The 114,131-nt window shown below is 63.4% G+C and carries 104 protein-coding genes, 2 tRNA genes and 1 pseudogene (2 of these 107 running past the window's edge); 56 read left to right on the top strand and 51 right to left on the bottom strand.

The genetic code is table 11. The features are described from left to right. Positions 1–1,185, top strand: the 3' portion of a protein-coding gene (locus J1N60_RS12205; RefSeq protein WP_312907770.1) for an aminotransferase class I/II-fold pyridoxal phosphate-dependent enzyme. Its footprint begins 150 nt before the window's first position; the window shows 1,185 of its 1,335 coding nt (coding positions 151–1,335); its start codon lies beyond the left edge, outside the window; it ends in the stop codon at positions 1,183–1,185. 85 nt (positions 1,186–1,270) lie between these two features. Here J1N60_RS12205 and J1N60_RS12200 read toward each other — a convergent pair whose 3' ends face one another. Then, on the bottom strand, positions 1,271–2,893 hold the full coding sequence (locus J1N60_RS12200) for a replication factor C large subunit (RefSeq protein ID WP_312907768.1): 1,623 nt from the start codon (positions 2,891–2,893) through the stop codon (positions 1,271–1,273). 357 nt (positions 2,894–3,250) lie between these two features. Here J1N60_RS12200 and J1N60_RS12195 point away from each other — a divergent pair, with 357 nt between their 5' ends. The 3 genes from J1N60_RS12195 (at position 3,251) to J1N60_RS12185 (ending at position 6,450) form a co-directional block, all read left to right on the top strand. After that, on the top strand, positions 3,251–4,843 hold the full coding sequence (locus J1N60_RS12195; protein ID WP_312907766.1) for an outer membrane protein assembly factor BamB family protein: 1,593 nt from the start codon (positions 3,251–3,253) through the stop codon (positions 4,841–4,843). A gap of 161 nt (positions 4,844–5,004) precedes the next feature. Then, entirely contained in the window at positions 5,005–5,619 is a 615-nt protein-coding gene (locus tag J1N60_RS12190) for a GNAT family N-acetyltransferase (protein WP_312907764.1), read from the top strand. 150 nt (positions 5,620–5,769) lie between these two features. After that, positions 5,770–6,450, top strand: a complete 681-nt coding sequence (locus J1N60_RS12185; RefSeq protein ID WP_312907762.1) for a DUF7978 family protein — start codon at positions 5,770–5,772, stop codon at positions 6,448–6,450. A 6-nt stretch (positions 6,451–6,456) separates the two neighbouring features. On the opposite strand, the gene J1N60_RS12180 is transcribed toward J1N60_RS12185, so the two are convergent. Further along, positions 6,457–7,005, bottom strand: coding sequence for a GNAT family N-acetyltransferase (locus J1N60_RS12180; protein WP_312907760.1), 549 nt, complete (start codon positions 7,003–7,005; stop codon positions 6,457–6,459). A 22-nt stretch (positions 7,006–7,027) separates the two neighbouring features. After that, the gene (locus J1N60_RS12175) at positions 7,028–7,243 is read right to left on the bottom strand and encodes a hypothetical protein (protein ID WP_312907758.1); all 216 of its coding nucleotides are present in this window, start codon (positions 7,241–7,243) and stop codon (positions 7,028–7,030) included. A 460-nt stretch (positions 7,244–7,703) separates the two neighbouring features. On the opposite strand from J1N60_RS12175, the gene J1N60_RS12170 reads away from it, so the two are divergent. Then, on the top strand, positions 7,704–9,134 hold the full coding sequence (locus tag J1N60_RS12170; RefSeq protein ID WP_312907757.1) for an APC family permease: 1,431 nt from the start codon (positions 7,704–7,706) through the stop codon (positions 9,132–9,134). Position 9,135: 1 nt separating this feature from the next. Next, positions 9,136–9,867, top strand: a complete 732-nt coding sequence (locus J1N60_RS12165; protein ID WP_312907756.1) for a universal stress protein — start codon at positions 9,136–9,138, stop codon at positions 9,865–9,867. Positions 9,868–10,090: 223 nt separating this feature from the next. Here the strand turns inward: J1N60_RS12165 and J1N60_RS12160 are convergent. Next, a tRNA-Ser gene (locus J1N60_RS12160) sits at positions 10,091–10,175 on the bottom strand. Positions 10,176–10,480: 305 nt separating this feature from the next. On the opposite strand from J1N60_RS12160, the gene J1N60_RS12155 reads away from it, so the two are divergent. After that, on the top strand, positions 10,481–11,431 hold the full coding sequence (locus tag J1N60_RS12155) for an AAA family ATPase (protein ID WP_312907755.1): 951 nt from the start codon (positions 10,481–10,483) through the stop codon (positions 11,429–11,431). A 165-nt stretch (positions 11,432–11,596) separates the two neighbouring features. Here the strand turns inward: J1N60_RS12155 and J1N60_RS12150 are convergent, their stop codons facing one another. The 3 genes from J1N60_RS12150 to J1N60_RS12140 all read right to left on the bottom strand — a co-directional run bounded on the left by J1N60_RS12150 (position 11,597) and on the right by J1N60_RS12140 (position 15,501). Continuing rightward, the gene (locus J1N60_RS12150; protein ID WP_312907754.1) at positions 11,597–12,052 is read right to left on the bottom strand and encodes an SRPBCC family protein; all 456 of its coding nucleotides are present in this window, start codon (positions 12,050–12,052) and stop codon (positions 11,597–11,599) included. Positions 12,053–12,186: 134 nt separating this feature from the next. Beyond that, a complete protein-coding gene (ppc, locus tag J1N60_RS12145; protein ID WP_312907752.1) occupies positions 12,187–14,877 on the bottom strand; it encodes a phosphoenolpyruvate carboxylase in 2,691 nt (896 codons plus the stop codon). 294 nt (positions 14,878–15,171) lie between these two features. Then, positions 15,172–15,501 (bottom strand): transcription factor S, encoded by a 330-nt coding sequence (locus J1N60_RS12140; RefSeq protein WP_312907751.1) that lies wholly within the window; start codon positions 15,499–15,501, stop codon positions 15,172–15,174. A 122-nt stretch (positions 15,502–15,623) separates the two neighbouring features. Between J1N60_RS12140 and J1N60_RS12135 the strand changes: the two genes are divergently transcribed. Continuing rightward, positions 15,624–16,232 (top strand): DUF6663 family protein, encoded by a 609-nt coding sequence (locus J1N60_RS12135; RefSeq protein WP_312907749.1) that lies wholly within the window; start codon positions 15,624–15,626, stop codon positions 16,230–16,232. 45 nt (positions 16,233–16,277) lie between these two features. On the opposite strand, the gene J1N60_RS12130 is transcribed toward J1N60_RS12135, so the two are convergent. Beyond that, positions 16,278–17,174 (bottom strand): DUF8054 domain-containing protein, encoded by an 897-nt coding sequence (locus J1N60_RS12130; RefSeq protein ID WP_312907747.1) that lies wholly within the window; start codon positions 17,172–17,174, stop codon positions 16,278–16,280. 123 nt (positions 17,175–17,297) lie between these two features. Between J1N60_RS12130 and J1N60_RS12125 the strand changes: the two genes are divergently transcribed. The 7 genes from J1N60_RS12125 to J1N60_RS12095 all read left to right on the top strand — a co-directional run bounded on the left by J1N60_RS12125 (position 17,298) and on the right by J1N60_RS12095 (position 24,687). Then, positions 17,298–18,377 carry a TrmB family transcriptional regulator gene (locus tag J1N60_RS12125; RefSeq protein WP_312907745.1) on the top strand — a complete coding sequence of 360 codons (1,080 nt, stop codon included), beginning with the start codon at positions 17,298–17,300 and terminating at the stop codon, positions 18,375–18,377. A gap of 220 nt (positions 18,378–18,597) precedes the next feature. Continuing rightward, complete coding sequence (locus tag J1N60_RS12120; protein WP_312907743.1) at positions 18,598–20,085, top strand: extracellular solute-binding protein; 1,488 nt, start codon at positions 18,598–18,600, stop codon at positions 20,083–20,085. Continuing rightward, complete coding sequence (locus J1N60_RS12115; protein WP_312907742.1) at positions 20,082–21,104, top strand: carbohydrate ABC transporter permease; 1,023 nt, start codon at positions 20,082–20,084, stop codon at positions 21,102–21,104. The genes J1N60_RS12120 and J1N60_RS12115 overlap by 4 nt, the downstream gene beginning before the upstream one ends. Position 21,105: 1 nt before the next feature. After that, positions 21,106–22,134, top strand: a complete 1,029-nt coding sequence (locus J1N60_RS12110) for a carbohydrate ABC transporter permease (RefSeq protein WP_312907740.1) — start codon at positions 21,106–21,108, stop codon at positions 22,132–22,134. Between the two features lie 28 nt (positions 22,135–22,162). Beyond that, complete coding sequence (locus J1N60_RS12105; protein ID WP_312907738.1) at positions 22,163–23,416, top strand: ABC transporter ATP-binding protein; 1,254 nt, start codon at positions 22,163–22,165, stop codon at positions 23,414–23,416. Continuing rightward, complete coding sequence (locus J1N60_RS12100; RefSeq protein ID WP_312907736.1) at positions 23,409–23,612, top strand: DUF8005 family protein; 204 nt, start codon at positions 23,409–23,411, stop codon at positions 23,610–23,612. The genes J1N60_RS12105 and J1N60_RS12100 overlap by 8 nt, the downstream gene beginning before the upstream one ends. 4 nt (positions 23,613–23,616) lie before the next feature. After that, positions 23,617–24,687, top strand: coding sequence for a Gfo/Idh/MocA family protein (locus J1N60_RS12095; protein ID WP_312907734.1), 1,071 nt, complete (start codon positions 23,617–23,619; stop codon positions 24,685–24,687). 89 nt (positions 24,688–24,776) lie between these two features. On the opposite strand, the gene J1N60_RS12090 is transcribed toward J1N60_RS12095, so the two are convergent. Beyond that, positions 24,777–25,475: a helix-turn-helix domain-containing protein gene (locus J1N60_RS12090; RefSeq protein WP_312907733.1), complete on the bottom strand. Its 699-nt coding sequence runs from the start codon at positions 25,473–25,475 to the stop codon at positions 24,777–24,779. A gap of 83 nt (positions 25,476–25,558) precedes the next feature. On the opposite strand from J1N60_RS12090, the gene hutU reads away from it, so the two are divergent. From hutU to hutI, 3 genes are read left to right on the top strand one after another with little or no spacing between them, the layout of a single operon-like run. Then, on the top strand, positions 25,559–27,406 hold the full coding sequence (hutU, locus tag J1N60_RS12085) for a urocanate hydratase (protein ID WP_312907732.1): 1,848 nt from the start codon (positions 25,559–25,561) through the stop codon (positions 27,404–27,406). Next, positions 27,403–28,356, top strand: a complete 954-nt coding sequence (gene hutG, locus J1N60_RS12080) for a formimidoylglutamase (protein WP_312907730.1) — start codon at positions 27,403–27,405, stop codon at positions 28,354–28,356. Before hutU ends, hutG begins: the two co-directional genes overlap by 4 nt. Continuing rightward, entirely contained in the window at positions 28,344–29,690 is a 1,347-nt protein-coding gene (gene hutI, locus J1N60_RS12075) for an imidazolonepropionase (RefSeq protein ID WP_425499290.1), read from the top strand. The genes hutG and hutI overlap by 13 nt, the downstream gene beginning before the upstream one ends. A gap of 77 nt (positions 29,691–29,767) precedes the next feature. Here the strand turns inward: hutI and J1N60_RS12070 are convergent, their stop codons facing one another. Beyond that, complete coding sequence (locus tag J1N60_RS12070; protein WP_312907728.1) at positions 29,768–30,121, bottom strand: hypothetical protein; 354 nt, start codon at positions 30,119–30,121, stop codon at positions 29,768–29,770. A gap of 94 nt (positions 30,122–30,215) precedes the next feature. Here J1N60_RS12070 and hutH point away from each other — a divergent pair, with 94 nt between their 5' ends. Continuing rightward, the gene (gene hutH / locus J1N60_RS12065; protein WP_312912583.1) at positions 30,216–31,865 is read left to right on the top strand and encodes a histidine ammonia-lyase; all 1,650 of its coding nucleotides are present in this window, start codon (positions 30,216–30,218) and stop codon (positions 31,863–31,865) included. Positions 31,866–31,930: 65 nt separating this feature from the next. Here the strand turns inward: hutH and J1N60_RS12060 are convergent, their stop codons facing one another. From J1N60_RS12060 to J1N60_RS12025, 8 genes are all read right to left on the bottom strand, one after another. Beyond that, the gene (locus tag J1N60_RS12060) at positions 31,931–33,922 is read right to left on the bottom strand and encodes a bacterio-opsin activator domain-containing protein (RefSeq protein ID WP_312907727.1); all 1,992 of its coding nucleotides are present in this window, start codon (positions 33,920–33,922) and stop codon (positions 31,931–31,933) included. 623 nt (positions 33,923–34,545) lie between these two features. Next, positions 34,546–34,797, bottom strand: a complete 252-nt coding sequence (locus J1N60_RS12055; RefSeq protein WP_312907726.1) for an MTH865 family protein — start codon at positions 34,795–34,797, stop codon at positions 34,546–34,548. Positions 34,798–34,863: 66 nt separating this feature from the next. Further along, complete coding sequence (gene acs / locus J1N60_RS12050; RefSeq protein ID WP_312907724.1) at positions 34,864–36,852, bottom strand: acetate--CoA ligase; 1,989 nt, start codon at positions 36,850–36,852, stop codon at positions 34,864–34,866. Positions 36,853–37,078: 226 nt separating this feature from the next. Continuing rightward, on the bottom strand, positions 37,079–39,658 hold the full coding sequence (locus J1N60_RS12045; protein WP_312907722.1) for a disk-shape morphogenesis protein volactin: 2,580 nt from the start codon (positions 39,656–39,658) through the stop codon (positions 37,079–37,081). 201 nt (positions 39,659–39,859) lie between these two features. Beyond that, positions 39,860–40,828, bottom strand: coding sequence for an NAD-dependent epimerase/dehydratase family protein (locus J1N60_RS12040; protein ID WP_312907721.1), 969 nt, complete (start codon positions 40,826–40,828; stop codon positions 39,860–39,862). 187 nt (positions 40,829–41,015) lie between these two features. Next, the gene (locus J1N60_RS12035) at positions 41,016–41,816 is read right to left on the bottom strand and encodes an MOSC domain-containing protein (protein ID WP_312907719.1); all 801 of its coding nucleotides are present in this window, start codon (positions 41,814–41,816) and stop codon (positions 41,016–41,018) included. 57 nt (positions 41,817–41,873) lie between these two features. After that, positions 41,874–43,619: a thiamine pyrophosphate-binding protein gene (locus J1N60_RS12030; protein ID WP_312907717.1), complete on the bottom strand. Its 1,746-nt coding sequence runs from the start codon at positions 43,617–43,619 to the stop codon at positions 41,874–41,876. Between the two features lie 10 nt (positions 43,620–43,629). Further along, the gene (locus J1N60_RS12025) at positions 43,630–43,980 is read right to left on the bottom strand and encodes an EthD family reductase (RefSeq protein WP_312912582.1); all 351 of its coding nucleotides are present in this window, start codon (positions 43,978–43,980) and stop codon (positions 43,630–43,632) included. Positions 43,981–44,239: 259 nt separating this feature from the next. Between J1N60_RS12025 and J1N60_RS12020 the strand changes: the two genes are divergently transcribed. Together J1N60_RS12020 and J1N60_RS12015 are read left to right on the top strand one after the other, a co-directional pair. Further along, positions 44,240–45,880, top strand: a complete 1,641-nt coding sequence (locus J1N60_RS12020; RefSeq protein ID WP_312907716.1) for a phosphoenolpyruvate carboxykinase (ATP) — start codon at positions 44,240–44,242, stop codon at positions 45,878–45,880. A gap of 127 nt (positions 45,881–46,007) precedes the next feature. After that, the gene (locus J1N60_RS12015; RefSeq protein ID WP_312907715.1) at positions 46,008–46,178 is read left to right on the top strand and encodes an HEWD family protein; all 171 of its coding nucleotides are present in this window, start codon (positions 46,008–46,010) and stop codon (positions 46,176–46,178) included. Positions 46,179–46,245: 67 nt separating this feature from the next. On the opposite strand, the gene J1N60_RS12010 is transcribed toward J1N60_RS12015, so the two are convergent. Beyond that, positions 46,246–47,445: a TIGR04347 family pseudo-SAM/SPASM protein gene (locus tag J1N60_RS12010; protein WP_312907714.1), complete on the bottom strand. Its 1,200-nt coding sequence runs from the start codon at positions 47,443–47,445 to the stop codon at positions 46,246–46,248. Beyond that, positions 47,442–47,783: an Htur_1727 family rSAM-partnered candidate RiPP gene (locus J1N60_RS12005; RefSeq protein ID WP_312907713.1), complete on the bottom strand. Its 342-nt coding sequence runs from the start codon at positions 47,781–47,783 to the stop codon at positions 47,442–47,444. Before J1N60_RS12005 ends, J1N60_RS12010 begins: the two co-directional genes overlap by 4 nt. A 129-nt stretch (positions 47,784–47,912) precedes the next feature. Here J1N60_RS12005 and J1N60_RS12000 point away from each other — a divergent pair, with 129 nt between their 5' ends. Together J1N60_RS12000 and J1N60_RS11995 are read left to right on the top strand one after the other, a co-directional pair. Continuing rightward, positions 47,913–49,055 (top strand): TIGR04053 family radical SAM/SPASM domain-containing protein, encoded by a 1,143-nt coding sequence (locus J1N60_RS12000; protein ID WP_312907712.1) that lies wholly within the window; start codon positions 47,913–47,915, stop codon positions 49,053–49,055. A gap of 110 nt (positions 49,056–49,165) precedes the next feature. Continuing rightward, entirely contained in the window at positions 49,166–49,822 is a 657-nt protein-coding gene (locus J1N60_RS11995; RefSeq protein ID WP_312907710.1) for a helix-turn-helix domain-containing protein, read from the top strand. On the opposite strand, the gene gcvPB is transcribed toward J1N60_RS11995, so the two are convergent. The 7 genes from gcvPB to J1N60_RS11960 form a co-directional block, all read right to left on the bottom strand. Further along, on the bottom strand, positions 49,814–51,373 hold the full coding sequence (gene gcvPB, locus J1N60_RS11990) for an aminomethyl-transferring glycine dehydrogenase subunit GcvPB (protein ID WP_312907709.1): 1,560 nt from the start codon (positions 51,371–51,373) through the stop codon (positions 49,814–49,816). The two genes, J1N60_RS11995 and gcvPB, sit on opposite strands and share 9 nt — an antisense overlap. Next, entirely contained in the window at positions 51,370–52,707 is a 1,338-nt protein-coding gene (gcvPA, locus tag J1N60_RS11985) for an aminomethyl-transferring glycine dehydrogenase subunit GcvPA (RefSeq protein ID WP_312907708.1), read from the bottom strand. Before gcvPA ends, gcvPB begins: the two co-directional genes overlap by 4 nt. Before the next feature lie 153 nt (positions 52,708–52,860). Then, complete coding sequence (gene hmgB, locus J1N60_RS11980) at positions 52,861–54,198, bottom strand: hydroxymethylglutaryl-CoA synthase (RefSeq protein WP_312907707.1); 1,338 nt, start codon at positions 54,196–54,198, stop codon at positions 52,861–52,863. Between the two features lie 88 nt (positions 54,199–54,286). After that, positions 54,287–56,308 (bottom strand): hypothetical protein, encoded by a 2,022-nt coding sequence (locus J1N60_RS11975; RefSeq protein ID WP_312907706.1) that lies wholly within the window; start codon positions 56,306–56,308, stop codon positions 54,287–54,289. A 124-nt stretch (positions 56,309–56,432) separates the two neighbouring features. Beyond that, positions 56,433–57,011: a DUF2150 family protein gene (locus J1N60_RS11970; RefSeq protein WP_312907704.1), complete on the bottom strand. Its 579-nt coding sequence runs from the start codon at positions 57,009–57,011 to the stop codon at positions 56,433–56,435. A 78-nt stretch (positions 57,012–57,089) separates the two neighbouring features. Further along, a complete protein-coding gene (locus tag J1N60_RS11965; RefSeq protein WP_312907702.1) occupies positions 57,090–57,959 on the bottom strand; it encodes a TatD family hydrolase in 870 nt (289 codons plus the stop codon). A gap of 112 nt (positions 57,960–58,071) precedes the next feature. After that, the gene (locus tag J1N60_RS11960; protein ID WP_312907701.1) at positions 58,072–58,530 is read right to left on the bottom strand and encodes an NYN domain-containing protein; all 459 of its coding nucleotides are present in this window, start codon (positions 58,528–58,530) and stop codon (positions 58,072–58,074) included. 337 nt (positions 58,531–58,867) lie between these two features. Here J1N60_RS11960 and J1N60_RS11955 point away from each other — a divergent pair, with 337 nt between their 5' ends. From J1N60_RS11955 to gcvH, 3 genes are all read left to right on the top strand, one after another. After that, on the top strand, positions 58,868–60,457 hold the full coding sequence (locus tag J1N60_RS11955) for a S8 family serine peptidase (protein WP_312907700.1): 1,590 nt from the start codon (positions 58,868–58,870) through the stop codon (positions 60,455–60,457). 127 nt (positions 60,458–60,584) lie between these two features. Next, positions 60,585–61,706 carry a glycine cleavage system aminomethyltransferase GcvT gene (gene gcvT / locus J1N60_RS11950; RefSeq protein WP_312907698.1) on the top strand — a complete coding sequence of 374 codons (1,122 nt, stop codon included), beginning with the start codon at positions 60,585–60,587 and terminating at the stop codon, positions 61,704–61,706. After that, positions 61,706–62,089: a glycine cleavage system protein GcvH gene (gene gcvH, locus J1N60_RS11945; RefSeq protein WP_312907697.1), complete on the top strand. Its 384-nt coding sequence runs from the start codon at positions 61,706–61,708 to the stop codon at positions 62,087–62,089. The genes gcvT and gcvH overlap by 1 nt, the downstream gene beginning before the upstream one ends. Before the next feature lie 126 nt (positions 62,090–62,215). Here the strand turns inward: gcvH and J1N60_RS11940 are convergent, their stop codons facing one another. After that, entirely contained in the window at positions 62,216–62,938 is a 723-nt protein-coding gene (locus tag J1N60_RS11940; RefSeq protein WP_312907696.1) for a helix-turn-helix domain-containing protein, read from the bottom strand. A gap of 87 nt (positions 62,939–63,025) precedes the next feature. On the opposite strand from J1N60_RS11940, the gene J1N60_RS11935 reads away from it, so the two are divergent. After that, positions 63,026–63,688, top strand: coding sequence for a metal-dependent hydrolase (locus J1N60_RS11935; RefSeq protein ID WP_312907695.1), 663 nt, complete (start codon positions 63,026–63,028; stop codon positions 63,686–63,688). Between the two features lie 59 nt (positions 63,689–63,747). On the opposite strand, the gene J1N60_RS11930 is transcribed toward J1N60_RS11935, so the two are convergent. Both J1N60_RS11930 and dacZ read right to left on the bottom strand, forming a co-directional pair. Beyond that, positions 63,748–64,512, bottom strand: coding sequence for a mechanosensitive ion channel domain-containing protein (locus J1N60_RS11930; RefSeq protein ID WP_312907693.1), 765 nt, complete (start codon positions 64,510–64,512; stop codon positions 63,748–63,750). 1 nt (position 64,513) lies between these two features. Then, the gene (dacZ, locus tag J1N60_RS11925) at positions 64,514–65,326 is read right to left on the bottom strand and encodes a diadenylate cyclase DacZ (protein WP_312907690.1); all 813 of its coding nucleotides are present in this window, start codon (positions 65,324–65,326) and stop codon (positions 64,514–64,516) included. Between the two features lie 185 nt (positions 65,327–65,511). On the opposite strand from dacZ, the gene J1N60_RS11920 reads away from it, so the two are divergent. Continuing rightward, positions 65,512–66,138 carry an RAD55 family ATPase gene (locus tag J1N60_RS11920; protein ID WP_312907688.1) on the top strand — a complete coding sequence of 209 codons (627 nt, stop codon included), beginning with the start codon at positions 65,512–65,514 and terminating at the stop codon, positions 66,136–66,138. Between the two features lie 107 nt (positions 66,139–66,245). Here J1N60_RS11920 and J1N60_RS11915 read toward each other — a convergent pair whose 3' ends face one another. Together J1N60_RS11915 and J1N60_RS11910 are read right to left on the bottom strand one after the other, a co-directional pair. Continuing rightward, on the bottom strand, positions 66,246–67,301 hold the full coding sequence (locus tag J1N60_RS11915; RefSeq protein ID WP_312907687.1) for a sensor histidine kinase: 1,056 nt from the start codon (positions 67,299–67,301) through the stop codon (positions 66,246–66,248). Positions 67,302–67,441: 140 nt separating this feature from the next. Further along, positions 67,442–68,437 carry an FKBP-type peptidyl-prolyl cis-trans isomerase gene (locus J1N60_RS11910; protein WP_312907685.1) on the bottom strand — a complete coding sequence of 332 codons (996 nt, stop codon included), beginning with the start codon at positions 68,435–68,437 and terminating at the stop codon, positions 67,442–67,444. A 165-nt stretch (positions 68,438–68,602) separates the two neighbouring features. On the opposite strand from J1N60_RS11910, the gene cyaB reads away from it, so the two are divergent. Continuing rightward, entirely contained in the window at positions 68,603–69,193 is a 591-nt protein-coding gene (gene cyaB, locus J1N60_RS11905) for a class IV adenylate cyclase (protein ID WP_312907684.1), read from the top strand. Between the two features lie 42 nt (positions 69,194–69,235). On the opposite strand, the gene J1N60_RS11900 is transcribed toward cyaB, so the two are convergent. From J1N60_RS11900 to J1N60_RS11890, 3 genes are all read right to left on the bottom strand, one after another. After that, positions 69,236–69,823: a DJ-1/PfpI family protein gene (locus J1N60_RS11900; protein ID WP_312907682.1), complete on the bottom strand. Its 588-nt coding sequence runs from the start codon at positions 69,821–69,823 to the stop codon at positions 69,236–69,238. 119 nt (positions 69,824–69,942) lie between these two features. Next, positions 69,943–70,488, bottom strand: coding sequence for a GNAT family N-acetyltransferase (locus J1N60_RS11895; protein ID WP_312907680.1), 546 nt, complete (start codon positions 70,486–70,488; stop codon positions 69,943–69,945). Between the two features lie 702 nt (positions 70,489–71,190). Further along, a complete protein-coding gene (locus tag J1N60_RS11890) occupies positions 71,191–71,409 on the bottom strand; it encodes a DUF8066 domain-containing protein (RefSeq protein WP_312907678.1) in 219 nt (72 codons plus the stop codon). Positions 71,410–71,697: 288 nt separating this feature from the next. Here J1N60_RS11890 and J1N60_RS11885 point away from each other — a divergent pair, with 288 nt between their 5' ends. Beyond that, positions 71,698–72,903 carry a methionine adenosyltransferase gene (locus tag J1N60_RS11885; RefSeq protein ID WP_312907676.1) on the top strand — a complete coding sequence of 402 codons (1,206 nt, stop codon included), beginning with the start codon at positions 71,698–71,700 and terminating at the stop codon, positions 72,901–72,903. A gap of 144 nt (positions 72,904–73,047) precedes the next feature. Further along, positions 73,048–74,355 carry an MFS transporter gene (locus J1N60_RS11880; RefSeq protein ID WP_312907674.1) on the top strand — a complete coding sequence of 436 codons (1,308 nt, stop codon included), beginning with the start codon at positions 73,048–73,050 and terminating at the stop codon, positions 74,353–74,355. Here J1N60_RS11880 and J1N60_RS11875 read toward each other — a convergent pair. After that, positions 74,352–75,212 (bottom strand): UbiA family prenyltransferase, encoded by an 861-nt coding sequence (locus J1N60_RS11875; protein WP_312907673.1) that lies wholly within the window; start codon positions 75,210–75,212, stop codon positions 74,352–74,354. The two genes, J1N60_RS11880 and J1N60_RS11875, sit on opposite strands and share 4 nt — an antisense overlap. A gap of 269 nt (positions 75,213–75,481) precedes the next feature. Here J1N60_RS11875 and J1N60_RS11870 point away from each other — a divergent pair, with 269 nt between their 5' ends. After that, positions 75,482–76,756, top strand: a complete 1,275-nt coding sequence (locus J1N60_RS11870) for a S8 family peptidase (RefSeq protein WP_312907671.1) — start codon at positions 75,482–75,484, stop codon at positions 76,754–76,756. A gap of 106 nt (positions 76,757–76,862) precedes the next feature. After that, positions 76,863–77,162 carry a DUF8152 family protein gene (locus J1N60_RS11865; RefSeq protein ID WP_312907669.1) on the top strand — a complete coding sequence of 100 codons (300 nt, stop codon included), beginning with the start codon at positions 76,863–76,865 and terminating at the stop codon, positions 77,160–77,162. 232 nt (positions 77,163–77,394) lie between these two features. Here the strand turns inward: J1N60_RS11865 and J1N60_RS11860 are convergent, their stop codons facing one another. Then, positions 77,395–78,516 carry a pyridoxal phosphate-dependent aminotransferase gene (locus J1N60_RS11860; RefSeq protein WP_312907667.1) on the bottom strand — a complete coding sequence of 374 codons (1,122 nt, stop codon included), beginning with the start codon at positions 78,514–78,516 and terminating at the stop codon, positions 77,395–77,397. A gap of 147 nt (positions 78,517–78,663) precedes the next feature. On the opposite strand from J1N60_RS11860, the gene J1N60_RS11855 reads away from it, so the two are divergent. After that, positions 78,664–79,341, top strand: coding sequence for a DUF6517 family protein (locus tag J1N60_RS11855; protein ID WP_312907665.1), 678 nt, complete (start codon positions 78,664–78,666; stop codon positions 79,339–79,341). A 79-nt stretch (positions 79,342–79,420) separates the two neighbouring features. Here J1N60_RS11855 and J1N60_RS11850 read toward each other — a convergent pair whose 3' ends face one another. The 3 genes from J1N60_RS11850 to J1N60_RS11840 all read right to left on the bottom strand — a co-directional run bounded on the left by J1N60_RS11850 (position 79,421) and on the right by J1N60_RS11840 (position 83,523). Further along, positions 79,421–80,290 (bottom strand): 2-oxoacid:ferredoxin oxidoreductase subunit beta, encoded by an 870-nt coding sequence (locus J1N60_RS11850; RefSeq protein WP_312907663.1) that lies wholly within the window; start codon positions 80,288–80,290, stop codon positions 79,421–79,423. Next, positions 80,287–82,041, bottom strand: a complete 1,755-nt coding sequence (locus J1N60_RS11845; RefSeq protein ID WP_312907661.1) for a 2-oxoacid:acceptor oxidoreductase subunit alpha — start codon at positions 82,039–82,041, stop codon at positions 80,287–80,289. The genes J1N60_RS11850 and J1N60_RS11845 overlap by 4 nt, the downstream gene beginning before the upstream one ends. Before the next feature lie 150 nt (positions 82,042–82,191). Beyond that, positions 82,192–83,523 carry a nucleotide exchange factor GrpE gene (locus J1N60_RS11840; RefSeq protein ID WP_312907659.1) on the bottom strand — a complete coding sequence of 444 codons (1,332 nt, stop codon included), beginning with the start codon at positions 83,521–83,523 and terminating at the stop codon, positions 82,192–82,194. 149 nt (positions 83,524–83,672) lie between these two features. On the opposite strand from J1N60_RS11840, the gene J1N60_RS11835 reads away from it, so the two are divergent. Both J1N60_RS11835 and J1N60_RS11830 read left to right on the top strand, forming a co-directional pair. Beyond that, complete coding sequence (locus J1N60_RS11835) at positions 83,673–85,118, top strand: DEAD/DEAH box helicase family protein (protein ID WP_312907658.1); 1,446 nt, start codon at positions 83,673–83,675, stop codon at positions 85,116–85,118. 94 nt (positions 85,119–85,212) lie between these two features. Next, positions 85,213–85,812 (top strand): hypothetical protein, encoded by a 600-nt coding sequence (locus J1N60_RS11830; protein ID WP_312907657.1) that lies wholly within the window; start codon positions 85,213–85,215, stop codon positions 85,810–85,812. An 85-nt stretch (positions 85,813–85,897) separates the two neighbouring features. Here the strand turns inward: J1N60_RS11830 and tmcA are convergent, their stop codons facing one another. Continuing rightward, positions 85,898–88,228: a tRNA(Met) cytidine acetyltransferase TmcA gene (tmcA, locus tag J1N60_RS11825; protein WP_312907655.1), complete on the bottom strand. Its 2,331-nt coding sequence runs from the start codon at positions 88,226–88,228 to the stop codon at positions 85,898–85,900. A 309-nt stretch (positions 88,229–88,537) separates the two neighbouring features. Here tmcA and rpl7ae point away from each other — a divergent pair, with 309 nt between their 5' ends. From rpl7ae to J1N60_RS11790, 7 genes are all read left to right on the top strand, one after another. Beyond that, the gene (gene rpl7ae, locus J1N60_RS11820; protein WP_254156170.1) at positions 88,538–88,900 is read left to right on the top strand and encodes a 50S ribosomal protein L7Ae; all 363 of its coding nucleotides are present in this window, start codon (positions 88,538–88,540) and stop codon (positions 88,898–88,900) included. Positions 88,901–88,911: 11 nt separating this feature from the next. Continuing rightward, positions 88,912–89,136, top strand: coding sequence for a 30S ribosomal protein S28e (locus tag J1N60_RS11815; protein WP_253435051.1), 225 nt, complete (start codon positions 88,912–88,914; stop codon positions 89,134–89,136). Beyond that, entirely contained in the window at positions 89,136–89,606 is a 471-nt protein-coding gene (locus J1N60_RS11810) for a 50S ribosomal protein L24e (protein WP_312907652.1), read from the top strand. The genes J1N60_RS11815 and J1N60_RS11810 overlap by 1 nt, the downstream gene beginning before the upstream one ends. Continuing rightward, the gene (gene ndk / locus J1N60_RS11805; RefSeq protein WP_312907650.1) at positions 89,603–90,067 is read left to right on the top strand and encodes a nucleoside-diphosphate kinase; all 465 of its coding nucleotides are present in this window, start codon (positions 89,603–89,605) and stop codon (positions 90,065–90,067) included. Before J1N60_RS11810 ends, ndk begins: the two co-directional genes overlap by 4 nt. 217 nt (positions 90,068–90,284) lie before the next feature. Further along, positions 90,285–90,650, top strand: a complete 366-nt coding sequence (locus J1N60_RS11800) for a DUF7344 domain-containing protein (RefSeq protein WP_312907648.1) — start codon at positions 90,285–90,287, stop codon at positions 90,648–90,650. Positions 90,651–90,779: 129 nt separating this feature from the next. After that, the gene (gene sod / locus J1N60_RS11795) at positions 90,780–91,382 is read left to right on the top strand and encodes a superoxide dismutase (protein WP_312907647.1); all 603 of its coding nucleotides are present in this window, start codon (positions 90,780–90,782) and stop codon (positions 91,380–91,382) included. A 147-nt stretch (positions 91,383–91,529) separates the two neighbouring features. Continuing rightward, the gene (locus J1N60_RS11790; protein WP_312907645.1) at positions 91,530–91,796 is read left to right on the top strand and encodes a DUF5827 family protein; all 267 of its coding nucleotides are present in this window, start codon (positions 91,530–91,532) and stop codon (positions 91,794–91,796) included. A 42-nt stretch (positions 91,797–91,838) separates the two neighbouring features. On the opposite strand, the gene J1N60_RS11785 is transcribed toward J1N60_RS11790, so the two are convergent. Continuing rightward, complete coding sequence (locus J1N60_RS11785; RefSeq protein ID WP_312912581.1) at positions 91,839–92,417, bottom strand: MBL fold metallo-hydrolase; 579 nt, start codon at positions 92,415–92,417, stop codon at positions 91,839–91,841. 127 nt (positions 92,418–92,544) lie between these two features. On the opposite strand from J1N60_RS11785, the gene J1N60_RS11780 reads away from it, so the two are divergent. From J1N60_RS11780 to J1N60_RS20645, 3 genes are all read left to right on the top strand, one after another. Then, a complete protein-coding gene (locus J1N60_RS11780) occupies positions 92,545–93,741 on the top strand; it encodes a DUF7343 domain-containing protein (RefSeq protein WP_312907643.1) in 1,197 nt (398 codons plus the stop codon). An 82-nt stretch (positions 93,742–93,823) separates the two neighbouring features. Beyond that, a tRNA-Glu gene (locus J1N60_RS11775) sits at positions 93,824–93,898 on the top strand. Between the two features lie 386 nt (positions 93,899–94,284). Beyond that, entirely contained in the window at positions 94,285–94,866 is a 582-nt protein-coding gene (locus J1N60_RS20645; protein WP_425499288.1) for a DUF7504 family protein, read from the top strand. A gap of 52 nt (positions 94,867–94,918) precedes the next feature. Here the strand turns inward: J1N60_RS20645 and J1N60_RS11765 are convergent, their stop codons facing one another. Next, positions 94,919–95,386, bottom strand: a complete 468-nt coding sequence (locus J1N60_RS11765) for a hypothetical protein (RefSeq protein WP_312907639.1) — start codon at positions 95,384–95,386, stop codon at positions 94,919–94,921. A 294-nt stretch (positions 95,387–95,680) separates the two neighbouring features. Between J1N60_RS11765 and J1N60_RS11760 the strand changes: the two genes are divergently transcribed. The 3 genes from J1N60_RS11760 (at position 95,681) to J1N60_RS11750 (ending at position 98,154) form a co-directional block, all read left to right on the top strand. Continuing rightward, complete coding sequence (locus J1N60_RS11760; RefSeq protein WP_312907637.1) at positions 95,681–96,187, top strand: OB-like fold-containing membrane protein; 507 nt, start codon at positions 95,681–95,683, stop codon at positions 96,185–96,187. A 5-nt stretch (positions 96,188–96,192) separates the two neighbouring features. After that, positions 96,193–96,717: a metal-dependent hydrolase gene (locus J1N60_RS11755; protein ID WP_312907636.1), complete on the top strand. Its 525-nt coding sequence runs from the start codon at positions 96,193–96,195 to the stop codon at positions 96,715–96,717. Between the two features lie 264 nt (positions 96,718–96,981). Further along, a complete protein-coding gene (locus J1N60_RS11750; RefSeq protein ID WP_312907634.1) occupies positions 96,982–98,154 on the top strand; it encodes a hypothetical protein in 1,173 nt (390 codons plus the stop codon). Between the two features lie 214 nt (positions 98,155–98,368). On the opposite strand, the gene J1N60_RS11745 is transcribed toward J1N60_RS11750, so the two are convergent. The 3 genes from J1N60_RS11745 to J1N60_RS11735 are packed head-to-tail and all read right to left on the bottom strand — an operon-like array spanning position 98,369 to position 101,548. Continuing rightward, positions 98,369–99,586 carry an ABC transporter permease gene (locus J1N60_RS11745; RefSeq protein WP_312907632.1) on the bottom strand — a complete coding sequence of 406 codons (1,218 nt, stop codon included), beginning with the start codon at positions 99,584–99,586 and terminating at the stop codon, positions 98,369–98,371. Beyond that, on the bottom strand, positions 99,583–100,824 hold the full coding sequence (locus J1N60_RS11740; RefSeq protein ID WP_312907631.1) for an ABC transporter permease: 1,242 nt from the start codon (positions 100,822–100,824) through the stop codon (positions 99,583–99,585). Before J1N60_RS11740 ends, J1N60_RS11745 begins: the two co-directional genes overlap by 4 nt. Further along, a complete protein-coding gene (locus J1N60_RS11735) occupies positions 100,817–101,548 on the bottom strand; it encodes an ABC transporter ATP-binding protein (RefSeq protein ID WP_312907629.1) in 732 nt (243 codons plus the stop codon). Before J1N60_RS11735 ends, J1N60_RS11740 begins: the two co-directional genes overlap by 8 nt. A gap of 485 nt (positions 101,549–102,033) precedes the next feature. Here J1N60_RS11735 and J1N60_RS11730 point away from each other — a divergent pair, with 485 nt between their 5' ends. Together J1N60_RS11730 and J1N60_RS11725 are read left to right on the top strand one after the other, a co-directional pair. Beyond that, a complete protein-coding gene (locus tag J1N60_RS11730; protein ID WP_312907627.1) occupies positions 102,034–103,371 on the top strand; it encodes a glycosyltransferase family 2 protein in 1,338 nt (445 codons plus the stop codon). Positions 103,372–103,552: 181 nt separating this feature from the next. Then, complete coding sequence (locus J1N60_RS11725; RefSeq protein ID WP_312907625.1) at positions 103,553–104,485, top strand: NAD-dependent epimerase/dehydratase family protein; 933 nt, start codon at positions 103,553–103,555, stop codon at positions 104,483–104,485. A 191-nt stretch (positions 104,486–104,676) separates the two neighbouring features. On the opposite strand, the gene J1N60_RS11720 is transcribed toward J1N60_RS11725, so the two are convergent. The 3 genes from J1N60_RS11720 to J1N60_RS11710 form a co-directional block, all read right to left on the bottom strand. After that, a complete protein-coding gene (locus tag J1N60_RS11720) occupies positions 104,677–105,252 on the bottom strand; it encodes a metal-dependent hydrolase (protein WP_425499287.1) in 576 nt (191 codons plus the stop codon). A gap of 242 nt (positions 105,253–105,494) precedes the next feature. Further along, complete coding sequence (locus tag J1N60_RS11715) at positions 105,495–105,848, bottom strand: glycosyltransferase (protein WP_312912580.1); 354 nt, start codon at positions 105,846–105,848, stop codon at positions 105,495–105,497. A gap of 36 nt (positions 105,849–105,884) precedes the next feature. After that, positions 105,885–106,130 (bottom strand): hypothetical protein, encoded by a 246-nt coding sequence (locus J1N60_RS11710; RefSeq protein ID WP_312907622.1) that lies wholly within the window; start codon positions 106,128–106,130, stop codon positions 105,885–105,887. A gap of 116 nt (positions 106,131–106,246) precedes the next feature. Here J1N60_RS11710 and J1N60_RS11705 point away from each other — a divergent pair, with 116 nt between their 5' ends. The 4 genes and pseudogenes from J1N60_RS11705 to J1N60_RS11690 all read left to right on the top strand — a co-directional run bounded on the left by J1N60_RS11705 (position 106,247) and on the right by J1N60_RS11690 (position 109,018). Beyond that, on the top strand, positions 106,247–106,753 hold the full coding sequence (locus J1N60_RS11705) for an OB-like fold-containing membrane protein (protein ID WP_312907620.1): 507 nt from the start codon (positions 106,247–106,249) through the stop codon (positions 106,751–106,753). A gap of 5 nt (positions 106,754–106,758) precedes the next feature. Beyond that, a complete protein-coding gene (locus tag J1N60_RS11700) occupies positions 106,759–107,277 on the top strand; it encodes a metal-dependent hydrolase (RefSeq protein ID WP_312907618.1) in 519 nt (172 codons plus the stop codon). 119 nt (positions 107,278–107,396) lie between these two features. Further along, a pseudogene (locus tag J1N60_RS11695) lies at positions 107,397–107,663 on the top strand (UDP-glucose 4-epimerase); the annotation flags it as partial. Between the two features lie 218 nt (positions 107,664–107,881). Further along, a complete protein-coding gene (locus J1N60_RS11690) occupies positions 107,882–109,018 on the top strand; it encodes a glycosyltransferase family 4 protein (RefSeq protein WP_312907617.1) in 1,137 nt (378 codons plus the stop codon). Here J1N60_RS11690 and J1N60_RS11685 read toward each other — a convergent pair. Then, positions 109,010–110,314 (bottom strand): glycosyltransferase family 4 protein, encoded by a 1,305-nt coding sequence (locus J1N60_RS11685; RefSeq protein WP_312907615.1) that lies wholly within the window; start codon positions 110,312–110,314, stop codon positions 109,010–109,012. The genes J1N60_RS11690 and J1N60_RS11685 overlap by 9 nt on opposite strands. A gap of 500 nt (positions 110,315–110,814) precedes the next feature. After that, the gene (locus J1N60_RS11680) at positions 110,815–112,650 is read right to left on the bottom strand and encodes a DUF2206 domain-containing protein (protein ID WP_312907613.1); all 1,836 of its coding nucleotides are present in this window, start codon (positions 112,648–112,650) and stop codon (positions 110,815–110,817) included. Positions 112,651–113,984: 1,334 nt separating this feature from the next. On the opposite strand from J1N60_RS11680, the gene J1N60_RS11675 reads away from it, so the two are divergent. After that, a protein-coding gene (locus J1N60_RS11675; RefSeq protein ID WP_312907612.1) for an alkaline phosphatase family protein crosses the window boundary here: on the top strand, positions 113,985–114,131 show its beginning. 744 nt of this gene lie beyond the right edge of the window; 147 of the gene's 891 nt are visible here — the first part of the coding sequence; it begins with the start codon at positions 113,985–113,987; its stop codon lies beyond the right edge, outside the window.

Here is a 114,131-nt window from a genome sequence, read left to right as displayed (position 1 = left end):
GAACTCCTCGTGTTCGGCTCGAACAACTACCTGGGGTTGACCGCGAACCAGCGGGTCCAGAACGCCGCGCGACAGGCCGCCGCCACCGTCGGGACCGGATCCGGCGGGAGCCGAATTGCGACCGGCGATACGATGGTCCACCACGATCTCGAGCGACTGCTCGCCGAGACCTTCGAGACGGATCGCGCGCTCGCGTTCTCTTCGGGCTACGCCGCGAACGTCGGGACGATCACCGCGCTCGATCCCGACGTCGTCTTCGTCGACGAGTACACCCACGTGAGCGCGTTCGACGGCTGTCGGCTCTCCGGGACCGAGGTCGTTCCGTACGGCCACTGTGATCCGGACGCCCTTCGCGAGGCGGTGGACGATGCTCTCGAGCGGCGGGCTATCGGCGAAGTAACGGCCGACGTCGACGCCAACACCGTCGCCGATGTCGACACCGATACCAAGGCCGACGCTGACGCCGACACCGTCGCCGACGCCAACGCCGAACCCGACGACGAATCCTGGCTCGTCGTCACCGATTCGGTCTTCAGCCAGGACGGGTGGGTCGCTCCGCTCGAGGAACTCTGCGACGTCGCCGACTCGGTCGGCGCCTGGGTCATGGTCGACGAGAGTCACGCGACCGGCCTCTACGTCCGCGGTGGGGGAATCGTCCAGGCCGAAGGCCTCGTCGACCGTGTCGACGTCCAGATGGGAGCGCTCTCGACGGCGCTCGCCAGCCAGGGCGGCTACGTCGCGGGCGACGACGCGTTAATCGAGTGGCTGGCCGCTCGTGCGCCACCGTTCGTCGAGTCGACGGGGCTGACCCCGATGGCGGCCGCGGCGGCGAGCGAGGCCCTCCACCTCTCGAAACACGGCGACCACCGCGAATCCCTCTGGGAGAACGTGACGCGTCTCCGCGACGGCCTGCTGACGATGGGATACGAGGTCGACGGCGATTCACAGATCCTCCCGGTCTACGTCGAGACGCGGGATATGGCCCGAGCTCTGGCGGACGATCTTCGCGACCGGGGCGTGATCGTTTCCGCTCCCGTTCGCCCGAATTCCGGAGGGCACGCGTCCAGGAACGCGGTTCGGGAAGGGTACGTCTACGCGCTCCCGACGGCCGCCCATACCCGCGATGATCTCGTTGCCTGCCTCGAGGCGTTTCGGGATGCCGGCGAGTCCCTCGACATTCTGTAGACGACTCGTCTCGTCGTCGAAGTCCACTTTCGACCTCGAGTGTCGTACTATCTCTCGAGAACCGCACACTCGGACGGTTTAGCGGCTAGAAAAAGTCGGACAGGCCCGACTGGCCGTCGTCGTCCTCGTCCGCCTCGTCCTCTTCGCTCTCGTCGACGTCCGACGCACCATCGTTGGCGTCCGCGTCGCTCGAGTCGCCAGCCGTCCCCGTCCCCATTCCCGACCTCGAAGTCGCCTCGCCGTCGGCGTCTGAACCCGAGGACCCCACGTCGAGGAGCGACGCGTTCGCCGAATCCGCGGATTCGTCGCTCGAGTCCACCTCGTTACTCGAACCGTCGTCGCTTCTGGCGTCCTCCCCACTCCTGGCGTCCAGGTCGCTCGAGTCCTCGGCGTCCGCGCTACCGAAAAACGCGGATCCGGAGTGCGAGACCGTCTCCTCGGCCTGGCGTTCGGCGGCGTCCTCGACGATCGACTCGACCTTGTTGGTGTCGGCGCCGCTCCCGGTGACGAACGAGACCTCCTTCTCGTCGAGGTCGTAGGCGGCCGTCATCTCGACGGTCAACTCCCGGTTTCGACAGAGGTGGGTCATGCTCGAGAGGAACGGCATGATCTCCCGACGGACGGTGCCAATGCTCGCGCCCTCCCGGTCGGCGATCCGCTGGGCGATGGCGTCGCGCCGATCCCGGGTCGCACGGGTTCGCCCGAGTTTCGACCAGTAACTCGGGGGGCCGTACCGGGTCCACCCGCCTTTGGGCTCGCGCCTCGAGGCGGCGACGCCGGCGGCGATATTGTCGGTCGCGTAGCGCCAGTACGAGTAGTCCTGGGTCGAGCGCACCCGGCCCAGCCAGCGGTCGGCGTTGCTCATGAACTCGTAGGCGTCGGCGAGTTCGCCGCCCGAGTAGTCCTTCGGCACGTTATCCTCGACCCAATTGAGCAGGTCGTCGGGCGTCTCGTCGGTGTCGTAGGCAGCCAGCAGGGCGCCGTGGGCGTCCTTCTCCTTGATGAGCGCGTCGAGGAAGTCGAAGATGCCTTCCGTGCTGTCGCGCTCGCCGGTCACGACGTCGTCGACCGTCAGGCGCTCGCTTCCCTCCGCGACCGCCTGCAGGTCGTTGACCGCGGACCGGAGGTCGCCGCTCGTCGCGTCGGCGATCTTGCGGAGGGCGTCGTCCTCGAACTCGATGCCCTCGCGGCGACAGATGTCTCGGAGGACGGGGACGATCGAGCGCGCCGAGACGTCGCGGAACTCGATGGTCTGGCAGTAGTTCCGAAGCGAGTTGCTCATGTCGTAGAACTCGTTGGCCACGAGAATGATCGGCTGGCTGGCCGACTTGACGACTCGCGTGACCTCTCGAGAGCCGCCGTAGTCGGCGTTGCCGTGGAAGTTGTCGGCCTCGTCGAGGATGACGAGGCGGCGACCGCCGCTGCCGCCGGTCAGCGTACCGCTCTTCGAGGCCTCGCCGGCGACACGCTTGATCACGTCGGCCTGGCGGTCGTCGCTGGCGTTGAGTTCCATCACCGGCCAGCCCATGTCGTTGGCCAGCGCGTGGGCGGCCGAGGTCTTCCCGATACCCGGACTGCCGTGGACGATGACGGGCTTTCGATGCTCGTCCCACGTCCTCGCCCACTCCTCGAGTTTGTTGCGGGCCTTGTCGTTTCCCCGTACCTCCGACAGCGTCGTCGGGCGGTACGTTTCCGTCCAGTCGCTCATTGTCGGAGGTAGGGACGAGTCGCGTTTAGTGGTTGCGGAGCGTCACCCTCGACGAGCGTCTTCAGTCGTGGCGAGACGTCACCTTCTCTCTACGCACGGCGCTCGAGACTCGAAGTGAACCTCGTTCCGAGGAATGACGACATTTGCAGGTGGTGCGACTGTCGGACCGGATTCTCGCCCGCTCGAAACCGCACGTTACGGCCCCTCGCCCGGCGGACGCTCCAAATATCGGACGATCGGTTGGTTGGTACAGGGAACAGTCTCTCGAGTGGTCTAGGGAACGATTACCATCGTTTCATCGCCGGAACTGAACTTACACGCAATATAAGCAAGAGGTCCGGTGGTGCCGAGGGTACTATGTCCCTCTGGCCCAGGCGGACCGTGATGGCTCTCGGCGCCTCGCTCGTCATCGGCAGTTTCCTCGGTGCGGCCGAAACGAGTAGCGGGGCGGATGCGAATTCGACGATCCCGATGGTGGTGACGCCTGCGGACGCCGATCACTGGGCGTCCTACCACGGCACCCCTGGAAACACCGCCGCCATCTCGGGCTCGAGTCGATTTCCAGCGCCCGAGATCGTCGCCTGGGAATACGACCAGGACGGCGACGTCGTCGTCGCCGACGGCACGGTCTACCTGCGGAAGGGGGACGGCGTCCACGCCCTCTCGGCCAGCGACGGGTCCCTCCGGTGGGCACGAGAGGACGTCGGCGCCGACGGAACACCTGCCGTCGTCGACGACACCGTCTACGTCACCGGCGACCGAGTGACGGCGCTCGATGCCGACAGCGGCGATACCGTCTGGTCGACGTCGTTCGGAACGGACGGACGGATTCCGAGCCCGACCGTCGTCGACGGGTCGATCTACGTCGTCGTCGACGGCGCCCTTCGCTCGCTCGACGCCAACGACGGGAGTCCCCGGTGGCGGCGAAGTGGGGTCGACCTCGAGCGACGGGACGCCGACGCGGCTACGTTCGCTTCGATTCCAGTCGCCGTCGCGAACGACCTCGTGTATGCCGCCGTTGGCGACGCCGGTTTCGTCGCGCTCGGCGCCGAATCGGGGGAGCCGGTGTGGGCCGTCCAGGAGGAGACTCCCTCGAGAGGCGAGGGACTTCCCTCAATCGTGGCGACCGAAGACCGCCTCTACGTGGCGTGGCTCGGCGACGGCGGCGACGGTGGCGTCGACGACGGAGACGACGAGGGCGTCGACGGTGACAGAAACGAGGGGGAGGAGGAAGAGGCGTGCCTGGTCCTCGACGCCGACGACGGAGCGGTCCTCGAGCGAGTCGAGTTGCGGTTCCCGCTCGCGGCGACCGACACCGTCAGAGTGAGCGCCGAGCGACACGGTGTCAACGCGTACAACTACGAAACCGACCACAGCTGGACCGTCGGCGGGTCGATAGACGCGTGGGGGCGGCCATCCATCGGCGGCCGGACGGTCGTCGTTCCGTACCACCCCACCGACGGAAGCCCCGCCCTCTTCGGGGTCGACATCGAGACGGGACTCGAGCAGTGGTCGTTCCCGCTGGCGGCCGTCGGACTCGAGGACCCTCACGAGGCGAGGTGGCCCGATTTTACGTATGTGATCGGTGACGGAACGGTATACCTGTCGGGGGAGGGAAGCCTCGTCGCGCTCGAGCCAGCGACGGAGGTTGGCGCGAACGAGGCCGGCGCGGACGAAGACGACGCGGTCGGTGCCGACACGATGGACGCCGACGAAGCGGGCGACGCCGACGATTCGTCGAGCGCCACCGAAAGCGACGACGAGACGCGCGAGGACGACACCGACGCCACCGCATTCGACCATACCGATCACGAGATGGACGTCGAGAACGACGCGTCAAACGAGGAAGACGGCGCACCCGGGTTCACCGTCAGTGCTGGACTGGTTAGCGGAGGACTCGTCCTCGAGTGGCTCCGCCGTCGAATACCCGCGAACGACTCGGAACAGTAGCCCTCGTCAGCTAGACCGCGCAGAGCTGTCCGCTGGAATCGACAGTCCTCGTCCTGAAACGTCGTGTACCTGACCAGGAACGTCGTGAACCATACCAGGAACGTCACGTACTCACATAACGCCCAAAGAGTGACGGTCCTCGTCGCGGAACGTCTCGCCGAATGTTCCCCGAGACGTTCGAAACCGATCGACTTCGGTTCGAACCGTTGACGACCGAGACGATCGCACCCCTCGAGCTGTACGAGTACACGAACCCGGACACTGACTTCGGGGCGGTCGCCACGCACCTCACGACCGACGTCCACGAGACGCCGAACGACGCCCGCGAGTACCTCTTCGAGTCCGAGAAGCGGTGGGACGAGGCCACGCGAGCGAACTGGGCGATCTACCCGCTCGAGGTCGAACCCGCCGCCGGGGTGTTCGCCGGCGTCGCCAGCCTCATCCCGCTCTGGGAGAAGCGGACCGCTCGCCTCGGCGTCTGGCTCCGCAAACCGTTCTGGGGACGCGGCTACTCGAGCGAGCGCGCCGCAGCGACCATCGCCGTCGCGTTCGACCGACTCGACCTCGAGGTGGTCTCGGTGGGCTACCTCGAGGGCAACGAGAAGTCGAAGCGAGCGATCGAGAAGTACGTCGAGCGCTACGGGGGGACGTACGACGGCGTGTTGCGAAACTGGGTGCCGCTCGACGGCGAGGTCCGCGACCTGCACCGGTACACGATCACCGCCGAGGCCTGGGAGACGAATCGTCCCGAGACGGCGTATACGATGCTCGAGTGAGGTGGTACTCGAGTGAACGTCGTTGCTCGGTGAGTGACGAGGACCGAGTGAATGACGCCGAAGGCACCAGCCAGGACGACCGAAAAGATCGACGAAGGACGAGGAAGCTTTAGGTCGCTCCCACAGACAGTACCCGTCTGAGAACTCGAGATGACGAACACGATACCGGACTCGAGCGTCGAGGCGTCGAGCGAGAACGACGCGGCCAGCGAGGTGAACGAGGCGAGTACGGACGAACCGGACGCGGCGAAGGACCTCCGTCCGTTGTTTCTGGGCGTGGTCGCCGGCGCACTCGCCTGGATCGCCGGTTACGCGGTCACCTACGGACTGGCTCGCGAGTCGATCCGCGCCGACCTCCGAACCGACGTCCTCGAGTCCGCCGCGGGCGAGACGCTCACCGCCGAACTGGTCGCCTGGACCTACCTGAACGCTCACGGGGTGGCGACCGAGGTGCCGCGGCGCGGGCTATTCAGGCTCCTACCGGCAGAGCAGAACGTCGTCCTCGACGGAAGCGGCGCCGAGTGGCTCCTCTTGCTGGTACCGCCGCTCGTCATCGCACTGGCCGGCGCGTACTGCGCATACGATCAACTCGAGCGCCTGGAGTCGATCACCGAAGCGGCGATCGACGGTGCGATGGTCGCCATCGGCTACCTCGCCGTCACGATCGTCGCCGTTCTCGTCTCGACGGTCGCGATCGAAGGGGCGGTGATCCGGCCCTCGCCGCTCGAGTCCATACTCGTCGCCGGCATCGGCTATCCGATCGTCTTCGGTGCGCTCGGGGCCGTCGCCCTCGTTCGGCTCCGCGCTCGCGGTGCCGTTCCAGCTTCGTGACCGCCGTTATTCTCCAAGCTCTCGAGCCACCATCTCGCCCCAGTGGGCGAACCCGTGGCGTTCGTAGAACGCCTGCGCCCGATCGTTCTCGCGATCGACATCGAGTACGAGTCGCTCGAGCGGCAGGTCCTGATCGCGGGCAATCGCGAGCGCTCGCTCCATCAACGCGTCGGCGACGCCGGTCCCGCGCGCGTCGGGAGCGACGTAGAGCTCGTTGAGGATCGCCGCGTCCCAGACGTACGCGAGCGACTCCGGGAGGACGAAGACGTAGCCGACGAGCGTCGAGGACCCGTCCCGCTCGTCTTCGAGCCCGTCCTCGTTTCCGACGGCAGCGACCGTCACCGTCTCTGACTCCTCGTCCAGGCAGCGCTCGACCCACTCGAGGTAGCCCTCGCGGTAGGCGTCGGTGAGCTTCGATTCGTACCGTTCGGCTTTGCCGCCGTCGCCCGTTCCCTCGCCGAGTCCCAGTTCGAACGCCCGTTTGAGCGCCCACAGCTCGCCCGCGTCGGTCGCCGGATCGTACGGTCGGATCGTCGGCTCGACGGTCGTGTCCATACCCGCCGATGGTCGCGAGGGGCTAAGGCTCGCCCGATTTGCCGACCTGGTGCGTTCGGCTGATCAGGCCCCACGGATCGAAGAGGTAGACGCCCGCCAGGCCGAGCGCCAGGACGACGACGAACAGGCGGGCGACTCCCGCCAGATCCGTTGGGATCGTCGGCTCGAGCGTAATCGCCATCACGCCCGCGACGCCGATCCACAGGACGGCGGTGATCGTTCGCTGACGACGGTTCATACTCGAGTATGGCCTCGAGACGTATTTCAAGGTCCCGTTTAGCACGCGCAATTCTTGATGGTCTCGTGTTCAGCGGCGTGCTCGAACGCGGAGGCGAACGCCCTGCCGATCTCCGTCGTATCGTCGAGCTCCCACCATCGAACGATCGGAATTGGGCTCGAGCGGTGTGCTCGAGTACCGACCCTCATACCTAATACTACAAATTCTTAAGTGTATTAATATAGAATACGTAGTGAATTTTGAGGCTGGCGTCGTCGAGAGGGGTATTCGAACAGCGTCGAGTTCCACTCCCAGGTTGTCGGTTTCCGCTCGCGGATGCAGGTATCACTACGCGGTACGCACGGCTTTCGGCGTTCACATCGTGATTCTCACCGACGACCGTAGTTGTTGCACCCCACGAACGACGTCGCCCAACCCGGCTCATCGCCGGTTTTATTTTACTGTTGAAAATAGCGCCACTATGGACAAACAGCCCGTCGACGTCGAGACGGCGGGGCAGAACGTCGCCGGTGAGGAGCCTGCAGCGGAGCCGGAAGCGGTCACCGACGACACGACGGTCCACGACGACGACGTCGAACTCGAGCGAACGATTGGATTGGTCGGCGGCCTGGCAATCGGAATCGGGACGATGATCGGAGCGGGGATTTTCGTGTTCCCCGGGTTGGCGGCGAGCAACGCGGGACTCGCTGCCACCGTCTCGTTTGGTATCGGCGGGCTGATTGCGTTGCTCGTAGCGCTTCCGACGTCCGAACTCGCCACGGCCATGCCCCGTAGCGGGGGCGGATACTACTTCATCTCGCGGGGGATGGGTACCGCCTACGGTGCAATCGTGGGTCTCGGACTCTGGTTGGGGTTAATGTTTGCCTCCGCGTTCTATCTCGTCGGCCTCGGTCACTACGCGAGCGCCGTGTTCGCCGAACTCGGCGTCGGGCTCCCGTTCAGCCCCGTCATCGGGATTGGATTACTGTTCGGCGCAGCGCTGACGGCGTTGAGTATCGGTGGCACAGAAAACACGGCCAAGCTGCAGAATATCGTCGTTGGGATTCTCCTCGTCGTCCTCACGGGATTTCTCTCGTATGGCGTCCTCGACGCTTTCGGGGTTTTCGGTCGGGCCAGCGCCCCGGAGCACTTCTTCTCGAGAGGCTACTTCCCGGTACTGACGACGGCTGCACTCGTGTTCACATCGTATCTGGGATTCGCTCAGGTTGCAACCGTTGCGGGTGAAATCAAGCGGCCGGGGCGAAATCTGCCGCTGGCGATGGTCGGGTCGGTGCTCGTCGTCACCGTGTTCTACGTCGTGACGATTTTCGTCGCGACCAGCGCGTTCGGAGCGGACCGGCTCGGCCAGTTCGGTGAGACGGCGATGGTCGAAGTGGCCCGCGAGTTCCTTGGACTACCCGGCGCGGTCGCTATCCTGGGTGCCGGACTGTTGGCGACGTTTTCGAGTGCGAACGCGTCGATTCTGAGCGCCTCCCGGGCAGTGTACGCATTGAGTCGGGATGCCTTGCTACCCCGAAAAGCGAGCGAGGTCAATCTCCGGTATGGGACTCCACACGTCGCGTTGCTGGCTGCCGGTGGTCCGATTCTCGCGCTCGTGGCGACCGGACAGGTCGAACTGCTCGCGGAGGTCGCGTCGTTTCTCCACCTGATCATGTACGGCCTGATGTGTGTCGCGCTGATCGTGTTGCGACGCCGGAATCCCGAGTGGTACTCGCCCAGCTACCGTGTCCCGGGGTATCCAGTGTTGCCTGGCGTCGGTGCGCTCGCCAGCTTCGGTCTGATCGCCTTCATGCAACCCGCGTCGATCGCCATCGGCATTGTGGTCATGGCCGTGACGTACCTGTGGTATCGTTATTACGCTGGAGACGTCAAACTCAAGGGAGACATCTGAAATGACGGACCGACCATCGATACTTGTTCCGATTCGCGTGCTCGAAGGAGAGTCGGTTCCGGAGGGAGTTCCCGGTCTCCTCGCGAACGCCCACGTCGTCTTGCTGGGATATCACGTCGTTCCCGAACAGACCGCACCGGGACAGGCACAGATGCAGTTCGAGGAGCGAGCCACGGCCCGTCTCGACGAATACGAGGCGATCTTCGAGGAGGCGGGAGCGATCGTCGAACGGCGACTCGTCTTCACGCACGACGGACAGAAGACGATCGACCGTACGATCCACGAGCACGACTGCATGGCTGTTCTCGTCCCGAACGCCACCGGGGCGGTTGACGATGTATTCGTCGCCGTCCGCGGGACCGTGGGGATCGACCGTCTCGCCCGCGTCGTCGCCGGCGTGTTCGGTGCGATGGACACCTCGATAACACTGTACCACGTCGTCGAGACGGAGGAAACGGACGAGGACATCGAGACACTTCTCGATGGAGTGGCCGATCGACTGGGAGAACTCGGTGTCGACGAGTCGAAGATCGAGACGCGAGTCGAGCGAGATCTGCGGCCTCTCGAGGCGATCGTCGACGCATCTGAAGCGTTCGATGCCGTCGTGATGGGTGAGACGGATCCGTCGCTCGTGACGTATGTGTTCGGTATGCCGGCCGACCAGGTTGCCGATCGGTTTCTCGGCCCCGTTCTCGTCGTCCAGCATGAACTTGCGAACGAAAGGGACGAGTGAGATAGCCGAATACCATAGACGAGGAGGATAGGTGTCTGACGGAGGACTGTGCAGAGAAGTGGCGACGAGATTGCCTCAGAGCACGGTAGTAGCAATCCTCGTGTAGTTGTGCAGAAGTACGGGTTTCGACGGACGTCGATATAGAATACGTAGCAACGCTCGAGGCTGGCGTCGTCGAGAGTGATCCAGACGCTCGCTACGCTCGTGAGATGGATCGTGAAAACGCCGAGAGGGAGATTTGAACTCCCGTGTCCGTGGGGACAGCAGATTTCGAATCTGCCGCCTTGGCCGGGCTAGGCTATCTCGGCTCACTCGTACGTAGCCGGGTGGTGATTTTAGCCGTTTCGGTTTCTCGCAGGCGCGGGGTCGGTTACCACGGTCGCGACCGGCCCGAGTTCAGGACCGGAACCAGCATCGAGACCGCTGTCTGGAGTCGTCGCCACCGGCCGAGCGCCACCTGATCGACCGTTCTCCTTCGAGTGCCATCTACTCGAGCCGCCGCCACCCCGAACACCCTACTGCTCACAACCACCCCGATCACCCCACTGCTCACCACCACCCCGAACGTGACAATAACAGAAGAAATATGGGTGACCCCCTCGAGTCCGACGCCATGGACGTCACTCAGGCCAGCGAAGAGTGCAACACGGTACTCGACGCAATCGGCAAGGCCGTCATCTGCGACCGTGAATTTCTCGAGACCGTCCTCCTCGGCGTCGTCGGACGCGGGCACGTCCTGCTCGAGGACGTCCCCGGCACGGGGAAGACCCTCACCGCCCGCAGCGTCGCGACCGCCCTCGGACTGTCGTTCTCGCGCATCCAGTTCACCCCGGACCTCCTCCCATCGGACGTGACCGGCACACACGTCTTCAACGAGCAGGACCGCGAGTTCGAGTTCAACGAAGGTCCCATCTTCGCGAACATCGTCCTCGCCGACGAGATCAACCGTGCGCCGCCGAAGACCCAGGCCGCGCTGCTCGAGGCGATGGAGGAGGGGCAGGTGACGACTGACGGCGAGACCCGACAGCTGCCACAGCCGTTCTTCGTCATCGCGACTCAGAACCCCGTGGAGCAGGAGGGGACGTTCCCCCTCCCAGAGGCGCAGGTCGATCGTTTCCTCGTGAAGACCTCGATGGGGTATCCCGACGAAGGTGGGGAGATCGAACTCCTCCAGCGGCGGGCGAATCGCGACGAGATGAGTCCCTCCATCGAGACGGTCTTCGAACCCGAACACGTCACCGCCCTCCGACAGGTTCCCGAGACCGTGACGGTTGACCAGGACCTCCTCGAGTACGTCGTCGCCCTGGCCCGACAGACCCGGACCGACGGCCGGGTCGAGGTCGGCGTCTCCCCCCGTGGGACCCAGCGCCTGTTCGAGGCCGCTCGCGCCTACGCGACCATCGCGGGCCGGGAGTACGTCACCCCGGACGACATCAAGCGCGTCGCGCACCCGGTGATGGCCCACCGCCTCGTGCTCACGCCCGACGCGACGGTCAACGAGGTCTCGAAGTCCCAGATCGTCGACGCGGTGCTGGATTCGGTGCCGGTTCCGACGCTCGAGTGACGGAAACGGCGGACTCGAGACTCGGGCTCGAGACTGAGCGAACGGTATCGCGAGACATCGGATACATCGCCTCACGGAAAACACTAGTCACGAGCTATCGGACTAGCTCGACACACCCCCATCGCGGTTCTCGATATCGCTAAAAAAGACGTGAACGGTGTCGGCTCAGGCTTCAATAACCGATGTCGCCTCAGCTTCGACGAGCTCTTTGGACGTCCGGAGCGAGTGTTTGAACTGGCGCTCGTTGTACCGCTTCGCGACGGGTTCGAGCACGCGCTCGATCAGCGAGTCGCCGAACTCGTAGTCGGCCCGCTGGACGACCTTCGTCCCGGAATCGGTCGCTGCGTAGTGGTAGTGTAGCTCCCCGGTCATACCGGGGCTCTCGAACGTGGTGATCGTGTGTTTATTCGGTTCGGCGATTCGCATCTCCATTTTACCGTCCATCGAGGTGCCGAGCAGCCTGTAAGTGGCGTTCATCAGGAGGGCGTCGTCGGTCTCCTCGACTATCTCGACGTCGGTCAGGCTGGGCATGGTTCGTCGCCAGTTCTCGGGGTCGATCCCGAACTGAAAGACGCGGTCTACGGGCGCTTCGACTTCGATCGTGTGCTCGAACGTGGGCATCTATATCATCTCTGTGTCAACTCTAATCACGCACTGATCTCTGCGAAGGAATCGGGTACGACGACGGCTGACTCACCTAATATAGGCGCGCTGAGGTAATAAGGCTATGCTCGGAAACGCGACGTCAGGGGCCGTTATCCCGTATTCTTCATCCCGGCGGCGATCCCCTTGACCGTCAGTCTGAGCGTTCTCTCTTCGACGTCGGTTCGGTGGGTTCGCCCCAGCAGGTGCGTCTGGAGGAAGTTGAGTGGATCGACGTAGGGGTTCCGCCGCTCGAGGTTCTCGCCCATCCAGTCGCGTGTGTGCAGGGTCTCGCGCTGGCCGATCGTCTTGACCAGGTCGACCGCGCGGTCGTACTCCTCGGTCACCCGTGGGAAGAACTGCTCTCGCAAGTCCTCGGTTGCCAGGTCGGCGTACTGCTCGGCGATCTCGAGTTCCGTTCGCGAGAGCGAGAGCGCCGCGTTGTCGAGCGTCGTGCGGAAGAACGGCCACTCCTCGTACATCGTCTGCAGGGTCTCGACGTCGCCACCGTCGTCGAGGTAGGCGTCGATGCCGTCGGCGACGGCGTACCAGCCCGGCAGGATGCACCGGGCCTGCGTCCAGGAGAAGACCCACGGGATCGCCCGCAGGTCCTCGACCGTTCGCTCACTGCTCCGGGAGGCCGGCCGCGAGCCCAGGTCGAGGTCCTCGATGACGGTGATGGGCGTCGCCTGCTCGAAGTACTGCACGAAGCCGTCGCTCTCGAGCAGGTCGCGGTACTCCTGGCGGGCCGCGTCGGCCATGGTGTCCATCGCCTCGACCCACTCGTCTTCGATGCGCTCCTCGGGTTGCTCGATCGCCTGCTTTCGCGCCCGCAACTGGGCGTTGAGCATCTGCTCGATGTTGCGCTCGGCGATGCGGGGGTTGCCGTACTTTTCGGCGATGGCCTCCCCCTGTTCGGTGAACTTGACCTGGCCGGTGACGGTGCTGTTGGGCAGTGCCAGCAGCGCCTCGCCCATCGGGCCTCCGCCGCGGGAGATGGACCCCCCGCGGCCGTGGAACAGGCGCATTTTCACGTCGTAGTCGTCGCAAATTTGTGCGAGTCGGCGCTGGTTCTTGTACAGCGACCAGTTCGCCGCCAGGAAGCCGTTCTCTTTGTTCGAGTCGGAGTACCCCAGCATGATCTCCTGGGTCCGCCCGCGGGCCTCGAGCACCTGCGAGTAGGCTTCGTTGTCGAACAGCGTGCCCATGATGCGGCGAGCGCCCGAGAGGGCGTACTCCGTCTCGAGCAGCGGCACGATGTCGATACCGCAGTGTTCCGGCAAGGAGATGATGCCGGCCTGGTCGGCCAGGAACAGCACCTCGAGGACGTGGGACGGCTCGTTGTTCATCGAGATACAGTAGGTGTCGATGGCCTCGTTGCCGTACTCGGCCTGCCAGTCAGCGAGGCTGTCGAAGAGGGTCACGACCCGACTCGAGGTGTCCGAGAGGTCCTCCGTCCGGGAGAGGTCGACGATCGGTTCGTCCTGGAGGACGGCGTCGGTGAGCAACTCGACGCGCTCGTCCTCCGAGAGGGATTTGTACTCGATGCCTTCCCGCGAGAGGACCTCGTCGATGGCGTCCGTGTGGTTCTGGCGGTGATCGCGCAGGTCGAGGCTGGCCAGCGAGAGGCCGAAGGTGGCGACCTGGCGTCGCAGGGGGTCGACGTGCGCTTCGACCACGGTTTCCCCGCTGTTCTCCCGGAGGCTGTCGGCGATGATCTCGAGGTCCTCCACGAGTTCGTCGGCGTCGTCGTAGCCGCCGGGGCGGACGTCGCCGACGCGCTCGAGGCGCTCGCGCATGAGCTTGAGCTTCTGGCGGTAGGGTTCGCCCGGGTAGCGTTCCTTCGCCGTCTTCGCGCTGCCCGGCAGTCGTTCCCGGTCGTCCTCGAGGGAGGCGTCGAACGTGTTGCCGGTGGTGATCCGACTGCCGTCCTGGCTGAGAACGCCCGAGAGCCGCTTGAGTTGCTCGCGGTAGCGGTCGATCACGACCTCGCGCTGTCGTTCGAGGGTGTTGGCCGTTACCTCTGGCGTGACGTAGGGGTTGCCGTCGCGGTCGCTCCCGGCCCACGAGCGGAACTCGAAGAGTTTGGGGACGTCGATGGCCCCGTCGAGTTCGTCGTCGAGCGCGTCCGCGAGTTCGTCGTACACCTCGCCGACAACGTCGAAGAGCGTGTTCTCGAGGTACCACTGGACGTTCCGGGCCTCGTCTTCGGGTTCGGGCTGGCGCTTGCGGACCTGCGGCGTCTGCCAGAGGCTCGTCACCTCGGCGTCGACGTCGCGCCAGACCTGCTCGCGTTCCTTGTCGGTTAGCAGACGCTCGTCGAGCGTCTCGAGGTGGGTTGCCACCGTTCGGAGTTTCGACTTGACGGTCTTCCGACGGGCCTCCGTCGGGTGGGCTGTGAACGTCGGTTCGATGAGCACGTCGTCGAGGATGCCTTCGACAGCCTCGAGATCGGCCTCGGACAGCTCTTCGGCGGCCGTCTCGAGGCTGTCGTCGAGCGTTCCGTCCTGGGAATCCTGTCGAATCGACCGGACGCGCTCGCGTTCCTCGGCGAGGTTGATCAGTTCGAAGTACGTCGTGAACGCACGGGCGACGACGCGTTGCTGGTGTGGCGACAGCCCCTCGAGTTCGGTGGCCAGTGGCTCTCGTGACTCGAGGTCTCCCGCGCGGTAGTCGATGGCGGCCGTTCGACAGGATTCGACGGTGTCGAACGCACGACGCGACGTCTGGTCCTCGAGAACGTCACCCAGGAGGGCTCCGAGTTCGCGAACGTCCTGTCGGACTTCCCTGTTGTGCAGTCGCATACCAACACTCTACGGGCCCTATTGCTAAAAACTCCGTACAGCGCGAAAGTTTGCCACGTGAATCGTCTTTCGTGAAGGTTGTGAGTCCCGGGAACTAACGAAGCGAACGACTCCTCGAGCCTGGTGTACTCGTCGGTCGTCCTCGATTCGGTCCCGCTCGACCCGCTCGCATCCTTCTTGATGGGGTCGATAGCGTCAGCGAATTCGCTGCGTTCACTCGAACAGCACAGCAATTCGACGGGTGATTTCGAGGGAATCGCGAGTTCGACGGCACGCTCGAGGCAATCTCACACCTCAGTTGTACTCGCGCCAGCGATAGCCGCACTCGGTACACTTGAAGAACCGCGTCGGCGGCTCGTCGGCCGAGGCCGTCTGCTTGATCGTGTACCAGGCCTCTTCGGTGCCACACTCGTCACAGCGGACGTCGCTCGCGATTGGCTTTCCCTCGAAGTTCGCGTCCTCGTCGGACTCGATCACGTCGTCGAACGTCTGGGACTCGGTCGTGACGAACGAGGCCTCCTGTTCCCGGTCTCGAGCCGTCGACGCCCCGCAGTCGTCGTTGGTACAGACCATGTGGTCCCCATCGGCTTTCATCATCGAACCGCAGTCGTCGCAGAACTGCATACCAGAGCTATCGGCTCGAGGGGCAAAAACGATGCGTCAGGTGGCTCGGCCGAGACGCGTCGAAGACGGCTTTCGACACTCGAGACGGAGCCTATTTCGGCCCACAGCCGCGAGTGTCGCACATGAACCAGACCACCGAGACCACCGTCCGCGTCCTCCCGGGCCGGACCGACGACGAGTGGCTCCTCCTCGAGGTAGACACGGCTGATCCGACATACGTCGAGCAGCCCGACCCGGACGGCGACCGCGGTTCGGACGACGAAGCGGATCGAAACGGCCCCGGTCTCGATCACGGTAACCGCATCGAGGTGATGCTCGAGTGGGACGACGGCGAACCCAGACTCGCTTCCTGGACGGTTCTCGAGCCGACCCGGTTTCGCTTCCGTCGGACGGACGCCCCCGTCTTCCAGGCTGCCCAACATTGCTTCGAGGAGGCCCGACGAGCGGGCGAGGCGATGAACGCCCGCGTGATTCACGACACCGACGGCCGCCCGAACGGCGTCGTCTACACCTTCGCGGATCAGCCGGGTCAGCGCGACCTCTACGCCGAGTTTCGCGACGGCGAGAAGCCCCTCGAGCCCTTGCTCGAGCGCGCCGCCGAGTCGACCGAGCCGCCGTTTTCGGTCTGGGTGCTCGACGTGAGCGAGCCGTTCGTGCTCGTGACGATCGTCCTCGATCCGGACGGGTTGCTCGAGGAGAAGATGCGCGAGACGTACGACGGTTCTCGGTAGGTATCGACGCCTCCGGTTTCGGGGCGAGTTCCGCGATTTAGCCGGTCACTCGTAGGTGAAAAAGCGGACGTTACAGGACGGACAGACCAGTTTTTCTTGCGGCGTCTTGCCGACTGGCGTCGCTTCGCCACAGCAACTCGCGCGCGTGATCGTCACCTCGCCGCCACAGAGCGGGCACTCCTCGAGTAACGACCGCAGGGGGCGACCAGCGGCGCGAGCGACAGCGTCGTCGACTCGCTCTTCGAGCGCACGGGCCGCGGCGAGTTCGGCAATGGCCACTCCCTGGTGGAGCGTCACGGGCGCGCCCTCGGCCGGATCGAGGATGACGACGGGGCGACCCCACTGCCGACGTGTGCGCGTGTCGACGTCTGCCGGCGTCACCTCGTCGGCCACGTCGGCCAGCGCCTCGAGGTCGAGGTGACGAAGCGACGCCATCTCGCGACGCCAGTCCTCGCGGAAGTCCGGGTCGAGCACCACGTCCTCGTTCTCGAGGTCGACGACGCCGGCCTCGAGCAACGTGGTGAGGACCGCTTCTCCGTCCGGTGGGGTGTCGTCGCTCGAGCCCGCGCTCGCGTTCGCGTTCGTAGCCGTATCCGTGGCCGCGGTCGAACTCGTCGTCGATCCAGATCCCTCGACTGTTCCGAGCCTGCCAGCGTCGGCCAGCGATCCGGTCGTCGACCTCCTCTCGTGACCGAACGGATCGACCGGCAGCCTGGCGACGAGCTTCGGCGCCAGGTGGGGCGTGTACGGGACGAGGTAGCCCCGGAGGGCGATCCCGGCCAATCCGGTGAGCGCGACCCCCACCGCGGTCCGCCGCCGCCCCCTGAGAGCGAGGACGCCGACCACCGCGACGAGCAGCGCGACGTTGGTCACCGTACACGGCCAGCAGCGATTCTCCCCGGTGTACTCCGGGCGTCGAACGCGCTCGAGCAGCGAAGCCATGCAGGGCAGTTTCTGATGGGAGGGCTTGAGTGTGGCGCTGGAGACAGGCTTTTTACAACGGGTGTTATACGTCGACTGGAATGCACGTGCGCCCTCCACAGTCAAGCAGGCTGGTGGTTCGACATGGACGGTGACGAACTGATCGCGACGCTCGAGGACGCGGGCCTCTCGCCGTACCAGGCCGACGCCTTCGTGACGCTGCTCGAACTGGGCGCTGCGTCGGCAACCGACATCGCCCACGCCAGCTCCGTCCCCGATCCGCGAATCTACGACGTCCTGCGCGGACTCGAGGACGACGGATACATCGAAACCTACGAACAGGACAGCTTGCACGCCCGCGCCCACGACCCGGGTGAGGTCCTCGCCGACCTTCGCTCGCGGGCCAGTCGCTTCGAGACGGCCGCCACGGAGATCGAAGAGCGCTGGAACCGGCCCGACATCGAGGACCACAAAGTCAGCATCGTCAAGCGACTCGATACGGTGCTCACACAGGCCGAGGAACTGATCCGGGAGGCGACGACGCAGGTGCAGGTCGGCCTGACGGTCGAGCAGTACCACGAACTCGAGGACGCGCTCGCGTCGGCACTCGAGCGGGGCGCCGACGTGAAGGTGTGTCTGTTCCCGTCGGTCGACGCCGAGATGGACCTCCCGTCGACGGAGTCGCTCGCGCGGACCTGCACGGAGGCCCGACGTCGACCGATCCCCTCACCGTTCGTCGCGCTCGTCGATCGAACCTGGACGTGTTTCTCTCCGCACGGGTACTCGACGAACGAGTACGGCGTCATCGTCAACGACCGGACCCACACCTTCGTCTTCCACTGGTACTTCCTGACCAGCCTCTGGGAGGTTCACGAGACGGTGTACTCGGCCCGAAATGACGAGTTCCCCGTCACATACGTCGACCTCCGGCACTGCCTGCGCGACGTCATCCCCCTGCTCGAGGACGGGGTGACGATCGAGGCGACGGTCGAGGGAATCGAGACCGATTCGGGACTAGAGGTCACGCGGTCCGGGACGGTGACGGACGCCACCTACGCGGGCGTCACGACGGAAGCCGATCACCCGGCCCCGCTGGCACAGCTCGCGGGCGAGGCGTCGATCACCCTCGAGACCGAGGACGGACCCGTCACTATCGGCGGCTGGGGCGCGATGCTCGAGGACCTCGAGGCGACTCGCATCACGCTCGACTCGAGTGCTCGGTGAGTTCTTGAAGTATTACCTCTTCACGAATAGTTACTACGTCCGAGTACTATTGTCGAGCAACGTCGTTGCATCGAATCCGCCGACTCGAGCCGGTATTCGTAGCGTAGATGCTGTCTTCTTTGGAATCCGTGCCGCTCGACGACTGTCTTTGTCTCATTTACAACACCTGTTGTACCTGATCCAGTAGTTATAAATACGAACGACATTGTTATCTCCGGCTATGAGTGAGAGAAACTCACAGGGGAGCGACGGAATCGACTCGAGCGTCTCGCGTCGGACGTTCGTGAAGGCAGCGGGGGCGAGCGGGGCTGCCGTGAGTCTCGCGGGATGTATTTACGGAGACGATGGCGATGGCGGCTCCGGGAACACCATTACGATCGCGATGGGATCGACGACTATCTCGGACATCGAGGACAACCTCCCGGACCTACTCCACGAGAACGGGCTGAGCGACGACGTCGAGATCGACTTCAGTTCCCAGGAGGACGACTCCGGCGCGCAGCGAGACCAGTACATTTCGTTGCTCGAGGCCGAAGAGTCCAGCCCCGACCTGTTCATGATGGACACCGGGTGGGCGAACGTGTTCATCGAACAGGGCTACATCGCTAACCTCTCGGAGGAACTCGACGACGACACCCTCGATCGGATCGACAGCGACTACTTCGAGGCGTTCACCAACACCGTCCGCGATACCGAGAGCGGCGACCTCTACGGAATCCCGCTGTTCCCGGACTACGCGGTCATGCTGTACAACAAGGAGTACGCGCGTGAAGCCGGCTACTCCGACGACGACTTCGAGCAGTGGGAGACCGAGCCGATGACCTGGCAGGAGTGGTCCGAGACGGCCCAGGAGGTCACCGAGGCGTCGAACGCCGAGTTCGGCTTCTCGACCCAGTGGGACATCTACGAGGGGACCGCCTGCTGTACGCTCAACGAGGTCATGACATCCTTCGGCGGCGCGTACTTCGGCGGCGAGGAGAACCTGGGCGGCCCGGTCGGCGACCGCCCGGTCACCATCGACGAACCGGAGTTCATCGAGGCGCTCAGCATGATGTACACGCTCGCCGCCGAAGAGGAAGACGAGAACACGCTCGACGACTACCCGATCGGCGTGGCGTCGCCGGACATCACCCAGTGGGACGAGAATCCGGCGCTCTCTCCGTTCACGGAGGGACAGGCCGCGTTCCATCGCAACTGGCCCTACTCGATCGTCGAGACGCTCAGCGGCGACTACGACTTCGAGGATCAGGACGACCTCGGAACGATGCCGCTCCCCTACGCCGTCGAGGACGGCGAGGGCGCCCATCCCGGCACGGGCGGCTCGACCTCCGCACAGGGCGGCTGGCACATCTGTATGAACCCCAACACCGAGCGCAAGGAGGACGCGCTGGAGGTGCTCACCGCGATGACCGAGGACGACTTCAACCTCGGGATGCTCGAAGCCATCGCGTGGCTCCCGCCGAAACCGGACCTCTTCGACTCCGAGGAGGCGACCGACCCCGACGCCGTCGGCGTCGTGGCCCACTACATGAACACGCTTCAGGTCGCTGGCGAAGGAGCGATGCCGCGACCGGTCACCACGGCGTGGCCCTCCCAGGCGAACGCGATCGCCGAACAGGCTAACCAGGCCGTCGCTGGCCAGAAGAGCCCCGAGGAGGCCGCCGCCGAGCTCCAGACGTCCATCGAGGACATCGAATCCTCACAATGAGCACCGAAGGTGAGGCGGCCGGGACCGCTCGAGAATCGCGGCGGTCGGGGCCGCTCGTCGCGGCTACGCGGTGGCTCGAGAACCTCGGGGAAACCGCGTTCGCGTACCTTCTGTTGACACCCGTGTTCGTCCTGCTCGGGACGATCGCGCTCTATCCGCTGTTGCGGACGTTCGAACTGTCCTTGTACACGGGGATCCTGGGTAATTCAGAGCAGGAGTTCGTCGGCCTCCAGCACTACGTCGACCTGTTCAGCGGCGACGCGAACCCGAAACTCCCCGGCTCGGTGACTTTCCTCCCCGATGTAACCACGAGCGGGAACTTCCCGTTCGTCCACGTCGAGGGCTGGGCACGGAGTACCCTGGTCGTGACGATACTCTTCGCCGCCATCAGCGTCTTCTTCGAGACGATCATCGGGTTCGGCCAGGCGCTCGTCCTCGACAAGGACTTCCGGGGCCGTCGGTGGGTCCGCGCGGCGATCATCATCCCGTGGGCGATTCCGCTGGTCATCCAGGGGATGATCTTCTACCTCATGTTCCATCCGAGCACCGGATTCCTGACCCAGTACCTCTCGTCGTTCGGGATCGTCGCACCGACGAACACACTCAACGATCCGACGAGCGCGTTCCTGATCGTCACCGTGGCCGACATCTGGAAGACGACGGCGTTCATGGCGCTGCTCATCCTCGCGGGGCTCCAGAGCATCGACCGGAGCCTCTACGACGTCGCGAAGGTGTCGGGCGCCACGCGCTGGCAGCAGTTCAAGCTCATCACGTTCCCGCTCGTCTTGCCGGCGCTCGGCATCGCCGTCCTCTTCCGGACGATCGACGCCATGCGCGTCTATGGGCTAATCGACTCCGTCTCGAGCTGTACGACCGTCCCCTCGCTGTCGTGCATGGTCGTCGAGACCTTCTACTCGAATCGCGGGCTCGCCTCGGCGGTCGCGTTCGTCACGGCGGGCATCATCGGCGTGGTCGTGATCGGCGTCATCTACCAGCAGTACAAGGAGGGTGGGATCTGACATGGCGACGCCATCTACGACGGAACCGGAAGTGGAACCAGACGCGGCGGACGCTGCCGACGACCGCGAACGCAAGCAGGGGCCACTCGGCCGCTGGACGCGCGGCGTCCTCGAGGAGGAAGCAAAGCGCCAGCGCCTCTACCGGGCGCTGTTCTGGACCGCCTGTGCGTTCTTCCTCGTGACGACGCTGTTCCCGTTCTACTGGCTGCTCGTGCTCGCGCTGACGCCGAACAGCCGGATTCTCACCGGCGACTGGTCACTGCCAGTGATCGGGATCGAGTTCCCGCACCCGCAGGGATTCAACGTCACCGCGTTCGTCGAGGTGTTCCAGGAGGTGCCCTTCCACCTCTTCGTCTTCAACAGTTTCGTGTTGGCGACGACGACCACGATCATCGTCCTCGCCGTCGCGACACTCGCCGGGTACGTCTTCGGGCGCCTCGAGTTCCCCGGCCGCGGAGCGCTCATGCTCGCGGTGCTGGTGATCTCGTACTTCCCGCCGGCAGCGTTCCTGATTCCGCTGTTCGACGCATTCCTCGGGAACGCGGTCGTGATCCCGTTCCTGGGCGTCGAACTGTTCCAGTCGCCACGGCTCGTGAACACGCCGGGTTCGATGATCATGCCGTTCAGCGCGCTGTTCTTGCCGCTGGCGATCTTCATCTTGACGACGTTCTACGCCCAGATTCCCGACGGCCTCGAGGATGCCGCGCGCGTCGAGGGAACGACCCGGCTCGGGGCGCTGTTCAGAGTGATCATGCCGCTGTCGGCGCCCGGAATCGCGACTGCGGCCGTGTTGACGTTCATCTCGGTCTACAACGAGTACTTCTTCAGTTCGATCATGGCGCTGGAGAACCAGCCCCAGAACTGGTCGCCGCTGGTTGGCGGCATCCTGAGCTACCAGACCCAGTACACGACCGACTTCAACCTCATGGCGGCGGCGAGCATCGTCGGGGTCCTCCCCGTCGTCGTGCTCGTCATCGTCGCCCAGGAACGCATCGTCAGCGGACTGACCGCCGGCGCACTCAAAGAATGACCACACGCAGCACCCACTATCACCACCAATGGCACGCGTAACACTCGAACACGTCACGAAACGCTACGAAGACGTCACCGCAGTCGACGACATGAACCTCGAGATCGAAGACGGGGAGTTCGTCTGCCTCGTCGGCCCCTCGGGGTGTGGGAAGTCGACGACGATGGAGACTATCGCCGGCCTCACGAAGCCCACGGAGGGCACGATTCACATCGGAGATCGAGACGTCACGAAACTCCCACCGAAGGATCGCGGGGTGTCGATGGTCTTCCAGAACATCGCGCTGTTCCCGCACATGAACGTCTACGAGAACATCTCCTTCGGCCTTCGACTCCGAAAGTACGACAAGGACGAGATCGATCGCCGGGTCGACCAGGCCGCCGACATCGTCCAGCTCGAGGGCATGCTCGAGCGCGAGCCGAACGAGCTCTCGGGCGGGCAGCAACAGCGGGTGGCTATCGCGCGGGCGATCGTCCGCGAACCGGACGTCTTCCTGATGGACGAGCCGCTGGCGAACCTCGACGCCAAGCTCAGAGTCCACATGCGGACCGAGTTACAACGGCTGCACAAACAGCTCGAGACGACGATCATCTACGTCACCCACGACCAGGCCGAGGCGATGACGATGTCCGACCGCATCGCCGTCATCAACGCCGGCGAACTCCAGCAGATCGACCCGCCACTGGTCTGTTACAACGAACCCGCGAACCGGTTCGTCGCCGGCTTCATCGGCTCGCCGTCGATGAACTTCGTCGAGGGCGAGATCACCGCCGGTGGACTCGCGACCGACCACTTCGACCTCGAGTTCGACGCCAGCGCTGTCGACATCCCGTCGGGTGAGGCGATCACGATGGGGGTCCGGCCCGAGGACATCTACCTGACCGATAACGCCGACTCGGCGACCAGCGCCTCCGAGGTTATCGAGGCTCGGACGGACGTCCTCGAGCCGATGGGCGATCAGATCTTCGTCTACCTGTCGCTCGACGACGCGGGCACCGAGATGATGACGAGCGACGAGGCGTCGGCGGCCTCGAACCAGCTTCTGATGAGCGTCGATCCGGACACGGACATCGACGAGGATCAGTCGATTTCGGTAGTGCTCGACCGGTCGAAGGTGCACCTGTTCGATCCCGGGACGGGGAACGCGATCGCTCACGGGATCGAGTCGCTGGCTCAGGACACGTCCGGAGTCGGGGCCGAAGCGGAATCCGAAACAGGGGCCGGGCCAGGGGCTGCCGACGTCGCTCGAGCCGACTCCGAGTCGGGTGGTCGCCGTGAGTAGCCTGATTCCGGTGGTCTACTACGGCGGGTTGACGATCCTGTTTTTCTTCTGGATCTACGGCATCGTCTCGTTCGCCCTCGACGTCAAGAACAAAATCCTCCCGGGCATCGCCCAGTACCGTCGCGGACGCGCCAAACGCGAACAGCGACGTGAACAGGAGCGCGAACGAACCGAACGGGAGGAGCAACTGTACTGAATCGATGACCGACGAGACACCCCTCCGTTCCGGAATCGTCGGCTGCGGCAACATCGGCCAGTACCACGCCGACCGCCTCCAGGAACTCGGCGCCGACCTCGTCGGCGGCATGGACGTCTCGACGCAGGCTCGCGACCGGTTCGCCCAACGTTACGGCGTCGACGCATACGACGATCACCACGCGCTCTACGACGCGATCGACGTAGTCGTGATCACCACGCCTAATCGGTTTCACGAGGAGTACGCGGTCGACGCGTTCGAGCACGACCTGCACGTCCTGCTCGAGAAGCCGCTGGCACACTCCCTCGAGAGCGCCGAGCGCATCGCGGCGGCGGCGAGAGAGAGTAGGGGCACCTGCACGGTCGGCTTCCACAACCGATTTCGAAATGCCGTCCGCCTCGTCGCCGACCGAATCGAACGCGGCGACCTGGGCGAAATAACTCACGTCGAGGCGAACTACGTCCGCCGGCGAGGCGTTCCGGGTCGCGGCTCCTGGTTCACCCGTCGAGACATCGCCGGCGGCGGCGCACTGATCGACCTCGGGGTCCACGCCATCGACCTCGCGCTCTACCTGCACCAGCAGCCGGAGGTCAGCAACGTCTCGGGAGTCACGAGAAGCGAATTCGGCTCTCGCGAGGACTACGCCTACCTCGAGATGTGGGGCGAGGACGCCGGGCCGGAGGGGTTCGACGTCGACGACTCCGCCAGCGCGTTCGTTCGATGCGCGGACGATCGAACGATCTCGCTCGAGGTCGCCTGGGCGACGAACCGTCCGCCGACCCACGAGTTCGTCGTCCAGGGGACCGAGGCCGCCGCCCGATTCGACCTGCTTGAAGACCAGGTGACGCTCCACACCGCGAGTCCGGACGGGGCGAACCACTTCGTAGATTCGACGCTCGAGCCGGCAGCGAACGACGCACACTCGGACGAGCAGCGGGCGTTCCTGGGGGTGATCAGAGGTGGGGAAGACGCCGTCGGCGCGAGCGCCGAGGAGGCACTCGCGGTGCAGCGGGTCGTCGATTCGATCTACCGCTCGAGCGACGAGGGGCACCCGATCACGCTCGAGCAGTCCTGATCCATAGGGTACGTCCACTGTGCTCGATCGGCTCGATCGTGTCTGAGTCAGACAATCGACGCTCGAGTAGGAACTGATCGGCGAAACGGTTACTCGAGGTACCGCCCGGCGACCGATTCCAGAATTTTCCGCTCGGCCTGCCGACGGTGTTCGTCGGCGGTACGCCGATCGATGCCCACTGACTCGGCGACGGCCGCCATCGACGTCTCTCGAGGGATCTCGTAGTACCCGCGCTCGTAGGCTGCGGCGAACACCTGGCGCTGTCTTCGCGAGAGCGCCGGCAACGGCTCGCCGATCCCGTCCGGCGTCCGGTTGCGGTCGAGACTGTCGAAGGAGAGGTCCCGCTTCGACTCGACCGTCACGTCGAAGTCTTCGAGCAGGTCGTGATAACAGTGGGTCAGGTGGGCGGACTCGAGTGCCAGGAGGCGAATCGACCGCGCCCCGTCGGCGTATCGAATCGGCGGCAACAGGAGACAGCCGTGTTCGTCCAGAATGCCGTCGACGACCGTCGCCTCGAGGGCCTTGACGCAGTTTCCGGTGACCGCCACGGCGTCCGACCCGTCGACGATGGCGTCCTCGATCCCGGCGAACGCGTCGATGGCCTCGAGGGCTGCCTCGCGACGACCGGTCTCGCACTCGAGGAGCAACAGGTCGCTGTGGTCGTTACACCACAGCGAGAGCCGCGCGTCGAACGCCGCGGTGATCGCATCGTAGGAACCGAACTCGGGCTCGGACCCGCAGCCAGATCCGCTTTCGCACCCGGCAAGGCGGAACGTCGCTTCGTACACGCCCAACCTGAGGGTGCCCACGTATATAGTACCAGGCGTGTGGCGACTGGAAACACTTGCCGACTCCCCACGTGTGTGCAGGTATGGCAGACTCGCCTTCGAATCTCGAGCGCGACCAGGACGCGTCGACCGACTGGGAGGGCATCGGCGACCCGAGCGAGCAGTGGCGATCCTATCGAGGCGCGCCGACCGGCACCGACCTCGAGTGTCGCGGCTGGCGCCAGGAAGCGGCGTTCCGTATGCTGAACAACAACCTCGACCCCGAAGTGGCCGAGGACGCGGAGTCGCTCGTCGTCTACGGCGGCACCGGCCGGGCGGCCCGGTCGTGGGACGCCTACGACGCGATCTGCGATCAGCTGAGGGACCTCGGCGACGAGGAGACCCTGCTCGTCCAGAGCGGGAAGCCCGTCGGCCGATTCACGACCCACGAGCGAGCCCCGCGCGTGCTCATCGCGAACTCGAACCTGGTCGGCAAGTGGGACGACTGGGAGCACTTCCACGAACTCGAGGCCCGCGGAAAGATCATGTACGGGCAGATGACTGCCGGGTCGTGGGCCTACATCGGGACTCAGGGGATCATCCAGGGTACCTACGAGACGCTGGCCGAACTCGGTCGCCAGCACTTCCCCGACCGCGAAGGTCTCGAGGGCCGGATCGTCGTCACCGCCGGTCTCGGCGGGATGGGCGGCGCCCAGCCGCTGGCCGTGACGATGAACCACGGCGTCTGCATCGCCGCCGACGTCGACGAAACGCGGATCGAGCGCCGCCTCGAGACCGGCTACTGTCAGGAACGCGCCCCGGACCTCGAGACGGCCATCGAGCGCGCGGAGGAAGCGGCGGAGGCTGGCGAGGCCTACAGCGTCGCCGTCCATCTGAACGCCGCAGACATGCTCGAGTCGATGCTCGAGCGCGGGTTCGTCCCGGACGTGATCACCGACCAGACGAGCGCCCACGACGAACTCGAGGGGTACTACCCCGCTGGCTACTCGGTCGAGGAGGCCGACGCCCTGCGGGAGCGAGACCCCGAGGCGTACGTCGAGGAGAGCCTCGCGACGATGGAGCGCCACGTCGACGGCGTCCTCGAGTTACAGGAGCGGGGCGCCATCGCGTTCGAGTACGGGAACAACATTCGAGGGCAGGTCCAGGACTATCGGCGTGGCGCGAACGGCGGGGGTGGCGCGGGCGACGGTGACGAGAGCGAAAACCCGTGGCCCCTCTCGGGCGCCGACTCGAGCGACCGGCAACCGTTCGACTTCCCCGGCTTTGTCCCCGCCTACGTCAGGCCGTTGTTCTGTGAGGGGAAAGGGCCCTTCCGCTGGGCGGCGCTCTCGGGCGACCCCGCCGACATCCACCGCACGGACGACGCCGTCCGAGATCTGTTCCCCGAGAAGGAACACCTCGCCCGATGGATCGACCTCGCCCAGGAGCACGTCGAGTTCCAGGGACTCCCCTCGCGGGTCTGCTGGCTCGGGTTCGCCCGCGAGGAGGACGGCCTCACCGAACGCGCACGGTTCGCCCTCCGGATCAACGACCTCGTCGCCGACGGCGAGATTTCGGCGCCAATTGTCGTCACGCGCGACCACCTCGACGCCGGATCGGTCGCCAGCCCGAACCGGGAAACCGAGGCGATGGCCGACGGCACCGACGCGGTCGCCGACTGGCCGATCCTGAACGCCCTCCTGAACTGCGCCGCGGGCGCCGACATCGTCAGCGTTCACGACGGCGGCGGCGTCGGCATCGGGAACGCCCTCCACGCGAACAACCACGTCGTCCTGGACGGAAGCGATCTCGCCGCCGAGAAGGCCCGCCGCGTCTTCACCACCGATCCCGGCATGGGTGTCGTTCGGCACGCCGACGCCGGCTACGACGAGGCGCTTGAGGAAGCCCGCGAGTCGGACGTCACGATTCCGATGGGTGGTGACGAGCGGTGACCGCGTTTACCAATCCGGTCGAGTGGGAGAGCCCCTCGAGCGACCCCAACGACGAGACGTTCGGCGACGTGGTCGCGGCGGCGAAACTCGACCGCGCGGGCGAGTACGACGCTGTGCTGGTCGGGGAGCCCTCTGACATCGCTGTCATCGGCCGTCGCGGGGCCCGTGAAGGGCCGCGGGCGATCCGGGAGTCGATGGCCGGCGTGAAAACCCACCACTTCGAGGTGGGTTCAGTCGGCTCGAACGGCGCGAACAGCGCGAACGGTTCGGTCGCCCCAATCGGCGACCTCGGCGACCTCGAACTCCCCGATACCGACGTTTCGACCGTTCAGGAACGAGCCGAAGCGGCCGCCCAGGCCGTCTACGAGACCGGCGCTCGCCCCGTCTTCCTCGGTGGCGACAACTCCCTGACCGTGGCGAACGTCTCGCCCTTGCTCGCCGACGGCTCCGTCGGCGTCGTCAGCCTCGACGCCCACCTCGACTGTCGGGAGCCGATCGACGGTCCCTTGAGCGGCACGCCTTACTACCAGCTTCACGAGCGCGGCCTGGACGCCTTCGCCGTCGTCGGCGCACGCCACTTCGAGACCTCGAGCGCGTATGCTGAGTACGTCGATGAGCAGGATGGAACGGTCGTCACTGCAGAAACCGCTCGCCAGGATCTCGAGACCGCGGCGACCCGGGCACTCGAGGCGATGACCGGCGTCGATCGGATCTTCCTCAGCCTGGACGTGGACGTGCTCGACGCGGCGTTCGCACCGGGGGTCAGCGCGCCAACGCCGGGTGGGTTGACGACGACCGAACTGTACCCGCTCCTCCGACGAATCGCGGTCGACGAGCGCGTCGCCGGATTCGAGGTGGTCGAGTGTGCGCCGCCGCTCGATCGCGGTGGAATGACGAGCGACGCGGCAGCTCGAGCCGTCGCGCACGTGCTCGCGGGGTGGTCGGCGTGAGTCGCGATACGGGCGCTCCCGAAACCGAGGGCCACACCACTGTCGTCTACGGCGCGAGCGAACTGGTGGTCGGCCCGACAGCGGACGAAGCCGCGAGCCAGGACGGAAATGGAAACCGGAACGGAAGCGCGGACGACGGAGCGCCCCTCGAAACCGTCGAGAACGGCGCGTTCGTCGCCGTCGACGGTGAGGTCGTCGCGGTCGGTCCCACGGACGACATCGTTCGAGAACACCCGCCCGAGAACGCCGACACGGCCGTCGACGCGAGCGGCCGAGCCATCGTCCCCGGATTCGTCGACCCACACACCCACGCAGTCTTTGCCGGGGACCGCTCCGACGAGTTCGAGGCCAAACTCGAGGGGACGAGCTACCAGGAGTTGCTCGCGCAGGGCGGCGGCATCCTTCGAACCGTACGAGCAACGCGCGAGGCGAGCCTCGAACACCTCGTCGAGAACCTGCTCGACCACCTCGACGTCATGCTCGCCCACGGGTCGACGACCGTCGAGGTCAAATCCGGCTACGGACTCGAGACCGAGACCGAGTTGCGAATGCTCGAGGCCATCGACGCCGCGAACGACCGCCATCCAGTCGACCTCGTGCCGACCTATCTCGGCGCCCACGCGGTTCCGGAGGGGAGCGACGCCGACGACTACGTCGAATCCGTCGTCGACGATCAACTACCCGCGGTGGCCGAGCAGGGAATTGCCCGTTTCTGCGACGTCTTCTGCGAGGAAGGCGCGTTCTCCGTCGACCAGTCGCGACGGGTGCTCGAGGCCGGCCTGGAGCACGGCCTCGAGCCGAAGGTCCACGCCGAGGAACTGTCCCACCTGGGCGGGACGCAACTCGCGGCTGATCTCGAGGCTGCAAGCGCAGACCACCTGCTCTACGCGACTCCCGAAGACGTCGATGCGCTCGTCGAGGCCGGAACGGTTCCCGTCCTTCTTCCCGGCACCGCGTTCGGCCTCGGGGAGGCCTACGCCGACGCCGAGATGATGCTCGAGGCTGGCGCCCCGGTGGCAATCGCGACCGACTTCAACCCGAACTGCCACTCACGGAGCATGGAGTTCGTCCAGACGCTCGCGTGCGTCGAGATGGGCATGACGCCCGCAGAGGCACTGCTGGGTGCGACCAGGAACGCGGCCAGAGCGGTCGGCGCGACGGACGGGACGGGCACCCTCGCGGTCGGCACCCCCGCCGACGCGCTCGTGCTCGAGGCACCGCGCTACGCCCACCTCGCCTACCGGTTCGACACGACGGCGGTGGAGACGGTGCTGAAGCGAGGGCAGGTCGTCGTGGACAACGGCACGGCGCTCGAGGAGGTGCGTTCGTCGTGAGCGTTGCTGCGCTCGAGTCTGGTCGGGCGAGCGAATTCTCCCCGTTCGGATCGGTACGGAATACCAGTGTGGCGACCTCAGTAGGTGATGATTTCGTAGCCGTCGGCGACGAGGGATCGGACGCTCGGATGCCCCTCGAATTCGGCGACCTCCTCGACGGGTTCGTCCTCGACCTCGCCGTCGACGTCGTAGGCGTCGGCGCAGTACGAGCAGACCTGCGCGTGGTGCTCGACGGCGTCGTAGAGGGCGTGGTAGTCGTGGTCCTCGTCGGCGAGTTCGGGGACCCACTGGGTTCCCGCGCCGTCGAAGATGAGTTCGATCTCGTCGCCGTGGTCGTCGAACTCCTTGGCGGTCTGGAGGGCGTTGACGACGCGACCGAGGTCGGACGGTGCTTCGGTGCCAGCGAGAACGATGATCGCGGTCTTTGGCATGTGGTCGACCGTTTACGGCGGACGGAAAGGACGGTTGTGCGCTCGTGTGCAGGTGGCCCACGAACGAACGGAGAACGGCGGGACGGAGGCCAGCATGACTGACGACGACAGCGGCCCCGTCGAACTCGACGGCCGATCGCTCACCCCCGAGGACGTCGTCGCCGTCGCTCGAGACGGCGCCCCGGTTACGATCACGACGGACGCCCGCGAGCGCGTTCGCGTCTCCCGCGAGCGCGTCGAGGACGTGATCGAGAGCGGCGAACCCGTCTACGGCCTCAACACGGGCTTCGGCGAACTGGTCGACGAACGGATCCCACCGGACCAGATCGAACGCCTCCAGACCAACCTCCTGCGGAGCCACGCCGCCGGTGCGGGTCGAGAGTGTACCCGCGAGGAAGTTCGGGCGATGATGGTCTCGCGGGTCAACGCGTTAGTCGCGGGCTACTCTGGCGTGCGCGAGGTCGTCGTCGATCATCTCGTGACGCTGCTCAACGAGGACGTCCAGCCGGTCGTCCGCTCTCGCGGCAGCCTCGGCGCCAGTGGCGACCTCGCGCCGCTCGCCCACCTCTCGCTGGTCCTCATCGGGGAGGGCGAAGCCATCCTCCGGGACGACGAGGGGCCGATGCGCGTCGACGGCGAGGTGGCCCTCGAGGCGGTCGGGCGCGAGCCCCTGTCGCTCGCGCCGAAGGAGGGGTTGGCGCTGATCAACGGCACCCAGCTGACGGTCGGACTCGCGGCGATGCTCGTCGTCGACGGCGAGCGGCTGCTCCGAGCCGCGGACGCCGCAGGCGCGCTCACGACGGAGGTGACGCTGGGAACGACGGCCACGTCCGACGCGGCCATTCACGACGTGCGGCCCCACGTGGGCCAGCAACGAAGCGCCGCGGCGGTTCGCGCGCTGACGGCCGACAGCGACGTCGTCGAGGCCCACCGAAACTGCGACCGCGTCCAGGACGCCTACTCCCTGCGGTGTCTCCCGCAGGTCCACGGGGCCGTCCGCGACGCGGTCGCCCACCTCCGGGAGGCCGTGACGGTCGAGCTCAACAGCGCGACCGACAATCCGCTCGTCTTCTCTGCTGAGGACGCGGACGACCGCGCCTCCGGAACCGACCGCGCGGCCGTCATCTCCGGGGGAAACTTCCACGGCCAGCCCCTCGCCTTACGTCTCGAGTACGCCCGCCTCGCGCTGACCGACCTGGGAGCCATCGCCGAGCGCCGGATCGATCGCATCCTCAATCCGAACCTCCAGGAGGACCACCTGCCGCCGTTTCTCGCCCCCGAGAGCGGCCTGCAATCGGGCTACATGATCGCCCAGTACACCGCCGCCGCCCTGCTCAACGAGTGCCGCTCCATCGGCGCGGCCTCGAGCGACAACACGCCGGTCAGCGGCGGCCAGGAGGACCACGTCAGTATGAGTTCGCAGTCGGCGCTGAACGCCCGACGAGTGCTCGAGAACGTCCGTCGGATCGTGGCGACCGAGGCGGTCTGTGCGACGCAGGCGGCCGACTACGTCGGCAACGCCGAGGACGTCGACGTCCTCGCGCCGACGGCCGATCGGGCGGCGACGGCCGCCGCCCTCGGGAACGGAACCGGGGCGCTCTACGAACACGTCGGGCAGTTCGTCCCGCCGCTCGAGGACGACCGCGTGCTGGACGGCGAACTCGACGCGGTTGCCGACGCCATCGCCTCCGGGGGGATCGATTCCGTCGTGGTTCCGGTGCTCGAGGCTGGGGACGAACAGTAACGTGGTGCTCGAGGCCGAGGCGTACAGTAGCCTCCAGTTATCGAGGTCGGGGGAGGGGGCTCCGCCTAGTCGGTCCCGTCCTCGTCGAAGAAATCCCGAAGGATTTCCTGTAAGCCCCGCCGGAGGTGCTGATGCATCGTCGGCGCGGCGATGCCCATCGATTCGGCGATTTCCTCGCCCGTACTTCCCCGCGGCCAGTCGAAGTACCCGCCGTAGTACGCCAGTCGGAGCGCCGTGAGCTGACGATCCGTGAGTCGGTCGGTAATTCGATTGCGTCTGTCGCGAGCGGTCATCACCGGCCTGTCGGCCTCGCGTTTGGAGACGAGTTCGGTCTGTGCGTAGACCCGCTTCATCGCCTCGACGATCTCTCGCGTATCGGTCTCCCGGGAGACCTCGGCCGTCAGGTACCCGACGCCGTCCTCGACGGTAACGTCGCGCACTGTCGCCCCGTATCCGGTGAGCGTTCGAACCGCGGACTCCGAGAGCCGGATCTCGATCGTCGCCTGGTTGTCGCCGTCGTGGATCAGCCGACACTCCTCGACGGTGGGGTGGGCGGACGCCTCGTCGTACACCGTCCCCCCGTCGAGTCCCTCGACCGTCACGTACTGGTAAGTTCGACCGGCGGCCGTCGCCCCCGACCACTCGAGGGTACACGTACAGTCGTACTGCTCTGAGAGGTCGAACGAGAACGAGTCGCCACCCTCGATCCGGAACTCGAGGACCGTCACGGCGTCGGCAAACAGCAGCCGACGGTTCTTGATCGCGTTGATGGCGAAGCCGATCGTCTCGCCGAGGAGTCGAAAGGCGGACTCCTCGCGCTCGCCGAAGGCGTCCGCTCGACGAGCCAGCACGGCCAGCACGCCGTACACGCTGTCACCGTGGGCGAGCGGGACCGCCAGCGCCGATTCGATGCCGTGTTCGCGGGCGGCCTCTCTGAGGGGATCGGGGAGTTTCGCCCTTTCCGACAGGTCGTTCCTCGACTGAATCGTGTTCTCCCGCATTGCACGGACGATGGGGCGGTCGGGGTCCGGGTCGAGGTCGAGCCCCTGAATTCGTTCGAGATAGGACTCGACGTCGCCACACCCCGTCTGGTAGACCACGTCGTCGTTCCCGGAGGGCCGAGAGATCCACGCCCCGCAGTAGAGATCGGAGGCGACGAGTTGCTCGCAGACGGCGTCCTCGACGGCCGATTGCGTCGGCGCTTCGACGAGCGTCTCGATGATGCGCCGAACGACGGCGTTGATCCGGTTGAGCAACTCGAGTTGATCCCGGCGCTGTCGAAGCGCTTCCTCCCTATTCGCCCGTTCGGTGACGTCGCGCGCCAGCCAGATAACGGCCCGCTGATCGGCCGAACGCAGGTCGATCGGGGCGACTCGCGCCTCGTACAGCCGAACGCCTTCGGTCGTGTTCGTCTCGTACTCGACGTGTTCGATGGCGTCGTTCTCGAGGGCTGCCGTGACCGCCTCGTGTAAGCGATTCGCCTGCGGGTCCGGAAACGCGTCCCACAACGTCTGTCCGACGAATTCCGTCGAAGCGACGGTGTAGAGGTCGGCTGCATCTGGTCGAACGTTCGCGTCGAGGTAGGTTCCGTCCGCCCCGATCACGAAGACCTCGTCGGGTAACGTCGTCGCGAGCAACTCGGCAGCGGTCGTGACGGGTCGGGGCGAACCGGTGTCCTCGAGAGCGCGCTCCCAGTGGATCTCTACCCGGTCGTCGATCGCCCCGAGTGACGCTGTGGGAACGTAATCGTCGGCACCGCCCCGGATCGCGGCGGTCGCGAGCCGGTCGGACCCCTCCGGGGAGACGACGATCGTTCGTCGCCGATCGATTCCGTCCGTCAGCGTCTCGAGTATCGACCGAACCCACGACTCGTCACGAGCACAGACGACGACCACCGGAAACTGTTCGGCGCCGTCCTCGAGGAGTCGACGACACGCCTCGCTCGAGGTGACGGTTCGTACCGGACGGTCGAGACCGTCCGCGAGTTCGTCGACGAGCGCCTCGGCGTCCGCCGATGAGGCGATGAGGACTGCGTGTGAATCGGTGCTGGTCGACATAGTCGGATCACGGCCGTGGGTCCTGCAACGGCAATCGGTCGGTGCGTACGCCTCCTCCAGTGACGGTAGCCGGATACGCTATCAGATGATATGCGCCCGTCGGAGAGGGTGAGCGGGGTTCTCGAGGGACAGCGTCGACTCCTCAACGGTAGCATGGACGCACGAACGAACCGTCCGTGTCGACTGTACCATTTCGAGTCCCCCCGTTCTTGTTAGTCCGTTGGCAACCCGGGTGGATAAATGGTTCGCTACGCTCGATTCTCGCCCGACTACAGCGTAGCGACGCGACGTAGCCGCCGTGTTGCGGTTTATCCAGTTGCATATTCCGTTCACGCGATACGAACGATCGCCGTGACTTATACTGGATCCGTCTGACGTGTGAGTGGGGATGGGATGATAGAGACCGTCAAATCACTGCTGTTTACCGGGTCAGAACGTGGAACGATTTACGAGTGTCGGCGGTGTGGAACCGGCGTCGACTCGCCGTCGAGTACGTGTCCGTCCTGTGGGAACGAGGACATCGCCAGTTTTCACACGCGGTGAACAGAAAATCTTAGTACGTCAGCACCCGCTCGAGCGGCTGTTCTATCGCCGAACGCTCGGTATCGACGTCGTCCGATCGATTAGATCTCGTCCTTCTCCTTGAGCTGCTGCATAACGTCGTCGACGAACGAGTCGACGTTCTCGTAGGGGAAGTCACCGCCCGAGAGCTTCGTGTTCAGTTCCATCGCCGTCATCGAGAAGTCACCGGACTCGAACTTCGTTCCCGGCCCGTTCGGCAGGGCGGGTACGAGGTCCATCGGACTCGAGATGGGGTAGTCTGCGCCTTCGAACGCCTCGGTGAACTGCTCGCGGAGTTCTGCTTCGTCTGCCATAGCACCCTGACGTTCAGGCGGATAAATAATAAACCTGTTTACTAGGTCCCGTGCCCGACCTGCGCCTCAGTCGTCCCCAACCTGGGCAGCGATGTCCTCGACGACGTCCGGATTCCGGAGCGTCGAGGTATCGCCGAGTTCGTTGCCCGAGGCGATGTCCTCGAGCAGGCGGCGCATGATCTTGCCCGACCGGGTTTTGGGGAGTTCGGGCGTGACGATGACCTCTTCGGGCCGGGCGATGGGCCCGATAGCGTCTTCTACCCCCTCGACGATCTGGTCGCGCATCGAGTCGGTCGCGTCGGCATCGTCCTCGAGGATGACGTAGGCGTAGACGGCTTCGCCCTTGATGTCGTGGTCGCCGCCGACGACGGCGGCTTCGGCGACGCCCTCGACGCCGACGATGGCGCTCTCGATTTCCATCGTCCCCAGGCGGTGCCCGGAGACGTTGATGACGTCGTCGACGCGTCCGAGGATGGTGATGTAGCCGTCGTCGTCGATTTTCGCGCCGTCTTCGGGGAAGTACACCCACTCGTCGCTCTCTTCGTCGGAGTACTCCTGCCAGTATTCCGAGAGGAAGCGCTCGTCGTTGTTGTAGAGCGTTCTGAGCATCCCGGGCCACGGGTTATTCACGGTGAGATAGCCGGCGTTCCCCGCCTCGACCTGATCGCCGCTGGCGTCGACGATTCGGGCGTCGATGCCGGGGAGTGGCGGCCCCGCGGAACCGGGTTTCATCTCCCCGACGCCGGGCAGAGTAGTGATCATCATGCCGCCCGTCTCGGTCTGCCACCAGGTGTCGACGATGGGACACTCGCCGTCGCCGATGTGGTCGTAGTACCACTGCCAGGCGCGGGGGTTGATCGGTTCGCCCACGGTGCCCAGAAGGCGCAGACTCGAGAGGTCGTGTTCTTCTGGGTACTGCTTGCCCCACTTCATGAACGCCCGGATGGCGGTGGGCGCGGTGTAGAAGATGTCGACATCGTTCTTCTCGACCAGTTCCCAGAGGCGGTCCTTCTCGGGGTAATCCGGGGTGCCCTCGTACATCATCGTCGTCGTGCCCAGTGCGAGCGGGCCGTAGACGATGTAGGAGTGACCCGTGATCCAGCCGATGTCCGCCGCACACCAGTAGGTGTCTTCGGGTTTGACGTCCAGCACCGCGTGGGAGGTCCAGGCGGCATAGGACAGATAGCCCCCCGTGGTGTGTTTCACCCCTTTGGGTTGGCCGGTCGTACCCGAGGTGTACATCAGGAACAGCATGTCCTCTGCATCGCGCGAGACCGGGTCGACCGATTCGCCCTCGTGTTCGCCGACCAGTTCATCGTAATCGTGGGCGCTGGCACCGAGGAAGTGGTTCAGTTCGTCCCCGAGACGGTCGACGACGACCGTCTCGACGTCGTGATCGACGCCGCGAAGTCCCTTATCCGCCTTCTCCTTGTGGTTCAGCGGATCGCCGCGGCGGTAGTAGCCGTCGCAAGTGACGAGGTACTCGCTGTCGGCGGCGTTCATCCGGGTCGCGAGTGCGTCGGCTGAGAAGCCCGCGAACACCACCGAGTGAGGTGCGCCGATGCGGGCACACGCGAGCATCGCGATGGGGAGTTCGGGGATCATCGGCAGGTAGAGCGTGACGACGTCGTCCTCCTCGACGCCTAGCTCTCGGAGACTGGCTGCAAAGGCTTCGACCTCGTGCAACAGGTCGCTGTAGGTGTACGTTCGAGTTTCCCCGAGTTCGCCCTCCCACTTGATCGCCGCCCGATTCTTCGCGCCGTCCTCGACGTGGCGGTCGAGACAGTTGTAGGAGGCATTCAACTCGCCGCCGGTGAACCACCGATAGAACGGCGCGTCGTCGTCCTCGAGGACGGTATCGTACTCCTGGTTCCAGGAGAGCAGGTCCGCAGCGCGCTCCCAGCACCCCGGCCAGTTCTCCTCGAACTCCTCGTAAATCCCCGGATCGCTCACGTTCGCTTGCTCGACGAACGACGACGGCGGCTCGTAGGTCTCCCCCTCGGCTAACCGTGCCTCGAGTTCGGTTCCCTCGTCGGTATCTGGTTCCTCGGCCATGACTAGTGCAAACATCGGGCATGAGCGGGATAAACGTTGTCCTCGTCGCCGTTTCTCGTGGCGATTTTGGGTCGGCGGCGTGAGGAGAACGGTTCTCCACTTGGCGCGGCAGTTCTCGAGCAGGCGTATGCCTCCGACCCGGTGGCGGAGTCCGGCGCAGCAAAAGAGGCACGTCGTCGATCAGTACGTGGAATCAGGTCCGTGGGGAGCGACCGACGAAAGGAATTCAGATCCGCTCGCCCGCCACGAACGCGAACGCGAGCGCAGCGAGTCCGAGAACGACGGCCGCCAGACCCACTGGCGTCGCACCCGACATCGCCACCGTTCCGCCGGCGACGACGCCGGCGCTGCCGCCACCGACGGCTACGATCCAAACGAGGTCGGCGTTCTCGGTCGGTTTCGATTCCTCGGACTGCACGTCGAGGTCGTCGACCGCCGACGCGAGTGTCTCGAGGCGGTCGGCCTGGGCCGACTGCTGGTTTTCGATGGCCTCGAATCGGTCCAACTGGCCCTCTCGTTCGTCGGCCAGTGCGTCGATCTGTTCGGTCACCGTGGCTCCCGAATCGACCGAGGATTCGACGTCCGCGAGGCGGTTTGCGAGTGTGGACGTTCGCTCCTCGAGCGACGACTCGATCGATTCGACGCGCTCGAGTGCAGCCACCGTGCGCTCGTCGACCGTCTCGATCCGATCGTCGCGTTCGGAGGCGTCGGCCTCGAGCGCGGAGACTGCGTCGTCGAGGCTCGATACCTCGTTTTCGAGGGCGGCGACGGCGTCTCGGGTCGTCTCGAGGTCGTCGGACTGGGACTCGAGTGCTGTCGCCTGATCCTCGAGAACGACTTCCATCTCGCGAACGGACGCCGCCTGTTCGTCGACTTCCGCCTCGACGTCGCGAATCGCCGTCTCGTGGTCCTCCAGTGTGGTCTCGACGGCGTCGACTCTCTGGGTGACGTGCTCGAGTTCGGACGTCACCGACTCGGCCGCCGCGGTGGCGGCATCGACGTCCGATCGGACGGTCTCGAACGCGTCGTCCGAGGGGACCGCCTCCTCGAGAGAGTACAGGTCTTGCTCGAGTGCGTGGACCTCCTCTTCGAGGGCCGAGACGCTGTCGGCGAGTCCGTCGCGATCCTGGGCCGCGTCCGAGAACTGCTCGTCGGTGTCGGATTCGAGCGCCGAGAGGTCCGCCTCGAGTTCGTCCGCCGTCTCGGCGACCGATTCGACGGTTTGCTCGAGTCGACGAACCGTTACCAGCGTCGATTTCACGTCGTCCTCGACGGCCGTCAGCGAAGCCTGCGTCGCGCGAGCGTCGATTGCCGATTCGACGGATTCGAGGTCGTCGGCGAGCGCCTGGACCGCCGAACTGGTCGACTCCACCGCTTCGGTCGTCGACTCGAGGTCACCCGAAACGTCCTCGAGGCGGGTCTCGAGCGCGTCGACGTCCCCGGTCGTCGCGCTGGTGTCGGAGACGTCCTCGAGGCCGTCGGCGAGCGACTCGACGTCGGTCGTGACCGCCTCGACGGTCTCATCGATCGTCGAGATCGACGAGTCCATCGCCGAAACTGACGACTCGAGGGCCTCGAGATCGCCGACCACTGCATCGATCTCGTCGTCTCTCGAGCCCAGGCGCTCGAACAGTTGCGTGATGGCGTCGTCGCTTCGAGCGCGCTCGGTCTGGCTGGCCGCGTCGTCGAACGAGAGCGTGGTATCGGCATCGGTACCGGCTCCATCGGACGACGCGCTCGCACCTCCTCCCGCCTCCGCATCAGGCGAGGGCGACGAGGCGTCGACTGCCGCGTTCGACTGGCCGGAGTGGTGATCGTGGCCCCAGAGGACTCCCTCGTACGCGACGACGCCGTCTCTGGCGGCCTCGAGCGCGCCTCGGACCGGGCTCTCGGCAGGGTTCTCGGCGAGGCGAACGCCTCGAATCGAGAACGGGAGCGACGCGGCGTCGAACCGGCCACCGAGGAGGAACTCGATTCCAACGACCGCCTGGTCCCCGGCGACGGCGACGGGGACGCTGAGTCCTCGCTGGAAGTCGGCGTCGCCAGCTCGAGCGCGTATCAGGGCGATCAGGTCGGCCACCAGTTCATCGTGGGCCCGTGCGAGGGCGCTCTCGACGTCGCCGGTCGCCGCACTCGGATCGAGCGTGAAGCCCTCGAGGATCGAAGCGATCTGGTCGGGAGCGTGATCGGTCTGGGCGGCGGCGCGCTCGACGAGCCAGTCGCTCCCCCGTGCGAGCGAGCAGGTGAGCACCGGGACGCCGTAGTACGACAGGCCGACGCTCGTCGTCTGGGACTCGATGCAGACGCCCAGCCCCGTGTAGTTGTCCTCGTCGAGTTGATCGTAGACGACGGCGAAGCCCTTGCCGATCGGCGTCGCCTCGTCGACGCACTCGGCGACGGCGGCCGCGACCGTTTCTCGCACCTCGGCCGAAGTTCCGTCCGTTTCGACGAGCGTTCCCGGCGTCGTGTACCAGCACTCCGCCGCGTCCGATCCGTGCAGGACGGCGGCCACGAGCGTCTCGAGGCCGCGGGCGCACCACTCGTGCTCGAGCGTTCCGTTCGTGAACAGCGGGACCGGTTCGGTGCCGTTCGCTCGGGCGGCTGAACGAGCCGCCGTCCCGACGAGGTACGTCGTTCCGTCGTGTTCGAACGACAGTTCCGATTGTTCTTCCTCCGGTACATCTGCGCCGTCCACGCCGTCCTCGAGCGGGAACACCGCAGCCGGTTGACTCGTGACGACCGTCTCCGAGCCGTCGTCTCTCGCCGACCGGAGGGCCCCCGTTCCGATATCGAGACCGATAGCCATGCGACCGGATGACGGGGTGGCCTCTTTGCCTTTTGGCTCAAAATACCAGAATTGAAAATCAGCGCGTCGCGAAACGCGAATAGGCCGTCGCTCGTTGTCGTCCGATCAGAGGGGCTCGCTGTCGTCCGATTAGAGGGGCTCGAGGTCGCTCGATCAGAGGGGCTCGCTGTCGTCCGATTAGAGGGGCTCGAGGTCGCTCGATCAGAGGGGCTCGAGACCGTTTTCGGCCCGCAACACGTCGATGTACTCCCGGAACCCGGTCTCGAGGTCGTACTCGGGGTCGTACCCCAGGTCGTCCTTCGCGGCAGTCATGTCGAGCTTCTGCGTCCACGGGAGTTCGCCCTCGTCAGACACCTCGAGGTCGGCGTCGGGGACGATAGATTCGACCGTCTCGGCGGCCTTGCGGATGGTCGCCACGGTCCCGCGAACGTTGTAGACGCGACGGGAGAGACGCTCGTCGGGGGCGAACGTCGCCTTGCGGAACGCCTGGGCGATGTCGCGGACGTACTGCCAGTCGATCACCTGGTCGCCGTATTCCACGCTGAACGATTCCTCGAGGGCGGGCTTCTCGATGATGTTCGCCAGGAACGCGGAGCCCCCGGTCTCGCGGTAGGGGCCGTAGGCGACCGTCGGGCGGAGCGCGACGTGGGAGACGCCGTGGTCCTCGTAGTAGACCCGCGCCTGGTGTTCGTTGTACTCCTTGGTCGCTCCGTAGAGCGTGTCGGGGTAGACGAGGTCGTCCTCGGTGACCCAGCCGTCGTTTTCCGTGTAGTTCGTCGGCGGCGCGTACACCGCGGCCGAGGACGCCCAGACGACGCGCTCGACCTGGTCGTCGAGGATTCGAGCGGCCTCGAAGACGTTGTTCGTCCCCTCGATGTTGACGTTCATCGCCGCGCGCGGGTTCTCGCGCGCGGTGGTCGTCAGCAGCGCGGCGAGGTGGACGATGTGCGTCGCACCGGTCTCGCGAACGGCGCCGATGACGTCGGTCACCTCGGAGACGTCCCCGCGGCGAATCTCGACGTCGTCGGCGACGCCGAGTTTCTCGAGGATCCGCGGATCGGTCGAGAGGTCGAACACGACGACGTCGTGACCCGCTTCGACCAGGTCCTCGACGACGTACGAACCGATGAATCCCGTGCCACCCGTGACGAGTACTGTGTCCGCAGACATTATCACGAATCTCCATCGTAGACGGGAAAAGCGTTCTGACATGCTGGCGCGGGTCGAGCGTGTGATCCGAGCGGCCGAGAGCAGGCAAATCGCCCTGAAGCGAACGGAAGAGCCTCGAGAGCACGGTAACGGCCGATCCGAGTCGGACGACCGGGCAGGTGGGCGCGCGAAAGCAACCGCCGCTCGGCTACGTACCGGGGACTCGAGTCGATTCGCCGACGCGCACGTCGTCGCCGACCGAAAGGGTGGTTTCCCACTGGTCGTCGGGAACCTTCGTGTTGACCATGAGTCGGAAATAGTGGTCGAACCAGTCCGAACCGGACCACGGCGGGAGCGTCGCTTCCCGGCGTTCGACGAACGTCCCGCGAAAGCCAGGGGTGTCTTCTCCCGTGTCCGGATCACGCGTCGGCACGACGCAGCGCTGGCAGGGGTTGATTCCCAGAAGCGTCGCCTCGCCGAGTTCGAACGCGACCGCTCGACCCGGCCGATCGTACAGGCGGTCCTCCCAGAACGCCTCGTCGGCGCTGACCTCGAGGTTCGCCCGCAGCCGCCGACGCATCTCGTCGACGTCGATGCCCTCGTACCAGTCGGCGACGGCCTCGAGCGTCCCCGTGCTGATGACCGTCGGCCCGGAGGCGTCGGTGTCGTCCGGGAACCCGCCCTCGTCGTCGCAGACGACCTGGACGCGGTAGCCGAAGAAGTCCGTGAGCCACGACTCGAGGGAATTCCGGTCGACGTCGAGGTGGTAGGTCCGCGCCTCACCGCCTCGCTCGCCGATCGTGACCGTCTTCCGCTCGAGGTCGTACTCGGTACCCAGGCGGTGGATCGCCCGCTCGCGCTTCCCGTTGACGTACGCGTCCGACTCGTCGACGATCGCGTACCGTCGGTCCCACTCGAGCGCTCCGTGTTTACCGATCCGGGCCGCATCCACGGAAACGGGATCGAGTGACTTGATCGGGTAGACGGAGAGCCGCTCGAGGTGTGCCATCACCGAGGAGTAGTGATCATCGGATAAATACGTTCGCGAAGCTATCGTTCCGACGAACTATTCGTGGAGGCCGCCGACCTCGTCGTAAAAGGACGAGGAGAGCTGGTCGGCCATCTCCTCGTCGGGGTCGATCCGCACGTCGACGACCGTCGGCACCGACGCAGCCTTCGCGTCTGCGATGGCGTCCTCGAGGGTCGCGGGGTCGGTAACCCGGACGCCGTCGCCGCCGAGCGCCTTCGCCACGCCAACGAAGTCCGTGTCGTGGAAATGCGCGCCGGGAATAGCGTCGTCCATCTGGCGAACCATGCCGAGCGAGGTGTCGTTGAGGACGACGAACGTCGGCGCGACGTCGCAGTCCACGGCGGTCTCGAGGGCCGTCATGGTCATGGCGAAGCCGCCGTCGCCGGCGACGCAGATGGCGTCTTTGCCAAGGAGGGCGCCGGTGACGGCAGCGGGCGCCGCCCAGCCCATCGCGCCGACGCCGCCACTCCCGTAGTAGCTTCCCGTCGTCTCAGTCTTGAGGTAGTTGAGGAGCCAGAAGCGGTTGTTCCCGGAGTCTGCGGTGACGACCGTGTCCTCGTCGACGACTGCTTCGATCGCCTTGCACACTCGCTGGGGTTTGATCGGCGTCGATTCGTCGTCGCACGCCGGAGCGTGGAAGTCCTCACGCGCTTCGGCCGCTCGCTCGAGCGCCCAGTCGTTTTCGGCGTCGCGGCCCTCGCTCGCCTCGAGCAGCGTGCCGAGCGTTTCGCCGGCGTCGCCGATCAGGCCGACGTCGGCCGGGTAGACCCAGCCGGCGTTTCGCGAGTCGACGTCGGCGTGGATAATCGTCTGTTCCTCGGGGCGGATGAACGACTCGGCCTGCCAGTTCGTGTCCATCGGGTTCATCCGACAGCCGACGACGAGCAGGACGTCCGCCTCGCTGACGACGCGGTTCGCCCCCTCGTGGCCGAACGAGCCGATGACGCCCGCCGCGCGCTCGTGTGTCTCGGCGATCGTCGACTTACCTAAATAGGAAGTGGCGACGACGGCGTCGTAGGCGTCGGCCACGGCCTCGAGTCGGTCGTAGGCGTCGGGTTCGTCGGATTCGGTGCCGCCGGCGCTCGCGTGGACACCGTTACCGGCCAGGATGACCGGTCGGTCGGCACTCGCGAGCGCGTCCGCGGCGGCCTCGACGTCGCGGTCCGTCGGTCTCGACTCCCAGTTTCTGACCTGCGTCTCGTCGTCCCAGAGACCGGGCGTGACGTCCCCGGGTAGGTCGTCCGTAATTGCCGAGCCGTCGAAGATGACGGCGCAGGGGCCGTTCCGACCGGCGGTCGCGTGCTTGAACGCGAGCTGGACCGTGCGGACGGTTTCCGGCGGGGTGCGCGGGAACCACCACTCCTTGGTCACGCCGTCGAGAATCTTCGGCAGCGAGAGGCCGCCGTAGTCACCACGGGACTGCTGGTAGGGCGCGAGCGTGGAGTAGTCGCCGCGTTCGGAGGCCTCGGTGAGCACGACCATCGGCGAGGAGCCGAGCCTGGCCTCCATCTGGCCGATGGCGCCGAGACTGCCGATCCAGGGCCCCTGTCCAGCCAGGACGGCAGGAGAGCCGGTCATTCGGCCGTAGGCTTCGGCCATGACGCTCGCCTCGCGCTCGTCGCGCGGGCGGACGACCGTCACGTCGGTGTCCCGGTGGCCGATGGTCTCGAACACCTCGATGAGACGGCCGCCAGGATAGCCGAAGACGTACTCGACGTCGAGCGCCTCGAGCGTGTCGACGACGCGGTCGGCGGTCGTCTGCGTGGAGTGCGTGTCGTCCATGGTGGTCGACTCAGTCGTCCTCCGAGTTCTCCGAGGGGAGTGCCGTCTCGGCGACGTGGACGGTCTCCTCGACGACCATCGTCTCGCTCGCTTCCATGTCGGCGAACGTCGCCGCGTCGGCCTGCACCTCCTGGCCCACCTCGGACTCGAACGCGGCGGCCATCGCCGCACCGTCGGCGAACGTCAGCCGAACGATGCCGTCGTAGGCCGACTTCGAGGGATCGGTCGGCGTCGACGTGACGTACCGCTCGAGGCCGGGGAGGTCAGACGCGAGGTCGGTGTGGTCGCCCAGCCAGCGCTCACAGAACTCCTCGTGACTGAGGTCGTCGTCGCGAACCAGCAAGTTGACGAACGTGATCATGTTCCGTGCGTGGCGTCTTCGGGTTCGACCTTTGCTCTGTCGGTCCGGGCCGCTCACCCGTGGAAGATACATTGTTTCGACCTCGAGTAAATTTAGAGTATATATCACCGTTCAAACAGTGGATTTCGGTGGATTATGAGCCAGGTAATCGGGATCAGCGAGCGCAAAACCGGGCTACTGAATCGGGTCGTGGAAACGGGAGGCATACCGGCTGGCAAATCCTCCGGATTTATGTATCAGAGCGGTGGTTCTTCCTAGTATGTCCGAAACCGGGACGCAGCCGCGTCACGTCCGCGAGTCCCTGGCCGATCCGAAGCACGCCTCGAACGTCCAGTACTACGGCCCGGTGCGCTCGACGTCGGTCGCGGAACCGCCGACCCACCGCACCGACGACGACCTGATCGCCGGACTCCGCGAACTCGCCGCCGCCGTCGAAACGACGACCGAGTTCGGCTCCGCGTCCTACGTGAGCAAGTTCCGGTCCCGGAGCGCCGACCGGACGAAAAACGCCGTCGACGACGACTTCGGGGAGGCGGATTACGCCGTCATCGACCGGGCGACCGAGGCCGTCGAGAACCGCGCGATGCTCTGTGTCGACCGACTCGTCGGCACGCACCCGGAGGCGACGTTTTGCTGCCGACTGTACGTCCCGGTCGAGTACGCGCGAATCGCTCACGCCTGGGCGATGCTGTTCGAGCCGACCGACGGTCGCGACCCGGACTTCGTCACGGTACAGGTTCCGGACGCCGACGAAACTGCGATCCGTATTCTTCCCGATGACGGCTTCACCGCCGTCGTCGGCAGCGACTACACCGGCGAAGCGAAGAAGTCGTTCCTCCGGCTGTTTATGCACAGGGCGAAACGACTCGGCGGCCTCGGTCTGCACGCCGGCAGCAAGCGCGTTCGTGTGGCTCGAGCGGCAGGCGACGACAGTGCTGAATCCGAAAACCACCTGGAACGCGAGGACGGAACCGACGCCGACGCCGACCCCGACCTCGAGACCGTCGGCCAACTCTTCATGGGGCTCTCCGCGACCGGAAAATCGACGCTCACGGCCCACGGCTGCTGGCTCGAGGCCCCCGAGGAGGCGGTCATGGTTCAGGACGACGTCTGTGCACTCCTCCCCGATGGATCAGTCGCCGGCAGCGAGGGCGGCGGCCTCTACGTGAAGACGCACGGCCTGGACGCCGACGAGCAACCGGGAATACACGCCGCAGTCACCGACGAATCCGCAGCGCTCGAGAACGTCGTCGTCGACGAAGACGGAACGGTCGACTTCGAGGACGACCGATACACGAAGAACGGTCGTGCCGTCATCCGTCGGTCGGAACTTCCCAGCGCCAGCGAGGACATCGACCTCGAGGACGTCGATCAGCTCTTCTTCATCACCCGGAACCCGCTGATGCCGCCGGTCGCCAGACTCGACGACGAACAGGCGGCGGTCGCGTTCATGCTGGGCGAATCGATCGAGACGAGCGCCGGCGACCCCGACCGCGCCGGCGAGCGCATCCGGGTCGTGGGGACGAATCCGTTCATCATCGGTCCGGAAGGCGAGGAGGGGAACCGTCTGCGAGAGCTGGTCGCCTCGCTCGACCTCGAGTGCTACGTCGTGAACACGGGCACGGTCGGCTACCCCGACGCGAGCTCGAAGGACGTCGGCGTCACCGAATCCGTGACGATCCTGACCGAACTCGCACGAGGGACCGTCGAGTGGACCCGGGACGAGCAACTCGGCCTCGACGTCCCCGCGAACGTACCCGGGATGGACGTCGAGGCGTTCCGCGTCGCCGACTACGTCGACGATTACGACGGCGAACTCGAGACCCTGCGCGAGGAGCGACGCGAGTACCTCGAGTCGTTCGAGCGACTCGATCAGGAGATCGTCGACGCGGTGTACTGATCGCTCAGCGCCTTCCCAAAGCGGTCTCGAGCGAGGAGAACGGCAAATCGAGAGCGCACGACGTGCGGGTGGGCAGCACTTGCCGGTCACAGCTACTGTTATATGCACAGCGTTCTCATCGTGGGCAATGAGCGTCCAGATGCAGAAACCAACGATGCGGGTATGCGAACGCTGTGGCCGGACGGAGCGCTGGGACGACGCCCAGTCCGCCTGGCAACACGCACCCGATAGCGACCGCGGTCACCCCCACTGTATTCACGAGTGGGACATCAACGGGTCGTTCACCCCCTACGAGTAACGCGACCCGTCTGCGCACGAGGCCCGCCTCGAGGCCCCACCGTGCCCCTGGCGAGTTTCTAATATGGCTATCGACGAGCGATCGGCAACTCGCCGTGACGTTCGGTTTCTGTGAGATAACACTGCGGATCGGGGCCGAAGAGGGACTCACTGGAGAGCGCCCGCAATCGGGACCCACCGCGACAGATCGACCGATACTGGCACGTCGAACACCGCCCAATGAGGTATTCCTCGCGCGCTCGAAGGTCGGCGAGCAACGGATTCGTCTCGTCGTCCCAGATGTCGCCGAACGGCCGGTCGCGAACGTTACCCAGGCTGTAGCCCTGCCAGAACTGGGTCAGGTGGACGTTGCCCTCGTAGTCGACGTCCGCGATGCGCTCGCCCGTCGGGTCGCCCCCGTTTCGCTCGAGGTAGCGGTAGACGGTCTCGGCTTTTTCGGGGCCGAAGCGGTCGGCAGCGTACTCGACGAGGAAGGGCGCGTCGACGTAGTTGCCGACTAACAGCGTCTCGATCTCCTCGCCGCGGTCGTGGTACTCGAGCGTCAGATCGCAGAGTCGCCTGACCGCGTCACGGGTCGCTTCGGGACTGAGGTCGATGTCGGTGATGTCGGCGCCGCGCCCGCCGTAATCGAGGTGGTAGAAGCAGAACCGATCGACCCCTATGTCGGTCAGCAAGTCGACGACGCCCTCGAGGTCGGCGGCGTTCGCCTCGGTGATCGTATACCGTAGTCCGGTCTTGAGCCCGGCCGACTGACAGGCCTCGATTCCTCGAACAGCGGCGTCGAAGGCCCCCTCTTTCCCGCGGAACGCGTCGTTGCGCTCCGGGAGTCCGTCGACGGAGATGCCGGCGTACTGTAGCCCGGCCACCTCGAGTCGAGCCGCCTTTTCGGGCGTGATGAGCGTCCCGTTCGTCGAGAGAACGGGCCGGAGCCCGAGGTCCGCGGCGTACGCGACGAGTTCGGGGAGGTCCGGCCTGACGAGCGGTTCGCCGCCGGAGAAGAGCACGACGGGGACGTCGTAGTCGGCCAACTGCTCGAGGAATCGTCGGGCTTCGATCGTCGAGAACTCGCCCGCCGCAGGCTCGGTTTCGGCCGCCGCGTAACAGTGCGCGCAGTGGAGATTACAGCGTCGCGTCGCGTTCCAGACGACGACCGGACGGCGCTGCTTTCCGGTCGTGATCTGGGGCTTGCTCGAGCCGTCGGCGGCGTCGTAGCGCAGTCCGTCGCCCTCGGCGTCCAGGTCACAGAGGAGCTTGCTGATCGAAATCACGAGTCATTCACCTGCGGGACTTCGCCCCTTTCCATGGAAACGCGAGGTTCGGGCGAACCCTCCTGGCCCGGCGCCTCGTCCGGCGAGTCGGAGGCAGTGGACAGCGGGCGCGTCGAGTACCGCTCGACCGCCTCGGCCGGGCACACCCAGAGGTCCGCGGCGTACCGACCGAAGAGCCGGGAGGCGTTGCCGACGGCCTCCTCGGCGCTCGTTGCCGAAACGCTGCCGACGTGATGAAGGCGCTCGTCTCGGTCCTCCCGAAGGAAGACCTCCCACTGGGGAAGAGGCGTTCCGCGACTATTCCCCGCCACTCGCTCGCGACGTGCAGGTTCGACCATCGTGTTCGTTCGCGGTTGGGTTTTCGGGGATATATCCCTCGTTGCGAACGTCTTCGGGCGGCGTTCTCGCGTCCCGAGAACGAGAACCGCCCCTTTGTAGGCGACGTCGCCAACGGCGGGTGAGTATCCATGCCAGCGCCACCCGCTCGCCGATCGATCGACACGTCGAAACGCCCGTTCGTGCTGATCTGGGAACTGACCCAGGCTTGCGCGCTCGCGTGCACCCACTGCCGGGCCGACGCCCAACCGGAGCGCCACCCCGACGAGTTGACGACTGCCGAGGGAAAGCGACTGCTCGAGGACGCGAGCGACTTCGGAGAGGGCCAGCTCGTGGTGCTCTCGGGCGGCGACCCGCTGGTCCGTGACGACGTCCCGGAGCTGGTCAAGTACGGAACCGACCTCGGTCTACGGATGACGATCACGCCGAGCGGAACCCGGTCGGTCACGAGAGACCGCATTGAGGCGCTCTCCGAGGCAGGACTTCGACGAATGGCGCTCAGCCTCGACGGCGCGACCCCCGAGAGCCACGACGCCTTCCGGGGCGAGGCGGGAATCTTCGAGGAGACGATTCGGGCGATGAAGGACGCCCGCGCGGCCGACGTTCCCGTCCAGATCAACACGACCGTCTGCCGACAGACCGTCGACGAACTCCCGGCGATCAGAGACTTGCTCGCCGACCTCGGCGTCGTCATGTGGAGCGTCTTTTTCCTCGTCCCCGTCGGACGCGGGCGAATCCTCGAGCCGATTTCCCCCGAGGAAGCCGACGCGGTCATGTTGTGGTTGGGCGAGGTCAGCGACAGCGAACCGTTCGGAGTCAAGACCACCGAGGCGCCACAGTACCGACGCGTTCGTCTGCAAGAGCGACGGGAATCGGACGACGGTACGGTCGATGCTGACGGCCTCCGACGCCGAAGCGGAATCGTCGCCGGCGACGGCTTCGCGTTCGTCAGCCACGTCGGCGAGGTCTACCCGTCTGGCTTCCTCTCGGCGTCCGCCGGTAACGTCCGCGAGGAACCGATTACTGCCATCTATCGTGACTCGACGCTGTTTCGATCCCTCCGCGATCGCGATCGACTGCGCGGAAAGTGCGGGGCCTGCGAGTTCCGAACGGTCTGCGGCGGGAGTCGCTCTCGAGCCTACGCCTACACCGGCGACCCCCTCGAGAGCGACCCGCTGTGTCCGTACGTACCTGCGGGGTACGACGGCACGTTGCCGTGGGACGACCCGACGAGCGTTCCCTCGGCGCCCTCGAGGCCGACCAACGCCGATTGAGCGGGGTCCAATCGAACGGACTGCGAGGGGAGAGGCGGAGTACGAGCAACGGGGAGCAACCCGAACGTGTTCGCACCGAAACTCTTCGACCCGTAGTACGACGGGTACCTATGAACGAGACGATCCGCGTCGAGATCGACGTCCGGACGCCGTTGACCTGTCCGGTCGCTGCAGCCTCCGAAACGACCGGCACCCCCGTCGAGACCGTGACGCGGGCATCCGGGCGAAACATGGGGCCGCACGTCGACGAGGAATTTACCATCGCGAGCGACGCTGCCGTCGACCTCGAGACGTACGACGCAGTCGAGGACGCCGACCGAATTTTCGACCTCGATTCGCACGCCGTCTATCGATTCACTCGGTCGGCGGTGTCGCCGTGCGTCTGTGATCGCATCGAGGAACTCGGCTGGCCGGTCTCGGACATCAGCGCGGAGAACGGATCGCTGCTAGTCACCTGCTACGTCGACGATCAGACTGGGTTTTCGGAACTCATGTCGGACCTTCAGGACCGGTTCGGAGACGTCCGCGTACGGCGACTGCTTCGCTCTGGGGGTGACGGCGACGATAACGGACCACTGGTCCTCGAGGTCGATTCCCTGACCGCCCGACAACGGGAAGTGCTCGAGACGGCCCACGAGATGGGGTACTTCGAGTATCCCCGCGAGTCGAACGCCGGCGACGTCGCCGACGCGCTCGGGATCACGCGGTCGACGTTCGGCGAACACCTCGCGGCGGCCCAGCGAAAAGTTCTGCAGACGTTAGGCTGAGTCCTCGCCCGAGTCCGTATCCTCGAGCGCCTGCCAGGAGAGCCGCGGGTTTCGCGCCGCGCTCGTCTGATCGATCCGGCCCACGGCGGTTCGGTTGGGCGCGGACTCGAGTTCGTCGTCGCTCGAGGCCGCCGCCTGCTGGAAGGCCTTCGCGAGGGTGTCGAGCGTTTCCTTGCTCTCGACCTCGGTCGGTTCGGTCATCAGCGCCTGCGGGACGATCTCGGGCCACTTCGTCGTCGGCGGGTGGACGCCGAAGTCGAGCATCCGTCTGGCGACGTCGGCCGCGTCCTGGTCGCCCGCGCTGGCGACGAACTCGTGGTGGAAGGGACCGTAGGGAACCTCGTAGTCGATCTGACTGGCGAGGTAATTCGCGTTGAGGACGGCCTTCGCGCTCGCGTCGAGCAGTCCCTCGTCTCCGAGTCGGGCGATGTAGGCGAACGCCTTGACCAGGACGAGCCAGTTGCCCTGGAAGCCGTGAACGTGGCCGATCGAGTGTTCGGGGGCGAACAGTTCGTACTCGCTTTCGTCCTCCCCGTCGCCCTCGCTCTCTCCCTCGTCCCCACGCTCACGCTCGCGTAAGCGAACCCGAGGCTCGGGCAGGAACGGCGCCAGTTCGTCGACGACGCCGACCGGCCCGGCCCCCGGACCGCCGCCGCCGTGAGGCGTCGCGAACGTCTTGTGGACGTTGTAGTGCATCACGTCGAAGCCCATGTCCCCCGGACGGGCTCGACCGAGGAGGGCGTTGAGGTTCGCGCCGTCGTAGTACAGCAGACCGCCGACGTCGTGGACCATCTCGGCGATTTCGGTAATGTTGCGCTCGAATAACCCGAGGGTGTTCGGGTTCGTCAGCATGAGCGCCGCCGTTCGCTCGGAGAGGGCGGCCTCGAGGGCCTCGAGGTCGACGCGGCCGCCGTCGTCGCTCGGGAGCGTGACGACGTCGTACCCGCCCAACGATGCGGTCGCGAAGTTCGTCCCGTGGGCGCTCTCGGGAACGATCACCTCGTCTCGCTGGTCGTCCCCGTTGTGCTCGTGGTAGGCGCTGGCGACCCGAATGCCGACGAACTCGCCCGCGGCGCCGGCCGGCGGCTGGAGCGTCACAGCGTCCATCCCGCCGATTCGCGCGAGGTAGTCCTGCAGTCGGTAGCACAACTCGAGGGTCCCCTGGATCGACCCCGCAGAGCGGTCGGGGTGGACCGCTGCAGCGTCGAGGGCGGCGACGTCCTCTGTGAACTTCGGGTTGTACTTCATCGTACACGACCCCAGCGGGTACGGCCCGCTGTCGATCCCGTAGATCATCTGGGAGAGACGCGTGTAGTGACGCGCGAGTTCCGGTTCGGAGAGTTCCGGGAACTCGAGCGAATCGCGCGTCAGGTCGTCCGGCAGCGGCGAGTCGTCGCCGACGTCGACGCGAGTGCTGTCTTTCTCCGAGAGGAGCGGTTCGTAGTGGCCGTTGCTGACGTATCGGGCCTGGTCGTACCGTCGGCCCTGTCTCTCTCCCTGTTCCTGCTCTCGTTCCCGTCCCTGCTCTCCTCTCCGCCCCTGGTCGCTCATCGAAGCACCTCCGTGAACGCCTCGACGAACGCATCGAGTTGCTCGTCCGAGACGCCCGCGACACAGACCTGCAGTTCGTGCTCGCCGACGACGTGCACCGCGAAGCCGCGCTCCTCGAGGTCGTTCGCGATCACCCGGGCGGGCTGATCGACGTGGACGACGAACTCGCGGAGGTGGTGGCGGTCGTCGACGGGCGCCGTGGTGCCGTCGAGGTCGTCGATGCGTGCGGCGAACTCCTTGGCTCTCGTCACGTCGCGTTTTGCGAGGTCGACCAGTCCGGTGGGACCGAGCGAGGCGGCGTGCATCGCGGTCCGCAGGGCGACCCACGCCTGGTTCGTACAGATGTTGCTCGTCGCTCGCTCACGACGGATGTGCTGCTCGCGGGTCTGGAGGGTGAGCGTGAACGCCCGACGATCGGTTGCGTCCTCGCTAACCCCGACCAGTCGTCCCGGAACCTGTCGAAGGTAGCTCTCTCGGGTCGCGAACAGTCCCAGCCCCATGCCGTAACTCGTCGGCAACCCGAGCACGCTCGCATCACCGACGACGACGTCCGCACCCACGTCGGCCGGCCGCTGGAGCAACGAGAGTGCGACGGGATCCGAACCCAGCACGTACAGCGCGTCGTGCTCGTGGGCGAGGTCGCCGATCTCCGCGAGGCGTTCCTCGATCGTGCCGCGAACGGTGGGGTTCTCGACGTAGCACAGGACGACCTCCTCGTCGATGGTATCCGTGAGAGCCTCGACGTCCACGGTGCTGTCGTCAGTCGGGTACGTCTCGACCTCGAGGTCCGTGCCGGCGACGTAGTTCTCGAGGGTGCTCCGCCGTCCCTCGAGCAGGAGGTCCGGAACAAGGACACGGTGGCCCGAGGTGTCTCGAACGCGATCCGCGAGCGTCGCCGCCTCCCCCAGAGCCGTCGCCGCGTCGTACATCGAACAGTTCGCAATCTCGAGGCCGGTGAGTTCGACGAGTAGCGACTGGTACTCGAACAGCGCCTGCAGGAAGCCCTGGGAGACCTCGGGCTGGTACTGCGTGTAGGAGGTCAGAAACTCAGATCGATCCGCGAGGTGATCGACCAGCGACGGCACGTAGTAGCCGTAGTGGCCCCGGCCCAGTAACTCGACAAGGTCGTCGTTTCGCTCGAACGTCTGGCGGACCAGCTGGCGCGCCTCGCGTTCGGTTCGTGCATCGATTCCGAACTCGTCGTCGAACCATACCGCCGACGGAATGTCGAACAGGTCGTCGACGGAGTCGGCGCCTACCGCCTCGAGCATCGCCGCCGTATCGTCGTCCGTGTGAGGAGCGTACGGACTCCCCGTGGTGCGTGTTCCGTTCATGGTAGCACAGGTGTGTCTCCGGTGATTGAAAAGTCGGTCGGCCCCACCGCTTCCCGGCCGCAGGGTTCGGTCCCAGACACGTTACGTGCGGGTTCGGAGCACGGGGTTATCAACGCATCTCTTTCCCGCCGTCCGCTCGAGTTTCCCGCTGAATCACTCGACGTACCGATACTTCCGCTCGCCCATCCGGCCCCAGCCGTCGAAGGCGAACTCGCCCTCGGGGGTCGTCAGCGGCTCGATGTCGACGTCCATTTCGTGGTTGTGGGCGTCGTGGATCTCCTCGTAGTCGTCCCAGTCGATGTCGTAGCGCGACTCGAGTTGCTCGTCGACGTTCAGCGCCTCGATCTCCTCGAGCCAGTTTTCCTGGACGGTCTCGGTGTGAATTTCGGCCTGGGCACCGCTCCCGTAGGAGCCGACCAGGAGTTGCTCGCCGACCATGTCGCGGTCGTTCTCGGCAGCGTGTTTCAGCGCGCTCGCACGGGCGACGTGGACCGAGCCGGTGTACCAGTTGCCGACGTCTCGAGCGATCGTCAGCGTCGGATCAATGGTCTCGGCGTACCACGCCTGGTAGCGCTCGGTGCGCTTCAGCCCGTCCATGTACTCCCGGATTGCGTCGGTGAACGCCTCCTCGTTCTCGAAGGCCTCCTCGCGAGGCTGGCGGCCGATCTCCTCGGCCAGTTCCTCTTCGATCTCCGTGTCGCGGGTGATGTGACGGTACGCCAGCAGGGCGGCCTTCCGGACCATACCCGGGAACGGCGTGTGGAACGGTGCGTACTGGAAGTCGTCGACCGTGATCTCGCCGGCCACACGCTGGTAGTCGATCAGCGCCTCGCGCATGCGGGCGAGGTAGACCTGCACAGAGCGCTTGCCGTCGACGCTCGGGAACTGCTGGTTGGGTTTGAGGAAGTCGGTCTCGTCGGCCGACCCGAAGCCCTGTTCGGCCGAGAGTTCGACCAGGTTGGGATCCTCGCTGATGAGCATGGCGACCGCGCCCGCGCCCTGGGTCGCCTCGCCGGCGTCGCCACGGGCGTACAGCGCCGTGTCGGTGGCGATGACGATGGCCGAGCGGCCGCGGTGTCGATCCGCACGGATCCAGTTGTACGCGTCGTCGAGGCTCTGGGTGCCGGCGATGCAGGCGAACTTCCGCTCGCCCTTGTTCGCGTGGTGGAAGTCGCCCTCGAACACCTGCTCGAGACAGCCTGCGACGTACGTCGAAACCGGCTTGGAGTTGTCGAAGGCGCTCTCGGTGGCGACGTCGATCCGGCCGATGTCGTCGGGCTCGAGGCCCTTGCGGTCCATGAGGCGGTAGGCGGCGTTGGCGCCCATGGTGACGATGTCCTCGTAGCTGTCGGGGAACGAGGAGGCGTTGAGTCCCAGCCCTTTAGTGTACTTTTCGGGGTCCTCGCCCTTCTGCGGGGCGAAGGTGCCGGGCAAGTCGAGTTTGAGGTTGCCCGTCCAGATTTCGACGGCGTCGATACCGACGGATGTCATAGGAGAACGCTACAGGTGAGGATACATGATATTGTCGTTCGTGGTTTCGACGAATGCCGAACACAGTGGAAGTAGCCAGTACTATATATTAGTCACAAATATCGAACGGCCCTTCACCATCGCTGTTTTCAATCATACGACTACATACTTCCCCTGTGTCGATTATTTCCGCTTCAAGCAGATAGGGTCGGGTTTCACGATTGTTCCCATTGAGACTAATAGTTACAGAACCAGCTGAGGAACCACTGTTCTGAACCGATTTAATAAACTCGCCATTTTCATCAAGAATTCTGAACTCAACAGTGGCTTCTTCAGATAGGTTGTATGAAAATGTGGCTGATTCAAGACCCTGATTCTGGTGTTCTTCCACCACTACTGAAACTGACTCGAACTGTGATGTTGAGTTGACCACAACTGCTGCAGTGTCCCTTTCGAGTTCGTTTGTACGGTTTTCGTTTTCGTAAAGGATCGCAGTGAGCTCCTCATCAGAGTCAAACGAGTCATGATCAACCTCAATACTGTAGTCACCGTTAGCATCGACTGTTCGTTCCCCGATCACCGTCTCAGTCGAGTTTTCGATAACGACCGTCGCATCACCGTTGTGGGTATTGGAGAACCAGACGCCTTCGACCTCAACTGCACCCTCTGGTTGAACCGACTGGTCATTGAAGGTTAGTGCCCCATCTGCCTCCCTGCTGATCGTCAGCGTAATTGTGTCCCCATCACTCCCGCTCGAGGTGAACACTTTGACGCTATCACCGTCTTCCGCAACGTCGCTGACGGTAAACGTGGTCGTATTCGTACCGGCAGAATCAGTCCATCCTGTATTCGGGGAAACGGTTCCAACGCTGGTGTTGTTGACGGAGAACTCTACCCTGGCACCGTCTGCAACGTCATCTGTCTCCATCGTGAGGTTGATTTCGTTTCCGGTCACGACACAGGCGTTCTCGTTACATTCGCCCTCGTCAACACTATCTTGACCGGACGGATCCTGCCAATCGACCCAGTATGCCGGCGACGCGCCGTCACCCTCTCCACCGCTTCCACTCCCAGCCCTCACCTCGAATTCGATATCGACATCTGAGCCATCGATCGACAATTTCACGGTATCACCAGCCTCGAGTTCGTCGATCCGTACCTGACCGTCACTCCCAGTCGATGTCGATCTGAGGATACCATCGCCCTCGTTCGTAATTTCGACGTTCCGCACGGGGTTGTTGAGCACATCCCGGACCTCGACAATTGCTGTTGGTGCGAACTCGTCGACGACGGTCATGTAGGACACGCGATCAACGGCGTCTGCTCGAGTCGCGTCCCCGATCCCGACTTCAGCCATCTGGAGCGAATACGATTGATTCACTAGCTGAAATCGGATTGCTGGTTGATCGGTTGTCCCGGCTTCCTCAATGCTACCTTCGAGGACAGAATCTGACTCTCGAAGACTATCGTTCCAGGCTTCGTAGTTCGTTGTCGGCAGAGTAATCGTAATCGGATTGCTTTCATCGGTTTGGTTGATACTTACGGTATTCGATGACGTACTGAACGCCCGCGTTTGTACTGAGACCGTGGAACTGCTCGAGATAGAAAGATTCCCGGTCATCGTTATAATCGTGATCTCGTCACCGTCGATCACGATCTGATCTCCTATCGGAATGGTCGCATTGTTCGAATGGTGATTGTACAAAAATCCGTGCTCGAGAACCGTCGTCGGGGCATTTCGATACTCGTTGTATCCTGGCGTGTACGTGAGCCCGTAGGTTTCACGCGACCAGTTTTCGATCGGTACCTCGTCGCCATCGATCGAGGTCGCATTCTCGATGGTTATTTCGCCGAGGGATTCCGACGCCAGGGTTCCTGATGACGGTGGCGGGTTGACGGTCATCGATCGAGGCGGATAACTCGTGCCGAGACTGACCGAATCAGCACCGCCACTGCCACCACCAGGAATGGAGACGACCGTATTCCGCAGGTCCTGTAGCTGACTTTGAGTCTGCTGATTGTGCTCGTACTCCACCGCCTGATTCTCGTCGGGAACCACGTTCACCTGGTACAGCGCGAGCGCCGACACCAGAATGCCGAGCATGAGGACCGCTCCGACCACCGTAGACACGGCACGCTCCTCACCTCGGCCTATCATACGCAGTGATAGTTCCGATGACGTATACGCTTATTGGCCCCCACCAGACCGCAGCGCGAGCCCCGAAAAGCAGTCTATTCGTCGCCCGTCTTGCCGGTTACTCGTCTTCCTCGACGACTTCCGGATCACTCATCGCACTCTGGAGGCTGTCCAGGCCGTTGACCCACTCCGTCACGAGGCCGTACTCGAGTTGCTCCGCGATCGTCATATCGAGTTCCTCACCGTCGATGATGAGCGTCCCAGCCTGGGCCGCGTACCCGAGCGCGGCGTCCAGGTCCTCCTCTGCCTCGGCGTCCGCGGCCGCGCCGATGTAGTCGTTGACGCTCGCCTCCTCGGCCGGGCCGCTGGCGACGTACTCCTCGGCGGCGATGAAGACACAGACCAGGCTCGTCTGGACGCCGTCGACCAGCATCCGGGTCTCCTCGTCGTCGATATCGACCTCCGAGAGGACGATCTCGCGGACGTCGGCAATCTCCTCGAGCGCCTGCTCCTGCTCTAACTCGCCGTCATCGTACGCGGCGACGATTTTGGCGATGGCGATGGCGGTGTCGTCCTGGAGGTTCAGGAGGAGGCGGGCGGAGGACTCGTCTTCCGGATCGATCTCCTCGTCGTCGATGCGGTCGATCCAGTTCTGCCAGCGTTCGGCCGAATAGAACTCGGTCGGGGAATTGCTCATACTCTCACCTACACCGGCCGCTTGAAATGCCTTTCTCTACTCCTCGCTTTCCCGACCGGCGGCGAAATCCGTCGGCGATCAGTCCTCGAGCGTCGCTTCGGACTCCCCGAGCGTCCCCTCAGTGTCGATTCCGTACACCAGTTGCGGCGTCTCGACGTGGGCGTTCCTGACCGCCTCGTCGTGCCCCTCCTCGAGGAGCCAGCGAACCCGCCGCGGGACCGTCTTCGGGCCGAGGACGGCCCCGGGCCGGTCGGGATCGTCGACGAAGTCGGTCTCCATGAGGAACGGGTCGCCGGCCTCCGCAGCGGTCTCGAGGCGATCCTTCTCGCTCATTACGCTGGGGGTGACGCCCACGAGGCGGCCGCCGGCGTAGTGTTTGACGACCCGGTGTGCCGGCAAGCCGGCGTCCTCGGCCCACTCGGCGACCGTCGTCAGGTCCTCGGTGGCCTCGGCGTGGAGTTGGACGGCACACTCGAGGTCGGCACCGAGTTCGAACGCGTGGCGCATGACGTCGTTCGACGCGGCCCAGACCTCGTCGTCGACGTCGTAGTGCGGACGTCCCGATTTCAGCCCCAGCGCGTCGCCCGCGTCGACGTACTCGGCGGCGACCTCGAGGCCGGCCCGCATGATGGATTCGGCTTCGTCCGGAGTCTTTCCGCGTTCGTCGACCAGCCGCGAGATCAGTCCGGGATGGACGCCCAGGACGGGCCAGGCGCGGCCCTCGAGTCGCTCGCTCGCTTCGGAAACGATCTCGAGGGTTCGCTCGAAGACCGGTCGGAAGTCCTCGCCCGCGTCGGCTTCGACGTCGAGGTGCCAGGAAGGTTTGTTGACGACCAGAAGGTGTGTCCCGCCCAATCGTGCGAAGTCGTCGACCGCCTCGAGACCGCGGCCGTGATCCGGGTCGAGGTGGAGGTGATCGTCGAGGATCGGCGTCTCGTGATCGAGCATGGATCGACGTTAGGTGAGGTGGCAGAAAAGACATCGGCTTCGACGCGACCCGCTCGACGCTCGAAACAATGGCTCGTGAACGTCTCGCCGTTCGAACAGATGTCGCCTCGAGTCAGTCCTCGAGCGTCAACGCCGTGTCGGCGGCGTTCTGGAGGGCGTCCGACCGTCCGTACGAACCGGGGGCGATGGCGACCGTCTCCACGCCCTTCGCGCCGGCGTACTCGAGAACGGGTTTGAAGTCCGTGTCGCGCGAGGCGATGGCGAGGACGTCGATTTGATCCTCAACCACGCTCGCCGTGGCGTCGACGGCGAGTTTGACGTCCACGTCGCCGCTGGTGATGACCACCTCGAAGCCTCGAGCCTCGGCCGCCTGGATCAGCCCTGGCGTGGCGTGTTCGTCGAGGTAGAGCCGGCGAATCGCGGTTCGACCCTGGTCGGAGACGGCGGTTCGAAGGTCGTCGAGGTCGACGTCGAACTCCTCGCGAAAGACGTTCGGTCCGTCGACGAAGAGGCCGACTCCCGACGGTCTCGATTGGTCGGCCGACACCCACTCGCGCACGGACTCGAGCATACTCACGGTCACGGTAGCCAGTGCGGTACAATAGGTGTAGCGAAGAGACTCGAGATGCGGAGCTATTCCTCGTTACAGTACTAGCGTCGCCGCCATCCCGTCAGTCGGAAATTGGTGTATCCAGCCAACTATCCTCCCCTGGCAATAGATTATTTTAATAAACTTATATTTCGTTGTTTTCTTCTCTCCAGGTATATTTCAAACCCGAATCGATCAATATTCGCCCCGATATTTACTTTCCCAACACCTGAATCTCAAATCAATTGATCCATTGACAGTAAATTCCAACGAGTTTCACAACTATTTAATTATAGATAGCGGTACGCATAGCCACACCATGCCAGAACATGGCAGTCCAGGTTACGATCGCCGTTCCGTACTGAAAGCAGCCGGCGCCCTCGGTGCGTTCATGGGTCTTGGCGGGATCACCGCCGCTACTCCCGGACGTACCCCCGGCCCGAAGGAGAACGAAATTCTCGTCGGAAAATCGAACACGGTGGGGTTGGCCACTGCGCGAACCAAAGTCGAAGAGAATACACCCGACCACGCCGCCGTCGTTCACGAGAACGAGACACTCGGCTACATGGCGCTCGAGGTCGACGAGGATCGAGTCGGCACGATGGACTCGATCATCGACCAGCTCGAGCGACGACCGGAAGTCGAGTACGCGGAGCGAAACGCGACGTACTACACTCAGCTCGAGCCGAACGACCCGAACTACGGCCAGCAGTACGCTCCCCAGCAGGTTCGCGCCGACCAGGCGTGGGACACGACGCTGGGCTCGATGGACGTGACGGTCGCCGTCGTCGACCAGGGAGTCGATTACAGCCATCCCGACCTCGCGGACCGGTTCTCGGGCGACGAGGGGTACGACTTCGTCGATAACGACGAGGATCCCGCCCCCGTGAACAACAGCGAGAACCACGGGACCCACGTCGCCGGTATCGCCGCCGCGACGACGAACAACGGAACGGGGATCGCTGGCATGTCCAACTCTCGAATCCTCTCCGGCCGCGCGCTGGGCGCGGACGGCGGTGGGTCGCTCTCCGACATCGCGGACGCCATCCAGTGGGCTGCCGACCAGAACGCGGACATCATCAACATGTCCCTCGGTGGTGGCGGTTCGAACACTACGATGCGAAACGCAATCGACTACGCCTACGACAGCGGCTCGCTCCCCATCGCCGCAGCGGGTAACGACTACGGGGGACCGGTTTCCTACCCGGCCGCGTACGAAAACTGTATGGCGGTTTCGGCGCTCAACGAGCAAGAAAATCTCGCGAACTTCTCGAACAAGGGCCCCGAGATCAACGTCGCCGCTCCCGGTGCCAACGTCCTTTCGACCGTTCCCGGGAATTCCTACGAGGAACTCTCCGGGACGTCGATGGCCTGTCCAGCCGCGGCGGGCGTCGCCGCCCTCGGGAAGGCGGCCCATCCCGGCGATACGGTGGCCGACCTCTGGCAGCGTCTCGAGGACTCCGCCGTCGACATCGGCCTCCCGTCCGACGAACAGGGTGCCGGCCGCGTCGACGCCCTGAACATCGTCGAGGGCGGAACGGATGATCCGGACGACCCAGACGACCCGGACGACCCCGGCGGAGAGTGCGGTGACGTCGTCGAGTCGGCCTCGGCTTCGGACTACCTATACAGCGGATCCAGTCACTCCTACACGTACTCGCTCCAGACTGCGAACCCGTGTAGCGCGACAGTGACGCTCTCCGGCCCGTCCGACGCCGACTTCGACCTCTACCTGACCCTCGATGGTCGCACGCCGTCGACCTGGGACTACGACGAGCGCTCGATCACCTACGACAGCAACGAAGAGATTACCGTCTCACTCTCCGGTGACGAAGAGCTCGGCATCCTCGTCGACTCCTACAGCGGCAGCGGGTACTACACCCTCTCCGTCGAAGAACTCGGCAAGTAACGCCAGCCAATCACCCTCGCCATCACGGCAGGCACCCACCGTACACCCCGCTTTTTTTGAAAGAACTGGCTCCTCGAGCACCGGCTGAATGTAAAAACATTACTTACCAGCGGGTGACGTGACGAGTATGTCGCTGCAGATGCCGCCGTTGCGTGGGGTCCACGACGAGCGGGGAGCGAAAGTCACCGAATTCGGCGGCTGGGAGATGCCGGTCGAGTTCGACTCGATTCAGGAAGAACACCGCGCAGTCCGGGAATCCGTCGGCAAGTTCGACGTCTCCCACATGGGCGAGATCGAGGTCAGCGGCCCAGACGCTCGGGCGTTGATGCAACGACTCACGTCGAACGACGTGACCGCCCTCGACGTCGGTGATTCGCAGTACGCGACGATCACCGACGAGGGCGGTGTGATCATCGACGACACGGTTATCTATCGACTCCCGGACGAGGGTGACGACCACGTCTTCCTGTTCATCCCGAACGCCGGGAACGACGAGGCCATGACCGAGCGCTGGCGAACCCACCGCGACAAGTGGGGGCTCGAGGCGGCCGTCGAAAACCAGACGCACGAGTACGCGATGTTCGCGATCCAGGGGCCGGGCGCCCGCGAACTGGCGCTCGACGTCGTCGCCGATCCTGACCGCGTGAGCGATCTCAGCCGGTTCGAGGCGACGTACACGACGATCGAGGGTACGGAGTCCGAATCCGAATCCGAGTGCTGGATCGCCCGAACCGGCTACACCGGCGAGGACGGCCTCGAGGTCATCGCCCCGTGGGACGACGCAGAATCCGTCTGGTCGGCCTTCGACTGTCAGCCCTGCGGCCTGGGCGCGAGAGATACCCTCCGCCTCGAGGCCGGGTTCGTCCTGGCCGGGCAGGACTTCGACCGCGAGACGAACCCGCGCACACCGTACGAGTGTGGCATCGGGTTCACGGTCAAACTCGACACCGAGTTCGTCGGTCGGGACGCACTCGAACGCACGAAAGAGGAGGGCGTCGAGGAGAAACTCGTCGGCTTCCGCCTCGTCGACCGCGGGATCGCCCGCCACGGCTACGACATCACGACCACCGACGGCGACGTCATCGGGACGGTCACGAGCGGGACGATGAGTCCGACGCTCGAGGCGGCCATCGGTCTGGGCTACGTGCCCGTCGAGTACGCCGATGCCGGGACGAAGATCCGCGTCGACGTCCGCGGCCGGCCCAAAAAGGCAAAGATTGAAACGCCTCCCTTCGTCGATACAGTATAATGAGCTTCGATACCCCAGACGACCGACGGTACCAGGAATCGCACGAGTGGGCACTCGAGACAGACGACGGCGTCAGAATCGGTATCTCCGACTTCGCGCAGGACGAACTCGGGGACGTGGTCTTCGTGGAACTGCCCAACGAGGGCGAAGACGTTACGGCGGGAGAGAGCTTCGGCGTCGTCGAGTCGATCAAGGCGGTCTCCGATCTGTACGCGCCGATCAGTGGCACGGTCACGGCCGTCAACGAGGACCTGTTCGACGCTCCCGAACTCGTCAACGAGGACCCCTTCGACGAGGGCTGGATGCTCGCGGTCGACCCCGACGACGAGAGCGAACTCGAGGACCTGCTCACTGCCGAGGAGTACGAAGAACAGGTCGCCTGAGCGATCGACGTTCACCCTTCAGCAGTTGCGCTCAACAGAAGCGCTCAGCGTTAAACACTCAGCAGTAGCGTTCAACGGAAACGCTCAACGTTCATCCTTCGGCAGTAGCGTTCAGCAGGCCACACCTCACTCGAGCCCGGCCAGCCGCTCCAGCAACTCCTCGAGCGGCAGCGTCGACGTCGACAGCGCGTAGCCATCGATTCGCGCCAGATCGGCGGCGTGCTCCCAGAGGTCGTCGGGCTCGAGTCCGTGGAGGACCACGGCGTTGGGAGTCGGGTTGACGACGCGAAGGGCGACCAGCGGCGACTCGCCGCGCGTGACGCCGGTGAACACCAGCACCCGGTTGGTGCTCTGGCCGTAGAGGCGAAAGAACTCCTCGCTCGAGAGGCGCGTGATCGCCTCGATGCTGTTGATGACCGTGTGACCGCTGATCCGGTCGGAGTGACCCGGGGCGATTTCGGTCGCCTCGATGGTTTCGTAGACGTGCTCGAGCGGGTAGGTCGTCGCGTACTCGCGCAGGTCATAGATGACGTCGCTGTCGAAGCCCGCCGAGAGCACCCGTCCGTACTGTCGAATCCGATCGCCGCCGCGACGCTCGTCGATCTCGAGGAGGCCCTCGACGAGTCGCCGGACGACGCCGATACCGGGACTCTCTCGACGGCCGCTCTCGTAGTCCGAGATCACCGACGAGGAGACCTCGAGTTCGCCCGCGAGATCGGTCTGGGAGACGTCGAAGTCCGTTCGCCACTTTCGAAGCGTCGCGCCTGGATCGTTGCTCAGCGTGATCTCTCCCGCGATCTTCTCCGCCAGTTCCCGCTTTGGCCCGCGTCCACGTCCACGTCCGCCCATACCTCTGGCTCTCACGGGCCCGGCAAGTAGCTACCGGCATCCGACCGGGAGACGAACACTGAAGACGCGTCACTCCAAGAGGGGAGCATGCCGTCGACCGTCGTACACGTCGGGCTGGCGGGCCTGGTCGGGGTCGCCCTCCTCGCCGATCGCTTCGACACGCGAGCGATCCTGTTCATCATGGCCGCCACTGCCCTCCTCGACCTCGATACGCTGCTCGGGATCGTCGTTCCTGGAACCCATCGCGCTGCCTTCCACAATCTCTGGATCGTCCTGGTTCCCGCACTCGCCCTGTACTGGGACTGGAAACGCGAGAAATCGGTCGTCCGCTCGCGGTGGGGTGCCTACGGCTACCGGGTCGGGTGGGTGACCCTCGTCGCCGTGCTGTTCGCCCACGTCTTGCTCGACGCGTTCTACAACGGTGTCAACCTCTTCTGGCCCGTCCACGACCGGTTCTTCGACCTCTCGGGGAAACTCCTGGTTACCGACCAGCGCGGTCTCGTCCAGACGTTCATCGAACTCGAGTCCGGTGGATCCGGAACGACTGTCTCGGAGTCGACGGCCCGCGGCACGACGGCGGATACCCACTACTCGACAGGCTTCGATCCCTCGCGCGGGTCGGATCCAGAACCGGCGGACGTCGAGCGAATCTTTCCGATCGCGAGTTCCGGCGAGCTGTTCGTCGTGACGCTCGTCGGATACATGGCCGTCGGATATCGGGTGCTCGAGTCGCGCTACCGGTGCGATTGAGAGGGAGAGCGGGAGTGAGAGCCAGAGTAAGAGTAGATCGACAGTACGAACGAACCCCGTCAGTCCCGGATCCGGACGAACCCGTCCTCGAAGACCACGCGATTCGGGATGACGTGTTCCCTCGAGTCCGACTCGATCTTCGTCACGAAGAGGTCCACTTCCTGGACGATCCCCGCATGGTCGCCGATCTCGACGCGATCGCCGATCCCGTAGGGCTGGTTGAGCAGCAGGTAGATGCCGACCGCACTCGAGACGAGGAAGTCCTTGAACGCAAACGCGCCGATCAGGACGAGGCCGGTGGTGTAGACGGTCAGGAGGATCAAGAGTGGCAGGACCGCCACGTTGATCTGGGCGAGCGCGATGAGAAAGGCGACGAAGAGGACGGAGTACTTGACGACTCTGGGGATGATCGAGACCTCGGGAAGTTTGACCCCCCGAAGGTACTCGCTGACGGCCAGTTCGGCCTTGTCGGCAACGACGAACCCGACGAGGACGACGAGGACCGCGACGAACACCTGCGGAACGAACGTCCAGATGGTCTGCCAGAATGCCTCCGTCGGCAGGAGCTGAGCGATGTGAATCGCCGTCAACAGCGCGATGCCGTAGATGAACCAGGAACTGAGTCGAGCGACGATCTTGACCGTCGAGGTACCGAGCGACTGAGCGGTTCGCTCGAACGGCGTTCCCTCGACTGCTTCCGGAACCTCGGCTGCCCGGAGGAGTTCCTCGTTCAGTCGACCGACGACGTACCCGACGACGAGGCCGAGGACCAGCACGGCCAGCGCTATCACGACGGGTTCGTCGACGAGCGTCTGTATCTCCATGTCAGTACTCCTCCGGGTCGACCTCCAGAATAATCTCGCCGGCTTTGAACGCGCGCACCATCCCGTCACTCTCGGAAAGGACGATCGCGATCGCGTTCGTATCTCGCGTGATCGCCCCGCCGGCCATGTGCCGGGCGCCCAGTCCCTTCGGGATGTCGACGCCCTCCGCAGAGGGCTCGAGGTAGCGGTACGCTGAGACGAGTTTGCCCGAGTCCGAGATGACGAACGCGCCGTCGAGCCGCGAGAACTCCTTGAGCATGACGTTCACGATCGGATCGCCGACGTGGACGTGGGACTTCTCGAAGGGGTTGTACGAGAGCGGCCGGGACTTGTTCATCACTTTGCCGGCGTCGCCGACGATGAACAGCGCGCCGACGGGTTTGCCCTTCTGGCCCTTCTTCCCGAGTTCGACTGCCAGTTCGAGGACGGCCTTGATGACGTCGGGGTCGGCCCGCGATTTCGCGAAGAGGTTGTAGATACCCGACTGGTTGTCGATGTTCGCCCGGACCCGCGAGACGGTGTCGATGCCGTCGCCGAAGACGCTCGTCGCGCAGGCCAGTTCGTCGCCGTCCTCGATGATGCCCTGTTCCAGACCACCTTCGAGTCCGAACCGGATCCGCTCGGAGACGTCCTGGAACTCGAGGGGGAGTTCGACGAACGTCTCTGCGTTGACGGTGTTTTCGGTCCCGACGACGATCACCTCGAGGTCGTCGACGGCCGCCAGGCGGTCGTAGTACGACCCGCTGGGGGCAAAGAGTGCGACTGCATCGACGTCCGAAAAGAGATCCCCGAATACGTCGCCTAGTTCGACCATTGTCTCTTACAAGCAGTTCGCGGCCGAATAAACGTTTTGGGCCGTCTGACGTGCGTCCGCCGATTATTCGGCTTCGGGTGGCAGCTAATACAACGCCGTAGCGAAGAATCGCCCGGAACCGCCCGAGTGAACGACGATTCGGGCCAAAGAGTTATGCGGGCGCTGGGACAAGAGGTCACAATCGCATGGTTGGTCGGCTGGAAACGGGTATCGACGTGCTGGATCGGAAGTTAGACGGCGGATTGCCTCCGGGTTGTGTCGTCGCCTACACTGCGAGTCCCGCCAGCCAGTCGGAACTGCTCCTGTACGAACTGACGGCCGCCCGCGGCACCCTGTACCTGACGACGGAGCGAACCGACGACACCGTCCGCCACGCCATCGAATCCTCGATGAGCCGCGTCGGCAGTCCCACCGTTCGCCGGGTCACCGATTCCGACCCCCTCGAGGAGGCAACCCGCCTCATCAGCGCCCTGCCCGACGGCGCGAACCTCATCATCGACACGATGGACGTCCTGGAGCGCGCCGACGGCGAGGACTACCTCGAGTTTCTCAACGACCTCAAGGCCCACATGCTCGAGACTGGCTCGATTGCCGTCCTCCACTGTCTCAAGCGACCCAACCCGCCCGACAACCGGCCGACCACCGAGCACGTCGCCGACGCGGTCTTCGATTTACGAACCTCCCTCGACGGAACCGAGATCGAGAACCACCTGGCAATTCCGAAGTTCCGCGGTGGCGGTGCCTCCCCGGAGATCATCAAACTCCAGCTCTCCGAACGGGTCGAGATCGACACGAGTCGGGACATCGCGTGACGACGGGCGCTGTTACGGACGGTTCGGGTCTCGAGAGCGGGCTGCTCGAGTCTCGGCAACGCGCGATTCAACTCTCGGCAACGGGCTACGCGAGTCTCAGGAACGGATTACGCGAGGTCGACCTCGGTGAACTCGAATCGCGCGCCGCCGTCTCCACTCTCAGCGAGCGCCCACTCCCAGTCGTAGATCGCGGCTAGCTGCGTGACGAGCGTCAGGCCGAGCCCGGTCCCGCGCGAGCTCGTCGTAAAACCCGGTTCGACGACTTGGCTGTGTGTCTCCGGCGGGATGCCGGGGCCGTCGTCCTCGACGAAGAAGCCGTCCTCGAGGTCGCCGACGCGAACGGTCACGCCCTCGTGAGCGTGCTCTACGCTGTTCTGAAAGAGGTTCGCCAGGAGGTGATGCAGGTGCACCGCGTCGCCGCGGATCGATCGGTCGGTGTCGAGGACGAGCGTGGCCGTCGCCGTTTCCTCGGTGGCGTCCCACGCCTGCTCGGCCACGACCGCGAGGTCGACCCGCTCCTCGTCGACGTGGACGGGTGATTCACGGACGATGACGAGGAGGATGTCGATCATCTCCTCGATACGCTCGTGGGCGAGTGCCACCTGTCTGGCGGCGTCTTCGTCCCGCGGACGGGACTGCTCGTGGTAGCCTTTCGCGATCGTCAATGGGTTCCGCAATTCGTGGGCGAGCATGCCCGCGAAGCCCTCCAGTCGATTGTTCTGGTAGGCGAGTTCCTGGCTCCGTTGCTCGGCCTCCCGTGCTCGCGTCCGAGCCTGAGCGTCGTAGACGCCCATTCCGAACCCGGCGAGGGCGCCCAGTGCAGTGAGGATTAGCACGTTCGGAACGACGCTCGTCAGGCCGCTAACGAGACTCGAGATGGCGATTATCGTGGCCATGATCCCGATCCCGCCGAGACACCAGCCGGCGATCCGGCCGTAGAGCGCCGCGTGAACGGTCGATTGTGGCAATCGATAGCCGCCATAGAGCAGAACCAGTCCTGGCCCAGCCGTCAGGACGACGACCATCAGGAGGGCGCCCCGTGGGAGCTCGTCGCTCCCAGGAAAAACGACGGGGAAGACGGACAACGCGACGTACGCGGCGCCGAGAGCCATCACGACGCGCTGGCCGTCGGCTACCGAACGTACTGGGAGGATGTGCCGCATTGTCGTCTACAAAAAAGTGAACGACTATCACAGTATCGGCCGATCAGTACGTCTCTTCGGACCGATGCATGCGTCTCCTCGAGAAGTGCCGAGCTACAGCTACCGCTGTTGGGAACGCGAAAGAATCGGAAAAGATGGGCTTACTCGTCGTTGGCTTCGACTTCGGCTTCGAGTTCCTCGACGATTTCGTCGGCGTCGACGTCGGCGTCCTCGAGTGCCGCCTCGAGGTCGGCTTCGCCACCGCCGCCCATACCGCCCATCATGCCACCCATACCGCCCATCATGCCACCCATGCCCTCGATGACTTCCTGGACGATGACGCGGTCGACGCCGACCTTGTCCATGACGTCCTGGGCGATCTGTTGCTTCTGGAACATCCACTGCTGGTTCATCGCCATCTGGGGCGTGGACTCGACGTAGAGGGTCTCCTTCTCGACGACTTCGGTCTCGAACTCGGGTTCGGCGTCTTCGTCTTCTTCGTCATCGTCGTCAGGCTCGACGGGAACCTCCTCTTCGACCTCGTCGGTTTCGATCCAGAGGTCGGGCTCCGTCTCGAGGTACATTCCGAAGAGACCGGCGGCCTGCTCCTCGCGGTCGTCGACTTCCTCAACGACCTCGTACTCGTATACGACGTCCTCACCAGCGAGGGGGTGATTGAAGTCGACGCGGGCGCGCCCGCCGACGATGGTGCTGATGTAGCCGTGGCGGCCGTCGACGTGGACGTGCGCGCCGGGGTAGCGGTCGTCCTCGTCGATCTTGTCCGCGCTGATCGTCTCGAGGGCGTCGTTGTCGTACTCTCCGAAGGCCTCTTCGGCGGGGATGGTGACCTCGCCCTCCTCGCCGGCCTCGCTGCCGATGATGGCGTCCTCGACGGCGCCGAAGATGTGGCCTTCTCCGAGGACGATCGTTCGCGGGGCGAACTCTCGGTCCTGGGCGTCGACGCCCTCCTCCTCGGCGACCTCGGCGTCGGTCGTGTCGACGAGCTGGTCGCCCTCGACGGTGCGGGCGGTGTAGGCAATCTTCACGAAGTCGCCGGGCTGGAACCCGTTCTCGGCCTCGCTCTCCTCGGCTTCGGTGTCTTCGGCTTCCGTTTCGACGTCATCGGCCGATGTCTCGGCCTCCTCTTCCTCGGTCATACGTGGTACCATCAGCCGTCCGCATTTAAGACCGACGTTTTCGTTCGGGCGCTCGGTTTCCGCTCGTCTCCAGTTCCTCCCCGCTCGAGCACCGGGTTCGTGGCCGAGAACGAGCATCAGCCGCGGAACGACACGTTCCTATGGCCCCCGGCCCTCGATCGACGTATGTACGAAGTCGAACTCAAGGTCGAGGTTCCTGCGACCCTCGAGGCGATCCGGGCGCGTCTCGAGGCCCTCGGCGCGACGCGCGAGGCGACGGTCGTCCAGGCGGATACCTACTACGACGCCCCTCACCGGTCGTTCGCCGAGTCCGACGAGGCGCTGCGCATTCGACGAGAGGCGATGGACGCGGACGCCGACGCTGACGCCGACACCGCCGTCGCCCTGAACGACGTCGACCACGAGACTCGAGTGACCTACAAAGGGCCACTGCTCGAGGACGACTCGAAGACCCGCGCCGAACACGAGACCGCGGTCGGCGACGGCGAGACGATGGACGCTGCGCTCACGAAACTCGGCTTCGAGCCCGTCGCGACGGTCGAAAAACGCCGCGAGCGCTACTCGCTCGAGGGGTACACCGTCACGCTCGACGCCGTCGAGGGGGCCGGCGAGTTCGTCGAGGTGGAGGCCGACGCCGAGACCGAAGCCGAGATCGAGGAACTCCGTGAGGGAGCGGCAGCCATCCTCGAGCGCCTCGACCTCGATCCCGCGGCACAGCTTCGAACGTCGTACCTGGAACTCGTGCTCGAGGGGTGAGCGGGGTAGCAGGGCGGAGAAGGGATTTCGAAACCGGACGATTCAGTCGGCCGTCGCGGCCTCGGCGTGGCTAATGTCCGTTCCGAGCAGATCGAGGAACGCCGCGAGCCACTCGGCGTGGTCGGGCCAGGCCTGGCCGGTGACGAGGTTGCCGTCGCGGACGACGCCGTCGACCCACGAACAGCCAACCGCCTCACACTCCGCGCGGACCGCCGGGTACGACGTCATCTCGTAGCCCTCCAGGACGTCCGCCGCCGCGAGAATCTGCGGGCCGTGACAGAGCGTCGCCACGGGTTTGTCTTCCTCGAAGAAGTGCTGGACGGCGTCGATGACCTCCTCGTAGGTCCGGAGGTACTCCGGCGCGCGGCCGCCAGGGACGCACAGCGCGTCGTAGTCGCCCGGATCGATCTCGTCCATCGTCGCGTTCAACTCGAAGTCGTGGCCGCGCTCCTCGAGGTACGTCTGGTCTCCGCGGAAGTCGTGAATCGCCGTCTTGACCGTCTCGCCCGCTTCCTTGTCCGGACACACGGCATCGACGTCGTGGCCGACCATCTGCAGTGCCTGGAACGGGACCATTATCTCGAGGTCTTCGCCGAAGTCGCCGACGATCATGAGGATGTCTTTGCCCATTAGGAACACCGGAGTCGTGTACGCCCTCGAGTGGTATAAGTTCACAGCTCACAGGGAACACGATTCCGACGTGTCGACCGGGGTGACCGTTCCCGGCACTGTTCATCGACGACGCCGAACTACCGCTCTCGCCATACCTCGCGGAGGAGGCCGTACTGAATCGTGTCGCGATACGCGCCGTCGATGAACCGATCACGACGGATCCGTCCCTCCTCCTCGAAACCGAGGGACTCGAGCAGGCCTCGAGAGGCATCGTTGAAGTCGAAGACGCCGGCACCGACGGCAGGGTGATCGTAGACCCGAAAGACGTAGTCGACGACGAGCGAGAGGGCTTCGGAGCCGTACCCCTGACCGTGGTACGCCGGCGCGAGCCAGTAGCCCAGTTCCGGTCGTCGGTAGTGGGCGTCGCCGACGTAGACGACGCCGAGGCGCTCCACGTCGTCCTCGTCGGGTTGGCCCGGTCGCCCGTCGTCGAGGCAGACGAGAAACTGGTCGCTGTCGTCGTCTTCAGTGGGAATCTCGACTTGCTCCTGATTCCCGAGAGGGTTGCCGATCGGATACCTGATCTCGGGGTTGGCGAACGCCCGCTGGAGAAACGGGACGTCCTCTCGCTCCACCGTACGAAGCGTGATCCGTTCGCCGCTCGTGATGCGTGCACCCGGCATGCGTCGATTGATCGATGCCTCGACAATAGGTCTTCTGGACCCCGACGACCCGGGCGGTGGGAACGGGCGATCAGCGCAAGTTCGTCGTAGGCGAATTCGGAGGCTCGAGAGTAACTGAGAAAGAGTACCTTCTTGATTCTGTTGCCGCCTTTTTTCGGTGATTGATCGTGCAACGCCCGCTCATTACGGTATTGAGCCGCGCCAGGTCCACCGGGACGACTGTGGAACCGCGATAATCATATACGAAATAGTATGGCAGAGGAATATCACTTGCACCACATGGTATTCGAGATGGAAGCGACGAAGTCGGAACCGCCGTCTATTCGGTCGTTCGGAACCTGGTTACCGTACACAATTTCGTGATGGTTGTCGCGGGGGTTCTGGCAGGATACAGCATCGTCGTGCTGGGAAAAGATGCCGTCGTCGTTCCTTTTCTCGGATCGGTGCCCGGAGTACTAGTCGGCGTTGTCGGTCTCACAGTAGCGTTCACCGTCTATCGACGAGCGAGTTGCTGTGACGACTGCAGTGACAAAGCGTGTGGGTGTACCGGCGAGTGTGGCGACAGTTGCTCGCACGACCCGTAACGGGCACTGTGTATCCGTTCTGAACGTTCGCTATTCGAAATCCCCCGCCAACCGGATCGCACGAAGAGCGGAGTCCACCGTTTCCGCACACCCGTGACTCGAGCGAACTGATCCTCGATCACTGTTCGGAGGCGATTCGTTCGACAGCACGCACCAGCCTGTAGAAGAGGTAGACCACGAACACGGAGATCCCGACGGAGAGCACCGCGAAGAGCCCCCATACCCAGAGGAGGATCTTCGCGGTGATCACCGCGTAGGCGAAGCTACCCAATACAATCGCTCCGAGGACGATGCCGTACCGGGCAGGAATACGTCGCCGATTGTGGACGAAAGACATGGAATTACGTCAACACTAACTGGTAAATCGGTTTCGGTCACCAAGTCGCGCTCACCACTGTTTCTCCTTCCTGTGTCGGTCGCACTGGGCCTCAAAAGGATCAGACAGCACCGCCGTCGACAGGTCATCATCTTCACTCTCGCACCAGTACACCGTGAGACGCGACCGCTCGAGTATTCGACAGTCGAACGATGCACAGACCCGGCCATCGGTGTATAACCTCGAAGCATATTTCCGTCCGTCAACGTTTTCGCAAGTTATAGAACCACCCAAGCGCAACCTCGAGTAATGAGCGAACGGAACATCAGGGTCGAACGGATCGACCGCAGCGCGGTCGAGGACCAGGAAGTCGAAATCGTCGAGCGAAAGGGGATCGGTCACCCCGATTCGATCTGTGACGGGATCGCCGAGAGCGTCGGCAGCGCACTCGCCCGCGAGTACCTCGACCGGGTCGGGAAGGTGCTTCACTTCAACACGGACGAGACCCAGCTGGTCGCCGGCGAGGCCGCCCCCGCCTTTGGCGGTGGCGAGGTCGTCGACCCGATCTACATTTTGATCGTCGGTCGCGCGACCAAACACTACGATGGACAGACCATCCCCACCGAACGCATCGCGCTGACGGCCGCCCGGAAGTACCTCGAGGCCGAGATTCCCAAGCTCACCTTCGGCGAGGACGTCGTCGTCGACGTGAAACTGGGCGAGGGGAGCGGCGACCTGCAGGACGTCTTCGGCGAGGACGAGGTGCAGGTGCCGATGGCCAACGACACGAGCTTCGGCGTCGGTCACGCGCCGCTGTCGGAGACCGAAGAGATCGTCTACAACGCCGAGCAGCGACTCAACCGCGAGTTCGCCGCCGAGAACCCCTACCTCGGTTCGGACGTGAAGATCATGGGCAAGCGCGAGGGCGACAGCATTGACGTGACCGTCGCCGCGGCGATGATCGACGAGCACGTGCCCGACATGGACGCCTACGTCGAGGCCGTCGCGTCGGTTCGCGAGTACGTCGCCGACGTCGCGAGCGAGTACACCGGCCGCGACGTCTCGGTCTACGTCAACACCGCCGACGCCGTCGAGTCCGGGTCGATCTACCTGACCGTCACCGGCACCTCCGCCGAACAGGGTGACGACGGCTCCGTCGGCCGCGGCAATCGCGCGAACGGCCTCATCACCCCCAATCGGTCGATGTCGATGGAGGCCACGAGCGGGAAGAACCCGGTCAACCACATCGGCAAGATCTACAATCTCCTCTCGACGGACATCGCGGAGAACGTCGTGAGCGAAGTCGACGGTATCCGTGACCTCCGGGTACGCCTCCTGAGCCAGATCGGGCGCCCGATCGACGAACCCCACGTCGCGGACGTCCACGTCGTCACCGAGGACGACGTCGACCTCGAGACTGTCCGCCCCGAAATCGAGGCTATCGTGGACGACGGCCTCGCGAACGTCACGGACATCACTCAGCGCGTCATTGACGGCGAGTTGGATACGTTCTGACGGCGTCTGGAAGCGCCTTAACGCATCCGGAAGCGCTACTTTTCATCAGCGTCGTCGAACTCGCGTTCGCCCCTCGAGTGCCGCCTTCGCAAGAACCAAACGGGCATCGACCGTGTCTCGAAACGAAACACCGAGTGTCTCGCCGTGTCCGACTCGAGCCCTGCCGAACCCAGCCCCCGCCGCGTCGTGTTCGCCGTCGTCGCGAGTACCTTCTTCGTCGGCTTCGGCGGCGGGGTCGTCTTCCCGATTTTGCCGAACCTCGGCGAGGTGCTCGGCATCTCGGCGGTCATGGTGGGGCTCATCCTCTCGGCGAACCGCTGGACGCGGCTAGTGGCGAACGCGCCCGCAGGCGTGCTCATCGACCGGATCGGCACCCGCACGCCGTTCGTCGTCGGACTGGCGGTCGAAGGCGTGGCCACATTCGGGTACGTGCTCGCGATTTACGCCTCGAGGCCCGACACGCCTCTCGGTTCCGCGGTGGGCGTCGTCTCCTCGAGCCCGGAGGCCTGGTTCGTGCTTGCCAGGGTTTGCTGGGGCCTTGGGAGCGCGCTCGTGTTCGCGACGGCGTACACCATCACCGCGGACGTGAGCGAGGCCGACTCTCGGGGAACGAGCATGGGCATCGTCCGGGCGGGGATCACGTTCGGGTTTCCGGCGGGGCTGGTCCTCGGCGGAGTCGCGAGCGAGGTGTACGGCAACTCGACGGCGTTCGTCCTCGCGGCGGCCTTCGCCGGGTTGGCGAGCGTCATCGCCTACGCCGTGGTTCCGGAGACCCACGTCGAGGAACACGATTCGTCGGTGAGTCCGCTCGACCTCGAGGTGACGGTACCGGCGCTGACGGTCGGGTTCGTGAACTTCGGGCTCTACTTCGCCTACGTGGGAATCCTGTTTTCGACGCTGGTGCTCTACCTCGGAGCCGAGTCGCTGACCATTTCGACGACGCTCCTGGGTTTCGACGTCAACTTCGGGGAGCAGGGTACCTCGGGGATGCTCATGGCGATTACCGTGCTCATGGGAGCCATCTTTACCATCTCCGGTGGCGTCGCGAGCGACACCGTCGGCGCGCGAGTTCCCGTGCTCGTGGCCTTCCTGCTGTTGAACGCGGTCGGCTTCCTGGTGTTGACCCTCGCCGGCTCGTTCGTCGCCGTGGTCGCCGGCTGTGCCCTCATCGGTGCCGGCCAGGGTGGCGTCGGCGGTCCGCTCACGGCCCTCCTGGCGGACCTCACCCCTGAAGCCCGAATGGGGCGGGCGATGGGAACGAACAACGTCCTCGGCGACGTCGGCGGTGGACTCGGTCCCCTGGTGGCCCTCCCGCTGGCGAGGACCGTCGGTTTCGAGGTGATGTACGCCGCCAGCGCGGGAATCGCCCTCCTCGCGGGACTCCTCCTGGTCGTCGGCATCTACGCCCACACGGGGAGCGTCAGCCCGTCTGTCGAGGAGTCGGTCATCTAAAACAGGGCCTCGAGCGGCTCGAACCAGACCGCGGCGACAAGCACGGCGAGAAAGATGTACGAACCCCGGATGAGGAGCATCGTCGCCAGTTCCGGCTCCGCCCGCCGAGCGACGACGGCGACCGCGCCGAACGCGAGCACGGCGAGGACGCTCGAGGGAGGGAATACGCGGGCGATAGCCAGGCCGGTGACGACGAGCAGTCCTGTGATCATCAGTCCGTAGGCGACGGCGTAGGCCCGGTCCGGACCGACGACGACGGCGACGGTTCGCTTGCGGATCGAGCGGTCGTAGTCGTAGTCCTGCGTGTCGTCGATCACCTTGATACCCGACAACAAGACGAGGAAGACGACCGCGAATCCGAGCGCGAGAAGGCTGATCGCCGTCGCCTGTGCGTAGTACCCGCCCAGAACGCTCAAAGCGATTCCCAGCGGATAACCGGTCGTCGCCGTGAGGGGGTTCGTGTCGAGTTGTGGGGCGTGGTGATAGGCGACGAGCCACGTCGGAACGGTGAGCGCGACGGCGACCCAGTCGACGGTGAGGAACAGGAAGAGACAGCACGCGGCGAACAGGAGCGACGACGCCAGGAGACCGGCCCGACAGCCAGCGATGGTGAGCGGGTGGTCGTCGTCCTCGCCTCGAACGTGGAAGTCGACGTAGCCGTCCTTGAGGTGGGCGGTGTAGACCGCCGCGAACATCGCGAGGACGTGGACGCTCGCGACACCGGGGTCGATCCCTCGCGCGAGAACTGCACCGAATAGCGACGCGGCGAGCGGCGGCAGCATGAACACCGGATGCACCTGTGACCAGTATGCCCGAGCGCCCGCTCCGAGTCCGGACCCGCGTCTGGCGAGTGCCATAGTTCCCCAGACGTTCGCCCGAAACATAATACCGGAGGGGTGTTTCGAATCGCGAGAACACGATCTGGGATACCTCTATACGTAGTTGGTGCAATCCAGAGTAGTCGTCGATTCGGCCTCGAAGGATTTCGATTCCTGTCGAAGTTACGAGACTGGCGATCCCGCCGAAGTATAGCTATCGGTCACTTTCATCTCACGTGCAAGCACATAACATATATACTGGTAGTAGCCTGTGTTATACTATCCCTCTCACGGGACATTCACACACAATGACGACACGACGATCACTCTTGCAGGGACTGGGTGCACTGGGCGCAACAATGACGTTTACCGGACTCGCGAGCGCGAGCGACGGACGGGCGCGCTACCTCGCCAGGACTACGGGTGACGCGGCCGATGCCGTCTCGGCCGCCGGATTCGACGTTCGGTCGACACTCGCGAATGGCCGCGTGCTTCTCGCGACCGGTCCGTCAGACGCGACCGACGACCTCGAGTCCGTTAGCGGCGTCTCGCTCGCGCTGCCTGACCTCGCGTTCGAACTCGAGACGCCCGCCCTCGTCGAAATGGCGGACACGGAAAACAGCACCGCGGTCGACCAGGTCTACGACCAGTTGCTCTGGGACAAACAGGTACAGCAGGTCAGGGAGGCCCACGAACACGCAACTGGTGCGGGCCGGACCGTCGCGATCATCGACACCGGCGTCGACGACACGCATCCCGATCTCACCGTCGACACCGACGCGAGTATTTCGATCATCGAGGGTCAGGTCGGCGACCACACGGGCGACGTCGGGTATCACGGCACGCACGTGGCCGGCACGACGGCCGCGAACGGGAGTGTCGGTATGCTCGGTACGGCCCCCGACGCGACCATCGTCTCGATTCGGGTCTTCGGCGCCGAGGGTGGGGCCACCTTCGGCGACATTCTTACCGGCATGGAATACGCCGCGGAAATCGGGGCCGACGCCGCCAACATGAGCATCGGTACGGATCCAATCCCGCCGGCGGCGAACGCCGACCAGTATCGGCGAGTCATGGAACCGATCGCCCAGTCGGTCACGAGCGCCGGAACCCTGCTCGTCGGCTCAGCGGGCAACTCCGATGCGAACCTCCAGCAGAGCGGCCTCTTCACGCTGCCCAACAGCCTCTCTGGGGTGCTCTCGGTGAGCGCGACGGCGCCGAACGACGAGCGCGCGTTCTACTCGAACTACGGGTCGAACGAGATCGCCGTCGGCGCGCCCGGCGGCGGGTACGAGACCCTCGAGAAGACCCTCAACGAGAACCCCGACGAGGTCGAGTGGCCGTACCCCACCAACCTCGTGTACTCGACCGTTCCCGGCGGCTACGGCTGGGCCGCCGGCACCTCGATGGCCGCCCCGCAGGTCACCGGCCTCGCCGGACTCGTTCGCGAACTCGCACCTGACAGCAACACTCGGCGAGTCTGGGACGCAATCGCCCAGGGCGCCGAGGGAACGGACGGTCGAAGCGATCCCGAGTTCGGAGCCGGTCGGACGAACGCGCTCGAGATGGTCGAACGCCTCTAGGCATCTAGAGCCGATCCGCCTCGATCACTTTTCTTCTCGTTCGAGCCAGTAACCAGGGAATCGACGGTCCAGAACAACCACATTGCTGGCGTTCGTACGTGAACCGATGGCTGACCCGGACCCGGACTCCCTCGAGGCTCGCCTCCGTCGGCTGCACGACCACCTCGAGGCCACGGCCGAACTCCCGATCAATCACCGCACGAACCGCTGGCTCGGCGAAGCCGAAGCTGTGGCCCGCGACACCACGGAGAACGACCTGGACGGGGCGACGACTCGAAAGCGGGTTCGACAGGTCGCACACTTGCTCGCGGAAGCGGACTCGCCCGAACACGAGCGGGCGAAGACGCATCTCGAATCCGCTCGTGAGCTGTGTACGGCAATTCTGGCTGACTCGAGCGAGGGGTAAGAGTGAACAGTATCACTGACTGCATCGTACTGGCTCCATTACTTCAATTAATGCATCAGTTAGCTACTGATTCTATAGTTACGTATCGACGCTGGTCAGATCATCTACCAACCGACGGGATCTGCCCGCCCTCCCGATCTATTTCACTTGTTTTACCCACTCCACCTATTGTGCCTATTTCGCCTATTGTACCCCACCAACTACCGGGCTAGTTCCGCTGTACGTACCGAGCCTACCGCACCGCTTCGGTCGCTTCCTGGATGATCTCGAGGGCCTCCTCGAGTTCGTCCATGCTGGTCGCGTAGGAGAGTCGAGCGTAGCCCGCGCCGTTTTCTCCGAAGGCTTCGCCGGGGACGACGACGACGTCCCGGGAGAGGACCTCGTCGCACCAGCCCTCGGGCACCTTCGGCATCACGTAGAACGCGCCTTTGGGCGTCGGAACCTCGAGTCCGGCCGCCTCGAGGCCCTCGACGACGACGTCGCGGCGCTCCTCGAAGGCGGCGACCATCTCCTCGACTGGGTCCTGGGGGCCCGTAAGGGCAGCTTCGGCTGCGTACTGGGCGGGAGCGGAGGCACAGGCCTGGCAGTACTGGTGGACCCGGAGCATGCGCTCGATGCGGCGGTTCGAGCCGACGACCCAGCCCAGCCGCCAGCCGGTCATCGAGTAGGTCTTCGAGCACGCGCTGACGACGACGACGTTGTCGGTGCTCGCGAACTCCATCGGGGAGCGGTGCTCGCCGTCGAAGACGATGTGTTCGTACACTTCGTCGGAGATGCAGAGCACGTCGTGTTCGTCGGCGATGCGGGCGAACTCGCGCATGTCAGCCTCGCTCTGGACGGCTCCCGTCGGGTTACCGGGGCTGTTGACGACGAAGGCGGCCGTGTCGTCGGTGATCGCGTCCTCGACGTCGGCGGGGTCGAGGGTCAGGTCCTCGCGCAGGTCGACCGGCTTCGGCGTTCCGCTCGCGAGTCGCGTCAGCGCGTCGTAAGCGACGAAACCTGGGTCCGGGAAGATGACCTCCTGGCCGGGGTCGACGTGCGCCTCGAGTGCGAGGTGGAGCGCCTCGCTGCCGCCCGCGGTGACGATGGCGTCGCCCGGGTCGACGTCGAGGCCGTAGTCGCGGTCGTACTTCGCGGAAATAGCCTCCCGCAACTCGAGGGTACCCTTGTTGGAGGTGTAGGCGTCGGCCTTCCCGGCCTCGATGGCGTCGACGGCCGCCTGGCGGGCGTGCTCGGGGGTCGGGAAGTCCGGCTGTCCGATGCCGAGGTTGATCGCGTCCTCGCCCGCGGCCTCGAACACTTCGCGGATTCCGCTGATCGACACCGCTTCCACTCGGCTGGAAAATGCCGTCATACCAGAACGCGCGTGGCCCACCCCGATAACTGTTGATACGTTCGCTCGACACTCCCTCAAGCGGCCCCGATCGAGCCGACCCGGTATTTGTCGCCCGTCCGACTGGTAGCCAGAACGCATATACTTCCGCTGTGACTCTTACCGGTAATGATCAACCGGAGATCGGTCCTGGCTGGCGCCGGTACCGGGGTGCTCGCGACGACCGCTGGCTGTCTCGACTTTCTGCTGGGGAACGAACCGCTCGAGTACACCGCCGAACCGGTCCTCCCTGCCGAGGCGACCCTCGAGTCGACGGGCTACACTGAGTACCAGTCGGGCTGGCAACGCGTGACCGAGGAGGCCGCCGGCCGAGAAATCGCCGCCTCGGCCTGGTCGGTCGCGTACACGAACGACGTGACCATCCAGGGAAAGAGTCGAGACGCCGCCGTCTTCGCCGCCATCTCCATGCCAGAGATGTCGGTCGGGGGAAAGGCGATGAACCCGCTCGCCGACATGGATACCGACGAACTGCTCGAGGAGCTCGGCGGCGAACTCGAGAGCGAGTTCGACGGCCTGGCCGAACCGCAACCGACCGGCGAATCGTTCCCCCTCGGGATTCTGGGCGCGAACCGGACCGTCGACGAGTTCGCCTCCGAGGCCCAGTTCGACGACGAACGCCTCGAGATCACCCTCTGGGTCACGAAGTTTACCCACGACGACGACTTGATCGTGCTGATCGGCGGCTTCCCAACGCAGCTTCCAGATGAGGGAGTCTACATCGAGGATCTGATGCGGTCGGTCGAACACCCGGCGTCTCGAGACGTGCCCGCACCGTCTCTCGAGTAGCGACGGCGGGCCGAAACGCGGTACGAAACGAAAATTGAGCCGGTGACGGAAATCTGTACTGGGCCTCAGTGCCCGATACTCAGTAGAACTCGCGAACGAGGTCCGTAGCGTTCTCGGGCGCGCCGTCGGGAATCTCGGCCATGTTCTCGGTGACCCCGTGTTGCTCGTGGTAGGGAATCGAGTTCTCGTTCTGGTACATGACGCCCTGGTACTCCTTGTCCGTGTCGAGGATGACCCCCTTCGCCGCCTCGTAATCGTGGCGGTCGTGGTCCTCCTCTTTCAGGTCGACGAGCGAATCTCGGAAGTAGTCGTAGGTGTCGACGTCGTTGAACGTCACGCAGGGGCTGAACACGTTGACGAAGCCGAAGCCGTCGTGTTCGATGGCCTCTTCGATGATCTCGGCGTGGCGAATCGCGTCCGAGGCGAACGACTGGGCGATGAACGTCGCCCCCGAGGCGAGCGCGAGCGCGAGGGGATTGACCGGCGGCTGCTGGGACCCCTCGGGCGTCGTCGACGTCTCGAAGTCCGAACGCGAGGTCGGCGAGGCCTGTCCCTTCGTCAGTCCGTAGATGCGGTTGTCCATGACCACGTAGGTCATGTCGACGTTTCGCCGGGTGGCGTGGACGAAGTGGCCGGCACCGATCGAGTAGCCGTCGCCGTCGCCGCCGGCGGCCATGACCTCGATGTCGGGGCGGGCCATCTTGACGCCCGTCGCGACCGGCAGGGCCCGGCCGTGGACGCCGTGGATGGCGTAGCTGTGCATGTAGGTCCCAATCTTCCCCGAGCAGCCGATACCGGCCACCAGGAACGTGTTGTCGGGATCGTTGCCCGTGTTCGCGAGGGCCTTCATCATGCCGTTCATCGTCCCGAAGTCGCCACAGCCGGGACACCAGGTCGGTTGCTTGTCGGATTTGAAGTCGGTGAATCGTACCTCTGATTGGGAACTCATTGTGCTGGCACCTCCTCTTTCAGTTTCGCGGTAATTTCCTCGGCGAGTTCGTCCGCTTTGAACCGCACGCCGGTGTACTTGTTGATGCGCTTGACCCGCTGAAGCGTGTCGTGCTCGAGCACGTCGGCGAACTGGCCGGTCGCGTTACACTCGACGACGATGACGTCGTCGGCGGCCTCGAACTCCTCGGAGAGGTCGGGCCGCGGGAAGATGTAGGGCACCGAGATAACCCGGACCGGAACGTCGTCGTCCTCGAGCAGGGCGACCGCCTCTCGAAGAGCCCCCTCGTTGGAGCCCCATGAGACGACGAGGTCGTCGGCGTCTTCGTCGCCGAACTCGCGGTAGTCCCACGCTTCTTCGGCCTTCGCGGTCTCGACCTTGCGGTTGCGCTTGTCGACCTGTTCGACGCGAACCTCGGTGTCCTCGGTTCGTCGCCCGAGTTCGTCGTGCTCGAGACCCGTGCTCATGTGCGCGCCGTCAGTCATGCCGGGAATGGCGCGCGGGCTGATGCCGTCCTCGGTGGCGGCGTGGGCGCGGAATCGACCCTGGTCGTCGAGCCATTCGGCGACCTGGTCGTCCTCGAGCAAGTTACCGCGGTCGATTTCGACGGCATCCATGTCGAACGTCTCGGGGGTGAACGTCTGTTCGGTGACCGCCAGCGCGAGGTCGGCGACGACGTAGACGGGCGTCTGGTACTTCTCGGCGTAGTTGAACGCCTCGACGGTCTTCCAGAAGCACTCGTCGATGGTCGTCGGGGCGACGACGAAGCGCGGAATCTCCCCGTGGCCGCCGTAGAGGGTCATGTTGAGGTCGCCCTGTTCTTGCTTGGTCGGCATCCCCGTTGACGGACCCGAGCGCATCACGTCCACGATGACCAGCGGCGTCTCGCTGGTCGCGACGAGGCCGAACGTCTCGGCCATCAGGTCGATGCCGGGGCCGGAGGTCGCGGTCATCGACCGGGCGCCGCCGCGGGCCGCGCCGAGGGCCATGTTGATCGCCGAGAGTTCGTCCTCGGCCTGGACGACGTGGCCGCCGTACTGTTCGATTCGCCCGATCAGGTACTCCATCACGTTCGTCGCGGGCGTGATCGGGTAGCCGGCGTAGAAGCGACACCCGGCGGCGAGTGCGCCCATCCCGATGGCCTCGTCGCCGTTGAGCAGAACGTAATCCTCGTCGGTCGTCTCGAGGGCGTAGCCCAGGTCCAGGTCGTAGTTCTCCTGAACGTAGTCCCGCCCCTTGCGGGCGGCGTCCTTGTTGTTGTCGACGATCTTCGAGCCCTTGCCGCCGAAACGCTTCTCGAGCGCTTCGTCGAGGTAGGCGACGTCGAAGCCCGTGAGTTCGCAGGCGGCCCCGAGGGCGACGACGTTGAGCATGATCGCGCCGCCGGCCTCCTCGGCCAGCGATTTGAGCGGTACGTCGACGGCGGTGATCTCGTCCGGAATCTCGGCGTCCCAGGAGCGTTCGCCATCGTAGATGACGGCGCTGCCCTCGTGGAGTTCGTCGAGGTTCTCGTCGATGGTTCGCTGGGTGAGCGCGACGAGAATGTCGAGCCGATCGACGACACTCTGGACGCGGTCCGTGGAGGTGCGTATCTTGTAGGCGGTGTAGCCGCCCCGGATTCGCGACGCGAAATCCTTCGACGTAAAGACGTGTCGTCCGGCCCTGGAGAGTGCCTGGGCGAAGATCTTCCCGGTGGAGTCGATGCCGTCCCCGGCCTCGCCTCCGATAGCCCAGTTCAAGTCCTCGGTCATGTCGTAGCGAACGTTGCCTCTAGCCCGTCAAAAGACTTCTGAAACCCCACCCGAAACCGCGCTCGAGCGGAGTTATTACACCGATAGTAGTGAATGTTTTCGTCAGTCGATCGCGCCCTCGAGTCGGCGCGGTCGAGCCACGAGGACGGGCTACTGCTCGGCGTCGTCCAGGTCGTCTTCGGAGGCAACTTTGCCGCCGAGTTCGATCGCGTCGTCGGTTTCGTCGGACGTCTCGGACGATGATTCGCCGGCTTCGCCTTCATCGTCCTCGTCGAGTGTATCGCTCTCGTCGACTTCGCCGTCGTCTTCGGCCCCCTCGACGTCGCCGTCTTCGTCCGTGGATGCGTCGGTTTCCCCGGATTCGTCGTCGGATGCTGGTTCTTCGTCGTCACTGCCTTCGTCGGCGTCGGCTTCGCTGCCGTCACCGCCTTCGTCGTCAGGTTCGCCGTCGGCATCCACATCTGCGTCGTCAGCGTCCGTATCTGTACCCGCGTCGTCGGCGTCCTCGCCTCCGTCCCCACCCTCGAGTTCGCCGTTGCTCACCGTCACCTGGGCGTTCTGGATCACTTTCTCGCCCATCTCGTAGCCAGGCGTGAACACTTCGGCGATCGTCCCCTCCGGCTGGTCACTGTCGATTTGCACCATGACCTCGTGGCGCTGGGGATCGACCTCGGTTCCCGGTTCGGGATCGATCTCCTCGACGTTCTCCTCGGCCAGGACGCGGTCGAACTCGCGGAGGGTCATCTCGACGCCCTCCCGCAGCGTCTCGACGTCGCCGCTCTCCTCAGAGAGGGCTCGCTTGAGGTTGTCGCGGACGCCGACGAGTCGCCCGACGAGGTCCTCGGTCGCGCGCTCTTTGAGCTGTTCCTGGCGCTTTTTCGCCCGTTTCTTGTAGTTCTGGAAGTCCGCCTGGGTTCGCTTGACGTGGCCCTTGAGGTCCTCGATCTGTTGCTCGTGCTCCTCGATCGTTGCCTCGCGGTCGGCGAGTTCCTCCTCGCGCTCCTCGAGTTGATCCTGGAGGTCGCCGATGGTTTCGGCCTGTGCCTCGACGCGCTCGCTCAGGTCCTCGAGTTCCTCGCGCTGGTCGGTGACGGTCCCGTTCAGGTCGCGGGCCATCTCGACGATGGAGGTGACGTCGCGGGCGATTTCGTCGTCGTAACCCCGTAGCGTCTCGAGCAGGTCGCGGATCTCGTCGCTGGTCTGTGGAACTGCGTCCTCGTTTTCGGGAGTCGTCTCCGCCGATTCTGCGGGTTCCGCAACCTCTGTGCGTTCTCCAGTATCCCGCGACGAATCCGACACCCCTTCGTTCTCGTCCTCCCCTGCAGGCGTGTCCTCGACGTTCTCGTCACGGTCCTCCGGACGCTCGTCGTCAGCGTCGGCGTCCGAACCCTCGCCATCGGTTTCGGTATCGGTCCCCGGTTCGGCGTCGCCTTCCGCAGGCACGCCCTGGGCTGTGGGGGTTGCGCCCTCGTCTTCGCTCATGTCCCAGACAAGGCACAGCGGTAATAAAAGGGTTGAGGTATGCGTTCTCGCTTCCACTCTCTGGCCTGAAGGTCGACGACTCGAGTCACCGAAGCCGTCGTGAACGAACACGGGAATTATGTACTCGTCGTCCCGACTGTCGGTAGTCGATGACACCCGCTGGCTCCCCGTCGTCGATCCGTCTCCGGTACGAGGACGGGACGATCCGGATCGAGGCGCCCGAGGCTGGAGCCGAGGCGCTCCTCGAGGACGCCTCACTGGCCACGGTCGAACTCGAGCACGACCCGCGTTCGGACACCCTGCGAACCGAAGCCGTCCACTACGCTCACCTCCGTGCGGCGCTCGCCCGACGCGGCGATTCGGTCGAGGACGCGGTCCTTGCAACGACTACCGGCATGCCTGAGGACCTCGCCTCGGAGTACGAACTTCGATCCTACCAGCGGACGGCCCTCGAGCGCTGGCTCGAGACGGACCGCTGGGAGGGGCTGTCGTTCGCCGACGGCGGCCCGTCCCACCCGGCGCCCGCGGGCGTCCTCGAACTGCCGACCGGCAGCGGGAAGACCGTCATCGCCATCGAGGCCATCGAGCGCCTCGCGGTCCCGACGCTGGTCGTCGTCCCGACGATCGACTTGCTCGAGCAGTGGGCGACGGAACTCGAGGCGGAGTTCGACGTCCCCGTCGGCCGATTCGGCGGCGGCGAGCAGCGACTCGAGGCGCTGACCGTCTCGACGTACGACTCGGCGTACCTGAAAGCCGACGCGGTCGGGGACCGGTTCGGATTCGTCGTCTTCGACGAGGTCCACCACCTCGGCGGCGAGGGCTATCGCCAGATCGCCCGGCTGCTGGCCGCACCGGCGAGACTGGGACTCACTGCGACGTTCGAGCGTCCCGACGACGCCCACGAGGTGATCGAAGAACTCGTCGGGCCCGTCGTTCACCGACTCTCGGCCGACGACCTCGCGGGCGAACACCTGGCGCCCTACGACGTGAAGCGTCGGGAGATCGAGCTCACGGAACGCGAACGCGAGGCCTACGAGCGCCACCAGGGGACCTTCACCGACTACCTCGCGCGATCGAACATCCGGATGCAATCGGGGTCGGACTACCAGGAACTCGTCAAGCGTTCGGGGAACGACCCCGCCGCGCGGGAGGCGCTCCTGGCCCGCCAGCGCGCCCGCGAGATCATGCTCGGCGCCGAGGGGAAGATCGAGGCCCTCGCCGACGTGCTCGAGACGCACCGCGGCGAGCGGACGATTGTCTTCACGGCCTACAACGACCTGGCCTACGAGGTCGGCGAGCGATTCTTGATCCCGGTGATCACCCACCAGACTGGGACCGCCGAGCGACGCGAGATCCTCGAGCGCTTTCGCGACGGGACCTACTCCCGCGTCGTGACCTCGAACGTCCTCGACGAGGGTGTCGACGTGCCCGACGCATCGGTCGCGGTCGTGCTCTCGGGAAGTGGAAGCGAGCGGGAGTTCACCCAGCGACTGGGTCGAATCCTGCGACCGAAGGACGACGGTGGGCGGGCGATCCTCTACGAACTCGTGGCCGTCGAGACGAGCGAGGAGTCGATTGCCGACCGCCGGCGGTGAACTCGGGTCGGTGGTTTCCGGGCTGTCGTCCGTGTCGGCCTCGTCACTCGGTGAACCCTACAGCGTTATCACGGTCTCATCCTACCTTTCGCGTATGCCGCAATCGACGCTCTTTCACCTCCATTTCAACACGCCGTCCGTCGACGAAGCCGCAAACCACCTCGAGCGGGCCGGGCTCCCACTCGATCAGCGGTTCGGGAGCGTCCGCGGTGAGAGCGTTTCCCTCGAGCCGACCGACGAAACTCCCGAGGGGTTTCGATTCAAACTCCAGATCCACCAGCGAGGGGGCGCGAACGTTACGCTCGCCCCCGGCCGTCGTCCGCACTTCGAGCACCTCGGCCTGATCGTGCCCGATTTCGAGGCGGCGCTCGAGCGCGCGGAATCGCGGGGTTGGTCGGTCCGTCGAAACGAACGACGAACGTTCGTGATGGCGCCGTGGGAGTTTCGCGTCGAAGCCCACCCGCCAGACGGCGAGGGGGTCGTAGGTCTCGGCGACGTTTCCGACTGTCGGCTCGAGGAAACGGTTCTCCGTGTTCCCGAGGCCGATGTGGCGCGAGCGGCCCTTGCCGACGTGTTTGGAGAGGTCCCAGCGCTTCGAATCGAACCCGGTGAGCGTGCTTGGGTGGAGACGTTCGTCCTGGCAACGAGTCGAACGTCCAGGAACGTGGTCGTCGACGAACTCCTCGGCGGGTAGGCTACGGTATCGATCGAAACACGTACGATCGCGTATCGACCGAAGCGACCGCGGCAAACTCTCACTGCTGAATGGGACCACCGGGTTACTCGCGTGGTTCGTCGTCGAGAAATCGGTCGCGAACTGTCTGCGCGACGTCCCCGCTGTAGTGATCGACCAGCGGTTGAAGCGTCGATCCGAACGCCCGCATGCACTGACGCGAGGAGTGGAACTCGAGGCCTGCCGCCACGTCGTCCCAGGGGTGGGCCTGAAGGACGCGCCGGACGAGTAACTGTTCCTGATGCGTGGTGAGCGCGTCCTCGAGTTCCGGCGGTCGCTCGATCAGCGCCGAGATCACCAGTCGCCTGAACGGCCCGGGATCGACGTCGTACAGGCCAGGGCCGTACGCCGCGCCGGCGACGACCCGCCACTCGTGGGACGATAGCACGAGCGGGGGCGCGTGGTCGGCACCGATCGATCGACAGACGGCCCGAACCACGCCCGGGTCGAGGTCACGGAGGCCGTCCGAGAGAACTGCCGGGAGGCGGCGGGCGAACCTGGTCGCGTGGCGCTCGAGCATAGCCTCCCCTGTCTCGCTCACCGGCGCAAGCATGATCGCCGAGTACTCCCCGCTCGCGTCGTTGCGGGTCGTCGAGAGGTGGATCGTCCGGTAGCCGTTCGCCCGCCAGAACGAGACGAGGCCTGGCGTCGCGCCGAACCCGGTGCCGAGCCAGTCGACGCGGTCCTGGAACTCCGACCGGATGCGCTCGAGGAGGTGCGAACCGAGCCCCCGTTCGCGCCGTGCGTGGTGGGTCGCGATCCGAACCACGCGAATCCCGGAAGCCTCGCCCGCCGACTCCTCGCGCACGTGACTCGTCAGGATATCGGGGATCATGTTCCCGCGGATGCGTCCGCCCTCGTACATCCGCGCTCGGTCCGCTTTCGAGAGATTTCCCTCCCGCGCGAGCAGGGCAACGCTGACGACATGACCGTCCTGGAGCAGGGCCCGCGTCTCGAGGTTTGGCGCGTCGAGCAGGCGAGCGAGGTCGTTCGGCTCGGTTCGGTAGTGAGCGAGGACGAGCAGGCCGACGACTTCCCGGAGGAGCGACTCGTCTTCGAGGAGGGCATCGGACTCGAGGCGACGATACTCGACCGACTCCGGAGTCGCGTCCTCGATCAGCGGGGCAACCGGTGGGCTGGCGTCGAGCAACAGCGCTCGAAACGACCAGACCTCGAGCGGGTCGCCGGCGGCGTACCGGATTGGCTCCTGCAGCGCGTACTCGGAGACGTCGTGGTCGCTCGCCTCGAGGCGGTCCCGAAATCGAACCGAGAATCCGCGTCCTGCTCCCTCGTAGCCGTGAATCGTCGTCGCGAACGCAATTCGATCGGCGGCCAGTAGCGACTCGAGCACGGTTACCGAGAGGGCGGCGGCCTCGTCGACCAGCACGACGTCGGCGGTTTCGGCGCGGGAGACGGCCTCGAGCGGCGGGGCGTACTCGATGGTTCCGCCGTCGACGGTCCGCAGTACCTGACTGGTCGCCCCCGGGTCGCTCTCGAGGTCTTCCCGGGCGGCGAGCAACTCACTCGCCCGGGCGAAGGCTTCGGCCGCGTTCGCCCAGGCGGGCGCGGTAACCAGCACGTGATCGCCCGTTGCGGCGAAACAGCCGGCTGCAAGCCCGATCGCACTCGACTTGCCGCGGCCACGGTCGGCCTCGAGGACGACGGCGTTCTCGGGAGTGCGAAGGCGCTCGAGGGTCTCGAGTGCCGTTCGCTGGTCGTCGGTGTAACAGGCATCGTACGCGTCCGGAGGGAACGCTCGAGTCTCCCTGACGCCGTCTACAGCGTCCGGTTCGCGGGCGAAGTCGTCGGGCACTTCTCGCGTCTGAATGGGGTCCCCGCGGTACACCAGGCGGGGGGCTGGGTGCGTCAGGCCGTCGTCCTCGAGGCGGTCGTCGTCGACGTCCACGATAGCGATCCCGCGGTGGACGCGAAGCGTTTCGACGAGTCGTCGACGGAATCGCCCGGTCACGTCCTCGAGTCCGAACGGTGGAACGGCCATCGATCGCTCGAACGAACCCCGTCGGCCGGGCCACTCCTCGAGCGGCGGCGTCAGCAGGATCAAGAGTCCACCGGCGTCGATCGTCCCCACGAGCTTGCCCAGCGCGTTCAGTTCGAGGGTGTCGTGAGCGTCGAGGACGACGACCTCCCGGGTTGTTCCGAGGAGCGCTCCGGCTTCGGACTGCGTTCGGTGTTCACAGCGCAGTCGATCCTCGGGGCCGACCAGCGTCGTCCGCGAAATCGGGACGTCGAGGGACTCGAGGACCGTCGCCAGTACCTCGTACCCTCGTTCGCGGTCGCCTGCGAGGACGAGACCGCGACGCTCGTCGACCGCGGCGGCTTCCTCGCGGAGGGCTCGAGCGTGCGCGGCGACGTTCATGTGGGCTCATCGGACAGGTGATCGTAAGATACTGTCGGCTGGCTCTCGACTATGCTTCTCGTCTCCCCGCGATTGGACGTCGACGGAGACGCTGTGAGCGTTGGTTCGCCTCCGTCCCGTGCAACGGTTTCCCACGCCTCCGTTCGTTTGAACACGCTTTTAAGGGGGGCACCGCTACTGGGAAGTACACCCTACGCGGGGTTGATGATACTCCTAGCCTCACAGGACTTTCGCCGGACGACCCCGGCCCGGGCCCAGCCCCGGACGGCAGGGGAGTGCGAGCCCGCGCGTAGGAGAGGTGAACAACCAATGGCAGTCTACGTAACCACAGACATCCCAGCCGACCTCGCCGACGACGCCCTCGAGGCGCTCGAGGTCGCCCGAGACACAGGTAGTGTAAAGAAAGGAACCAACGAAACGACCAAGGCCATCGAGCGCGGCAACGCCGAGCTCGTCTACGTCGCCGAGGACGTCTCGCCAGAGGAGATCGTGATGCACCTCCCCGAACTCGCCGACGAGAAGGGCATCCCGGTCGTCTTCGTCGAGACCCAGGACGACGTCGGTCACGCCGCCGGCCTCGAGGTCGGCTCGGCGGCCGCGGCGATCGTTGACGCCGGCGAAGCGTCGAGCGACGTCGAAGACATCGCCGGAAAGGTCGAGGACCTCGACTGAGGTGACCACAGATGAGTGCTGAAGAAGCAGAAAACGGGTCAACGCCCGCCGAGGTCATCGAGATCGTCGGCAAGACCGGCATGCACGGCGAAGCCATGCAGGTCAAGTGTCGGATCAAGGAGGGCGAGAACCAGGGACGCATCATCACCCGAAACTGCCTCGGGCCGGTCCGCGAGGGGGACATCCTCCAGCTGCGCGAGACTGCCCGCGAGGCCGACTCCATCGGAGGACAATAATGGTCGAGAAGCGAACCTGCGACTACACGGGCGAAGAGATCGAGCCCGGCACGGGCATCATGTACGTTCGCACCGACGGTACCGTGCTCCACTTCGTCGATTCGAAGGCGGAGAAGAACTACAAGCTCGGGCGCGAACCGCGCGACCTCGAGTGGACGGAGGAGGGCCGTCGCGGCAAGGGTCCAACTCAGGTCGACACGTCGGCGGACGAATCCACGGAACCCGACCAGGAGGTCGAAGCCGAGGAGGACGAAGATATCGTCGAGGAGAGCGAAGTCGAAGACGAAGACGAAGCTGACGAAGACACCGAACCCGCCAGCGACGAAGCGGTCGCCGAGGAAGAGGAGACCGTCGAAGGCGAAGCGGAAGCCGAGGACGACTCCGAAACGGGCGAGGAAACTGAAGAGGAATCCAAATCCGAATCCGAGGCCGAGGGGGAAGCCGAAGCCGAAGAAGGTGAAGAAGCGTGAGCGATCACGAACGCACCTTTGTCATGGTCAAACCCGACGCCTTTGCTCGCGGACTCGTGGGCGAAGTCGTCTCTCGACTCGAGGACCGCGGCCTCAAACTCGTCGGCATCAAAGTGATCAACATGCCCGAAGAGCGGGCCAGAGAGCACTACGCCGAACACGAGGACAAGCCGTTCTTCGGCGGTCTCATCGAGTTCATCACCGCGGGACCCGTCGTTCCGATGGTCTGGGAGGGCCAGGACGCCACGCGTCAAGTCCGGCAGATGATCGGCGCCACCGATCCACTCGAGGCAGCCCCCGGAACCATCCGCGGCGACTACGCGCTGGACCTCGGTCGGAACGTCGTTCACGCGGCAGATCACGAGGACGAAGGCGCGAACGAGCGCGAAATCGCGATCCACTTCGACGAGGACGAACTGATCGACTACGACCAGCACGACGCGTCCTGGCTCTACGAATAACTCGAGGCGGGTATCGGAGCCCCTATCCGGTATCTGGCCCGAAAGTAGACCAGCGTCGAACGGAACGACTCACACGACGACCAGTGAATTTTACCAGATATGTCGAGTGTATGAAGAAATACAGGTACGTATTCGGATAGACGTAACGTATAATGTGCACCCACCAGTATAAGTGGGTGGTGGTTTCGAATGTTACGTTACGGTAGGTGGTTTGCAAATGAGTAACAGGGAGAAGGGATCCACGGCTCGAGCATGTTATACGACGCCCTCACTGGACCTGGTTTTTGAACTGCTCGCAAGTCGTCGTCGCCGCCAGGCGCTCTATTATCTGTCCGAGCAATCGGACGGCGTCGCGTCGGTCGACGAGATTGCCGACTACGTTCACACCAACGACGACCGGAGCGACTATTCGGCGGACGGACGGTCCGAGATTGCCGCGGGACTCAGACACGTTCACCTTCCAAAACTCGAGGATGCTGGCGTGATTGACCACGACCCGCGGAGCCAGACGGTCAGGTACTGGTCCCAGCCGTCGCTGGAGGAGTGGCTCGAACACGCCTATCACAAGGAGTCGATTCAATAGTTCCGCTCTCGACGGCGATACGTCGGAGATGGTGACGGTCAGCGAAGCCGATAGATTGTGGGGTGTGATAGCGTTTCCCTCCTCAATGTTTAACAGGTCAGCGGTCGATTGCTCAACCGGTGTTCACCAATGACTGACCACGAACTGCCACCGCTGCCGTACGATTACGACGCACTCGAGCCATCTATCTCCGAACAGGTCGTAACCTGGCACCACGACACCCACCATCAGGGGTACGTCAACGGCCTGAACTCGGCCGAGGAGGAACTGGCACAGAACCGTGAGGACGGCGACTTCGATTCGACGCCGGCGGCGCTGGAGAACGTCACGCACAACGGCTGTGGACACTATCTCCACACGCTGTTCTGGGAGAACATGGATCCGAACGGCGGCGGCGAACCCGAGGGCGACCTCGCCGACCGCATCGAGGAGGACTTCGGCTCCTACGAGGCCTGGGAGGGCGAGTTCAAGGCCGCCGCGGGCGCTGCCGGCGGCTGGGCGCTTCTGGTCTACGACCCCGTCGCGAAGCAACTCCGCAACCTCAAGGTCGACCGGCACGACCTCCACGCGCTCTGGGGCGCACACCCCATCCTCGCGCTGGACGTCTGGGAACACTCGTACTACTACGACTACGGCCCGGACCGTGGAAGCTTCATCGACAGCTTCTTCGACGTCGTCAACTGGGACTCCGTCGCCGAGGAGTACCAGACGTGCCTCGACCACTTCGAGTAAGCGACGACTCTGTACATCATCACACTTTTTTGGCGCCGACAGTGAGCGAGTAGCGACGCGTCTCAAGGGACTCACTTAGAGCGACTCGCCTCGAGCGGCGACCGTCGAAACCCACACCGTTTAGCCGCGAGGCCCGTTAGTCGAGGTATGCCCGTTCCAAAGGACGAATTCGACACCTTGCCACCGTGTGACTTCTACACGCCCGAAGAACTCCTCGAGGCCGACCAGATGTACAGCGTCTACGAAATCGCCCGACTCTTACAGGGGCTCGATCCGAACGCGGAAATCGACCGCGAGACGGAGGACATTCTCCTCGACTGGGCGATTCCGTGGATCATGACCAACGCAGAGGACCTGGTGGTGGGCGAACCGCGAACCGACGACGAACCGGGCTACTACGGCCTCAAATCCTGAGCGCCGAGGAGACCAGCGAGGCCAGTGAGGCCAGCGAACGGTTCATGCCTGCCTGGCCATCCGACTCGCCAGTTCGACGTGTTCGTACGGCTCGTCGGTGACGCTCGGCCCGTGGCCAGCGTGAAGCGCCTCGAGTCCGGGGTCGATTCGCTCGAGTAGCCGATCGATGCTATCGATGAGCGTCGATCGATCACCCTCCGGAAGGTCGGTTCGCCCGAACGCGCCGTTCTGGAAGACGAGGTCGCCAGCGAACAGCACGCCTGTCTCGCGTGCGTACAGACAGAGGTGATCGTCCTTGTGGCCCGGCGTGTGCAACGCGACGTACTCGTCGTCGCCGAGGATGACCGTCGCCTCGTCCCCGAGTTCGTGGTCGACGCCATCGGCCGACGCGTCGAACCCCCAGACGTTGACGTCGAAGGCCGTCGCGACGGCCTCGAGATTACCGACGTGATCGGGGTGGGTGTGAGTGAGCACGACGGCATCGAGTGCGTCGACGTGTTCGCGGATCGCCTCGACGACGTCGAAGTTCGCTCCCGTATCCACGAGGACGGTCCGGTCGCCGGTGACCAGAAACGCGTTGCTCGTGAACACCTGCTTGCCCGCGGCGAGATTTACGATCATCGACAGCAGGTACGTCTCGGGCCACTTTGTGCGTGTCGACACGTGATTTCGGACGCCTGGATATGCGTACCGCAGTGGAATCGACATTCACAAGGTCTTTTACTGAGAGCACGTACAAGAGAGACGAATGAACGGGTCGGCTCTTCGAACAGGGATCCTCGTGGTCGCTCTCCTCGTCGCCGCAGTCGGTGGCGGAACGCTGGTGGCTGCTGACGATTCGACCACCGCGGTCGAACGGGAACGGCACCCGGGTATGGACACCGGACAGCCAACGTTCGGCGCTGGCGACGATCAATTCGCGAACACCGCCGCCTCGTTCCAGGAGCAGGGCTTCGAAACGACGACGTTCGTCGTCACAGTCAACGACGACGGATCGGCCATCTGGACGTTCCGATACGAACGCATTCTCGAGGACGACGAGGCTGAGGCGGAATTCGAGACGTTCGCTGAAGAGTTCGAGTCCGAAGAGACCGAACGGTACACGGACTTCAAGGACCAGGCAAACGCCCTCCTCACCATCGGTCGAGAGGAGACCGGCCGCGAAATGAAAGCGACCGACTTCAACCGAACGGCCAGAATCGAACAGCGGTTCAACACGAGAGGCGTCGTCGAGATGTCGTTCACGTGGAACGGATTCGCGCAGGTAAACGACGGCGAAGTCGTCGCTGGCGACGTGTTCGAAGGGAACTTCGTCATCTCCTCCGACCAGACACTCGTCATCGAAACGGGTGACGACCTGCGGTTCGCCGACGTCCAACCGGCCGGCGAGCTCAGCGCATCGTCCCTCGAAGCCAGTGATTCGGTCACCTGGACCGGCCGAAAACAGTTCCTGGACGGTCAGCCGCGCGTCATTTTCGCGAGCGAATCGGCAGGTGGATCGGTCGAACCAGACGGGGACACGGAAAACGAGTCGGCGCTCCCGATATCCACCATCGCACTGGCGCTCGCTGGTGGCGCGATCTTGCTCGGTCTCCTCGCTGCCGGTATCTCCCGGTACGGCCTCCTGTCGAGGACGGATCGATCGGATCCAGATCCACGCCCCGAGCCGACTCGAGAACCCGATCAATCGTCCGCCCAGCCGATACCGGACGACGAACTCCTCAGCGACGAGGATCGGGTCATCTCACTCATCCGAGAGCGAGGCGGCCGAATGAAACAGGTCAACATCGTCGACGAAACCGGCTGGTCGAAGTCGAAGGTGAGTATGTTGCTCTCGGAGATGGAATCCGACGGTACCATCAGCAAACTTCGCGTCGGTCGGGAGAACATCATCAGCCTCGAGGGATTCGAACCGGAGGCGACCAGATCACCATTCGAGGAGTGATCCGCGCATGCGACGACTGGACACGGTACCGATGAAACGCAACCCTTAAACAGTCTTCTCGGCAAGCATAGATTGCAAACCCGCTCCGTTGGTGTAGTCCGGCCAATCATATTGCCCTCTCACGGCAATGACCAGGGTTCGAATCCCTGACGGAGCACTCCATTCTCCCGCCGTCTGGTGATTTCGTCCGTGGCACCGAGTTGACTCGTATGCCGCTCTCGTGCCTTCACCGCTGTGAGTCATATCGATCGGTCGCTGTCCAACCCCATACTGGTTGCCGTGAGTACTGCATTCTGGTTGGCCCCGATGAACAGAAACTCCCATTCGTGTTCTACCCGCGGTAGTCTACCTGCTCGCGAGCTGGTGCCTGAAGGGGTTCGGACGCGTAGTAGTTTCAACCACGTTGATCCAGCGACCGCCGAAACATGGCTACAGGCTTTCGCCGTCTGGTGGAACTCGGTGAACGAAACACAATGGATTACCCACCTCGCTTATCCTTTTTGAAAGTACTTATCAGGACGCTCACTATAGTATTGAAGCACGATGGATAGGGGGAATTCGGAACGGGGATCAAATCGGTTACTGCTCGGACCATTACCGGACGATGGAGAAATCGACTCGTACCTCGAGGGTGTGGGGCTATCCGACCAGTCTGCTCCAAAAGTAGTCGTTTCGGCTCGTTGTTCGCCAGCGACGATTCTCGACTACCAGCAAACTAACGAATCCAGCTCCTCGAGTATCGATATTATTCGCGTCAGTGGTACGGTCCAAAAGTCGACGATGCGTCCCGACGGAACCGAGAGAGATACCGGACAGATAAACGCAGTTGCCGCGAGCGATTTGACTGGCCTCGGAATCGAGATCAGTGAATCGCTCGCGCGACGTGATCAGAACGGTCCAGTGGAGCTCTGGTTCGATTCGATCACACCGTTGATTCACGCCACCAACTTCGAGCGGGTGTTCAGGTTTCTCCACATCCTGACTGCTCGAATCGAGTGTACGCGCGCCACCGCGTTCTACCTCGTCGATCCCACAGCCCACGATCAGCAGACGGTTACGAGCCTTACGTATCTGTTCGACACCGTTCACCACGTCGACTGGCGTAGGCCCGAATCGTCCCAGTAGCGGGTACACAACGCGACGAGGTGGCAGCCCGCGGCTTCAATCGCGGTCCGTGTCACCGTCCGAGTCGGGCACTCACCCTCGGATACAACGTTCCAACGAAGCCACCGTAGACGAGCAACCCGAGCAGGCTCTGCCAGTGGACGAACGGAAACGGCGGGGAGTACTCGAAGAGGCGAAGCCACAGAGGGAGCACAACGACGATTCCGACGAGCCAGACGAACAGCCCGAACATGACCCCCATCGTAGTGCCAGTGATCGGATCAGTTACGTCATCCTCGAACATCCTTATTTTTCCGAGGCCCAAGTAGGCGAACCCGCCGACGACACTGGCCAGTCCCAGAAGGATGGTGCCGATCAGCATATCAGGCGCTCCGAGCAGTCGACCCACTGAGTCGAGCAACCCGAGTGCGTACAGGATGGCCCCGAACGCGAGTCCTCCGGCGAGCCCGGCTGTCACGATCGCGAGTATGTCTGTTCTCCCACCGTCGAGGGATTGCCTCCTCGAGAGATGTCCACTCATTGTCTTCTAATGCAGTTACTCCCGTACGTTCGTATATATGTTCGTGTATATTTTCGCATATATATTCGTCTCGAGGCGTAATCGCTATCCAAGTACCTCGGATACCGTCAGTCAGGCATCCGTTGCGTTGCATAGCGTAACGCGGCTCTCGGAAGCGTTGCGAGTCGTGTCGAATGGGACTCACGATTCGTCTCGAGCCTCGAAACCGCAGTCGACTCGAGTCACGATTCGCCTCTCGAGTCGGGATTTGAAACTATACTGATCATTACGTCGGTTCACTTCGAAGAATCGATTGTGTTAGAGACTCCGCTCCACCGCTGTCTCGGTATCATGGTCCTGACCGTCGGTCTCGTCGGGCTCTTCGTCCTCGGCGGCGCCGGTTGGTCGGTCGATGCAGCCGTTGCAAGCGACTCGAGCGGGGCAGACGAGGTCGTGCTGTTCGCGGACGTCAATTTCGATTTCGGGGCCAACTATCGTGATGTAACGACGACAGTCGTCGACCAGGATACTGCGTCCGAACGGGTAACGACCGCCGGAGTCGTGGACAGTTCGGGTATCGCGGCGGCGCTTATCGCACCCGCCGACCGAAACCTGGATGTCCGGATCGGGGGCCTCCTGTACGTCCATGCAATTTCGATCGTCGGGGCCGCAGTCGTCGCAGGCCGTGCACTCGTCGGCTGGCGAATCGACATTCGAGGAGTGGCACTCGTGCCGAAGGAACCGCTTCCGGTCGATCCTACTCACGGAACGAACCGTCAAGCGCCACTGATGACGGATGGCGGAACACAGCGGGGAGAGTAATCCACATGGCCGACATGCTGACCCACGTTTTGATCGCGTTTACGCTCGCGACGCTGCTGTCGCTTCGATACCGATGGATTACCCCGCGATTGGCGAGCGTTGCGATGGTCGGCGCGGTGATTCCCGATCTCAATCGCTTGAAATGGATTGTGTCACCCGAGACGGCCGAATCAACGCTCGGGCTAACCATCTCGTGGTGGCCAATGCACTCGATCGGCGGTGTGGCCATCGTAGTTTGCATCGGGGCGCTCCTCGTCCAGCCTCAGTATCGACGACCGGTTGCGCTATTGCTCGCGCTCGGTGTCCTGTCTCACTTCGTGCTCGACCTCCTGTTAGTTCCCCGAGCGGGTTCGTACCAATATCTCTGGCCACTCACCAGTGCGGACATCGTCTTCCCCGGCTTCTACAGTAGCCGAGACCGATGGCCAGCACCCGTTGCAATTCTCCTCGCGCTCGCTTCCCGGTCGCTTGTACAACGTCGACAGTTTCGGTCGCTCGAGACAGAGTCCACGACACCCGCCGACGCGTGAACGACCCCTGCCTACTCACTCACGGCTACCACCGTTCGTTCCTTGAGGACGGGGGCTTAGCACCCTCTCCTTCAGCTAAGCGATCGAGATCCGCGACTGTATTCCGTCCATTCTTCGACGTGCGACGATACAATGCACCCGAACGGACTCCTTCTCAGACCTGATCCTGTCCGAATTGTTAATTAACTTCCACTAAGGCCGATTAATTGGCGTAACTGTAATATCCTCTAATACAGGAGGCTGTCGAACTGACGGTGAGCTCATATGAATACCCCACTGGACATATCGGACCGAGAGAACGTGGCTCGTCGCCCGTTTTTGATCGGCCTCACGAGCATCGGTCTTCTGGGTACTGTCAGCACCGTCAACAGCACGGACGATGACGAGAAATCGGACGATGATGCGTCCGCTGATCCAGCCGACCACCATCGTCTCGACCAGGCATTCGCGTGGGATGCCGATTTCGATTTTCAACTGACCAACCGGATGCAACTCGATGGGGATCCCGCTGAGAGCGGGCGCGAGCACGTGGTGCACATCACCTCCCACGGCCAGGAGTCAGCCGACTATCCCACGTCGGCGGTCGACCTCCAGGATCGATCGCTCACCCTCGGCGACGTCGAGGCCGCCGGCTCGCTCACCTACGATTACTACAAAGGGAAGGAGGCCACCTATCGAGTCCCTGACGAGGTCTTCCTCATCGTTCGACACGGCCAGGACCTCTCGGTTACCTATCGCAAACGGGACACCGAGGACACTGGCGTCTGGGAGACGCGCGACGTCTCAAGTGAGTTCACCCAGGACGGCTGGCGTACTATCCACCTCGAGGCGGACGACGTCGACGTCAAGGGCGAACGCGTTCAGGTCTCGACGAAAGTAATCGGGAATTACTTCATGGAGATTCGGGAACAGGATAGCTCTCAAACGCTGTTCGAACAGTTCGATGCCGAAACCGAGTTGCTGGCGGTCGCGATCGGTAACGGCAGTATCGAGGGTGTCGTGAGCGATGCGTATTTCCACAACCTGTACGTGTCCGACCAAGAGTACGTGTTCCCAGCGATGCTCACGATGGACGCGGAGTTCACCCCACCGCGGGTGCAACCTGGGGAAGGGCAATTCACCGCCACGCTCTCGTTTGCGAACTCGGCCGATGAGGCAGCCGTCTCTCTCGAGGCGATCGACGCCGAATCGGTCCAGCTCGCCCCATTCGGCTCGATCACGCCGCCCGTTCCCGGAACGGACGAAGCCGACCAGGCGGTCTCCGCGACGGAGCTTCGACCGACCGGTCGCGGCCTCGACGTTGTGTTCGATGCCAGTGCGGTCGCCGACGTGATCACCGGTGAGACTACGGTGTGTGTCTCCGGTGCGTTCGAGATGGACGAACCGTACACGTTCGCCGCTCTGGGCGACCTCGAGGTAGCCGGGCGGTCGGACTAGCACGGTGGGATCGAGGCTCGGCCTGAACGCGACCCTTTTTCGAGGCGGTGCTCTGGAGACTCGAGGCAGGGCGTCTCTCGGATATGACGACGCTACGGCGATCATCGCATGGATGCACGGAGGGAGCACCGACGTGCGGGGGTAGGAGGAATTCGATTTTCGACCCCTCTCGAGCATTACTCGATCACTCTCGAGCACCACCCGGCCCACTCGATCACTCGAGATACTCGAGGCGAACGACACGACTCACGCGCCAGCCAGCGATAAGGGCGGCAAGGGTGCCGACGCCGAGGGCGATTGCGAACCCCACAGCGTACACCACCGGCGGCGTTCGGAGCAGGCCGTCGAAGCCGACCAGCCACGCCGCGGCGTCGTTGAGCACGCTGGCGAGCACCGGCGTCAACACGAGGCCAAGTGTGCCACCGACAGCCCCGAAGACAAGCCCCTGGCCGCCGACGAGGCCGGCGAGCACCGGTCGCGAGAGGCCGAGTGCCCGGAGGGCCGTGAGTTCGGCGCGTTGCTGGTAGGCAACCAGCGTCAGAATGTTCACCGTCAAGAGCAGGCCCGTCACCACTGCCAACCCTACCAGCATGGCGCCACTGACGAGTAAGAGTGTCTGCTCGCGAAGCATCGATTCGAGTTGTTGCTCGTTCGTACGTACCTCGTAGTCCGGATACGCTCGCTGGAGGTCGGCCTGGACGGTGCCGACGTCGGCTCCATCGGCAACGCTGATGACGACGAACGCGGCCCGATCGCTCCCGGTTGTGCCGGCGAGGCGCTGGAGTTCGCCCAGGGGAAGCACCACGGTCGACGTGCCGAGGAACTGCTGGTACTCGTCGGCGATGGCGACAACGGTAAACGCCTGGTCCTGGGCACCCTCGCGACTAATTCCGACGAACACCGTGTCCCCAGGAGTGAGATCGAGGCGCTCGGCGGTCGTCCGGTCGACGATCACTTCCGCCGTCATCGGGCCATCGTACGCTCCCTCGGCGTAGTGGGCCGTCCCGTTGGTGAACCCCTCCCCCGTGTCGACCTGTGCCCCCCGGGCGCCGACCGCGGGGACGAGCTCGAGGTCCTCGGAGTTCGTGCCGATGTAGACGCCATGAAACGCGATCGGTGCGGCGCTTTCGACGTCGTCGCGGCCGGCGATCTCGTCGGACAGACGGTGGGCGTCGATGACGGGATTCTCGAGGCCCCCGGTCTCGGTGATGGCGACTGGCCCGCCCGTGAGCCAGAGATCCTGATCGGCCTGTTCGAACCCGGCCTCACCCGTCGCGAGGACGCCGAGGCCCAGGCTCGACAACAGCGTGACGGCGAGGACGGCGAGCGCAATTGCGATAACGACGAGCGTGGCCCTCCCTCGTCGATGGCGAAGTTCGGCGATCGACATGCCGAGGACGCCCAGAAGCCGGGCGGAGTACTCGAGAATCATCGGTTGAGTTCCTCGAGGGCGGTGGTTCGTCTGGCGAGCGCGATTGGATACGGCAGTGCGAGGAGTCCTGACAGGAGGGCGACCCCCACGGCGTACGGGACGAACGTAGTGGGGAAGACGGCGATGGCCTCGGGGGCGATCGTCTCGGTGGCGACTCGGTTGAGGAGAGCGACGCTGCCCGCCCCGAGCGCAACCCCGACGAGGGCGCCGGCCATCGCGAGCGCCAGGGTCGTGAGCGCGACGATCGCCAGCCGGAGCGAGCCGGCAAAACCCAGTGCCTCGAAGATTGCGAGCTGTTGGCGATCCCGTTCGACGGTGATGGCGGCCGCCGTCGCGATAAACAGCGTGCACAACAGGACGCCGACGAGGGCGGCGATGACGCTCGTCGCGAGCGCAAGGTCATCGTCGTACACCGCTCCCTCGTCGACTTCGCCCGCCGTCTGGATCGTCGCGTCGGGATACTGCGATTCGATCGTCTCGTGAACCGCCGGCGATGCGGGGTCGCCCTCGACGAGGAGGTGGTCGGCCAGATCGGCCTCGGCCGTCCCCGTCAGCGACTGGAGTTCGCTCAATCGCAGCACGATTACCGGCAGCTCGAGTCTCGACGACCCGTCGTCGATCGCGGTGACCTCGTGTGACTGGGAGACCGCCCCTGTTCGCGGGCTCCGAAGGAGGAGTGACTCCCCCTCGGCCACGTCGAGACGCTCAGCCGTCGTCGCCGGGAGGAGGAGGTCGCCCGTCTCGGGGCCGTCGTAGGCGCCCTCGGCGTAGTGGGGATCGCCGGGGTCGAGCGGTGCCGTCGAGAGGCCGTGGATGGTGATGGGCGTCTCCCGGGGGACGACTCCCAGCGCGAGCACGATCTGGGGATCGGTCGCCTCCCGCGTGCGCACCTGGACGACCTCCGTGAGCACTGGCGTTGCGTACTCGACGTCGGGGTGGGCGTCAATCGCCGCACTACGGTCGTGGGCGTCCTCGAGCCGCGGGCCTTCGGACTCGACCACTGGCGATAACGTCCCGCCGTCATCGGGTGTGACGTACATTGCCGCCTCCGTGGACGCCGGCGAGTCGGCGGCGAGGGAGACGGCGATCCCGGTCACGGTGAGCAACACCGCGATGGTGAGAGCGACGAGGGCGACGGTCGCGAGCGTCCGGCCCGGGGCGCGTCGGGTGTGGCTCGCGAGGTGGCTCCCGACGAGGCCAATGACGCCGAGCCAGCGGGCACCTCGAGAGTCACCCATCGGTGACCACCGCCCCGTCCTGGAGGTGTATCACCCGGTCGGTAGCCGCCAGCACTTGGTCGTCGTGGGAGGCCACGAGCACGGTTCGGTCGGCGGCGACGTCCCCGAGAAGATCCAGCACCTGGGCGCCGGTCTCCGTATCGAGTTCGCCCGTCGGTTCGTCCGCGAGCACCACGTCCGGGTCGGTCACGAGCGCCCGGGCGATCGCCACCCGTTGTTGTTCGCCGCCGCTGAGTTGCCCTGGCCGGTGGTCGAGCCGGTCACCGAGGCCGACGTACTCGAGCAGGGTCTCCGCGCGGTCGTGGCGCTCGCGTTTTCGGACGCCGGCCTGGATCAGCGGGACGGCGACGTTTGCCCGCGCCGACAGCGACGGAAGGAGGTGAAACTGCTGGAAGACGAAGCCGACGTGGGCGTGGCGATACCGGGTACGTTCGGCCGCCGAGAGGGTCGTGATGTCGGTGCACAGCACCTCGATCATACCGGTGGTCGGGACGAGCAAAGCGCCGATAGCGTGGAGTAACGTCGATTTCCCGCTGCCGCTGGGGCCTGCAAGGCCAACGAGTTCACCCGGTTCGACCGTGAGGGTGACGTCCCGGAGGGCCGTGACCGAGCGGTCGGGTGTTCGACGCCGAGACTGGGTGAACTCGTGACCCACGCCGACACACCGAACGGCGGGTTGAGTGAGGTCTGTGGACTGACGGTGCTCGCTCGCGTTTTGATCCATCTGCGGTGGAACCGATGGTCGTACGGGCGGATGGGGTATTGTTAGCGGTAGCGTACAGCTGAGGGGGGAGGGAGTTCGTGTAGTAACTGGCGCGGGCTGCTCGAGTCAATTCGTGGAGTCTGTCCGCTACTCACGTCGTGTACGTTTTGGTGAAGTGTATGGAAATTTGTAAGCTGATGCTACTATGGAATTGAGCGTGGTTTATTGACAGACGGCTCACCAGTATTTCAATCACGATCTATTGCTGAGTCGATAAAAATCACGTTGGATGACTGAAAGTTATATGTCTAACCAAGTGGGAGGGTGTCAAGCGAGGGGGTAGACAATGCAAGTACGCAGGTATCCAAAGATCGTTCGGAACGCTCGTATCAAGTGTATCGACTGTAATGCGCCGGTCACCATCACCACCGATGGCCAATACGTCTGCGTCAGCTGTGGTGAATTGCTCGTCGAAAAACGGATGAACGGGGACGGGGGTGGAGCCAATGGCAACCGAACCAGCTCCCTCTGAGATCAGGACGGCCAGTGGGGAGGAATCGGATCCCAAAATCGGTGAGGCCAGTGAGTCACTGATCGTCCCCGCTGACAGTACGGAGAGACCGCGACTGAGTGTTATCCTTCCGACGCTCAATGAGGAAGCGGGCGTTGGTGAGTGTATTGACCGGATTGAGGCGGCAATCGACACACTGAGTGTACGGACGGAGATCATAGTCAGCGATAGTTCGACCGATCGAACGCCTGAGATTGCGCGGGAGAAAGGCGCGATCGTCGTCCATCCAGACGAATCCGGATACGGCTACGCTTACCGGTACGGCTTCCAGTACGCACGCGGCGAGTACATCGCGATCGGTGATGCGGACACGACGTACGACTTCGAAGAGTTGCCGAAACTGTTCGAGCTCGTTTCGAACGGCGACGCTGACATGGTGATGGGAAGTCGGCTGAAAGGCGAGATCCGGCCCGGCGCGATGCCTGCCCTGCACCAGTACGTCGGGAATCCCCTGCTGACCCGGTTTTTGAACCTGTTCTACGATGCTGGCGTCAGCGATGCCCATAGCGGGTTCCGGGTGCTTTCACGCGATGCTCTGGACCAACTGGAATTGACGACGAACGGGATGGAGTTCGCCAGCGAGATGATTATGGAGGCCGGCGCCCGTGGCCTCGAGATTCGGGAGGTGCCGATCACCTACCACGAACGCAAAGGGGAGGAGACACTCGAGAGTTTCCGAGACGGCTGGCGCCACGTCCGCTTCATGTTGAAGAACGCCCCTGGCTACCTGTTCACTGTGCCTGGTCTCGTGTTCGGCATGGTCGGTGTCTTGCTGATGGGACTCGTCACCTTCGGCATCACCATCGCCGGGATCGTTCCAGGGATCCGCTCGATGATCGCCGGCGGACTCCTGGTCCTCGTTGGCTACCAGGGTGTGAGCTTCGGGGTGTTCTCCACGGTGGCAACCGATCCGATCCGCCGGCCGACCGACCCCGTGACGACCTGGCTCTGTGACCACATCACGCTCGAACGCGGGGCGACTGCCGGTCTCGTCGTGTTCACAGCCGGCACCGTGTACGCGACATACTTGCTCATCACGTGGATCGCGAACGGCTATGACGTGCTCCCGCTGGTTGCCGGTGATATCGCCACGTTCGTCGCGATCGCGATTGGGATACAGACCGTGTTCACGTCGTTCTTCATCGATATCCTTACCGACGGCTCGCAGACGCCTGACCGGTCTCGTGTCCCCACGCTGGACCAACTGGAGCTGTCGGGACAAACCAGCGCCGTGAACGAAGAGACGGAGCGCTCGATGGAGGGCACCGATTGAACGGCGATCGATCCGCGCCGTATCCAGTCTTGGTCCTCGATGTCGATGGCCCCATCCACGGTCTTGCTGGAAGTGACAACTCAAACCATGTTCGTCAGGGGACGATCTCCCCTCGTGAGTGCTGCCAGGAAATCGAATGAGCAACCGAAAGGTGCTTACATCACTCTTTCAAGATATCTGTATGGATCTGTCTGGAAAGCGGATTTTGCTAACCGGTGGGGCCGGCTTCATCGGCTCCCATCTCGCCGAACGATTGCTCGCCGACGACAACGACGTCATCGTCGCCGACGACTGCTCGAACGGTCGACGCGAGTGGGTCCCCGACAACGCACAATTTATCGACGCGGATCTCACCGATGAGGATGCGGTCGCCGACGTCATCACACCCGACCTCGATCTCGTGATTCACCTCGCGGCTCGCAAAAGCGTCAACGACGACGATCCGAAGACACAGTTTGCGGAGAACACGGCGATCACTCACTCGATCCTCGAGCGCATGCGAGCGGTCGACGTGCGCAAAATCGTCTTCACCTCCTCCTCGACGGTGTACGGCGAGGCACCGCGGCCAACGCCCGAGGATTACGCGCCGCTCGAGCCGATCAGCGTCTACGGGACGAGCAAACTCGCCGAAGAGGGGCTGGTATCGACGTACGCCCACTCACACGACTTTACCGCGTGGACGTTCCGTTTTGCGAACATTGTCGGGCCACGACTTCGCGGTGCGGTGATTCCCGACTTCATCGAGAAACTGCGTGCGGATCCGGACACGCTGACGATCCTCGGTAACGGTCGCCAGGAGAAATCCTACATGTACATCGAGGACTGTCTCGACGCGATGCAGTACGTGATCGAGCATACGGACCGGCCGGTGAACACATTTAATCTCGGGACGCGGACGACGACGTCGGTAACTCGAATCGCAGACCTCGTGAGTGAGGAACTCGGACTCGAGCCCGACTATGAGTACACCGGCGGCGATCGTGGCTGGACGGGTGACGTGCCGAAAATGCGGCTGTCGATCGAGAAACTCGTCGGCTTGGGATGGGATCCCACCCGAGAGAGTGACGCGGCGGTGCGGCAGACGGCACGCGAACTGGCGGCTGAACTCGATTGAATCGGAGACCTGTGTCTGTGGGCGACATCCGAGCGCTTTCAGGTGACTTGGTGGTGAGGGTCGACAGAACGAACTCGTTCTGGCTGCATTGACTGGGCGGTGTCACTCACCACGAGTAGGACTCGCGTTGGTACCAGCTCATTACTATCGTGTCTTGATACGGGTGAGTCGAGCGCCGCGAGTCTTCCATCTCAGTTGCTGGTGGCGGTTGGTGAGCCAAACGCGGCCCAGACGCGAATCCCGATGAACACGACGAGGGCCGTTACGATCAGGGGAAGCTCAGGGTGGGTCTGTGGCTGCTGGTACACCTCGAGCAGGCGCACCCAGGGCGCGACACTGTCAGCTGTATAGCGAGGGGCGGGCAGGGCTGGCCAGAGCAGGAAGGTCAGCTCGGCGTAGGTGCCCGAACGCAGTGGCCCAATGCTATCACCAACGAGGTGCGAGAGGTAGCCGATCGCGAACGCTGCCGGGGTGACCGCACTGAGTCGCTGGATCCAGTGGTGAGCCGAGCGCTGGCGGAGCATGTGGGCGCCCCACGTGATGAAGCCCACACAGAGGACGGCGGTCAGGAGCGAGTGGGCGACCGACCGGCCGCTCTCGAGCACGCCAAAGTACGCCGACGGCTTGTCGATGAGATCGGGAACCTGGCTGCCGATCGCCAGCGGGACGAGCGGCCAGCGTGCCGGGAGCGGACGGCGCGTGACGGCCGCGTACGCGACGTACCAGAGATACGCAAAGGCGAGATGGCCGAGGGGAAACACACGCATGGTAGGGTTCGGGGGCTGATTAAACTGCGCGATTCAAGGCGCGACGTGAGTGGGGGCTGTTTGGGTTGGGGCCTTTCCGTTCCCGACATCGGTGGCAAACAGGATTACCGTGAGAAGGGTAGCACGCGACGACGGAGCGCAAAGGTCGTCGTAACGAGGTGGGTGGCGCTACGTATGTCACTCTCGAGGTCGACGTCGATCGTCGTGAATCATTCACTGACGGTGGAAACCACGACTCAGAATCACCAATTGCCGTCGATCGCCCGTCGATAGCACCGCTCCGCTTGCTCGGCCACAGTATCCCAGTCGTACCGTTGAGCTCTGGTCACCGGATCTGAGCGTGGGCGTTCTCCCGTGAGTGCGCGTTCGAGAACGCTGGCGACACCGTCGACGGTTGGTGCCGCGAGAAAGCCCGCATCGTCAATCACTTCGGAGGCGGCGGATTCGGGATGCTCTGCCGCGATGACAGTGCAGTCCGCGGCCATAGCCTCGGCGAACGTGATGCCGAACCCTTCGCGGGTAGAGGGCGAGGCGAAGATTTCAGCCGCGCGCATGTGTGCGAGAACGTCGTCGTACTCCTCGAGGAAGCCAAGCAGTGTTACACGGTCTGCGTGCTCGAGGGCTTGGGTCTGTTACTCGAGGAGGTTGCGTTCCTGGCCATCGCCGATAATGCTTATTGTGACATGGGCTGTATGCGCGACGCGGTCGAATGACTTGAAGAGGAGGTCGACGTGCTTGTCCTCGATAAGTCGATCGACGAAGAGCACAGTGAAGCCGTCCCCAATGGGCTCTGGCGGTTGGATGCGTTTTACTTCGATGCCGTTCGGGACGACGCAGACGCGGCTGGAGTCGATCGATGCGAGGCACTCGGCCGTCACCCTCGAGACGTCGTTTCCATTCCGTAACGAGCGTCGATTCGAGTCGTGAGTCGGTTCTCGAATCGGTTCGCGAATCAGTACTGACTATTACTTCGATGCCGGCCGTCGAAACTGCCATGTTACGGGACCCGCTTCGCCGCTGTATCGGTATCACCGTTCTCCTCGTCGACCTCGTCGGCGTCCTCGTGCTCGGCGGAGCCGGCTGGTCGGTCGACGCGGCCGTCGCGGACGGCTCGAGCGGGGCCGAGGAAATCGTTCCCTTTGAGGGCGCAAATTTCAATCTCGGAGCCGAGTATCGGACGCCGCGGTCAACGGCCTCTCAGGACAATGTCGCGGGTCGGTCAACAGTGGCCGGAGGTAGCGTGGACGCGACTGGTCTCGCGAACGCGCTCGTCGCGCCCGCCGACCGGAGCGGCGATGTTCAGATCGGCGGACTCCTGTACGTGCACGCGATCTCGGCCATCGGCGCGGCGGTGGTCGCCGGTCGTGCGCTCGTCGGCTGGCGACTCGAGCTCCGTGGACTCGCACTCGTTCCAAGAGGCGGTCGACGAGTCGGTCGGTGGAGCGATCCGGATCGCCGCCAGGCGCTGCGAGCTGACGGCGTGTCGCGCCGGGGGGCGTGATCGCCATGGCCGATGGCTTAACACACGTTCTGATCGCGTTCGCGCTCGCGACGCTGCTGTCGCTCCGCTACGAGTGGCTTACGCCGCGATTCGCGACCGTCGCGATGGTCGGTGCGACGCTGCCCGATCTCAACCGGTTGGAGCAGGTACTTCCGCCGGCGACCGTCGAATCGGCGATCGGCGTCTCGATTTCGTGGCGGCCGATGCACTCGATCGGCGGCGTCGTGATCGTCATCTGCATCGGATCGCTGCTCGTCCAGCCGCAATATCGGCGCGCGGTCGCGCTGTTGCTTGCGCTCGGGGCGTTCTCCCATTTCGTCCTCGATTTACTCATGATTCCGGGATCGAAACCGTACCTCTGGCCGTTGATCGGTGCTGATATCTCTATCCCCGGGTTCTACACCAGTCACGATCGGTGGCCGGCCCTGCTCGCGATACTGCTGGCGCTGGGCGCTCGCTCGATCGCCCGCCATCGACGGCGACGCTTGCTCGAGACGGAGCTGGCGGGACAGATCGATGGCTAATTGCTCACAGTCGTCCGCTTGTACGGGCTCCGATTTGACAAACGCAACGATACCGAAAAAACGGGAACTGGGCTCTTTTGCGGCCTGGCTACCAGAGCTATACCTAGAGCGTCTCGCAGATCAAACACGCGGATCGGCCGGTGAACACGTTAAATCTCGGGACCCGGACGACGACGTCGGTGACGCGAATCGCAGACCTGGTGAGTGAGGAGCTCGGACTCGAGCCCGACTATGAGTACACCGGCGGCGATCGTGGGTGGACGGGTGACGTACCGAAGATGCGGCTGTCGATCGAGAAACTCGCCGGATTGGGATGGGACCCTGACCGAGAAAGCGACTCGGCAGTGCGCCAGACGGCACGCGAGCTGGCGGCCGAACTCGATTGAATCGAAGAAATGGATCAGGGTCCACCCGTTTCGTTCACGATGGGATCGATAATGGCGTTTACAGCGATCGTGACCGGATTTCAGACGGTATTCGGGCCGTTCTTCGTGAGTACGGTTGCTTCCGATGGGTAGCTCCTATCGGACTTTATTATTTTAGACTATTACAAATTTATAATATTTAAGATATTGGTGAAACAGACCTCTCCCTTCGTCAATTTATGACGACAATCTTAAGCCATCTTGTAGGAAAGAACACTCAAAGCGTGTCACTCAACTTTGAACAAGATATCCTGCATAACATCACAGAATTAATCGAAAATATACCGGGCCGGATAGAATCGATCGGTATTCTCGTTTCTCGTTTAGACGAATCGGAAGGTGCCGGCCACGTCGCAATCCGACAGTTGCGCACCTTGCGGGATGCAGGATATACTCCTACTGCGTTCACATTCGAAGCCGAAATAGAACCGGATGGGTTCAGGGTTGAAGAAATAGGGAACGGCACCCTCCTCAATGATATTGCTGTTCGCCCTAGATATCTGTTCAATCCACTAAGCATGCTCCGGATGGCACGCCGCCTCAGTTCGTTTGATCTACTTGTCGTTCACCAGCCGGTACTCTGTCCAGTTGCAGTTCTTACGAAATACCAGTACGGGACGACTACCATATACTATAACCACCATATCACTGAACCTAATGAGAAAGTTGGACTAATCGAGAAGCTTTTTGGGTATACGGTATATCGTGGGATCCTATACTCAAGTACCAAATTAGATAGCGTGGTCTCAGTTAGCAAGTACAGCAGAGACGAATACAAGGCAAAGTTTGGCAAAACCGGCCCCGTAATCTACAATCTTATCGATGAAGAGTTCTACCACGAGGAAGTTTCGGGCTCCCCGATAAGGGATAAATTTGGTCTCGATAATAAGCCGGTAATTTTGTACGTCGGCCGTCTCGCGCGCTCCAAAAGGGTTCACGAACTGATCGATGTGTACGAACGGATTCTGAATACCTATCCTGACGCTGTATTACTCCTCGTCGGTCGGAAGGATGAGAGCGATTATACAGAATACCTAGTCAAACAGAAAAAGGAGTCAGATGGGCAAATAATCTTTACAGGAATGGTCCCCGAGTCTGAACTCCCGCACTACTATGCCGCTACCGATGTTTACGCTACCTGTTCTGAAAAAGAGGGTTTCAATCTCACTATTGCTGAAGCTGAAGCGTGTGGTACACCCACGGTAGCTTATGATATTGGTGCCCACTCCGAGGTTCAGACCAATGGTCGGTTAGTCGATCTTGGCTCAAAAGATAAGTTCGCATCCGAGATCATCGAGTTATTGAGATTAAGCTAAATCTCGATATACGTCAAGCAACTCATTAACATGTCTTTTGATATTAAAATGATCCCTTCTATCTATGCACTCTTCATAACTCTTCACCGTGATACTCTTGTATGCCTCATTAATCGTGTCCGATAGATTCCTAGCGTCACTTGAACGAAAGAGGAATCCTGTTTCTTCTGTTAGTAGTTCAGGTATCCCACCTATTTCTGCTGCTATCACGGGTGTCCCCATTGATATGCTTTCATAGATTACTGTAGGCGAATTATCGTACCATTCAGAAGGAACAACAGTGGCATGGGCATTGCGATAGTACGAAATCAACTCCTCTTCAGACACGAATCCATGAAACTTAATATTGGAATCGGTAGCTAATTTCTCCAGTTCCTCTCGTTCAGCTCCTTTTCCGAGGATATCCAGTTGTATGGCTTTCTCTGAATTCAACTGTACAGCCTCTATCAGTGTATCAACTCCTTTATCTGAGGATACCCGTCCTACATAAAGAAGACGAATTTTTCCCTCCTTTGTCGGTGGCTGCTTTTCGATTTGGGGTTTATCATTTAATGGTACCCCGTTTTGAATTACTTCGCAATCTCCACTCTGGAAAAACCCGTACTCTTTGTGTTTCTGTATTAGAAAATCAGATGGAGAGATATACTTATCAACCTGCTTTATTAGCTGCTTATTGATTTCATGATATGGTTTAAAATAGGAACCCGGCTCCCACACTTCTCCGTTTCTGTACATACTGGGTTGGAAATGCAGCAACGAGTAGTCATGAAGGGTGTGGACAAGAGGGGCCGAATAGCTCCCAGCAGCCGTAAACACAGCACCTGAGTGTCCCTCATAGTTGTGAAGGTGGATGAGATCCGGTGAAATCTTCTGGATTATTTTCTTCAGGATGATATAGGAGTGAGGATTCCACGTATCAATAATTTTAAAAGGAATGAATTTCCATGTCGGTTGATCAGGAATATCCACTGGTTGAAATACATTCCTTGGCCTATAACGGAAGACTTCAATGCCATCTTTCTGATCTGAATTATAGGACAGGGGTCCAGGATCTGCAGAACCTGTCGTTGTGATGACGGAGACCTGATGACCTCGTTCTACCAATTCTTTGGAAATTAGCCTTACATTCTTTTCTGCACCGCCGAGCATCTCAGGTGGGAAAAGGCTAGATATGAGACAAACATGCATTGGTTTGATCACCCATACGTAGATGACATATAAAAGCACGTAAGTTTTCCGGAGTTCCGTTATTACTGTGTAGAGACTGTGGGCAGTTATTTGCGTAAATATGTACATATAATAAAATTTCTGTAAGCGTTGAGATATGATCCTACCCGGACAGGACGGCACGTCGTAGTTTTGAATACATAATATAGGCCTCGAACACCAGTCTCCAGGAAGAACCTCATGAGGTCCTCGGCGTCACACCCGACGCACCTGACGACGTCGTCCGTCGACTGTCAGCGAACGACCATCCTGACAGTGACGATCCCGACGTAAAAAGTACAAGCGCATTCAGAAGGCCAAAGACGCGCGATACCGTGCGTTCATCCCGAGGAACGCGTCTTCTTCGTAGTCAATGCGAAACGCAGCGTCGGCGCCGTCAAGATTAGGCACCAGATGGCTGTGTTCCTCAAAGCCCGAACTTGCCGTATGCGGTGCTATGATAATCGATTATCACCAGAATAGGGGGATCGCCGATGCCATCCCAATCACAACAGAACCGAGCACCATCCCGATCCTACTCATTGATTCCCTCTATTAACTCAAGTATGATTGACGGTCTTTAATTTATGTCATTTTGTATAGACTGAAGAATGGTTATTCGCATATATCTTTCCTTCTGTTGGTGGCTGCTCGAGGCATGCTGCTATATCATTCATGCATACCGGAACATCATAATTCCTCACATATAGCGTTCCCCGACTACTATTGTGATAGCCTTCGTACGTCCCGATCGGAGGGTTAGCCCACCGGTTCTCATACCGACCAGTCACAATTCCCCCGTAATTTCCGGTATACAAGTCAGATCCTGCAGATCGGTATTCGACAACCCATTTGGCAGACTCGGTTTCTTGGTCGTTCAACTGCCCCCATGGCTTGTCCTGATTCAGAGCAAAGGATTCCGGTGTTGGTGCTGGATTCGTCGGCAACCCAAGTGCCAAATGAGCAACACCGAGGTTAAAAAGCAAGAAGAGCGCTAATACCATGGCGAGTGAGCTCCGTATCGTCTTCTTCTGAATAGGAATAGAAAAACGTTGAAGCCCCTTTGCGAGCCACCAAGCGCCAAAAATTGTAAGTGGCGATGCAATGAGGAATAATACATCCATCGCTCGATCAATCCCAAACCTTCCTTTCAGTATTATGGATGCTGAGAACAAACTGAGTGCCGGAATCGTGAATATCGTGTATGTTGACCAATCATCGCTATTCTTCTTCAGGAGAGTGCGAGCGAGAGAGATCGTGGCACCTAACGCCAGCAGTCCAATCAATATGGCAAAAAGCGAGAAGTAGAATTTTCGTACCGTTCCCATTTGTAGCGTTTGTACGAATAGTGATTCACCAGTGCGATCAGTGGTTTCGCTGGTTCTTGTACCGAAGGTGTTGATGATACGATAGGGGAGCAGAACAAATTGTGAGAAAATGTATCCTCCACCAATGCTAGAGTACCAAATAAAGAAATAAATTGGAATTAAGACAAGAAACGCGAGACTGAATCGGTTGTCAGGCGGTGTCTGATCAGTGGGTGGGAGAATTGACAACACCTGGCGTCCGATGAGATAAACAGCGAGCATTCCGATGAAGATCATAGACATCAGATAGTGCGAGGTTATTAACCCCCAGCCAAGCAGGAGCAGAAGGATTGATTGCCACCGCTCCCGGTATTCATAGAGCAGGACAAGCAACAGTGCGATGATGAAAATTTGCCCGGTGTGTTGTTTGGCTTGGATACCGTGAATGAATCGCTGGTAAAAGATGTACCCAAACGGAGCGAGTACCGCCCATTGCATCGGTAACTCCTTCTTCGCGATTGCATAGATTCCGACCGGCATAAGCGACATGAGAAGCTGGAGATGAATCTTGTAAGGCCAGTCAATGGCCATACCGGTAAGTTCCGACAATGTTGCGGCTAAAAAGGTGACTGTAATAAGGGGGGCCCGTCGATGGACAATATCGAGCGGCCACGCATTGACTTCAGTAATCAGGCTCGCAAAATGGACCGTCCACTGGATATCAGGCCCCCATACATAATTACTGATCAAGCTCATATGGAAGAGTAACGCGAGTGCCGTAACGTAGATCGTCAACACTCGATTTGCCGTCGGAGCTGGGCGTCGAGTGAGGAGAAACGGGATGGATGACGCAAAAAGAAGTGCAGTGACTAATACCAAGTTGGCGTGTTTTACCTGGCCAGTAGTAAGTCGAGCACCGACAATTGCAGCACTGAAAGTAAGGAACGCGACAATGAGTGCTGGATCAGATGGAGTAAAATTGAGATCGCCCTCGTATATACGGTAAGTTGACCTCGTCCGGTTAGTTAGTGTAAGAAGACCGATGAGGAGCATTGATAGTACTATATAAACCTTGGTCTGAGTGAGTGGGGCAGATAAGTTCAGTGTGTAGAAACCCATCGTCCAGAGGAAGAGTGTGAGTGAGATGAGAGCTACACTTGTTACAGGCACAATAACGACGAAAACCGAGAGTTCATCGGATCGGTAGCCAAGGAATGAAAGGAGCAGCCAGCCTGGAACGAGAAGTATGAGTATGGTGCCTGAGAGGAATCGGAGTGCGGTGAGTAATACTAGGTCCGAATTCGTGACGGAGTCCATGAGGATTCCCGTGCCCTGTGCGAAGAGTAAAACGAGTAATAGCTTGCTGATAATATTCATACGGAGGTATTTCCGACGCACATAGGCACTCACAGATATAGGAGAGACATTAGACATTGGTCGTGAGATGATGGATATGTATCCTAAATGTTTCGATTACCGTGTGTCTATATTATTTAACAATATTCCGCCACATTGACTCGGTAGTAGTTCGTCGTATCTGGTGTGTCGCCTGCTAAGGAGACCTTTTTGTGGCCGTTGACAGTAATCTGGTTGTCGGCAGTATCATAGTGTTGAACGCCACCTTCTTCGGTCACATTACGGAATCGCAGGTCACCATTCAGGGTTGCATCCGTGGTCATCCGGAACCCTTTGTTAGCCGAATCGATGTGAATATCGGTGAAAGTGACATTCGAGAGTGCCAATACTGTCGAGGTTGAACGCTACGCCCCCGTCGTTACCGACAACCCAAATATTGTTGAATTAGGCATTATCAAGGGTTGACCCTCCGAGAATGAACAGGTAGAATCCATCTGCATTTCGTTCAACACTGCAATTAGAGAACTGGGCATTGATGATGTCGTAACCGTTGTTATCGAGGAAAACATCAGTATCCTTCACGTGGAAGTTGCTGACCTGAATGTCTTTCGTGGGGTCGCGCAGGTAGATCCCCCGATTATTGGTCTGGATGTTCTATAGCGCAGTGTTAACGAGATGTTCCGGGGGTATGAGTCGTCACTACCAAGACGCACACAATCTTGGTCGTCCTTCAGCACGTAAAACGTTGAATTGGAGAGTGTAACTCCATCTGTCTTGTTATCAGGGCCGGGAGCAATTCGGAGGAGTGTGCCCTGATAGATGTGGTCCATTGCAACGTTCGTGAACGTGATATGGAACAGCCGCCACCAGATCCGCCTCCCTGCTCAGGATTCGAAGTGGATGCTAGAGATACGCCCATTGGGACATTCTCTGGTACGATACTCCATACATCAGATCAACGGATTGTGAGGCCACTGATAGTGAACTTATCGACGTTGATGAGATTGACGGGGATCTCTTGAGTCCGATCACCAGAGGGAAAAACGGCCACGCTCAGGCCGGCGAATATATATGTCACTACAATAAAACCGGCAATGATGAAATCATTAGCCACGTTCAAACGAGCGTTATCAAGACCACAGCGAGCATATACCCAATCAATTGGTAAGCTCAACCATTATAAAAGTGGTATGAAATATAATCCAGATGGCGATGATGTAATGAAACGAGACTGGGATACACTG

The organism is Natronosalvus caseinilyticus (assembly GCF_017357105.1).
GTDB classification, from domain to species: domain Archaea; phylum Halobacteriota; class Halobacteria; order Halobacteriales; family Natrialbaceae; genus Natronosalvus; species Natronosalvus caseinilyticus.
This window is presented reverse-complemented; position numbering and strand designations above follow the sequence as displayed.

Excerpts from the sequence above, each read along its gene's own strand:
- J1N60_RS12200 (WP_312907768.1), bottom strand. The coding sequence starts at position 2,893 with ATGAGCGACTGGACGGAAACGTACCGCCCGACGACGCTGTCGGAGGTA.
- J1N60_RS12195 (WP_312907766.1), top strand. The coding sequence starts at position 3,251 with ATGTCCCTCTGGCCCAGGCGGACCGTGATGGCTCTCGGCGCCTCGCTC.
- J1N60_RS12190 (WP_312907764.1), top strand. The coding sequence starts at position 5,005 with ATGTTCCCCGAGACGTTCGAAACCGATCGACTTCGGTTCGAACCGTTG.
- J1N60_RS12185 (WP_312907762.1), top strand. The coding sequence starts at position 5,770 with ATGACGAACACGATACCGGACTCGAGCGTCGAGGCGTCGAGCGAGAAC.
- J1N60_RS12180 (WP_312907760.1), bottom strand. The coding sequence starts at position 7,005 with ATGGACACGACCGTCGAGCCGACGATCCGACCGTACGATCCGGCGACC.
- J1N60_RS12175 (WP_312907758.1), bottom strand. The coding sequence starts at position 7,243 with ATGAACCGTCGTCAGCGAACGATCACCGCCGTCCTGTGGATCGGCGTC.
- J1N60_RS12170 (WP_312907757.1), top strand. The coding sequence starts at position 7,704 with ATGGACAAACAGCCCGTCGACGTCGAGACGGCGGGGCAGAACGTCGCC.
- J1N60_RS12165 (WP_312907756.1), top strand. The coding sequence starts at position 9,136 with ATGACGGACCGACCATCGATACTTGTTCCGATTCGCGTGCTCGAAGGA.
- J1N60_RS12155 (WP_312907755.1), top strand. The coding sequence starts at position 10,481 with ATGGACGTCACTCAGGCCAGCGAAGAGTGCAACACGGTACTCGACGCA.
- J1N60_RS12150 (WP_312907754.1), bottom strand. The coding sequence starts at position 12,052 with ATGCCCACGTTCGAGCACACGATCGAAGTCGAAGCGCCCGTAGACCGC.
- ppc (WP_312907752.1), bottom strand. The coding sequence starts at position 14,877 with ATGCGACTGCACAACAGGGAAGTCCGACAGGACGTTCGCGAACTCGGA.
- J1N60_RS12140 (WP_312907751.1), bottom strand. The coding sequence starts at position 15,501 with ATGCAGTTCTGCGACGACTGCGGTTCGATGATGAAAGCCGATGGGGAC.
- J1N60_RS12135 (WP_312907749.1), top strand. The coding sequence starts at position 15,624 with ATGAACCAGACCACCGAGACCACCGTCCGCGTCCTCCCGGGCCGGACC.
- J1N60_RS12130 (WP_312907747.1), bottom strand. The coding sequence starts at position 17,174 with ATGGCTTCGCTGCTCGAGCGCGTTCGACGCCCGGAGTACACCGGGGAG.
- J1N60_RS12125 (WP_312907745.1), top strand. The coding sequence starts at position 17,298 with ATGGACGGTGACGAACTGATCGCGACGCTCGAGGACGCGGGCCTCTCG.
- J1N60_RS12120 (WP_312907743.1), top strand. The coding sequence starts at position 18,598 with ATGAGTGAGAGAAACTCACAGGGGAGCGACGGAATCGACTCGAGCGTC.
- J1N60_RS12115 (WP_312907742.1), top strand. The coding sequence starts at position 20,082 with ATGAGCACCGAAGGTGAGGCGGCCGGGACCGCTCGAGAATCGCGGCGG.
- J1N60_RS12110 (WP_312907740.1), top strand. The coding sequence starts at position 21,106 with ATGGCGACGCCATCTACGACGGAACCGGAAGTGGAACCAGACGCGGCG.
- J1N60_RS12105 (WP_312907738.1), top strand. The coding sequence starts at position 22,163 with ATGGCACGCGTAACACTCGAACACGTCACGAAACGCTACGAAGACGTC.
- J1N60_RS12095 (WP_312907734.1), top strand. The coding sequence starts at position 23,617 with ATGACCGACGAGACACCCCTCCGTTCCGGAATCGTCGGCTGCGGCAAC.
- hutU (WP_312907732.1), top strand. The coding sequence starts at position 25,559 with ATGGCAGACTCGCCTTCGAATCTCGAGCGCGACCAGGACGCGTCGACC.
- J1N60_RS12070 (WP_312907728.1), bottom strand. The coding sequence starts at position 30,121 with ATGCCAAAGACCGCGATCATCGTTCTCGCTGGCACCGAAGCACCGTCC.
- hutH (WP_312912583.1), top strand. The coding sequence starts at position 30,216 with ATGACTGACGACGACAGCGGCCCCGTCGAACTCGACGGCCGATCGCTC.
- J1N60_RS12060 (WP_312907727.1), bottom strand. The coding sequence starts at position 33,922 with ATGTCGACCAGCACCGATTCACACGCAGTCCTCATCGCCTCATCGGCG.
- J1N60_RS12055 (WP_312907726.1), bottom strand. The coding sequence starts at position 34,797 with ATGGCAGACGAAGCAGAACTCCGCGAGCAGTTCACCGAGGCGTTCGAA.
- acs (WP_312907724.1), bottom strand. The coding sequence starts at position 36,852 with ATGGCCGAGGAACCAGATACCGACGAGGGAACCGAACTCGAGGCACGG.
- J1N60_RS12045 (WP_312907722.1), bottom strand. The coding sequence starts at position 39,658 with ATGGCTATCGGTCTCGATATCGGAACGGGGGCCCTCCGGTCGGCGAGA.
- J1N60_RS12040 (WP_312907721.1), bottom strand. The coding sequence starts at position 40,828 with ATGTCTGCGGACACAGTACTCGTCACGGGTGGCACGGGATTCATCGGT.
- J1N60_RS12035 (WP_312907719.1), bottom strand. The coding sequence starts at position 41,816 with ATGGCACACCTCGAGCGGCTCTCCGTCTACCCGATCAAGTCACTCGAT.
- J1N60_RS12030 (WP_312907717.1), bottom strand. The coding sequence starts at position 43,619 with ATGGACGACACGCACTCCACGCAGACGACCGCCGACCGCGTCGTCGAC.
- J1N60_RS12025 (WP_312912582.1), bottom strand. The coding sequence starts at position 43,980 with ATGATCACGTTCGTCAACTTGCTGGTTCGCGACGACGACCTCAGTCAC.
- J1N60_RS12020 (WP_312907716.1), top strand. The coding sequence starts at position 44,240 with ATGTCCGAAACCGGGACGCAGCCGCGTCACGTCCGCGAGTCCCTGGCC.
- J1N60_RS12015 (WP_312907715.1), top strand. The coding sequence starts at position 46,008 with ATGAGCGTCCAGATGCAGAAACCAACGATGCGGGTATGCGAACGCTGT.
- J1N60_RS12005 (WP_312907713.1), bottom strand. The coding sequence starts at position 47,783 with ATGGTCGAACCTGCACGTCGCGAGCGAGTGGCGGGGAATAGTCGCGGA.
- J1N60_RS12000 (WP_312907712.1), top strand. The coding sequence starts at position 47,913 with ATGCCAGCGCCACCCGCTCGCCGATCGATCGACACGTCGAAACGCCCG.
- J1N60_RS11995 (WP_312907710.1), top strand. The coding sequence starts at position 49,166 with ATGAACGAGACGATCCGCGTCGAGATCGACGTCCGGACGCCGTTGACC.
- gcvPB (WP_312907709.1), bottom strand. The coding sequence starts at position 51,373 with ATGAGCGACCAGGGGCGGAGAGGAGAGCAGGGACGGGAACGAGAGCAG.
- gcvPA (WP_312907708.1), bottom strand. The coding sequence starts at position 52,707 with ATGAACGGAACACGCACCACGGGGAGTCCGTACGCTCCTCACACGGAC.
- hmgB (WP_312907707.1), bottom strand. The coding sequence starts at position 54,198 with ATGACATCCGTCGGTATCGACGCCGTCGAAATCTGGACGGGCAACCTC.
- J1N60_RS11970 (WP_312907704.1), bottom strand. The coding sequence starts at position 57,011 with ATGAGCAATTCCCCGACCGAGTTCTATTCGGCCGAACGCTGGCAGAAC.
- J1N60_RS11965 (WP_312907702.1), bottom strand. The coding sequence starts at position 57,959 with ATGCTCGATCACGAGACGCCGATCCTCGACGATCACCTCCACCTCGAC.
- J1N60_RS11960 (WP_312907701.1), bottom strand. The coding sequence starts at position 58,530 with ATGCTCGAGTCCGTGCGCGAGTGGGTGTCGGCCGACCAATCGAGACCG.
- J1N60_RS11955 (WP_312907700.1), top strand. The coding sequence starts at position 58,868 with ATGCCAGAACATGGCAGTCCAGGTTACGATCGCCGTTCCGTACTGAAA.
- gcvT (WP_312907698.1), top strand. The coding sequence starts at position 60,585 with ATGTCGCTGCAGATGCCGCCGTTGCGTGGGGTCCACGACGAGCGGGGA.
- gcvH (WP_312907697.1), top strand. The coding sequence starts at position 61,706 with ATGAGCTTCGATACCCCAGACGACCGACGGTACCAGGAATCGCACGAG.
- J1N60_RS11940 (WP_312907696.1), bottom strand. The coding sequence starts at position 62,938 with ATGGGCGGACGTGGACGTGGACGCGGGCCAAAGCGGGAACTGGCGGAG.
- J1N60_RS11935 (WP_312907695.1), top strand. The coding sequence starts at position 63,026 with ATGCCGTCGACCGTCGTACACGTCGGGCTGGCGGGCCTGGTCGGGGTC.
- J1N60_RS11930 (WP_312907693.1), bottom strand. The coding sequence starts at position 64,512 with ATGGAGATACAGACGCTCGTCGACGAACCCGTCGTGATAGCGCTGGCC.
- dacZ (WP_312907690.1), bottom strand. The coding sequence starts at position 65,326 with ATGGTCGAACTAGGCGACGTATTCGGGGATCTCTTTTCGGACGTCGAT.
- J1N60_RS11920 (WP_312907688.1), top strand. The coding sequence starts at position 65,512 with ATGGTTGGTCGGCTGGAAACGGGTATCGACGTGCTGGATCGGAAGTTA.
- J1N60_RS11915 (WP_312907687.1), bottom strand. The coding sequence starts at position 67,301 with ATGCGGCACATCCTCCCAGTACGTTCGGTAGCCGACGGCCAGCGCGTC.
- J1N60_RS11910 (WP_312907685.1), bottom strand. The coding sequence starts at position 68,437 with ATGACCGAGGAAGAGGAGGCCGAGACATCGGCCGATGACGTCGAAACG.
- cyaB (WP_312907684.1), top strand. The coding sequence starts at position 68,603 with ATGTACGAAGTCGAACTCAAGGTCGAGGTTCCTGCGACCCTCGAGGCG.
- J1N60_RS11900 (WP_312907682.1), bottom strand. The coding sequence starts at position 69,823 with ATGGGCAAAGACATCCTCATGATCGTCGGCGACTTCGGCGAAGACCTC.
- J1N60_RS11895 (WP_312907680.1), bottom strand. The coding sequence starts at position 70,488 with ATGCCGGGTGCACGCATCACGAGCGGCGAACGGATCACGCTTCGTACG.
- J1N60_RS11890 (WP_312907678.1), bottom strand. The coding sequence starts at position 71,409 with ATGTCTTTCGTCCACAATCGGCGACGTATTCCTGCCCGGTACGGCATC.
- J1N60_RS11885 (WP_312907676.1), top strand. The coding sequence starts at position 71,698 with ATGAGCGAACGGAACATCAGGGTCGAACGGATCGACCGCAGCGCGGTC.
- J1N60_RS11875 (WP_312907673.1), bottom strand. The coding sequence starts at position 75,212 with ATGGCACTCGCCAGACGCGGGTCCGGACTCGGAGCGGGCGCTCGGGCA.
- J1N60_RS11870 (WP_312907671.1), top strand. The coding sequence starts at position 75,482 with ATGACGACACGACGATCACTCTTGCAGGGACTGGGTGCACTGGGCGCA.
- J1N60_RS11865 (WP_312907669.1), top strand. The coding sequence starts at position 76,863 with ATGGCTGACCCGGACCCGGACTCCCTCGAGGCTCGCCTCCGTCGGCTG.
- J1N60_RS11860 (WP_312907667.1), bottom strand. The coding sequence starts at position 78,516 with ATGACGGCATTTTCCAGCCGAGTGGAAGCGGTGTCGATCAGCGGAATC.
- J1N60_RS11855 (WP_312907665.1), top strand. The coding sequence starts at position 78,664 with ATGATCAACCGGAGATCGGTCCTGGCTGGCGCCGGTACCGGGGTGCTC.
- J1N60_RS11850 (WP_312907663.1), bottom strand. The coding sequence starts at position 80,290 with ATGAGTTCCCAATCAGAGGTACGATTCACCGACTTCAAATCCGACAAG.
- J1N60_RS11845 (WP_312907661.1), bottom strand. The coding sequence starts at position 82,041 with ATGACCGAGGACTTGAACTGGGCTATCGGAGGCGAGGCCGGGGACGGC.
- J1N60_RS11840 (WP_312907659.1), bottom strand. The coding sequence starts at position 83,523 with ATGAGCGAAGACGAGGGCGCAACCCCCACAGCCCAGGGCGTGCCTGCG.
- J1N60_RS11835 (WP_312907658.1), top strand. The coding sequence starts at position 83,673 with ATGACACCCGCTGGCTCCCCGTCGTCGATCCGTCTCCGGTACGAGGAC.
- J1N60_RS11830 (WP_312907657.1), top strand. The coding sequence starts at position 85,213 with ATGCCGCAATCGACGCTCTTTCACCTCCATTTCAACACGCCGTCCGTC.
- tmcA (WP_312907655.1), bottom strand. The coding sequence starts at position 88,228 with ATGAACGTCGCCGCGCACGCTCGAGCCCTCCGCGAGGAAGCCGCCGCG.
- rpl7ae (WP_254156170.1), top strand. The coding sequence starts at position 88,538 with ATGGCAGTCTACGTAACCACAGACATCCCAGCCGACCTCGCCGACGAC.
- J1N60_RS11815 (WP_253435051.1), top strand. The coding sequence starts at position 88,912 with ATGAGTGCTGAAGAAGCAGAAAACGGGTCAACGCCCGCCGAGGTCATC.
- J1N60_RS11810 (WP_312907652.1), top strand. The coding sequence starts at position 89,136 with ATGGTCGAGAAGCGAACCTGCGACTACACGGGCGAAGAGATCGAGCCC.
- J1N60_RS11800 (WP_312907648.1), top strand. The coding sequence starts at position 90,285 with ATGAGTAACAGGGAGAAGGGATCCACGGCTCGAGCATGTTATACGACG.
- sod (WP_312907647.1), top strand. The coding sequence starts at position 90,780 with ATGACTGACCACGAACTGCCACCGCTGCCGTACGATTACGACGCACTC.
- J1N60_RS11790 (WP_312907645.1), top strand. The coding sequence starts at position 91,530 with ATGCCCGTTCCAAAGGACGAATTCGACACCTTGCCACCGTGTGACTTC.
- J1N60_RS11785 (WP_312912581.1), bottom strand. The coding sequence starts at position 92,417 with ATGATCGTAAATCTCGCCGCGGGCAAGCAGGTGTTCACGAGCAACGCG.
- J1N60_RS11780 (WP_312907643.1), top strand. The coding sequence starts at position 92,545 with ATGAACGGGTCGGCTCTTCGAACAGGGATCCTCGTGGTCGCTCTCCTC.
- J1N60_RS20645 (WP_425499288.1), top strand. The coding sequence starts at position 94,285 with ATGGATAGGGGGAATTCGGAACGGGGATCAAATCGGTTACTGCTCGGA.
- J1N60_RS11765 (WP_312907639.1), bottom strand. The coding sequence starts at position 95,386 with ATGAGTGGACATCTCTCGAGGAGGCAATCCCTCGACGGTGGGAGAACA.
- J1N60_RS11755 (WP_312907636.1), top strand. The coding sequence starts at position 96,193 with ATGGCCGACATGCTGACCCACGTTTTGATCGCGTTTACGCTCGCGACG.
- J1N60_RS11750 (WP_312907634.1), top strand. The coding sequence starts at position 96,982 with ATGAATACCCCACTGGACATATCGGACCGAGAGAACGTGGCTCGTCGC.
- J1N60_RS11745 (WP_312907632.1), bottom strand. The coding sequence starts at position 99,586 with ATGATTCTCGAGTACTCCGCCCGGCTTCTGGGCGTCCTCGGCATGTCG.
- J1N60_RS11740 (WP_312907631.1), bottom strand. The coding sequence starts at position 100,824 with ATGGGTGACTCTCGAGGTGCCCGCTGGCTCGGCGTCATTGGCCTCGTC.
- J1N60_RS11735 (WP_312907629.1), bottom strand. The coding sequence starts at position 101,548 with ATGGATCAAAACGCGAGCGAGCACCGTCAGTCCACAGACCTCACTCAA.
- J1N60_RS11730 (WP_312907627.1), top strand. The coding sequence starts at position 102,034 with ATGGCAACCGAACCAGCTCCCTCTGAGATCAGGACGGCCAGTGGGGAG.
- J1N60_RS11725 (WP_312907625.1), top strand. The coding sequence starts at position 103,553 with ATGGATCTGTCTGGAAAGCGGATTTTGCTAACCGGTGGGGCCGGCTTC.
- J1N60_RS11720 (WP_425499287.1), bottom strand. The coding sequence starts at position 105,252 with ATGCGTGTGTTTCCCCTCGGCCATCTCGCCTTTGCGTATCTCTGGTAC.
- J1N60_RS11705 (WP_312907620.1), top strand. The coding sequence starts at position 106,247 with ATGTTACGGGACCCGCTTCGCCGCTGTATCGGTATCACCGTTCTCCTC.
- J1N60_RS11700 (WP_312907618.1), top strand. The coding sequence starts at position 106,759 with ATGGCCGATGGCTTAACACACGTTCTGATCGCGTTCGCGCTCGCGACG.
- J1N60_RS11690 (WP_312907617.1), top strand. The coding sequence starts at position 107,882 with ATGACGACAATCTTAAGCCATCTTGTAGGAAAGAACACTCAAAGCGTG.
- J1N60_RS11685 (WP_312907615.1), bottom strand. The coding sequence starts at position 110,314 with ATGTACATATTTACGCAAATAACTGCCCACAGTCTCTACACAGTAATA.
- J1N60_RS11680 (WP_312907613.1), bottom strand. The coding sequence starts at position 112,650 with ATGGGTTTCTACACACTGAACTTATCTGCCCCACTCACTCAGACCAAG.